The sequence below is a fragment of the Sphingobium sp. SJ10-10 genome, from assembly GCF_036038995.2.
In the GTDB taxonomy this organism is placed as follows: Bacteria; Pseudomonadota; Alphaproteobacteria; order Sphingomonadales; family Sphingomonadaceae; genus Sphingobium.
In genome coordinates this window covers 1,643,014-1,752,156 of the sequence record NZ_CP158132.1, presented here as the reverse complement: position 1 = coordinate 1,752,156, position 109,143 = coordinate 1,643,014, and the positions used below count along the sequence as shown (strand labels likewise).

Annotated in this window: 120 protein-coding genes and 3 tRNA genes (2 of these 123 cut by a window edge); 86 read left to right on the top strand and 37 right to left on the bottom strand. The window is 64.0% G+C overall.

Annotated elements, in window-relative coordinates; all coding sequences use genetic code 11:
* Both VVT58_RS08420 and VVT58_RS08415 read left to right on the top strand, forming a co-directional pair.
* Positions 1-9: the final stretch of a TonB-dependent receptor gene (locus VVT58_RS08420; protein WP_327753404.1), read on the top strand. 2,349 nt of this gene lie to the left of the window's left edge; 9 of the gene's 2,358 nt are visible here — the last part of the coding sequence; its start codon lies beyond the left edge, outside the window; its stop codon occupies positions 7-9.
* A gap of 159 nt (positions 10-168) precedes the next feature.
* The gene (locus VVT58_RS08415; RefSeq protein WP_066561476.1) at positions 169-717 is read left to right on the top strand and encodes a hypothetical protein; all 549 of its coding nucleotides are present in this window, start codon (positions 169-171) and stop codon (positions 715-717) included.
* Positions 718-893: 176 nt separating this feature from the next.
* On the opposite strand, the gene VVT58_RS08410 is transcribed toward VVT58_RS08415, so the two are convergent.
* The 8 genes from VVT58_RS08410 to VVT58_RS08375 form a co-directional block, all read right to left on the bottom strand.
* Entirely contained in the window at positions 894-2,435 is a 1,542-nt protein-coding gene (locus VVT58_RS08410; RefSeq protein WP_327753405.1) for a right-handed parallel beta-helix repeat-containing protein, read from the bottom strand.
* 301 nt (positions 2,436-2,736) lie between these two features.
* Positions 2,737-3,468: a tRNA (guanosine(46)-N(7))-methyltransferase TrmB gene (locus VVT58_RS08405; RefSeq protein WP_066555576.1), complete on the bottom strand. Its 732-nt coding sequence runs from the start codon at positions 3,466-3,468 to the stop codon at positions 2,737-2,739.
* A 177-nt stretch (positions 3,469-3,645) separates the two neighbouring features.
* Positions 3,646-3,834 (bottom strand): hypothetical protein, encoded by a 189-nt coding sequence (locus VVT58_RS08400; RefSeq protein ID WP_176596126.1) that lies wholly within the window; start codon positions 3,832-3,834, stop codon positions 3,646-3,648.
* 128 nt (positions 3,835-3,962) lie between these two features.
* The gene (locus VVT58_RS08395) at positions 3,963-4,463 is read right to left on the bottom strand and encodes a hypothetical protein (RefSeq protein ID WP_327753406.1); all 501 of its coding nucleotides are present in this window, start codon (positions 4,461-4,463) and stop codon (positions 3,963-3,965) included.
* An 18-nt stretch (positions 4,464-4,481) separates the two neighbouring features.
* Positions 4,482-5,690 (bottom strand): methionine adenosyltransferase, encoded by a 1,209-nt coding sequence (metK, locus tag VVT58_RS08390; protein ID WP_066555579.1) that lies wholly within the window; start codon positions 5,688-5,690, stop codon positions 4,482-4,484.
* A 58-nt stretch (positions 5,691-5,748) separates the two neighbouring features.
* A complete protein-coding gene (gene lnt, locus VVT58_RS08385; RefSeq protein WP_327753707.1) occupies positions 5,749-7,353 on the bottom strand; it encodes an apolipoprotein N-acyltransferase in 1,605 nt (534 codons plus the stop codon).
* Between the two features lie 11 nt (positions 7,354-7,364).
* Complete coding sequence (locus VVT58_RS08380; protein WP_087573155.1) at positions 7,365-8,000, bottom strand: YqaA family protein; 636 nt, start codon at positions 7,998-8,000, stop codon at positions 7,365-7,367.
* Between the two features lie 27 nt (positions 8,001-8,027).
* Positions 8,028-8,534, bottom strand: a complete 507-nt coding sequence (locus VVT58_RS08375; RefSeq protein ID WP_327753708.1) for a GNAT family N-acetyltransferase — start codon at positions 8,532-8,534, stop codon at positions 8,028-8,030.
* Positions 8,535-8,623: 89 nt separating this feature from the next.
* Here VVT58_RS08375 and VVT58_RS08370 point away from each other — a divergent pair, with 89 nt between their 5' ends.
* The 4 genes from VVT58_RS08370 (at position 8,624) to VVT58_RS08355 (ending at position 11,140) form a co-directional block, all read left to right on the top strand.
* Positions 8,624-8,866 (top strand): hypothetical protein, encoded by a 243-nt coding sequence (locus VVT58_RS08370; protein WP_327753407.1) that lies wholly within the window; start codon positions 8,624-8,626, stop codon positions 8,864-8,866.
* Between the two features lie 68 nt (positions 8,867-8,934).
* Entirely contained in the window at positions 8,935-9,696 is a 762-nt protein-coding gene (locus VVT58_RS08365; protein ID WP_327753408.1) for a hypothetical protein, read from the top strand.
* A 77-nt stretch (positions 9,697-9,773) separates the two neighbouring features.
* Positions 9,774-10,421, top strand: a complete 648-nt coding sequence (locus VVT58_RS08360; protein ID WP_327753409.1) for a glutathione S-transferase family protein — start codon at positions 9,774-9,776, stop codon at positions 10,419-10,421.
* A gap of 146 nt (positions 10,422-10,567) precedes the next feature.
* Positions 10,568-11,140, top strand: a complete 573-nt coding sequence (locus tag VVT58_RS08355) for a hypothetical protein (RefSeq protein ID WP_327753410.1) — start codon at positions 10,568-10,570, stop codon at positions 11,138-11,140.
* Positions 11,141-11,312: 172 nt separating this feature from the next.
* Here the strand turns inward: VVT58_RS08355 and VVT58_RS08350 are convergent, their stop codons facing one another.
* Positions 11,313-11,759: an acetyltransferase gene (locus tag VVT58_RS08350; RefSeq protein ID WP_327753411.1), complete on the bottom strand. Its 447-nt coding sequence runs from the start codon at positions 11,757-11,759 to the stop codon at positions 11,313-11,315.
* 63 nt (positions 11,760-11,822) lie between these two features.
* On the opposite strand from VVT58_RS08350, the gene VVT58_RS08345 reads away from it, so the two are divergent.
* The 9 genes from VVT58_RS08345 (at position 11,823) to VVT58_RS08305 (ending at position 17,961) form a co-directional block, all read left to right on the top strand.
* Positions 11,823-13,139: a DNA-packaging protein gene (locus VVT58_RS08345; RefSeq protein ID WP_405053691.1), complete on the top strand. Its 1,317-nt coding sequence runs from the start codon at positions 11,823-11,825 to the stop codon at positions 13,137-13,139.
* Positions 13,140-13,226: 87 nt separating this feature from the next.
* Entirely contained in the window at positions 13,227-13,565 is a 339-nt protein-coding gene (locus VVT58_RS08340) for a hypothetical protein (RefSeq protein ID WP_087573162.1), read from the top strand.
* A gap of 104 nt (positions 13,566-13,669) precedes the next feature.
* Positions 13,670-14,800, top strand: coding sequence for a phage portal protein (locus VVT58_RS08335; RefSeq protein WP_327753412.1), 1,131 nt, complete (start codon positions 13,670-13,672; stop codon positions 14,798-14,800).
* 23 nt (positions 14,801-14,823) lie between these two features.
* On the top strand, positions 14,824-15,144 hold the full coding sequence (locus tag VVT58_RS08330; RefSeq protein ID WP_066555604.1) for a DUF6127 family protein: 321 nt from the start codon (positions 14,824-14,826) through the stop codon (positions 15,142-15,144).
* Entirely contained in the window at positions 15,137-15,562 is a 426-nt protein-coding gene (locus VVT58_RS08325) for an HK97 family phage prohead protease (RefSeq protein ID WP_087573152.1), read from the top strand. Before VVT58_RS08330 ends, VVT58_RS08325 begins: the two co-directional genes overlap by 8 nt.
* A 96-nt stretch (positions 15,563-15,658) precedes the next feature.
* Positions 15,659-16,771: a phage major capsid protein gene (locus VVT58_RS08320; protein WP_327753414.1), complete on the top strand. Its 1,113-nt coding sequence runs from the start codon at positions 15,659-15,661 to the stop codon at positions 16,769-16,771.
* A 124-nt stretch (positions 16,772-16,895) separates the two neighbouring features.
* The gene (locus VVT58_RS08315; protein WP_327753415.1) at positions 16,896-17,381 is read left to right on the top strand and encodes a phage head-tail connector protein; all 486 of its coding nucleotides are present in this window, start codon (positions 16,896-16,898) and stop codon (positions 17,379-17,381) included.
* Positions 17,378-17,566, top strand: coding sequence for a hypothetical protein (locus VVT58_RS08310; RefSeq protein WP_327753416.1), 189 nt, complete (start codon positions 17,378-17,380; stop codon positions 17,564-17,566). Before VVT58_RS08315 ends, VVT58_RS08310 begins: the two co-directional genes overlap by 4 nt.
* Positions 17,566-17,961 carry a DUF3168 domain-containing protein gene (locus tag VVT58_RS08305; RefSeq protein WP_327753417.1) on the top strand — a complete coding sequence of 132 codons (396 nt, stop codon included), beginning with the start codon at positions 17,566-17,568 and terminating at the stop codon, positions 17,959-17,961. The genes VVT58_RS08310 and VVT58_RS08305 overlap by 1 nt, the downstream gene beginning before the upstream one ends.
* Before the next feature lie 3 nt (positions 17,962-17,964).
* On the opposite strand, the gene VVT58_RS08300 is transcribed toward VVT58_RS08305, so the two are convergent.
* Complete coding sequence (locus VVT58_RS08300) at positions 17,965-18,288, bottom strand: hypothetical protein (protein ID WP_066555616.1); 324 nt, start codon at positions 18,286-18,288, stop codon at positions 17,965-17,967.
* Positions 18,289-18,346: 58 nt separating this feature from the next.
* On the opposite strand from VVT58_RS08300, the gene VVT58_RS08295 reads away from it, so the two are divergent.
* The 11 genes from VVT58_RS08295 to VVT58_RS08245 all read left to right on the top strand — a co-directional run bounded on the left by VVT58_RS08295 (position 18,347) and on the right by VVT58_RS08245 (position 28,219).
* On the top strand, positions 18,347-18,754 hold the full coding sequence (locus tag VVT58_RS08295; protein ID WP_066555617.1) for a phage tail tube protein: 408 nt from the start codon (positions 18,347-18,349) through the stop codon (positions 18,752-18,754).
* Positions 18,751-19,062 (top strand): gene transfer agent family protein, encoded by a 312-nt coding sequence (locus VVT58_RS08290; protein ID WP_327753418.1) that lies wholly within the window; start codon positions 18,751-18,753, stop codon positions 19,060-19,062. Before VVT58_RS08295 ends, VVT58_RS08290 begins: the two co-directional genes overlap by 4 nt.
* Positions 19,059-19,295, top strand: a complete 237-nt coding sequence (locus VVT58_RS08285; protein ID WP_066555623.1) for a phage tail assembly chaperone — start codon at positions 19,059-19,061, stop codon at positions 19,293-19,295. Before VVT58_RS08290 ends, VVT58_RS08285 begins: the two co-directional genes overlap by 4 nt.
* Before the next feature lie 43 nt (positions 19,296-19,338).
* The gene (locus VVT58_RS08280) at positions 19,339-19,881 is read left to right on the top strand and encodes a tail tape measure protein (protein ID WP_327753420.1); all 543 of its coding nucleotides are present in this window, start codon (positions 19,339-19,341) and stop codon (positions 19,879-19,881) included.
* Entirely contained in the window at positions 19,878-22,217 is a 2,340-nt protein-coding gene (locus tag VVT58_RS08275) for a DUF2460 domain-containing protein (protein ID WP_327753421.1), read from the top strand. Before VVT58_RS08280 ends, VVT58_RS08275 begins: the two co-directional genes overlap by 4 nt.
* On the top strand, positions 22,214-23,032 hold the full coding sequence (locus VVT58_RS08270) for a DUF2163 domain-containing protein (RefSeq protein WP_327753422.1): 819 nt from the start codon (positions 22,214-22,216) through the stop codon (positions 23,030-23,032). The genes VVT58_RS08275 and VVT58_RS08270 overlap by 4 nt, the downstream gene beginning before the upstream one ends.
* Positions 23,029-23,400, top strand: a complete 372-nt coding sequence (locus VVT58_RS08265; protein WP_327753423.1) for a peptidoglycan endopeptidase — start codon at positions 23,029-23,031, stop codon at positions 23,398-23,400. Before VVT58_RS08270 ends, VVT58_RS08265 begins: the two co-directional genes overlap by 4 nt.
* A gap of 21 nt (positions 23,401-23,421) precedes the next feature.
* Complete coding sequence (locus VVT58_RS08260) at positions 23,422-25,620, top strand: phage tail protein (protein ID WP_327753424.1); 2,199 nt, start codon at positions 23,422-23,424, stop codon at positions 25,618-25,620.
* A 39-nt stretch (positions 25,621-25,659) separates the two neighbouring features.
* On the top strand, positions 25,660-26,163 hold the full coding sequence (locus VVT58_RS08255) for a DUF2793 domain-containing protein (RefSeq protein ID WP_327753425.1): 504 nt from the start codon (positions 25,660-25,662) through the stop codon (positions 26,161-26,163).
* Between the two features lie 200 nt (positions 26,164-26,363).
* Positions 26,364-27,440 (top strand): OmpA family protein, encoded by a 1,077-nt coding sequence (locus tag VVT58_RS08250; protein ID WP_327753426.1) that lies wholly within the window; start codon positions 26,364-26,366, stop codon positions 27,438-27,440.
* A 227-nt stretch (positions 27,441-27,667) separates the two neighbouring features.
* Positions 27,668-28,219, top strand: a complete 552-nt coding sequence (locus tag VVT58_RS08245; RefSeq protein WP_327753427.1) for a superoxide dismutase family protein — start codon at positions 27,668-27,670, stop codon at positions 28,217-28,219.
* A 138-nt stretch (positions 28,220-28,357) separates the two neighbouring features.
* Here the strand turns inward: VVT58_RS08245 and thpR are convergent, their stop codons facing one another.
* Complete coding sequence (thpR, locus tag VVT58_RS08240) at positions 28,358-28,903, bottom strand: RNA 2',3'-cyclic phosphodiesterase (protein WP_327753428.1); 546 nt, start codon at positions 28,901-28,903, stop codon at positions 28,358-28,360.
* 120 nt (positions 28,904-29,023) lie between these two features.
* On the opposite strand from thpR, the gene VVT58_RS08235 reads away from it, so the two are divergent.
* Entirely contained in the window at positions 29,024-29,761 is a 738-nt protein-coding gene (locus VVT58_RS08235; RefSeq protein WP_327753429.1) for a Bax inhibitor-1/YccA family protein, read from the top strand.
* Between the two features lie 65 nt (positions 29,762-29,826).
* Here VVT58_RS08235 and VVT58_RS08230 read toward each other — a convergent pair whose 3' ends face one another.
* The 3 genes from VVT58_RS08230 to VVT58_RS08220 form a co-directional block, all read right to left on the bottom strand.
* Complete coding sequence (locus VVT58_RS08230) at positions 29,827-30,459, bottom strand: glutathione S-transferase (RefSeq protein WP_327753430.1); 633 nt, start codon at positions 30,457-30,459, stop codon at positions 29,827-29,829.
* A 227-nt stretch (positions 30,460-30,686) separates the two neighbouring features.
* Entirely contained in the window at positions 30,687-33,005 is a 2,319-nt protein-coding gene (clpA, locus tag VVT58_RS08225) for an ATP-dependent Clp protease ATP-binding subunit ClpA (protein WP_066555647.1), read from the bottom strand.
* 157 nt (positions 33,006-33,162) lie between these two features.
* Positions 33,163-33,360 (bottom strand): DUF1192 domain-containing protein, encoded by a 198-nt coding sequence (locus tag VVT58_RS08220; RefSeq protein ID WP_327753710.1) that lies wholly within the window; start codon positions 33,358-33,360, stop codon positions 33,163-33,165.
* Between the two features lie 96 nt (positions 33,361-33,456).
* Between VVT58_RS08220 and VVT58_RS08215 the strand changes: the two genes are divergently transcribed.
* The 7 genes from VVT58_RS08215 to VVT58_RS08185 all read left to right on the top strand — a co-directional run bounded on the left by VVT58_RS08215 (position 33,457) and on the right by VVT58_RS08185 (position 40,311).
* Positions 33,457-34,491: an NAD(P)H-quinone oxidoreductase gene (locus VVT58_RS08215; protein WP_327753431.1), complete on the top strand. Its 1,035-nt coding sequence runs from the start codon at positions 33,457-33,459 to the stop codon at positions 34,489-34,491.
* A gap of 312 nt (positions 34,492-34,803) precedes the next feature.
* Positions 34,804-35,667, top strand: a complete 864-nt coding sequence (locus VVT58_RS08210) for a UDP-2,3-diacylglucosamine diphosphatase (RefSeq protein ID WP_327753432.1) — start codon at positions 34,804-34,806, stop codon at positions 35,665-35,667.
* 29 nt (positions 35,668-35,696) lie between these two features.
* The gene (locus VVT58_RS08205; RefSeq protein ID WP_327753711.1) at positions 35,697-36,725 is read left to right on the top strand and encodes a glycosyltransferase family 1 protein; all 1,029 of its coding nucleotides are present in this window, start codon (positions 35,697-35,699) and stop codon (positions 36,723-36,725) included.
* Positions 36,726-36,850: 125 nt separating this feature from the next.
* The gene (locus tag VVT58_RS08200) at positions 36,851-37,534 is read left to right on the top strand and encodes a DUF1013 domain-containing protein (protein WP_327753712.1); all 684 of its coding nucleotides are present in this window, start codon (positions 36,851-36,853) and stop codon (positions 37,532-37,534) included.
* A gap of 139 nt (positions 37,535-37,673) precedes the next feature.
* Entirely contained in the window at positions 37,674-39,380 is a 1,707-nt protein-coding gene (locus VVT58_RS08195) for a long-chain fatty acid--CoA ligase (RefSeq protein ID WP_327753433.1), read from the top strand.
* Positions 39,381-39,435: 55 nt separating this feature from the next.
* Positions 39,436-39,969: a peptide-methionine (S)-S-oxide reductase MsrA gene (gene msrA / locus VVT58_RS08190; protein WP_327753434.1), complete on the top strand. Its 534-nt coding sequence runs from the start codon at positions 39,436-39,438 to the stop codon at positions 39,967-39,969.
* A gap of 75 nt (positions 39,970-40,044) precedes the next feature.
* Positions 40,045-40,311 carry a hypothetical protein gene (locus VVT58_RS08185; protein ID WP_327753435.1) on the top strand — a complete coding sequence of 89 codons (267 nt, stop codon included), beginning with the start codon at positions 40,045-40,047 and terminating at the stop codon, positions 40,309-40,311.
* A gap of 23 nt (positions 40,312-40,334) precedes the next feature.
* Here VVT58_RS08185 and VVT58_RS08180 read toward each other — a convergent pair whose 3' ends face one another.
* Positions 40,335-41,291 (bottom strand): L-threonylcarbamoyladenylate synthase, encoded by a 957-nt coding sequence (locus VVT58_RS08180; protein WP_327753436.1) that lies wholly within the window; start codon positions 41,289-41,291, stop codon positions 40,335-40,337.
* A gap of 110 nt (positions 41,292-41,401) precedes the next feature.
* Here VVT58_RS08180 and VVT58_RS08175 point away from each other — a divergent pair, with 110 nt between their 5' ends.
* On the top strand, positions 41,402-42,220 hold the full coding sequence (locus VVT58_RS08175; protein WP_327753437.1) for an ATP-binding protein: 819 nt from the start codon (positions 41,402-41,404) through the stop codon (positions 42,218-42,220).
* 40 nt (positions 42,221-42,260) lie between these two features.
* Here VVT58_RS08175 and VVT58_RS08170 read toward each other — a convergent pair whose 3' ends face one another.
* Positions 42,261-43,589: a sorbosone dehydrogenase family protein gene (locus tag VVT58_RS08170; RefSeq protein ID WP_327753438.1), complete on the bottom strand. Its 1,329-nt coding sequence runs from the start codon at positions 43,587-43,589 to the stop codon at positions 42,261-42,263.
* Positions 43,590-43,649: 60 nt separating this feature from the next.
* Positions 43,650-43,823, bottom strand: a complete 174-nt coding sequence (locus VVT58_RS08165; RefSeq protein ID WP_169576129.1) for a hypothetical protein — start codon at positions 43,821-43,823, stop codon at positions 43,650-43,652.
* Positions 43,824-44,051: 228 nt separating this feature from the next.
* On the opposite strand from VVT58_RS08165, the gene VVT58_RS08160 reads away from it, so the two are divergent.
* Positions 44,052-44,255 carry a hypothetical protein gene (locus tag VVT58_RS08160; protein ID WP_066561493.1) on the top strand — a complete coding sequence of 68 codons (204 nt, stop codon included), beginning with the start codon at positions 44,052-44,054 and terminating at the stop codon, positions 44,253-44,255.
* Between the two features lie 76 nt (positions 44,256-44,331).
* On the opposite strand, the gene argC is transcribed toward VVT58_RS08160, so the two are convergent.
* The 4 genes from argC to VVT58_RS08140 form a co-directional block, all read right to left on the bottom strand.
* Entirely contained in the window at positions 44,332-45,276 is a 945-nt protein-coding gene (argC, locus tag VVT58_RS08155) for an N-acetyl-gamma-glutamyl-phosphate reductase (protein ID WP_327753440.1), read from the bottom strand.
* Complete coding sequence (locus VVT58_RS08150; protein ID WP_327753441.1) at positions 45,273-46,181, bottom strand: NlpC/P60 family protein; 909 nt, start codon at positions 46,179-46,181, stop codon at positions 45,273-45,275. The genes argC and VVT58_RS08150 overlap by 4 nt, the downstream gene beginning before the upstream one ends.
* A complete protein-coding gene (locus VVT58_RS08145; protein ID WP_066555668.1) occupies positions 46,141-46,548 on the bottom strand; it encodes a MarR family winged helix-turn-helix transcriptional regulator in 408 nt (135 codons plus the stop codon). Before VVT58_RS08145 ends, VVT58_RS08150 begins: the two co-directional genes overlap by 41 nt.
* A 61-nt stretch (positions 46,549-46,609) precedes the next feature.
* Positions 46,610-48,007, bottom strand: coding sequence for a leucyl aminopeptidase family protein (locus VVT58_RS08140; RefSeq protein WP_327753442.1), 1,398 nt, complete (start codon positions 48,005-48,007; stop codon positions 46,610-46,612).
* A 141-nt stretch (positions 48,008-48,148) separates the two neighbouring features.
* Here VVT58_RS08140 and VVT58_RS08135 point away from each other — a divergent pair, with 141 nt between their 5' ends.
* Positions 48,149-48,352 carry a hypothetical protein gene (locus VVT58_RS08135; RefSeq protein WP_087573131.1) on the top strand — a complete coding sequence of 68 codons (204 nt, stop codon included), beginning with the start codon at positions 48,149-48,151 and terminating at the stop codon, positions 48,350-48,352.
* Entirely contained in the window at positions 48,352-49,197 is an 846-nt protein-coding gene (locus tag VVT58_RS08130; protein ID WP_327753443.1) for a DUF4163 domain-containing protein, read from the top strand. Before VVT58_RS08135 ends, VVT58_RS08130 begins: the two co-directional genes overlap by 1 nt.
* A gap of 236 nt (positions 49,198-49,433) precedes the next feature.
* Here VVT58_RS08130 and rimO read toward each other — a convergent pair whose 3' ends face one another.
* The 3 genes from rimO to serS all read right to left on the bottom strand — a co-directional run bounded on the left by rimO (position 49,434) and on the right by serS (position 53,085).
* Positions 49,434-50,816 (bottom strand): 30S ribosomal protein S12 methylthiotransferase RimO, encoded by a 1,383-nt coding sequence (gene rimO / locus VVT58_RS08125; protein WP_327753444.1) that lies wholly within the window; start codon positions 50,814-50,816, stop codon positions 49,434-49,436.
* A 213-nt stretch (positions 50,817-51,029) separates the two neighbouring features.
* Entirely contained in the window at positions 51,030-51,794 is a 765-nt protein-coding gene (gene surE, locus VVT58_RS08120; protein WP_066555675.1) for a 5'/3'-nucleotidase SurE, read from the bottom strand.
* Positions 51,795-51,807: 13 nt separating this feature from the next.
* Positions 51,808-53,085, bottom strand: coding sequence for a serine--tRNA ligase (gene serS, locus VVT58_RS08115; RefSeq protein ID WP_327753445.1), 1,278 nt, complete (start codon positions 53,083-53,085; stop codon positions 51,808-51,810).
* Positions 53,086-53,182: 97 nt separating this feature from the next.
* On the opposite strand from serS, the gene VVT58_RS08110 reads away from it, so the two are divergent.
* The 4 genes from VVT58_RS08110 (at position 53,183) to VVT58_RS08095 (ending at position 55,864) form a co-directional block, all read left to right on the top strand.
* Positions 53,183-53,623 (top strand): host attachment family protein, encoded by a 441-nt coding sequence (locus VVT58_RS08110; RefSeq protein ID WP_327753446.1) that lies wholly within the window; start codon positions 53,183-53,185, stop codon positions 53,621-53,623.
* A gap of 295 nt (positions 53,624-53,918) precedes the next feature.
* The gene (locus VVT58_RS08105; RefSeq protein ID WP_351999955.1) at positions 53,919-54,392 is read left to right on the top strand and encodes a hypothetical protein; all 474 of its coding nucleotides are present in this window, start codon (positions 53,919-53,921) and stop codon (positions 54,390-54,392) included.
* A 579-nt stretch (positions 54,393-54,971) separates the two neighbouring features.
* On the top strand, positions 54,972-55,436 hold the full coding sequence (dksA, locus tag VVT58_RS08100) for an RNA polymerase-binding protein DksA (RefSeq protein ID WP_066555682.1): 465 nt from the start codon (positions 54,972-54,974) through the stop codon (positions 55,434-55,436).
* A gap of 83 nt (positions 55,437-55,519) precedes the next feature.
* Positions 55,520-55,864, top strand: coding sequence for a PilZ domain-containing protein (locus tag VVT58_RS08095; RefSeq protein ID WP_405053690.1), 345 nt, complete (start codon positions 55,520-55,522; stop codon positions 55,862-55,864).
* A gap of 239 nt (positions 55,865-56,103) precedes the next feature.
* On the opposite strand, the gene VVT58_RS08090 is transcribed toward VVT58_RS08095, so the two are convergent.
* A complete protein-coding gene (locus VVT58_RS08090; RefSeq protein WP_007684009.1) occupies positions 56,104-56,262 on the bottom strand; it encodes a YdcH family protein in 159 nt (52 codons plus the stop codon).
* Positions 56,263-56,453: 191 nt separating this feature from the next.
* On the opposite strand from VVT58_RS08090, the gene VVT58_RS08085 reads away from it, so the two are divergent.
* The 7 genes from VVT58_RS08085 to VVT58_RS08055 all read left to right on the top strand — a co-directional run bounded on the left by VVT58_RS08085 (position 56,454) and on the right by VVT58_RS08055 (position 66,307).
* Positions 56,454-56,633, top strand: coding sequence for a YdcH family protein (locus VVT58_RS08085; protein ID WP_066561497.1), 180 nt, complete (start codon positions 56,454-56,456; stop codon positions 56,631-56,633).
* A gap of 117 nt (positions 56,634-56,750) precedes the next feature.
* Positions 56,751-57,221, top strand: coding sequence for a DUF1465 family protein (locus VVT58_RS08080; RefSeq protein WP_327753449.1), 471 nt, complete (start codon positions 56,751-56,753; stop codon positions 57,219-57,221).
* 126 nt (positions 57,222-57,347) lie between these two features.
* Positions 57,348-59,384: an autotransporter assembly complex family protein gene (locus VVT58_RS08075; RefSeq protein ID WP_327753450.1), complete on the top strand. Its 2,037-nt coding sequence runs from the start codon at positions 57,348-57,350 to the stop codon at positions 59,382-59,384.
* Positions 59,384-63,565 carry a translocation/assembly module TamB domain-containing protein gene (locus tag VVT58_RS08070; protein WP_327753451.1) on the top strand — a complete coding sequence of 1,394 codons (4,182 nt, stop codon included), beginning with the start codon at positions 59,384-59,386 and terminating at the stop codon, positions 63,563-63,565. The genes VVT58_RS08075 and VVT58_RS08070 overlap by 1 nt, the downstream gene beginning before the upstream one ends.
* A 2-nt stretch (positions 63,566-63,567) precedes the next feature.
* Positions 63,568-64,959, top strand: a complete 1,392-nt coding sequence (locus VVT58_RS08065) for an L-serine ammonia-lyase (RefSeq protein ID WP_327753453.1) — start codon at positions 63,568-63,570, stop codon at positions 64,957-64,959.
* A 171-nt stretch (positions 64,960-65,130) separates the two neighbouring features.
* Positions 65,131-65,784, top strand: coding sequence for a porin family protein (locus tag VVT58_RS08060; RefSeq protein WP_327753454.1), 654 nt, complete (start codon positions 65,131-65,133; stop codon positions 65,782-65,784).
* A gap of 94 nt (positions 65,785-65,878) precedes the next feature.
* Complete coding sequence (locus VVT58_RS08055) at positions 65,879-66,307, top strand: thioesterase family protein (RefSeq protein ID WP_087573158.1); 429 nt, start codon at positions 65,879-65,881, stop codon at positions 66,305-66,307.
* Here VVT58_RS08055 and pyrF read toward each other — a convergent pair.
* Both pyrF and VVT58_RS08045 read right to left on the bottom strand, forming a co-directional pair.
* Positions 66,304-66,978, bottom strand: a complete 675-nt coding sequence (gene pyrF, locus VVT58_RS08050) for an orotidine-5'-phosphate decarboxylase (RefSeq protein ID WP_327753456.1) — start codon at positions 66,976-66,978, stop codon at positions 66,304-66,306. The genes VVT58_RS08055 and pyrF overlap by 4 nt on opposite strands.
* Positions 66,975-67,298: a lipopolysaccharide assembly protein LapA domain-containing protein gene (locus tag VVT58_RS08045; RefSeq protein ID WP_327753457.1), complete on the bottom strand. Its 324-nt coding sequence runs from the start codon at positions 67,296-67,298 to the stop codon at positions 66,975-66,977. Before VVT58_RS08045 ends, pyrF begins: the two co-directional genes overlap by 4 nt.
* A 191-nt stretch (positions 67,299-67,489) precedes the next feature.
* Between VVT58_RS08045 and VVT58_RS08040 the strand changes: the two genes are divergently transcribed.
* The 3 genes from VVT58_RS08040 to VVT58_RS08030 all read left to right on the top strand — a co-directional run bounded on the left by VVT58_RS08040 (position 67,490) and on the right by VVT58_RS08030 (position 71,167).
* Positions 67,490-68,356: a Ku protein gene (locus VVT58_RS08040; protein ID WP_327753458.1), complete on the top strand. Its 867-nt coding sequence runs from the start codon at positions 67,490-67,492 to the stop codon at positions 68,354-68,356.
* Between the two features lie 3 nt (positions 68,357-68,359).
* Positions 68,360-70,864 carry a DNA ligase D gene (gene ligD / locus VVT58_RS08035; RefSeq protein ID WP_327753459.1) on the top strand — a complete coding sequence of 835 codons (2,505 nt, stop codon included), beginning with the start codon at positions 68,360-68,362 and terminating at the stop codon, positions 70,862-70,864.
* A gap of 111 nt (positions 70,865-70,975) precedes the next feature.
* A complete protein-coding gene (locus VVT58_RS08030) occupies positions 70,976-71,167 on the top strand; it encodes a hypothetical protein (protein WP_327753460.1) in 192 nt (63 codons plus the stop codon).
* A gap of 104 nt (positions 71,168-71,271) precedes the next feature.
* Here the strand turns inward: VVT58_RS08030 and VVT58_RS08025 are convergent, their stop codons facing one another.
* Positions 71,272-71,658, bottom strand: coding sequence for an EF-hand domain-containing protein (locus VVT58_RS08025; protein ID WP_327753461.1), 387 nt, complete (start codon positions 71,656-71,658; stop codon positions 71,272-71,274).
* Between the two features lie 255 nt (positions 71,659-71,913).
* On the opposite strand from VVT58_RS08025, the gene purB reads away from it, so the two are divergent.
* On the top strand, positions 71,914-73,227 hold the full coding sequence (purB, locus tag VVT58_RS08020) for an adenylosuccinate lyase (protein ID WP_327753462.1): 1,314 nt from the start codon (positions 71,914-71,916) through the stop codon (positions 73,225-73,227).
* A gap of 84 nt (positions 73,228-73,311) precedes the next feature.
* On the opposite strand, the gene VVT58_RS08015 is transcribed toward purB, so the two are convergent.
* The 3 genes from VVT58_RS08015 to VVT58_RS08005 form a co-directional block, all read right to left on the bottom strand.
* The gene (locus tag VVT58_RS08015; protein WP_327753463.1) at positions 73,312-73,806 is read right to left on the bottom strand and encodes an Lrp/AsnC family transcriptional regulator; all 495 of its coding nucleotides are present in this window, start codon (positions 73,804-73,806) and stop codon (positions 73,312-73,314) included.
* Between the two features lie 58 nt (positions 73,807-73,864).
* Positions 73,865-73,941, bottom strand: a tRNA-Pro gene (locus VVT58_RS08010).
* Between the two features lie 104 nt (positions 73,942-74,045).
* The gene (locus VVT58_RS08005) at positions 74,046-74,339 is read right to left on the bottom strand and encodes a JAB domain-containing protein (RefSeq protein ID WP_327753464.1); all 294 of its coding nucleotides are present in this window, start codon (positions 74,337-74,339) and stop codon (positions 74,046-74,048) included.
* Between the two features lie 181 nt (positions 74,340-74,520).
* On the opposite strand from VVT58_RS08005, the gene thyA reads away from it, so the two are divergent.
* From thyA to VVT58_RS07985, 4 genes are all read left to right on the top strand, one after another.
* Positions 74,521-75,468: a thymidylate synthase gene (gene thyA / locus VVT58_RS08000; protein WP_351999953.1), complete on the top strand. Its 948-nt coding sequence runs from the start codon at positions 74,521-74,523 to the stop codon at positions 75,466-75,468.
* Positions 75,469-75,578: 110 nt separating this feature from the next.
* Positions 75,579-76,886 carry a 3-methyl-2-oxobutanoate dehydrogenase (2-methylpropanoyl-transferring) subunit alpha gene (locus VVT58_RS07995; RefSeq protein ID WP_327753468.1) on the top strand — a complete coding sequence of 436 codons (1,308 nt, stop codon included), beginning with the start codon at positions 75,579-75,581 and terminating at the stop codon, positions 76,884-76,886.
* Between the two features lie 41 nt (positions 76,887-76,927).
* Positions 76,928-77,932: an alpha-ketoacid dehydrogenase subunit beta gene (locus VVT58_RS07990; RefSeq protein WP_327753713.1), complete on the top strand. Its 1,005-nt coding sequence runs from the start codon at positions 76,928-76,930 to the stop codon at positions 77,930-77,932.
* A gap of 9 nt (positions 77,933-77,941) precedes the next feature.
* Positions 77,942-79,213 carry a dihydrolipoamide acetyltransferase family protein gene (locus VVT58_RS07985; RefSeq protein WP_327753469.1) on the top strand — a complete coding sequence of 424 codons (1,272 nt, stop codon included), beginning with the start codon at positions 77,942-77,944 and terminating at the stop codon, positions 79,211-79,213.
* Between the two features lie 213 nt (positions 79,214-79,426).
* On the opposite strand, the gene VVT58_RS07980 is transcribed toward VVT58_RS07985, so the two are convergent.
* Positions 79,427-79,906: a hypothetical protein gene (locus VVT58_RS07980; protein WP_327753470.1), complete on the bottom strand. Its 480-nt coding sequence runs from the start codon at positions 79,904-79,906 to the stop codon at positions 79,427-79,429.
* Between the two features lie 186 nt (positions 79,907-80,092).
* Here VVT58_RS07980 and VVT58_RS07975 point away from each other — a divergent pair, with 186 nt between their 5' ends.
* The 3 genes from VVT58_RS07975 (at position 80,093) to VVT58_RS07965 (ending at position 81,524) form a co-directional block, all read left to right on the top strand.
* Positions 80,093-81,247, top strand: coding sequence for an AI-2E family transporter (locus VVT58_RS07975; RefSeq protein WP_066555717.1), 1,155 nt, complete (start codon positions 80,093-80,095; stop codon positions 81,245-81,247).
* A 41-nt stretch (positions 81,248-81,288) separates the two neighbouring features.
* Positions 81,289-81,365 (top strand) — tRNA-Asp (locus VVT58_RS07970).
* A gap of 82 nt (positions 81,366-81,447) precedes the next feature.
* A tRNA-Asp gene (locus VVT58_RS07965) sits at positions 81,448-81,524 on the top strand.
* Between the two features lie 145 nt (positions 81,525-81,669).
* On the opposite strand, the gene VVT58_RS07960 is transcribed toward VVT58_RS07965, so the two are convergent.
* From VVT58_RS07960 to VVT58_RS07945, 4 genes are all read right to left on the bottom strand, one after another.
* A complete protein-coding gene (locus tag VVT58_RS07960) occupies positions 81,670-81,912 on the bottom strand; it encodes a DUF2842 domain-containing protein (protein ID WP_327753472.1) in 243 nt (80 codons plus the stop codon).
* Entirely contained in the window at positions 81,909-82,487 is a 579-nt protein-coding gene (locus tag VVT58_RS07955) for a 5-formyltetrahydrofolate cyclo-ligase (protein ID WP_327753473.1), read from the bottom strand. The genes VVT58_RS07960 and VVT58_RS07955 overlap by 4 nt, the downstream gene beginning before the upstream one ends.
* 214 nt (positions 82,488-82,701) lie before the next feature.
* Positions 82,702-83,037 (bottom strand): cell division protein ZapA, encoded by a 336-nt coding sequence (locus VVT58_RS07950; protein WP_327753474.1) that lies wholly within the window; start codon positions 83,035-83,037, stop codon positions 82,702-82,704.
* Positions 83,030-83,224: a hypothetical protein gene (locus tag VVT58_RS07945; RefSeq protein ID WP_327753475.1), complete on the bottom strand. Its 195-nt coding sequence runs from the start codon at positions 83,222-83,224 to the stop codon at positions 83,030-83,032. Before VVT58_RS07945 ends, VVT58_RS07950 begins: the two co-directional genes overlap by 8 nt.
* A gap of 175 nt (positions 83,225-83,399) precedes the next feature.
* On the opposite strand from VVT58_RS07945, the gene tkt reads away from it, so the two are divergent.
* The 4 genes from tkt (at position 83,400) to VVT58_RS07925 (ending at position 88,708) form a co-directional block, all read left to right on the top strand.
* Positions 83,400-85,367, top strand: a complete 1,968-nt coding sequence (gene tkt / locus VVT58_RS07940) for a transketolase (RefSeq protein WP_327753476.1) — start codon at positions 83,400-83,402, stop codon at positions 85,365-85,367.
* Between the two features lie 28 nt (positions 85,368-85,395).
* Positions 85,396-86,406 (top strand): type I glyceraldehyde-3-phosphate dehydrogenase, encoded by a 1,011-nt coding sequence (gap, locus tag VVT58_RS07935; RefSeq protein WP_327753477.1) that lies wholly within the window; start codon positions 85,396-85,398, stop codon positions 86,404-86,406.
* Positions 86,407-86,484: 78 nt separating this feature from the next.
* Positions 86,485-87,687 (top strand): phosphoglycerate kinase, encoded by a 1,203-nt coding sequence (locus VVT58_RS07930; protein WP_327753479.1) that lies wholly within the window; start codon positions 86,485-86,487, stop codon positions 87,685-87,687.
* A gap of 124 nt (positions 87,688-87,811) precedes the next feature.
* Positions 87,812-88,708: a fructose bisphosphate aldolase gene (locus VVT58_RS07925; RefSeq protein ID WP_066555730.1), complete on the top strand. Its 897-nt coding sequence runs from the start codon at positions 87,812-87,814 to the stop codon at positions 88,706-88,708.
* Between the two features lie 147 nt (positions 88,709-88,855).
* Here the strand turns inward: VVT58_RS07925 and VVT58_RS07920 are convergent, their stop codons facing one another.
* A complete protein-coding gene (locus tag VVT58_RS07920; RefSeq protein WP_352000038.1) occupies positions 88,856-89,032 on the bottom strand; it encodes a DUF72 domain-containing protein in 177 nt (58 codons plus the stop codon).
* Positions 89,033-89,266: 234 nt separating this feature from the next.
* Here VVT58_RS07920 and thiE point away from each other — a divergent pair, with 234 nt between their 5' ends.
* From thiE to VVT58_RS07810, 22 genes are all read left to right on the top strand, one after another.
* Positions 89,267-89,959 (top strand): thiamine phosphate synthase, encoded by a 693-nt coding sequence (gene thiE / locus VVT58_RS07915; RefSeq protein ID WP_327753480.1) that lies wholly within the window; start codon positions 89,267-89,269, stop codon positions 89,957-89,959.
* A 170-nt stretch (positions 89,960-90,129) separates the two neighbouring features.
* Positions 90,130-91,227, top strand: coding sequence for a L,D-transpeptidase family protein (locus tag VVT58_RS07910; protein WP_327753481.1), 1,098 nt, complete (start codon positions 90,130-90,132; stop codon positions 91,225-91,227).
* Entirely contained in the window at positions 91,224-91,793 is a 570-nt protein-coding gene (locus tag VVT58_RS07905; protein ID WP_327753482.1) for a M23 family metallopeptidase, read from the top strand. The genes VVT58_RS07910 and VVT58_RS07905 overlap by 4 nt, the downstream gene beginning before the upstream one ends.
* A 100-nt stretch (positions 91,794-91,893) precedes the next feature.
* Positions 91,894-92,457 (top strand): elongation factor P, encoded by a 564-nt coding sequence (gene efp, locus VVT58_RS07900; RefSeq protein WP_066555738.1) that lies wholly within the window; start codon positions 91,894-91,896, stop codon positions 92,455-92,457.
* Positions 92,458-92,604: 147 nt separating this feature from the next.
* Positions 92,605-93,417: an inositol monophosphatase family protein gene (locus VVT58_RS07895; protein WP_066555739.1), complete on the top strand. Its 813-nt coding sequence runs from the start codon at positions 92,605-92,607 to the stop codon at positions 93,415-93,417.
* A gap of 130 nt (positions 93,418-93,547) precedes the next feature.
* The gene (locus VVT58_RS07890) at positions 93,548-93,922 is read left to right on the top strand and encodes an NADH-quinone oxidoreductase subunit A (protein WP_176596035.1); all 375 of its coding nucleotides are present in this window, start codon (positions 93,548-93,550) and stop codon (positions 93,920-93,922) included.
* The gene (locus tag VVT58_RS07885; protein WP_066555741.1) at positions 93,913-94,467 is read left to right on the top strand and encodes an NADH-quinone oxidoreductase subunit B family protein; all 555 of its coding nucleotides are present in this window, start codon (positions 93,913-93,915) and stop codon (positions 94,465-94,467) included. Before VVT58_RS07890 ends, VVT58_RS07885 begins: the two co-directional genes overlap by 10 nt.
* 1 nt (position 94,468) lies before the next feature.
* Positions 94,469-95,188 carry an NADH-quinone oxidoreductase subunit C gene (locus tag VVT58_RS07880; protein WP_327753483.1) on the top strand — a complete coding sequence of 240 codons (720 nt, stop codon included), beginning with the start codon at positions 94,469-94,471 and terminating at the stop codon, positions 95,186-95,188.
* A complete protein-coding gene (locus VVT58_RS07875) occupies positions 95,188-96,423 on the top strand; it encodes an NADH-quinone oxidoreductase subunit D (protein WP_327753484.1) in 1,236 nt (411 codons plus the stop codon). The genes VVT58_RS07880 and VVT58_RS07875 overlap by 1 nt, the downstream gene beginning before the upstream one ends.
* Positions 96,423-97,091, top strand: coding sequence for an NADH-quinone oxidoreductase subunit NuoE (nuoE, locus tag VVT58_RS07870; protein WP_327753485.1), 669 nt, complete (start codon positions 96,423-96,425; stop codon positions 97,089-97,091). The genes VVT58_RS07875 and nuoE overlap by 1 nt, the downstream gene beginning before the upstream one ends.
* On the top strand, positions 97,088-97,228 hold the full coding sequence (locus VVT58_RS07865; RefSeq protein ID WP_327753736.1) for a hypothetical protein: 141 nt from the start codon (positions 97,088-97,090) through the stop codon (positions 97,226-97,228). The genes nuoE and VVT58_RS07865 overlap by 4 nt, the downstream gene beginning before the upstream one ends.
* A complete protein-coding gene (gene nuoF, locus VVT58_RS07860; protein ID WP_327753486.1) occupies positions 97,225-98,541 on the top strand; it encodes an NADH-quinone oxidoreductase subunit NuoF in 1,317 nt (438 codons plus the stop codon). Before VVT58_RS07865 ends, nuoF begins: the two co-directional genes overlap by 4 nt.
* 2 nt (positions 98,542-98,543) lie before the next feature.
* On the top strand, positions 98,544-100,574 hold the full coding sequence (gene nuoG, locus VVT58_RS07855; protein WP_327753487.1) for an NADH-quinone oxidoreductase subunit NuoG: 2,031 nt from the start codon (positions 98,544-98,546) through the stop codon (positions 100,572-100,574).
* On the top strand, positions 100,571-101,620 hold the full coding sequence (gene nuoH / locus VVT58_RS07850; protein ID WP_327753488.1) for an NADH-quinone oxidoreductase subunit NuoH: 1,050 nt from the start codon (positions 100,571-100,573) through the stop codon (positions 101,618-101,620). The genes nuoG and nuoH overlap by 4 nt, the downstream gene beginning before the upstream one ends.
* Positions 101,617-102,102 carry an NADH-quinone oxidoreductase subunit NuoI gene (gene nuoI / locus VVT58_RS07845; RefSeq protein ID WP_004211738.1) on the top strand — a complete coding sequence of 162 codons (486 nt, stop codon included), beginning with the start codon at positions 101,617-101,619 and terminating at the stop codon, positions 102,100-102,102. Before nuoH ends, nuoI begins: the two co-directional genes overlap by 4 nt.
* Before the next feature lie 30 nt (positions 102,103-102,132).
* Positions 102,133-102,744, top strand: a complete 612-nt coding sequence (locus tag VVT58_RS07840; RefSeq protein ID WP_327753489.1) for an NADH-quinone oxidoreductase subunit J — start codon at positions 102,133-102,135, stop codon at positions 102,742-102,744.
* Positions 102,741-103,046 (top strand): NADH-quinone oxidoreductase subunit NuoK, encoded by a 306-nt coding sequence (nuoK, locus tag VVT58_RS07835; protein WP_004211745.1) that lies wholly within the window; start codon positions 102,741-102,743, stop codon positions 103,044-103,046. The genes VVT58_RS07840 and nuoK overlap by 4 nt, the downstream gene beginning before the upstream one ends.
* A 6-nt stretch (positions 103,047-103,052) precedes the next feature.
* A complete protein-coding gene (gene nuoL, locus VVT58_RS07830; protein ID WP_327753490.1) occupies positions 103,053-105,098 on the top strand; it encodes an NADH-quinone oxidoreductase subunit L in 2,046 nt (681 codons plus the stop codon).
* The gene (locus tag VVT58_RS07825; RefSeq protein ID WP_327753491.1) at positions 105,098-106,669 is read left to right on the top strand and encodes an NADH-quinone oxidoreductase subunit M; all 1,572 of its coding nucleotides are present in this window, start codon (positions 105,098-105,100) and stop codon (positions 106,667-106,669) included. The genes nuoL and VVT58_RS07825 overlap by 1 nt, the downstream gene beginning before the upstream one ends.
* A complete protein-coding gene (gene nuoN, locus VVT58_RS07820; protein WP_327753492.1) occupies positions 106,669-108,105 on the top strand; it encodes an NADH-quinone oxidoreductase subunit NuoN in 1,437 nt (478 codons plus the stop codon). The genes VVT58_RS07825 and nuoN overlap by 1 nt, the downstream gene beginning before the upstream one ends.
* Complete coding sequence (locus VVT58_RS07815) at positions 108,102-108,809, top strand: biotin--[acetyl-CoA-carboxylase] ligase (protein WP_327753716.1); 708 nt, start codon at positions 108,102-108,104, stop codon at positions 108,807-108,809. The genes nuoN and VVT58_RS07815 overlap by 4 nt, the downstream gene beginning before the upstream one ends.
* Positions 108,810-108,825: 16 nt before the next feature.
* A protein-coding gene (locus VVT58_RS07810; protein ID WP_327753493.1) for a type III pantothenate kinase crosses the window boundary here: on the top strand, positions 108,826-109,143 show its beginning. 462 nt of this gene lie beyond the right edge of the window; the window shows 318 of its 780 coding nt (coding positions 1-318); the start codon lies at positions 108,826-108,828; the stop codon falls past the right edge of the window.

The window sequence follows — 109,143 nt, the reverse complement described above, 5'->3', positions numbered from 1 at the left end:
GGCGGGTGACCGCTTCGTTACTCGATTGGGCGCATTCACAAAAATTACATGTTGCGCTGCACAAAGAAAAATGATTCCCTGTGCTTGTCGGCAGAACCGGCGCTTAAGCTTGCAGTAACCATATGGGGCGCATGTTCTGCTTACGACTTGAAGTCGGAGGGCAAGAGCATGGGCACCAGTGCAAGACCAGCGGATGGGGCGATCACCCTGGCGGAATTGCGTGAATTCGCCAGTTTCCCGGCCGCTACGCAGCGTTATATCCGAAGATCGCTGGATATCGGCCTCCACCGGCGCGACGCCATGAAGCTGTGGTCGCGGGACATGGTGGAGGAGGCGAGCATCCGGGCGCAGGCGCGGATCTATGGGCGGCTTGAGGAGATCAAGGCCCGCGTGCCCGATGACAGCGGCCTGGACCAGATGGAGCCGTTCATGGCGCCGCTGGTGACGATTTCGGCCTTCGATCTGGGGCAGGACCGGCTGGGCAGTTTTTCGGCCTATCGCTTCCTGTATGAGCGGCTGCTCGGGGCGGGTGCGCGGCCGTGGTTGCCGGGGGCTTTCTGCGCGGCGGCCAGCCTGCCGCATCTCCATCCGGAAAAGCGCCGGGCGTTGCTCCAGTCGATCAGCGAGGCGGCGGCCACCGCAGTGGGCTGGTCGAATCGGGAGCCGACCTTCTACCCCGAATGGGTCGAGAAGGTGGATTTGAGCAAGGCGAACTGAGCCTTTTCAAAGGGCGCGCCCGTCCGGGGGGAGGGGCGCTGTGAAGGCAGCCATGACGGTGCGGCGGGCAGGGTTCGGCGCGCCGTTGCCTTTTTCCCCTGCTTGCAAATGCTCGCGCCCCTTGACGGGGAAGGTGGGCAAGCTTCGTAAAGATGGGGCTTCTTTGACGCTGCGGATCAGCGCCGGGTTTCGAAGATCGAACTGCGGCGCGGTTGCTTCGGCGTGACGGGCGCCTCCAACTCCCGGGTCAGCATCGCCAACATCCAGGCGCGATGACGGGCGAGAAATTCGGTGAACCCGTCAGCCCTGGCGGGATCGAAGGTCGGCACCTGCCAGTCCGACGCGGCTTCCCGATAGGGCAGGACGGACTGGCCGGTTCCATCCTCCGGCAAGTCCACATGGCTGCCGAAATAGCTGTTCCGCTTGAAGCGGATGGCTTCGGCGGGGGAGAAGCCGGCCTTGATCAGATAGTCGGGGCCGCTGCGTCCTTTCTCGCTGCCATAACGGGCCGTGCCCGCCACCTTGAAGACATTGCCTGCAAAACGGACATTGCGGGCCCAGCCCTGCCATTCGGTCGCGACGATCATCTGGACGTCCATCGCCTTGCCCACATGGATGACGTTCTTTTCGATCCGAGCGTCGGACACATTGCCGGAGAGCTGGAATATGCGGGTGCCGTCATTGCGGCTGACATTGTAGCGGGCCACCGTGCCGCGATTGCCCAGATTGTCCTTGCCGTTGCGCCGTGGCGAGCAGATCAGCAGGAACCCGCCCGCATTGTCGTGGCTGTAATTGTAGAGGAAGGTCGTCCGCCGCGAATTATAGTCGGAATCGAAACCCTGGCCGTCATAGCGGGTCCGGGTATGGGCCGCCTCGTTGAGCTGGATCAGGCTGTTGTCGGTGCTCCATTGCCATATGCCCGCATTATAGCCCGGTGCGCGGCTGCCGGCATAGCGGACGATATTATGCTCGATGAGCGCGCCGTCGGTGCCGCGGGGCACGATGCCGTCCCCGCCGATATCCTCCAGATAATTGTCGCGGATGACGACATTCTTGCTGGGGAACCAGTCCAGGAACGACACCCGGTCGCTGATCCCGGCAATGCCCGAACGATCGACGCGCCAGACGATGTTGCGCTCGACCGTCAGATCCTGGAAGCGGGTGGCCACTGTCTTGCCGGTGGCGCTGAACACTATCCCGCCATTGTCCTTGCGGTCGTTGGTGCCCCGGACATCGTGGACATAATTGTCGCTGATGCGGATGCCCCGCGTCACGCCCCGGTTTTCGGCCCGCACCAGCACGCCGGTTCGCGGCGCTGGCGAGGGGGCGTCGTTGGTGACCTCCAGCCCGCTAACCGCGACATATTCCGCGTTGATCACGCCTATCGCATATTCGGAAACGCCGCCTGCATCGATACGCGGCCTGGAGCCGGAGCCTGTCGCCGCGATCGTGATGGGCGATCCGGCCTTGCCCGATCGGGTGATCGTCAAGGGTTCCTTCCACGCCGATCCCGCCGTCAGCAGGATTTGATCGCCGGGTTGAAACGGCCAGCTATTGACGCGGGCAAGGGATCGCCAGGGCTGATCGGCGGATGTTCCGCCGGAACGATCATCGCCAAGACGGGAATCGACATAATAGGTTTCGGCATGGGCCGTCGCGACGAGGCCGGATGACAGAAGCAACGCCGGAAGGATGAACGCCCGATAGGATTTGCGCACGTTACGATCTTTCGGAGCAATATGGCTTTCGGAGCGATATGATCTTGTCGTCAGCCTGATATGAAATGGCTGAACGGTCAATGAAGACGGCGTGGGGCGCTCCGCAGAGTGGCGCATCAGCGACGGCAGGATGACATGTCCTTGAATCGTCATCGAACGTCGCTTAGATAGGTTGGGTCATTCCTTCCCCTTGGAGTGACTCCTCCCTGAACCTTGGCCCCGCCGTAGAGCTTGCTCCGGCGGGGTTTCTTTGTTTTGGGAGATCAGGAGGGCTGTTCCGCGACTTGTCCGTCGCCTGTCGTCAGATGCGCCTGTAGCGGAAGTACCAGACTTCGTGGCCCAGGCGGCGGGCTTTGGCTTCGTAGCGGGTTTCGGGCCAGCCGCCGGGGCGGACCTGGAAATCCCTGGGTTCGCTGGCCAGCCATTCGAAGTCGGGATGGCCGTTCATCACCATCAGCGCCCAGCGCAGATAGATGGGGTGATCCGTGCCGAAGCGGAATTCGCCGCCGGGTTTCAGCTTTTTCGCGATCATCGCCACAGGGCCGGGGTTCATCATCCGCCGCTTGGCGTGGCGCGCCTTGGGCCAGGGATCGGGATGGAGGAGGTAGACGAAGCTGAGCGCGCCGTCGGGGATGCGGCTGAGGACCGACAGCGCGTCGCCCATGTGGAGGCGGACATTGCCCAGCGCCTTGTCGCGGACATGGCCGAGCGCGGTGACGACGCCGTTCAGAAAGGGCTCGCAGCCGATGAAGCCATGGTCGGGCAGCAGGTCGGCGCGATAGGCGAGATGTTCGCCGCCGCCGAAGCCGATCTCGAAATGCAGCGGGCGGTCATAGCCGAACAGGTTCGCGGCGGTGATTTCGCCCTCTTCAGGGACGGAGAGGGCGGGGAGCAGCGTGTCGACAAGTTCCTGTTGGGCTGCGCGCAGCTTGTGCCCGGACTGGCGGCCATAGAGGCGGTTGAGCGTGGTGGGATCGCCGGATTTATACCCGGATTCATGCCCCGTTTCATGCCCAGTTTCATGCGTCGTCATGGGCGCGCCGATAGCGGGCGGCGGCGATGGGGGCAAGCGGGGATATGGGGCGCCTCCTGCCCCCGGTGTTGAGGAGATTGGCCGGGGGCAGGAGGCTGGGAGCCGCAGCGCCGGGGCTAGCCGCGCTGGGCTGGTACTTGCGAAACGGATGCGGGGTTGAGGCGAAGCGCCTTCAGCTTATTTGCATTTGATGAAGCGGCCCTTGGCATCCTTGCACGGGCCTTTTTTGGCGACCGGCTTGGGCGGGCATTTGACGAATTTGCCCTTGGCGTCCTTGCAGGGCGCGGCGAGCGCGGGAGCGGCGCTGCCAGCCAAGAGGGCGAGGCCGAGGAGGGCGGAGGTCAGCTTCCGGGACACCGAAGTCATCGCAATTCCCTTTCAAAAGAGGGAGTTGCCGGGCCCGACAGGGGTGCGGACCCGACGACCTGCTTATGGGCGTTTTTCCCGTTCGGGCCTAATGAACTTTTCTTCATATTGCCGTCATGCGGGGCCGGTCAGCGGCAGGGCTTTCCTTCATAGGCGCGGCGATGGAAGGCGTAGTTTCGGCCGTTCCAGCGCAGGACGGGGAAGCAGAAACCGGGGCCGCCGACCGAAAGATCGGGCCAGCCGCCCGCGCCCTTGCCGGCCAGAAATTCGGGGATGCCGGTTTCATGCGCCATCAGTTTCCAACTGCCGTCGGCCTGCTGGCTGAGCAGCCAGAAGGCCTGGCCGGTATTGCCGTAGCAATAGCCGCTGGATTCGGAGACGACGGCTTCCGGGCGGCCGTCGCCGTTCAGGTCGCGGCGTTCGTCTATCGTGGCGGGCAAAGGCGGCTGGCCGGATTCATCGCAGCCGCTGATCCAGCCGCGACCGTTGTTCTTGAGGCCTGCGGCGCGAAAGATCGCCGCATCGGCGGCCGTCCTGGCGGGAGCGGCCAGGGTTGGGGATGGGACGGAAGCGGCGAGCGCCGCTGACATGGCCAGAGTGGCGATGGTCGTGCGGTGCTTCCGTCCCATGATTTCCCCCATTCTATGTCAGGCGATGGCGGCCTTCAGCTTTTCCACCAGGTCCGTGCGTTCCCAGGGGAAGAAGTCGCCTTCGGCCTTCCGCCCGAAATGGCCATAGGCGGCCGAGGGCTGGTAGATCGGCTTGTTGAGGCCGAGATGCGTGCGGATGCCGCGCGGGGTGAGGCCGCCCAGTTCCTTGATGCTCTTGATCGCGTCCTCGATCTTGTCGTCGTCCACCGTGCCGGTGCCGTGGGTGTCGACATAGAGCGAAAGCGGCTCCGACACGCCGATGGCGTAGGCGAGCTGGATCGTGCAACGCTTGGCGAGGCCGGCGGCGACGATGTTCTTTGCCAGATAACGGGTGATGTAGGCCGCCGAGCGGTCCACCTTGGTCGGATCCTTGCCGCTGAACGCGCCGCCGCCATGGGGCGAGGCGCCGCCATAGGTGTCGACGATGATCTTGCGGCCGGTGAGGCCTGCGTCGCCGTCCGGCCCGCCGATTTCGAAGCTGCCGGTCGGGTTGATGTGATAGACGGTCTCGTCAGAGAGCAGCTCGCCGGGGAGCACTTCCGCGATAACGCCCTTCACATAATTTTTGAGTTCGGCTTCCTTCGCGCCCTCGTCATAGCCCGGCGCGTGCTGGGTCGAGACGACGATGGCGGTGGCGGCTGCGGGCTTGCCGTTTTCGAAGCGCAGGGTCACCTGGCTCTTGGCGTCCGGCTCCAGGAAGGGGGCGCGGCCGGAGTGGCGGTCGGCGGCCATCTTGGCCAGGATCTTGTGGCTGTAGTCCAGCGTGGCGGGCATGAGGTCCGGCGTTTCGTCGCAGGCGAAGCCGAACATGATGCCCTGGTCGCCGGCGCCTTCATCCTTGTTGCCCGCGGCGTCGACGCCCTGCGCGATGTGCGCGGACTGGCCGTGGAGGTTGTTTTCGAAGCGGAAGGTTTCCCAGTGGAAGCCGTCCTGCTCATAGCCGATGCGCTTGACAGTCTCACGGACGGTGCGCTCGATCTCTTCCTGTGCGCCGGGCGCCCAGGCGTCGTTTTCATAGACGCCCTTGCAGCGGATTTCGCCCGCCAGCACCACGAGCTGGGTCGTGGTCAGCGTTTCGCAGGCGATGCGGGCTTCGGGGTCCTTCGACAGGAACAGGTCGACGATGGCGTCGGAAATCTGGTCTGCGACCTTGTCGGGATGGCCTTCGGAAACCGATTCCGAGGTGAAGAGATAGTTGTTGCGCATGGGACTCCCGTTAGCACGCTGTGCGGACAAGCGACATAAAGAAAAGTTTATGTGGCTATTAGCGGGTCGTTCTGCGGGTGGCAATGGCCAGTGCGACGAGCGCGATCATGAAGCCGAACGGCGCCCAATTACCGAGGCGCGAGAACAGCGTCGGCGAAAGGGCGGTGGGGAGCGCGGTGTCGAGGAAACCGGCGCGGTGGTGGCCGATACTGCTCCATATATGGCCGCGGGCATCGACCACGGCGGAGATTCCGGTGGGGGTGGAGCGGATGATGGGGATGCCCTCCTCAATTGCGCGGAGGCGGGCCTGGGCGAGATGCTGGACCGGACCCCAACTGCCGAACCAGGCGTCGTTGGAGGGGTTGAAGAGGAAGTTTGGCCGGTTGGCTTTATCTACCACCTGGCCGGAGAAGATGATCTCGTAGCAGATCTGGACGCCCATTTTGAGTTGGGGTCGGCCCAGGGTGGCGGGCAGGGTCAGGCTTTGCGGGCCGGGGCCGGGCCAGAAATCGACATCGCCGGGGACGAGGCGGGAAAGGCCGAGCGGCTGGAGAATCTGGCGCATCGGCAGATATTCGCCATAGGGGACCAGGTGCGACTTGTCGTAGCGGCCGAGCAGGCGGGCCTGCGGGTCGACGATGAACAGGCTGTTGTTCGCGCCCGCCAGGGCGTTTTCCGTGACGCCTTCTTTCTCGATCTGTTTGAAATAGACCTTGGTGGCGCCGGTCATGAGGAGGTCGCCGGGGCCGAGCAGTCCAGCCAGGCGGGCGCGCCATTCCGGTTCCAGGTCGAGATAGGCAGGGATGGCGGCTTCGGGCCAGAAGATCAGGCGCGGGGCGGGGCGGGGGGTGCCTGAAAGGGTTGCCAGGGTGCGGAAATGCGCCTGTTCGAGTTCGGGGGAATATTTTTCGTCCTGGCCGATATTGGGCTGGACCACGCGGATGCGCGGCGCGCCTGTCGGGGTGGATGGCGCGGGGGAGAGATGGCCCCACAGGGCCATGGCAATGAGGGGGATGGTTATGGCGGCGGCGGGCTTGATCTGGCGGCGGAGGATCAGAAGGAGCGCGCCGGATGCGAGGATGGCGAGGGCGCCCAGGCCGTAGGTGCCGATGAGGGTGGAGGCGATGGCCATGCCGGTGGGGAGGAGGGTGACGCCCAGCGGGTTCCACGCAAAGCCGGTGAAGGCGGTGGCGCGGAGATATTCCGAGGCTAGCCAAGTGGCGGCGAAGATGAGGGTGAAAGGAAGTGTAGCATGCTCCTGCGGAGGCAGGAGTCCAGTTCTGACGGCGGGACTGGGTTCCTGCCTTCGCAGGAACATGTGGTTTCTTAGCCACCAGGCGGCGAGAGTGGCCAGGCCGGGATAGGCTGCGAGGTAGAGCGACAGGAGGATGACCGCGCCGTAGCCGAACCAGTGGGGCATCGCGTCCTGGAAGGTGAAGGCGTGGGCGATCCAGTTGAGGCCGAGGGTGAAATGACCGACGCCGAACAGCCAGCCGCGCAGGAAAGCGCTGCGGCGGTCGGGCGCGCGCTCGATCAGGACGATGAGGAGCGCGAAGCAGGCCAGGGTGACGGGCCAGAGTTTGAGCGGTTCGAAGCCGGTCGCCGCCACGAATCCGGCGAGCAGGGCGGTGAGCTTCGGGAAGCGGGCCGGAATGTCCTTCATGCCGGTGCGGCTCAGCGCAGGCTTGCCATGGTGGCGTGGCTGCACTTGTCGCTCTTGTCCCCGCCGCCCGACAGCGCCGAGGCCGCGATGAAGCCGCCTATCACCAGGACCAGGAAACCGGCCGACAGCAGGCCGAGATATTTTTCGATGAACGCCTTAATCGGGCGGCCGAATTTCCAGAACAGAAAGCCCACCAGCATGAACTGGAAGGCGCGGCTGAGGATGCTGGCCCAGAGGAAGGTGAAGAGAGACAGGCCGATAAAGCCCGCCGTAATGGTGATGAGCTTGAAGGGGATGGGCGTCGCGCCCTTGATCAATATGATCTCCGCTCCATAGTCGCGCAGATAGCAGGCCGCGACCGGGAATTTGGCGGCGAGGCCAAGGGCGTGCAAAATCTGCTGGCCGACGGCTTCATAGACGAAATGGCCGATGGCATAGCCCAGCAGGCCACCCATCACCGAAGCGATGGTGCAGATCAGGCCGAAGCGGATCGCGCGTTCCGGGCGGGCGAGGCACATCAGGCCCAGCAGCGGATGCGGCGGAATCGGGAAGAAACTCGATTCCAGAAAACTGATGATAAAGAGCCAGCGTTCGGCGTGGGCGTGGGCGGCTTTCGCCAGCGTCCATTGGTAAAGCTTGGTCAGCATCGGGTTGAGGCCGTAGCCGAACTGCTTTCAGGCCGCCAGTGCTTTTGCCAGGACGATCATCTGTTGAGGCGGGTCGAGCGGGACGGGGTAGGGGCGGTGCTCTCCGGTAGGATGATAGCCACGGCGTTGATAATATTGGATAAGTTTGTCGTGGGTGGAGATGACGGTCATTTCCATCTGCCGGGCGCCGAAGGCGGTTGCGGCGAGCTGTTCGGCGGCGGCGATGAGGCGGTGGCCGAGGCCGCCCGACTGGAGGCCGGGATCGACGCACAGCAGGCCGAGATAGGCCCGGCCATCGCCCCGGTCGGAGATCTGGACGCAGCCGATGGGCGCGCCGTCCGTTCCCAGCGCGACCAGCAGCCGTTCGGCGGGGCTGGCGAGAATCGCTTCGAGCGCAGCGATGCTGGTGCGGGGGCTGGCGGGCGGGGCGGATTCGATCGCCCAGCTTTGGCGGGCGGCGTCGCCGCGATAGGCGCGCTCGATGATGGGGTGAAGCCGGGGGAGGTCCGATGAGGAGGCGGGGCGGATATCCATGGCCGGGCTGTAACGCGGCTGTGATGGAAGCGACAGAGGCTTGATCGGCACGGTGCCGCCGCGTTAGGCTTCCGGCATAGGAGACGAATATGCTTGGTATGGGAGACGGCGGTTGCCCCTTTGAATTCAATACCGACCCGGTGACGTTCAAGGTTGGGGATTCGGTCAGTTACCGGGTGACAGGCAGTCTGGAAGGCATGCCCTTTGCCGGTGTGCTGCTGGAGGTACATGAGGATCATGTCGTGCTGACCTCCGACCCCGACGACAAGGCCAGCCGGATGCGGGCGACCCGGGAAAGCCGTCCGGTCGTCCGCGAAGAGGATGTCTGTTGACGCGACGGCGTTGACGGGATGGCGGCGTCTGGGCATGACCGCTTATGAGTCCTGCCCGGCGCATTTGAGTGAATTTGACCTTTTCATCCCCTTCGAAATGGCGCGAGCGTGGCGGCGGATTGCTGTTCGCTCTGCTTTTCAACGGCCTGTTGCTGCTGGCGCTGCTGACGCTGGCGCCCGAGCCGGTGATTCGGTTGCCGGATTTCCGCAACCCCGTGACCTTCGAGATGGCGCCGGCGCCCAAGGCGGAAAAGGCGCAGAGCAAGGCTGAAAAGAGCGAGAAGAAGCGGCAGGAGAAATCGGCGCAGCGGCAGGTGCAGCCGGTGGCCAAGCCCGACCGGCCGGTAGTGAAGCCGACCGAGCAGCAGCCTTCGCCGCTGCCCTTTCTGGTGATGGACACCCAGCAGATGGCGTCGGCGGATATCGGGAAGATCGCGAAGAAGGGCGCGGCCGACGGCGCTTCGGGGCCGGGCAATAGCGCGGCGGTGGCCGGGCCGGGCGAGGGGCCGGGCGGGGTGCAATTGTTCGAGGCGGAATGGTATCGGCGGCCGAGCCCTGCGGAACTGGCCGGCTATCTGCCCCCCAGTGCGCCGGGCAATGGCTGGGGTCTGGTGGCCTGCAAGACGGTCGATCATTATCATGTAGAAAATTGCCAGACGCTGGGCGAATCGCCCATGGGGTCCGGCTTTGCGAAGGCTGTGCGGCTGGCGGCCTGGCAATTTCTGGTGCTGCCGCCGCGGGTCAACGGCAAGGTGATGGTGGGAAGCTGGGTGCGGATCAGGATCGATTATACGCGAACCGTTGCCGGAGCGGATGAATCGGGGCGGTGAATTCCGCCCCATGGGGTGAATCGGGTTGCATGTCGAACATGGAGGGTGATGATGGGCTTTTTTTAGGAGCCTTTGTCATGATCCTCTATGGAGCGCGGCCTTCGCCATTCGTGCGCAAGGTCATCGTCTTTGCCGCCGAAAAGGGCATTGATCTGGAGGTGAAGCCGGGCGGTTTCGGGCAGGGCGGCGAGGCGTTCGCCCAGACATCGCCCTTCGGCAAGATACCGGGCTTTCAGGATGGGGATTTCCTGATCAGCGACAGTACGGCGATCATAACCTATCTGGATACGCTGCATCCTGAGCCCAATCTGATCCCGGTCGAAGCGAAGGCGCGGGCGCGGACCATTTGGTATGAGGAGTTTGGCGACACCATCGTGCAGGCGACGGGAATGCAGATCTTCTTTAACAGGATGGTCGCGCCGTTCATGGGCATGGCGCAGGATCTTGCCGCCGCCGAGAAGGCCGAGGCGGATAGCCTGCCGAAGCTTTACGATTATCTGGAGAGCATTCTGCCGGACAGCGGATTCCTGGTCGAGGATCGCTTTACGCTGGCGGATATCGCGGTGGCCTGCCCGATCATCAATGTCTGCTATTGCAGTTCCGTGCTGGCGGAGGGGCGTTGGCCGCGCCTTCGCGGCTGGTTGCAGCAGATGCGGGAGCGGCCGAGCTTCGCTGCGGCGCTGGCGGTGGAAGCTAAGGCGATCGAACGGATGGCTGCGGCATGATTTAACCTATATGGAACATTTTTCTTGACATCGTCACGCTGTTCTGGCAGTTATATGGACACTGGAAAAATGTGAGTCGCCAACGAGGCGGGGTAAGGGCTGGTCCTGTTGGGCCGGCCCTTTCCTTTTGGGCGCGGGGGATGGGCATGGTGGATGAGGTGAAGGAGAAGGGCGGGAGGCAGCGCTTCGGCGGGCGGGCGAAGGCGCCGGACAGGGTGCTGGTTCTGGAGAATAATCAGCAGGGCGCCCAGGACACGGGGCCGCAGTTGAGGGCGATGCGCAAGGATGGCTTTACGCCGGAGTTGCGGCAGAAATTCCTGGAAACGCTGGCCTTGACCTGCAACGTCAGTGAGGCGGCGCGGGTCGTGGGGCGGAATTTGGCGACCGTCTATTATCTGAAGCGGCGCGATCCGGGCTTTGCGCGGGCCTGGAAGCAGGCGCTGAGCATCGGGCATGAGGAGTTGAAGGCGCTGATGCTGCGGCAGGCGCTGTTCGGCACGGAGGATGAGGAGATCGTGCTGGACGGCGAGGGCGCGGTCAAAAGCCGGAAGATCAAGCGGGGGCATCCGCATATGATCCAGGCGATCCTGTTCAGGGCGCATGAAAAAGAGGTGGCGGAGACGCAGCGGTTGGAGAGTGTCGAGCGGCCCGATGGCGAGGATGCCGTGGCCCGGTTGCGGGCGGCGCTGGAGTTGGTGCGGGAGAGGAGTGGGAATTAGGGTGGTTTGGGGGGAAGGCGGACTTTCAGTTTCCGTTCGCCCTGAGCTTGTCGAAGGGGCTTGCTGAGCGAAGGCGAAGCATGGGAGCCTCGCTCCGCTCGGCTGAAGGCTTCGACTTCGCTCAGCCCGAACGGATATCACGCGTCAGCAATTGGCCATTTTACTCATCCGCTCAAGGCGCGTAGCGGAGGTGGATCAACGGGTAGGGGCGGCCTTGGCCGTCTTGCTCGGAGCGGCCGGTGCGGGCGAAGCTCAGGGCTTCGTAGAAGGCTATGGCGCCGTCATTCTGTTCGTTGACGTCGGTGGTGAGCGTGGAGTGGAGCGACAGGGCGTGGTCGACCAGGCGGCGGCCTATTCCCTGGCCGTGCCAGACGGGGTCGATGAACAGCGCCTCCATATGCGCGCCGTCGATCAGCATGAAGCCGATGGCCAGGTCGTCCGTATCGGTGGCGAGCCAGGCGGGGGCCAGGGGGAGGAAGGCGGCGACCTCGGCCTCTATGGCGGAGCGGTCGTCCGGCGTCAGGAAATCATGGGTCGCGTCGACGGCCTTGCGCCAGATGTCGAGCAGGCGGGCGCCGTCGGCGGCGCGGGCGGGGCGGATCGAGCTCATGGCGGGCATATAGGGGCGCTGGGCGGGTCGGCCAAATTTCGGGCTGGGAAAATCGATGAATGGAGGCGGCGCATGGGGCAACTGTCGGATTTCGAGCGGTTGGCGCTGATGCCGGAGGCGGCGCGGGAGCGGGTGCTGGCCGGGCTGAGCGGCGCGGCGGCGGATGCGCTGGCGTATGACTGGTGCTGGCTGGCGCGGCCCGAGCAACTGGCGCCGGAGGGGGACTGGCGCATCTGGCTGATGATGGCGGGACGCGGCTTTGGCAAGACGCGCGCGGGGGCGGAGTGGGTGCGATCGGTCGCGGAGAGCGATCCTGCGGCGCGGATCGCGCTGGTGGGGGCGACGCTGGGCGAGGCGCGGGCGGTGATGGTGGAGGGCGCCTCGGGCGTTCTGGCCGTTGCGCCCTGGTGGAACCGGCCGGCTTTTTCACCGGCCTTGCGCAAGCTGGTCTGGCCCAATGGCGCGGTGGCGACCCTGTTCGGGGCGGCGGAGGCGGAGGGTCTGCGCGGGCCGCAGTTCAGCCATGGCTGGGCCGATGAGATCGCCAAATGGGCGGGCGGAGAGGCGGCCTGGGACAATCTGATGATGGGGATGCGATTGGGCGTTGCGCCGCGTGTGCTGGCGACGACGACGCCCCGGCCTGTCGCTCTGGTGCGGGGATTGGTGGTGCGGGACGGCGGTGACGTCGTGGTGACGCGGGGGCGGACGGCGGACAATGTTGCGCATTTGGCCGACGGCTTCATCGCGGCGATGGAGCGGAGCTATGGCGGTACGCGGCTGGGGCGGCAGGAGCTGGAGGGTGAGCTGATCGAAGAGGTCGAGGGCGCGCTATGGAGCCGCGATCTGCTGGAGCGGTGCCGGGTGGTGCATGTGCGGGGCGCGCTGGTGCGGGTGGTGGTGGCGGTCGATCCGCCGGCCTCCGCGCATGGGGATGCCTGCGGGATCGTGGTTGCAGGGATCGGGGATGATGGCCGGGCTTATGTGATTGCCGATGCGACCGTGGAGGGCGCGACGCCGGAGGGCTGGGCGCGGGCAGTCGCGGCGGCGGCGCTGGTGCATGGCGCGGACCGGGTGGTGGCCGAGGCTAATAATGGCGGCGCGATGGTCGAGAGCGTACTGCGCGCTGCGGAGGCCGGGCTGCCGGTGCGGCTGGTGCATGCGAGCCGGGGCAAGGTGGCGCGGGCGGAGCCGGTGGCGGCTTTGTATGAGGCCGGACGGGTCGTGCATCGCGGCGGCTTTGCGCAGTTGGAGGACCAGATGTGCGGGATGATGCTGGGGGGCGGCTATGTCGGACCGGGGCGGTCGCCGGATCGGGCGGATGCGCTGGTCTGGGCGCTGACGGAGTTGATGCTCGGGCGGCGGGGGGATGCGCGGGTGCGGGCCGTGTGAACGCTATATTCGAACGCTTGCGTAACGAGGAAACAAATCGGGGGCGCGATGCGTTGTCGCGGCGATGAAATGGCAGGAGAATTTTCGATGAGGATCGCGAAACTGGCGGCTGGTCTGGCGGCGCTGACCCTGATGGTCGAGCCTGCGATCGCGGTGACGCTGTCGAGCAAGGACAGGGCGCGGGTGGCGCGGGCGGCGCCGGGTGATCGCGATGATGTGCGCTACTGCCTGCTCAAGCGGAAGAAGGATGCGCGCAAGGGCACGGTGATCGGTGCGGCGGGCGGTGCTGGCGCGGGCGTGATCGCCGGAGGGAGCGTCGGGGAGACGTTGCTGGCTGGGGCCGCGGGCGCGGTTGCGGGCAATCTGATCGGAAAGGGGCAGGCGGGTGGCGATGCCTGCGATCGGGTTTTGAAGCGTAATCCTTAAAAAAGGGCGAGGAGCCCTCTTTCCAGTTTCGCCAGGTGGCTGAAGGCCGCCAAGTTTCACCATCCTCCTCCCTTGCGGGGGGAGGATTTTTTGTGGGTGGGTCTATGAAATTTTTCGGGACGAAGGCGGCGCGGACAAGTGCGCGGCCGGTGTTGGCGCGGGCCTGGGGTTCGGGCGGAGTGGCGCTGGGGGAATGGCCGGCAAGCTATGAGGCGCAGTTGCGCGCGGGGGTCATCGGCAATCCGGTGGCGCAGCGGGCGATGCGGCTGATCGCGGAAGGAGCGGGCGGCACCGCTCTGGCTGTCGAGGGCGTTGCGGCGGATGTGGAGGCGCGGGTTCGGGCTTTGCTGATGCGCTGTTCCGGGGGGCAATCGCTGGTGGAGACGCTGGCGAGCCATTTGCTGCTGCATGGCAATGCCTATGTCCAGTTGATCGTCGGCGCGGACGGGTTGCCGGTGGAGCTTTATGCGTTGCGGCCTGAGCGGGTCAGCGTGGAGGCGGATGCGCGGGGGTGGCCGGCGGCCTATCTTTATCGCGTCGGGGAAAGCGTGACGCGGCTGTCCCCGGAAGATGGCGCGGGGCGGACCGGCATCATTCATCTGAAGGCGCTGCATCCGCTGGACGACCATTATGGGCTGGGCTGTGTCGGGGCGGCTGCCGGGGCGGTGGCGATCCACAATGCGGCGACGGTGTGGAACAAGGCCCTGCTGGACAATGCGGCGCGGCCTTCGGGGGCGATGGTCTATGATCCGGGGGACGGGTCGGTGATGGCGCCGGAGCAGTTCGAGCGGGTGAAGCGGGAGATGGAGGTCGCCTTTTCGGGTGCGGCCAATGCCGGGCGGCCGATGCTGCTGGAGGGCGGGCTGGACTGGAAGGCGATGAGCCTGACGCCGGCCGAGATGGATTTCGTTGGGCTAAAGGCGGCGGCGGCGCGCGAAATTGCGCTCGCCTTCGGGGTGCCGCCAATGCTGATGGGGCTGCCGGGGGATAATGCTTACGCCAATTATCGGGAGGCCAATCGGGCGCTGTGGCGGCAGACGATCCTGCCATTGGTGGCGAAGATCTGCGGTGGGCTGGCGCAGGGATTGGACGGCTGGTGGCCGGGACTGTGCCTGAGGGCGAATCTGGATGCGGTGCCCGCGCTGTCGGAGGAGCGTTCCGCTTTGTGGGACCGGGTGACGGCGGCGGATTTCCTGAGCGCTGAAGAGAAGCGGGCGATGCTGGGCATCGGGTGAGGCGGCAGTCGCGGAGGTGGGCGATGAAATATGACGGGGAGATGCTGGCGCGGCTGGTGGCGCAGGCCGAGGCGCAGCCGGTGGGCATGGATATGCTGATGATCCGGGCGCTGATCGAGGAGGCGAGCGAGCTGGGCGCGGGGCGGGCGCTGGAGCGGTTGGGGCTGGCCGATGGCGGGGCGCCGGACGATGTGCGGGAATTGCGCGAACTGCTGGGAGCCTGGCGGGACGCGAAGAAGGCGGCGCGGGGTGCTGTTTTTGCGTGGGTCGTGCGCGTCGTGATGGCGCTGCTGCTGCTGGGGATGGCGGTGAAGCTGGGCTTGCTGGGGCTGGTGCATGAATGATGTGCGGTTTGCCGGATATGCGGCGGTGTTCGATCGGGTGGATCGCGGCGGGGATGTGGTGCGGGCGGGGGCATTTGCCGGGGTTGCGGCGGGGGTGCCCTTGCTGTGGCAGCATCGGCCGGGAGAGGTGATCGGGACGGTCGAGAAGGTCGAGGAGGATGCACGGGGCTTGCGCGTGATCGGGCGGGTTTCGGGGCGGACGGCGGCCGGGCGGGAGGCTGGCCGCGCGCTTCGGGAGAAAGCGGTGGACGGCTTGTCCTTTGGTTATCGGGTGCGGGAGGCTCGGGGTTGCGCGCCGCGTGAATTGTTGGAGCTGGAGGTGGTGGAGGTGAGTGTCGTCACCCATCCGATGCAGGATCTGGCTCGGGTGATTGCGGTGGAGGGGGCGGAGAAATCCCCCTCTTCCAACTTCGCCTAACCGGCGCAGCCGGTAAGGCTTCGTATCCTTCTCCCCCTGGGGAGAAGGGATGGATGGGCGGTCCGGTTTGGGCCGCCCTTTTTCGTGGGAGTGGCTATGACGGATCAGTTGGAAGCGAGCTTTGATGCGGTGGTGCAGGGTGAGCGTATCGCGGGCCTTGAGAATGAGGTGGCGGCGCTGAAGGGGGCTTTGCTTGTCCAGCAGAGGCCGGCGCTGGATGGGGTGAAGGGTGGGGCGGTCGATCCGCGTCGTGCCGCCTTTGTCGATCGCTATGTGCGGCAGGGGCTTGAGGCGGGCGTCGAACTCAAGAGCTTTTCCGGGGCTTCCGGTGCCGCGGGCGGCTATGCGGTGCCGCGGGAGATCGACCAGATCATCGATGCAACGTTGAAGGGCATTTCGCCCATTCGTTCGATCGCCAATGTCGTGCGGACGGGGACGGCGGGCTATCGCAAGCTGGTGACTTCGGGCGGCATCGTGTCCGGCTGGGCCAGCGAGACGGGCGCGCGGACGGAGACGGCGACGCCCAGCTTCAATGAGATCGTGCCGCCTTCGGGGGAGCTTTACGCCAATCCGGCGGCGTCTCAGGCGATGCTGGACGATGCGCAGTTCGATGTCGAAGGCTGGCTGGCGGGCGAGATCGCCCGCGAGTTCGCGGCGGCGGAGGGCGCGGCCTTCGTCAATGGCAATGGGACGAACAAGCCCAAGGGGTTCCTGACCTATACGACCACCAATGAGGCGGACAGCGTGCGGGCCTTCGGGTCGCTGCAATATGTGGCTTCGGGGGCTTCGGGCGCTTTTACGGCCTCGGGTCAGGACAAGCTGATCGATCTGGTGCAGAGCCTGCGGGCGCCCTATCGTCAGGGAGCCTGTTTCGTGATGAATTCGGCTACGCTGGCGGTCATTCGCAAGATGAAGACCAGCGATGGAGCCTTTATCTGGCAGCCTTCATTGGCGGCGGGGCAGCCGGCGAGCTTGCTGGGTTATCCGGTGATCGAGGCGGAGGATATGCCGGATATCGCGGCGGGTTCGCTGTCGATCGCCTTTGGCAATTTCCAGACGGGCTATGTGATTTCGGAGCGGAGCGAGACGAGCATTTTGCGCGATCCGTTCAGCAATAAGCCGTTTGTCCACTTCTATGCGGTGAAGCGGATTGGCGGGGCCGTGGCGAATTCGGAGGCGATTAAGCTGATGAAGTTTGCGGCTTCCTAAAGGGTCGCCCTCATCCAACTTCGCCTAAGCGGCTTTGCCGCTAAGGCTGCGTATCCTTCTCCCGCAGGGAGAAGGATTTTGGGGGCGTCCTTCGGGGCGCCCCCTCTTTTCTTTGGGAGGGGCCATGCTGGCGGATCTCAAGGCCTGGTTGCGGATCGGGTCGGATGATGAGGATGGGGTGCTGGAGCGGCTTTTGGGAAGCGCTTCGGGGCTTTGCGAGCAGTTTATCGGGCAGTGGCTGATGGTGCGGGAGGCTTCCGAAACCATCATGGCCGATGGGAGCTGGCAGCGGCTGATGGCGCGGCCGGTGGTGGCGATTTTGGGCGTCGAGGTGGCGGACGTGGCTTTGGCGCCGGAGGCTTATGCGGTCGATATCGATGCTGCGGGGGATGGCTGGGTGCGGGCGCGGCTGGTGGATGGGCCGGGTGCGGTGACGGTGCGGCTTCGGGCCGGGATGGCTGAGGATGCAGAGGGGCTGCCTGAGGCGATCCGGCAGGGGATCGTGCGGCTGGCGGCGGAGCATTTCGCGGCGCGGGATGGAGAGGTGGCGACGCCGCCCGCCGTGGTGAGCGCGCTGTGGCGGCCCTGGCGGCGGATGCGGCTGGCATGATCGAGCGGCTTCGGGCGCTGGTGGTGGAGCGGGTTGAGGCGCGGCGGCGGGGGATCGTCGCGGCGGCGGGCGCGCTTGGCGTTGAGGCGCGGGTCGAGGGCGAGGTGGTGCGGTTGTCCGGGCCTGGGCTCAAGCGACGGTGGATGGGCGATCTGGCGCTGAGGGAAGCGGGAAGGGGGCGGTGATGAGCGCGGAAGTGGCGGTGCGCGGGGTAGTCGTTGCGGCTTTGCGCGGCGATGCGGATTTGATGGCGGGGTTGAATGGGGTGTTCGATGGAACGCCGGGACGGGCCAGCGCGCCTTATGGCGTGGTGGGCGACTGTGTTGCGCTGGATTGGGGCGCGAAGGATGTCGAGGGGCGGGAGCTGACCTTGACCGTCAGCCTGTTCGATGTGGGGGAAAGCCCTTCGCGGCTGGCGGGGTTGTTGGGGCGCGTCGATCCGGTCTTGCGGGCGGTTGGGTCAGCGGAGGGTTGGCGGGTCGTCGGTGCGCGACTGGTCCGGTCGCGCCTGTCGCGGACAGGCGCGCGGGATGGATGGCAGGCGATGGTCGATTATCGGTTGCGTGTCGTGCGCGGCTGACGATCAGGACTTCGAATAGTCCTCGAACTCGCCGATGATCTTGTCCCTATATTCGCTGATCTGGTCGTCCGCGTCGGACTGGGCATCCTTTTCCGACATGCCGGTCGACTTGTCGTCCGCGACGATGGCGGCGCGGAAGGCGGTTTCCTGTGTGCCGCACTGCGCCTTCAGAGAGGCCTGGAAATCACTGAGCGACATCTTCTTGTCTAGTGCGGGCTGAATCTGTTTTTCCAGGCACGCCGAATAGGTCTTGCGGCCGTTGCCGACGGCGTCGCCGCTCTGTGGGGCGGCGGCCAGCAACAGCATCAGGGGGGCGGTCACGAACATTTTGGGCCTCTCTCCATATCCCGAATCTTGCACGGTTTATCTTAGAGGAGAATGCTCCATGGGCGTGGAAAAAGGAAGCGCGTTTCTATTGAAAATAGGGGATGGCGGGGCTCCGGTGGCCTATGCGACGGTCGCTGGAATGCGCACGACGCAGCTATCCGTCAATGGCGAGGCGGTGAACGTCACCAACAAGGATTCGGGCGGCTGGCGCGAGTTGCTGTCGGGCGCGGGCGTGCGGTCGGTGAGCGTGTCGGCGGCGGGGATATTCACCGGATCGGCGGCGGAGGTGCGGCTGCGCAACCATGCGCTGGCGGGAACCATCGAGGATTATGAGCTGAGCTTCGAAAGCGGCGAGAAGATGCGCGGGCGCTTTCTGGTGACGCGGCTCGATTATGCCGGGGATTATAATGGGGAGCGCAATTATGCGCTGAGCCTGGAAAGCAGCGGCGCGGTGGTGTCGCTATGAGCGGGGCCAATGGCGCACGGGGCGAGGCCGCGCTGGAGCTGGGAGGGGAGCGGCTGGTGCTGCGGCCCAGTTTCGCGGCTTTGGTGGCGGCTGAGGAGGAGTTGGGGCCGCTGTTTTCGCTCGTGGAACGCGCGGCGGACGGGAAGCTGTCGCTGGCCGAGATGGCGGGGCTGTTTTGGCATTGTCTGGCGGAGCCGCCGGCCGGGTTGACGCGGGATGCCCTGGGCGAGGCGATCGTGGCGGTGGGGCTGGCGAAGCTGACGCCGGTTTTGCGGGGCATATTGGGCCAGATACTGGGGGGACGATGAGCTTTTTCAAGGCGGCGGCGCGGTTGGCCGGGGTCGCGGGATGGTTGCTCGGGTGGCGGCCGGATGAGTTCTGGCGCTCGACGCCGGTGGAGCTGGAGAGCGTGTTGCGGGCGGCTCGGGGGGAAGAGGAGCCGGAGGTCGGGATGGATCGCGGGGAGTTGGAGAGGTTGAAGGCGGTGATGCCGGATGGCGGGGTGCCTGGGGCACGCCCCCACCCCCAACCCCTCCCCTGAAAGGGAGGGGATTTTTTCTTTCTTTTTCGGATTCGAGGGCGGGATGGACGAGGAGATCGACAATCTGGTCGTGCGGGTGCGGGCGGATACGCAGGGTTTTGCCCGGGATGTCGAGGCCATGCGGGGGGAGTTGGAAGGGCCGCTGGCCGGCGGTGCGGAGCGGGCTGGGCGGCGGATCGAGCAGGGATTGTTGCGGGCGGTTCGGACGGGGCAGTTCGGGTTTGAGGAGCTGAAGGCCATCGCTCTGCGGGTGCTGGACGACATTGCGGCCAGCGCTTTGCGGGCTGGGATGAACAGCATCGGGGGCGATGGCGGGCTGATCGGGTTGGCCGCCTCCGCGCTGGGTTTGCCGGGGCGGGCTACCGGCGGGCCGGTGGCGCCGGGGCGGGCCTATGTCGTGGGAGAGCGGGGGCCGGAGGTCTTTGTGCCGACGGCGAGCGGGCAGGTCGTTCCGCATGGCGGTGGAGGTGCGCGGGACGTGCGGGTGAGTATCGCGGTGCAGGGGCAGGGGGCGGATAACGCCCGATTATTGGTGCGCAGTGCGCGGCAGGTGGCTCGGGCGGTCAGGGGAGCGATTGGCGGATGAGCGGACTTGGGTACTGGCTTGCCGATGTGCGGCGGGGACAGGAGTTGCGGTTCATGAAGCGCTTTGCGCCGACGCATTGGACCGTCAATTTTCCCCGGCCGATGATGGCGAGCGTGGTGACGACCGCGCCGGATGCCCCCTCTGGACCTGGATTGCGCGTGGATGCGGTTTTCTATGGGTCGGGGGATCTGGCGGGGTTGATCTGGGAGGCGGAGGACAAATGGAGTCATCCCCTGCTGGCTTATGAGACGGATCGGGATTTTCGCGACTGCATGCTGCGCTTTCGGTGGCGGAGCGGGGGGCTGCGGCGGCTGGATGAGACGCATGGGCCTACGCTGACCATCGAGGGGCGGGATGCGGAGGGGACGCCGCGGGCCTGGTATGTGCGCTTGTGGAACTATGCGAGCGGTGGGGCGGAAGATGCTGTCATTACGCTGGATTTTTCCAGCGTCAGAAGCGGCTTCCTGTTGAGTGAGGGGGAGGATGTCTGGGCGGGCGATGTGGACCGGATGTTCATCTCGCTCGCCGCGCCGGGTTATGATGCGGGCACTACGGCTTTCGCCGCCGGGGTTGAGGGGTGGTGTGAGCTTTCGGGCATAAGATGCGATGGCGCGGGGTCGGTGCTGCGGGTTGGCGATGTGGTGCTGCCGGAGCATGGGCTGTCGATGGCGACGGGCTATGACGACTGCTTCAACCAGACGCCGGAGCGGATTGTCGCTTCGATCCATGCTCTGGGGTATCGCGGGGACATCAATCATTATGTCGGGATGAGCCATTATTTCCGGCTCGAACCGTTGGGGGGCGGATTTTACATCAGTCTGGCGGGCGGCGTGTTGAATGCGCCTTGCGCGGCCTGGCATGCGGATTTTGCGCGGCAGGCCAAGGCGCTGGGGCTGGGGGTGATCTGGTCGCTTTCCTATGAATTGTTCGATGCGCATTGCTGGAATGACTGGAAGCAGCGGGCCGAGGATGGTGCGCCGGCGCTGACGGGCTGGTCGCCGCCTTCGACTTTGCTCTCGCCCGCGCATGATGGGGCGATGAGCTATTTGCGGTTGGTCGCGGGAGCCTTTGTTTCCATTGGGTTGGCGGCTGAACTGGCGATCAGCTTTCAGGTGGGTGAGCCTTGGTGGTGGGTGATGCCGGATGGGCGCATCTGTCTTTATGACGATGCGGCGCGGGCGGCTTTTGGCGGGGCGCTGGTTTCCATTGCGGATGTCCGGGGGGTCTTGAGCGCGCCTCAAAAGGCTTTGCTGGATCGGGCGGGGGAAGTGTTGGCGGCTTCGACCGCGGCGCTTTGCGGCTGGGTGAAAGGTCTGGCGCCGGGGGCGGTGACGCATTTGCTGGCCTATTTGCCGACCGTGCTCGATCCTTTGGCGCCGGAGGCGAAGCGGGCGAATATGCCCTTGGGATGGGCTTCGCCGGCCTTCGACGTGTTGCAGTTGGAAGATTATGATTGGGTGACGGAGGGGCGCGAGCGGCTCACCGCGCTTGGGGTAGGGCTGGCGGTCGAACGGCTGGGCTATCCGGTTCATGAGCAGCATTATTTTTCGGGCTTCGTGCTGCGCGCGGAGGATGCGGTGCGGTGGCGGGAGATTGCGGCGGCGGCGGACGCGGCGGTGCGGCGGGGGACAGCGGCGACCTTTGTCTGGGCGCTGCCGCAGGTGGCGCGGGACGGCTTTACCTGCTTCCGACTGGATGGGGAGGATGATGTGCAGGCCTTTGATGATGTGGCTTTTCCTTTGGGCGTAGGGCGAGAGGCGAGCGTGGCGCCCGCCTTTTCGACGCAGATCGTGGAGAGCGTGTCCGGGCATGAGCGGAGGAGCAGCGACTGGGCGGATGCGCGGCTGTCTTTCGATGCGGGGCCGGGTGTGCGCTCGGAGGCGGACATGGCGGCGCTGATCGCTTTCTTTCGGGCGCGGCGGGGGGCGGCGCGGGGGTTTCGGTTCAGCGATCCCTATGACGATCGCAGTTGCGGCGTTGGCGAAGTGCCGGGGCCGCTGGATCAGCGACTGGGCCTGGGCGACGGGGTGCGGGTGGAGTTTCCGTTGCAGCGTTTCTATGGCGTTGGCGAGGAGGCGCAGGCGCGGCGGATCACGCGGCCGGTGGCGGGGACCATCCGGGTCGCCGTGGATGGGGTCGAGATGGTCGGCGGCTGGAGTCACTCCGGCCTGGGGGTGATCGCCTTTGATGTGGCTCCGGCGGAGGGCGCCGTGCTGACGGCGGGCTTTCGCTTCGATGTGCCGGTGCGCTTTGCCGAGGATCGGCTGGACATCAATCGGGCGACCTTCGCGGCTGGGGAGGCGCCTTCGGTGCCGTTGGTGGAGATCAGGGAATGAGCGGGCTGGAGGCGTTGGAAAAGCCGCTGGCGACGCTGGCCTTTTGCTGGCGGATCGAGCGGCGGGACGGGGTGACGATTGGCCTCACCAGCCATGATCGCGATCTGGAGATCGGGCATGTCCGCTATCGCGCCGCGCCGGGGATGACGCCTTCCGCCGTGCGGAGCGGGATCACGGTGGAGGGAGCCGACAGCGATGTCGAGGGCGCGCTGGTGGCGGATGCGATCAGCGAGGCGGACCTGATGGCGGGGCGCTGGGACGGGGCTGGGCTGGAATTGCGGCTGACCGAGTGGGGGGCGCCGGGTGAATTGTGGTTGCTGCTGGCGCGGGGGGAGATCGGGGCCGTCACGCGCAAGGCCGGGGCTTTTACGGCGGAGCTGGTGGGGGCGATGGCGGCTTTGAAAGCGCCGGTCGCGCCTTCGACTTCTCCGGATTGCCGGGCGGCGCTGGGGGACCGGCAGTGTCGGGTGGATCTGGCCGGGCGGCGGCGGGTGGTGGCTGTCGAGGATGTCGAGGACGCTGTTGTGGCTGTGTCCGGGCTGGAGGCAGGGGTCTATGCCTTCGGGACTTTGCGTTGGTTGACCGGGGCCAATGGCGGGATCGTGCAGGGGGTGGTCGATAATGATGCGGGTGGCCTGACTTTGGCCGATCCGCCGCCTTTTGCTGTGGAGGTGGGGGCTTTGGCTTTGCTGACCGAGGGGTGTGACCGGCAGTTGGCGACCTGTGCCGGGCGGTTCGGCAATGGGGTGAACTTTCGGGGCGAGCCTTATCTGCCGGGGACGGATTTGCTGACGCGCTATCCGGGGGCGGCTTGAGCGACATTGCGGCGTCGGCTCGGGCGCTGGTGGGGGTGCGCTTTCGCCTGCATGGAAGGACGCCGGAGCGGGGGCTGGATTGCGTGGGGCTGGCGGCGCTGGTGCTGGGGCGGGTGGCGCCGCAGGGTTATGGGCTGCGCTCCGGCGATGAGCGCCAGGCGGCGGACTGGTTGCGGGCGGCGGGCTTGCGGCGGGTCGAGGCGGCGCGGTCCGGCGATCTGGCGCTGGTGCGGCCGGGGCCATTGCAGTTGCATTTGATGATCGTCGTGCCGGGCGGACATGTCCATGCCCATGCGGGCGTGGGGCGCGTGGTGGAGATGCCGGGGGAGTCGCCCTGGCCGGTGCTGGGCCACTGGCGGCCAGAATAGCGGGCCGGAATAGGAGAAAATATGGCGACGATTGTGTTGACCGCCCTTGGCACGGCCATTGGCGGGCCGCTGGGTGGCGCCATTGGCGGGCTGATCGGCAATGCCTTCGATCATGCGGTGCTGTTCAAGCCCAAGGGGGTGGAGGGCAGGCGGCTGACCGAGGTGCAGGTCCAGACCTCCACTTATGGTTCGCAGATACCCAAGCTGTTCGGGACGCTGCGGGTGGCGGGAACGGTGATCTGGGCGACGGACCTCAAGGAAACGAAGCACAAGAGCGGCGGGGGCAAGGGACGGCCCAGCGTTACGACCTACAGCTATTCGGCCAGTTTTGCCGTGGCCTTGTCGGCGCGGGCCGTCCGGTCGGTGCGGCGCATCTGGGCGGACGGCAATCTGCTGCGGGGGGCGGCGGGGGACTTCAAGACGGAATTGGGGGCTTTTCGGCTGCATCTGGGGGGAGAGGATCAGGCGGTCGATCCGTTGATCGCGGCGGCGGAAGGCGTGGAGGTGACGCCGGGGCATCGGGGAATGGCCTATGCGGTGTTCGAGGATCTGGCGCTGACCGATTATGGCAATCGCATTCCTTCGCTGACATTCGAAGTTGAGGCGGACGAGGGAGCGGTTTCGATTGCCGGTCTGGCCGGCGAATTGAGCGGGGGGATGTTGACCGGCGACGGGCTCGGCACGGTCGACGGCATGGCGGCGAGCGGCGCCGATGTGAGCGATGCGCTGGCGCCGCTGGCGGATGCGTTCGACCTTGCCTTCGTGGCGGAAGAGGCCGGATTGCGCCTTCGGGCTTCGGGGACGGAAGGCGAGGCGCGGGTTGGGGGCGTGGGACTGTGCCGGTCGGTCAATGGGCGTGCTTTGGACGGTCTTGAGCGGTCGGGCGGTGCTGCCGATAGCGTGCCGGTGGCTTTGTCGGTGCGCTATTATGATCCGGAGCGGGACTATCAGGCGGGCGTGCAGCGCATCGGCAGGCCTGGGCCGGGGCGGCTGGAGCAGGGGGTGGACCTGCCGGTCGTGCTGTCGGGCGAGAATGCGCGGGCGCTGGCGGCGCGGAAGATGGGGATGGCCTGGACGGGGCGATCGACGATGACATTGCGGTGCGGGTGGGATGCGTTGCGCCATGTACCCGGCGATGTCGTGACGGTCGAAGGCGTGCCGGGCCTTTGGCGGATCGAGGAGCGCGAATGGGAGGCCATGGCTGTGCGGATGGGCCTTCGGCGCGTGCCGGGGGCTGGCGTGGCGATCCCGGCGGGAGCGTCTTCGGGCGCGGTCGTGCGGCAGGCGGACAGGCCGCATGGACCCACGACGCTGATGCTGGCCGACTTGCCGTCGATCAGGGAAGGGCTGGCGACGGCGCCGGTCATCGTGGCGGCGGCGAGCGGGGGCGAAGGGTGGCGCGGCGCGGCGCTTTTCGCGATCGGCGCGACGGGGGAGGCTTCTCCTGTCGGGCGGACGGCGGGCCGGGCGGTGATGGGCCTTGTGGACGCGGCACTGCCTGCGGGAAGCGCGACGTTGGTCGATGGCATCCATGCCGTTCAGGTCACGCTGTTGGCGGACGACATGGAATTGAACGGGGCGGATGAGGCGGCCCTGGCGTTGGGCCGCAATCTGTGTCTGGTCGGGCGGGAGCTGATCCAGTTCACCCATGTCGTTCAGACTGGTGCGGCGAGTTTTCGGCTGGAAGGACTGCGGCGGGGATTGTTCGGAACCGAATGGGCGATGGCGTCGCATGCGGAGGGAGAGGATTTCCTGCTGCTGGAGGAGGACCGGCTGGCCGAGCCGCTTGCCGCTTATGGCGGCGTGCCGGAGATCGGCGGCGGCATCCGCATCGCGGCGATCGGGGTGGGAGACAGTGAGCCGAGCGATGCGCTGTTGACGATCACCGGGGAGGCCGTGGTGCCGCCCTCTCCGGTCCATGTGACGGCGCGGGCCGATGGCGCGGGCGGCTGGATCATCGGCTGGACGAGGCGGAGCAGGAACGGGTGGCGCTGGACCAGCGGGACCGATGTGCCCTTGGGCGAGGACCGGGAGAGGTACGAACTGCGTTTGTGGGCGGGCGCGATTGAATTGCGCCGGATCGTCACGGATCAGTCCGTCTGGACCTATGACGCGGCGGCGGTGGCCGAAGATATGGGTGCGGGGGAACTGGCGGTGGAGGTGCGGCAGATCGGCTCCTATGCGTTGGGACGGGCTGCACGCATCGTTCTGGCCGGCTGATCGGCGCCTTCCTTTCTAACGAAAAAGGACAATCGAATCATGACGATGGACTCGACTTTCCGTTGGGCCTTGCCCCACCTTTTTGCCGGGCAGGCGCAGAAGGAGCTTTTCCACAATGAGGCGCTAACCCGGATCGACATGCTGCTGCATGGCGCGGTGGAAAGCGCGGATGAGGACGTGCCGCCGGCTTCGCCTGCGGTCGGTGCCTGCTGGATCGTGGCGGTGGGTGCTTCCGGGGCGTGGGAAGGGCAGGACGGAGCCTTGGCCTGCTGGACCGATGGGGGGTGGCGCTTTGCCGCTCCGCGTGTGGGGCTTTCGCTATGGGTCGCGGACAGGGGGCACGTCATGCAGCATGACGGCGTGGACTGGCATGATTCCGGCGTGCGGGGGGATGGATTTTACGTCGATGGCGCGCGGGTCGTGGGAGCGCAGGCGGCAGCGATAACCGATCCATCGGGAGGTGCGACTGTCGATGCGGAAGCCCGGTCCGCCCTCGCGGCAATTCTGGGCGCGTTGCGGGCGCATGGTTTGATCGGGCTCTGATAGAGGGGCTGATCGGATCGTGACTTTGGTGTGTCCGCCTTTTACCAGAAAGCGCTGGCGAATTAGCTTTGCAGGAGGGGTAACGGCGCTCACTGCGTTATTTTTGCAACAGTTTTACCAATTGTGGACTTGCCATGAAACTTTCTAGCCGATACAGGGTTTCAGCAGTCCTTCGTGACAATTTTGAAAGGGGAATTCAGATGCGGAAGCTTGCCCTCGCGGCTGTGCTTGCGACCAGCGCCTTGGCCACCCCGGCTCTGGCGCGTGACAATAGCTGGTATGTCGGTATCGACTCCGGCGTTGTGCTCGTCGAAGATCAGGACATCACTTTCACCCCCGGTAATGGCGGTGCCGCCAGCAACACGCTTGCCGGTGTGGACTACCACAAGGGCTGGGATGGCGATGCCAATATCGGCTATGACTTCGGCGGTTTCCGTCTGGAAGCCGAGGCCGCTTACAAGCGCGCCAAGGTCGATCTGGACAAGAGCGGCTTCGGCGGCGCGGCTTCGGCCCTGTCCTTCATGCTGAACGGTTTGCTGGACTTCGGTCCCGATGACGGCCTGCAGGGCTTCGTCGGCGGCGGTGTCGGCGTCTCGCGCGGCAAGCTGGCCAATGACACTGTCAACGATTCCGACACCGGCTTCGCCTGGCAGGCGATCGCGGGCGTTCGCTATCCGCTGACCAACCATGTCGACGTCTCGCTGAAGTATCGCTTCTTCAACCAGGACGATATCAAGCTGGTCCCGGCCTACACCACCATCGGTGGCCCCGCCGGTTCGTCGGTTGACACCAAGCTGCGCACCCACAGCCTGCTGCTGGGTCTGACCTACAACTTCGGTGGTGAACCGGCTGCTCCGCCGCCGCCTCCGCCGCCGCCGCCGCCGCCCCCGCCCCCGCCTCCTCCGCCTCCTCCTCCGGTGGCTGAGTGCAGCCCTGGGCCGTACATCGTCTTCTTCGAATGGGACAAGTCGGACATCACGCCTGACGCTGCCACCATCTTGGACAACGCGGTTTCGGCCTACAGCAACTGCGGCAGCGCCCAGGTCATGCTGGCGGGCTATGCGGACCGTTCGGGTTCGTCCTCGTACAACGTCGGTCTGTCGCAGCGTCGTGCTGACGGCGTCAAGGCTTACATCTCGTCGAAGGGCATCCCTGATGGCGTGATCACGACCCAGGCGTTCGGTGAATCGAACCCCCGCGTCGAAACCGCCGACGGCGTTCGCGAACTGCAGAACCGTCGCGTGGAAATCACCTACGGTCCGGGTTCGGGTCAGTAAGATTTTCCGTCCTTCGGGATGGAAGAGGATTGAGGGGCTGGTCGGAAGACCGGCCCCTTTTTCTATGCGGCTCTCATTTATATGGCTGGGTCGCCGTTCCGGCTGATTTGCGACTGGGTTATTCAGCGCGAAAGTCGGAAAGCGAATGACATTTTGGATCGCTTGGGCAACAAAAAGCCGTCATGCGGCGTTCGCCTCGCAGCATTCTTCTCGGGAGTTTGTTCATCATGAAAATTGCCGCAATCCTCTGGGCATTGCCGATGGCTGTCCTGGTGTCGGGCTGTGTCACTGGTTCGTCCGCGAAGGCGCCTGCCGCTGATGCTGCTGCGCCGATGGCCCACGCGAAGCTGCTCGCGGCGGATGGATCCGCGCGAGGTGAGGCTATGGTGACGCAGGCGGCAGATGGCCTGCATGTCGTCGTACACGCGCAAGGGCTGACGCCGGGCATGCATGCCGTGCATGTCCATACCACCGGAGCCTGTACGCCGCCCGACTTTGCAAGTGCGGGTGGTCATTGGAATCCGACAGGACATAAGCATGGGAAGGATAATCCGGATGGCATGCATATGGGCGATATGCCCAACATGATTGCTGGCGCGGATGGCGCGGGCGAGATGGAATATGTCATTCCGGGCGGAACCATCAGTGGGGGAGCAACGCCCTTGCTGGATAGCGATGGCGCGGCGGTCGTCATCCATGCGCAGGCCGATGACAACAAGACCGATCCTGCGGGCAATGCCGGTGGGCGCGTTGCTTGCGGCATATGGTCGGCGGGATAACCTATGCGGGGGCGCGGCTGAATGTCGCGCCCGCCGAGGCATAGACATTGAAGCGAGTCACGCGCCTTGATTCACTGCTTTGCAGGCTGGAAGGAGGCGAAGGGACTCCGTCCGGGATCGGTTGAATGTCGATTGGCCCTACGGCGTCTGAATATCGGCCCGATAGCGTTCGATCACATGATAGGTCGAACCTGCCTGGCCGAGATGGCTTTCATACAGGGCGAATGCATCGACGGTGAAGGGCGCGCTTGCAAAAGCGGCATGGAGGGCCATGAACGTCTCCATGGGACCGGCTGTCCGGCCGAAACGGGCCAAGGTGACATGAGGGAAATAGCTTCGATTGTCCGGTGAGAGGCCGGTATGGATACAGGCGCGGTCGACCTTCTGATGAAGCTGGGCGAGAGCATCGCGTGGCTGTACGCCCGCCCAGAGTGTATGGATTTGGCCCTTGCGGTCGAAACAGCCGATGCCGCCAAGGGCGACCTCGAACGGTGAAAAGCGGATATTGCCGAGCGCGTCGATCAGATCATTGGTCCGGTGACGGTCCACTTCGCCCACGAAGCGCAGGGTGAGGTGCAACTGGTCGTCATGCTGCCAGCGCGCACCCATGATGCCGCTCATCAGGGCGAGCAGTCCGTTGCGGATATCGGCTGGCGGGCGGATGGCGACGAACAGGCGATGCATGATCTTTCTATAGCTGTTCTGCCGCGATAAGTCAGGTTGCGCTCTGTGCTTGAATTGAGGGCGCGATGAGCCGATAATGAGGGGGCCGGCCGCACTGATGCCGGTGAAGGAGATTATCTCATGGCCAATTGGTCCGATCCGCGTTCCGACGTTGCGGGTTTTGGCGGCACGACCGTTGCGCGCGGGGAGGCGTTCGACGCTGGCCTGCGCAGTTATATGCTGTCGGTCTACAATTATATGGCGAGCGGCGTGCTGCTGACCGGTCTGGTCGCGATGCTGTTCGCGTCGAGCGGCCTTGCCTATCAGATCCTGGCTGGGCCCGGCATCCTGAAATATGTCATCATGTTCGCGCCATTGCTGTTCGTGATGACCATGAGCTTTGGCATCAACCGCTTGTCGACTTTCGCGATGCAGGCGATGTTCTGGGCCTATGCCGCGGTGATGGGGCTGTCGCTCTCGTCCATCCTGCTCGTCTATACCGGCACCTCGGTCGCGCAGACCTTCTTCGCGACGGCGGCGGCTTTTGCGGGCCTCAGCCTCTGGGGTTATACGACGAAGCGTGACCTTTCGGGTCTCGGCACCTTCCTCATCATGGGTGTCGTCGGTCTGCTGGTCGCCAGCCTCATCAACCTGTTCTTCCGGTCGAGCGCGATGAATCTGGTGATCAGCTTCATCGGCGTACTGCTGTTCGCGGGCCTGACGGCTTATGACACGCAGAAGATCAAGAGCATCTATGCCCAAGTCGCGGGTACGGACATGATGGGCAAGTCGGTGGTGATGGGCGCGCTGAACCTCTATCTCGACTTCATCAACATGTTCCTGTTCCTGCTGCGCTTCATGGGCAGCCAGCGCAACTGAAACTGAAGACAGTCTATGCCAAGACAGGGAAAGGCCCGGCGGAGCGATCCGCCGGGCCTTTTGCTTCAGGCCGGTTTCTGCATTTCCGCGATCAGGGCGTTGTCCAGTTCCTTCTGCCGCTTATAAGCCGGGCGTTCCCGCAGGCGGGCGGCATAGGCTTCGAAGGCCGGACGGCTGGGGATCGTGCCGAAGCTGAGACCCCAATCGACCTGCGCGCCGACATAGACGTCGGCGGCGGTGAACTGATCGCCGCAAATCCAGGCTGGGCCGGAAACGGCGCTTTCCAGAGCATCGATCGCGTGGTCGAATGTGCCATAGCCCGCCATGCGCTCGCGGCCTTCGGGAACGACAAAGCCGAGTGCCTTGTTGGTGATGGCGGCCTCGACCGGCCCCGCCGCGAAGAAGAGCCAGCGATAATAGTCGGCACGGTTGCCCGTGGAGGGCGCAAGGCCTGCGGCAGGGAAAGCGTCCGCCAGATAGGCGCAGATGGCGGCGCATTCCGTCACCACTTTGCCGGCATGGACGATAGCCGGAACCTTGCCCATGGGGTTGATCGCCAGATAATTGGCGGACTTCATGCCGTTCTCGCCATAGTCCAGCACCACCATCTCATAGGGCTGGCCGACTTCCTCCAGCATCCAGCGGACGATCTGCCCGCGCGACATGGGGTTGGTGTAGAAGGTGATTGCATTTGGCATCACGACTCTCCCGCTATTGGCCTCTGGCGCCTTTTGTGCCCTTTGGGGAGTGATCCGCAAAGCTTTTGCGTGGGCATGAAGGGGTCACGGAACTGGAGAGGGCCGAAGATCAGGATAGCCTTGGTCTGGATCAGGCCATCCCGGTCCGTCCAGTAGCCTCATATGACAAGGGCGACCCTATGCTATGGGCCGCTCTTGATCATTCGTTACCGCTGGATGCGCCAGGCTTATTTCGTGGATTCCGCAGGCTTCGCCTTGCTACCCTTCTTGCCCTTTTTGGGAGCCGCCGGGGTGATTTCGAAGGCGAGGGCGTCGTCCTTCAACCGGACATGGACCTCGCCGCCATGGACGAGCTTACCGAACAGCAGTTCCTCGGCCAGCGGCTGCTTGATCTTCTCCTGCATCAGGCGGCCCATCGGACGCGCACCATAGAGCTTGTCATAGCCGCGCTTGGTGAGCCAGGCCTTGGCCTCGTCGTCCAGGGTGATGTGGACGTCGCGGTCGGCCAGTTGCAGTTCGAGCTGGAGCACGAACTTGTCGATGACCCGCGCCACGATTTCCGGCGGCAGATAGCCGAAGGGCACGATCGCATCGAGGCGGTTGCGGAATTCGGGGGTGAAGAGCTTCTTCACCGCATCTTCCTGCACATCCTCGCGGGTGAACTCGCCAAAGCCGATGCTCTCCTTCGCCATGTCCGATGCACCGGCATTGGTGGTCATGATGAGGATGGTGTTGCGGAAATCCACCGACTTGCCATGGTGATCGGTCAGGCGGCCATTGTCCATCACCTGCAACAATATGTTGAACAGGTCAGGGTGAGCCTTTTCGACCTCATCGAGCAGCAGTACGCAGTGCGGATTCTGGTCGACCGCATCGGTCAGCAGGCCGCCCTGGTCATAGCCGACATAGCCCGGAGGCGCGCCGATCAGGCGGCTGACCGAGTGCCGTTCCATATATTCCGACATGTCGAACCGCTGGAGCGGGATGCCGAGCAGATGGGCGAGCTGACGCGCGACCTCCGTCTTGCCGACGCCGGTAGGGCCGGAGAAGAGATAGTTGCCGATCGGCTTGTCCGGATCGCGCAGGCCCGCCCGTGACAGCTTGATCGCGCTGGACAGGACTTCGATTGCCCGGTTCTGGCCGAAGACGACGCGCTTCAAATCCGTGTCGAGCGTTTCCAGCACCGATTTGTCGTCCGCCGAGACGGTCTTGGGAGGGATGCGAGCCATGGTCGCGATGACCTGTTCGATCTCCTTGGGGGTGATCGTCTTCTTGCGCTTGCTGGGCACGACCAGCATCTGCATTGCGCCGACCTCGTCGATCACGTCGATTGCCTTGTCGGGCAGCTTGCGGTCATTGATGTAGCGCGCCGACAGTTCCACTGCCGCCTTGATCGCGTCGGGGGTGTATTTGACGTTGTGATGCTCCTCGAAGGCGCTGCGCAGCCCGGCGAGAATCTTGATCGTGTCCTCGATCGTGGGTTCGTTGACGTCGATCTTCTGGAACCGGCGCAACAGAGCGCGGTCCTTCTCGAAATGGTTGCGGAACTCCTTGTAGGTGGTCGAGCCGATGCAGCGGATCGTGCCGCCCGACAGGGCGGGTTTCAGCAGGTTCGATGCATCCATCGCGCCGCCAGAGGTAGCGCCCGCGCCGATGACGGTGTGGATCTCATCGATGAAGAGAACCGCGTGGGGCATTTTTTCCAGCTCGGTCACGACCGCTTTCAGCCGTTCCTCGAAATCGCCGCGATAGCGGGTGCCGGCCAGCAGCGCCCCCATGTCGAGCGAGTAGATCACCGCTTCCTTCAGGACATCGGGAACCTCGCCCTCGACGATCTTGCGTGCCAGACCTTCCGCGATGGCGGTCTTACCCACGCCCGGATCGCCCACATAAAGCGGGTTGTTCTTCGACCGCCGGCAGAGGATCTGGATCGTCCGGTCGACTTCGGATGCGCGGCCGATCAGCGGGTCAACCTTGCCCCGCGCCGCCTTTTCATTGAGGTTGACGGTGAACTGCTCCAAGGCACTGTCCTTCTTGCCCTTGCTGTCCTGCACCTTCTTTTCCTCTTCCTGAGCGCCCTTGGTCTCGCGCTGCTCAGGGATGGCCGTGCCCTTGCCGACGCCGTGGCTGATGTAGCTGACCGCATCCAGGCGGCTCATGTCCTGCTGCTGGAGGAAGTATACGGCATAGCTTTCCCGCTCGGAAAAGAGCGCGACGAGGACGTTGGCGCCCGTCACTTCATCTTTGCCGGAGGATTGGACGTGCAGGATCGCGCGCTGGACCACCCGCTGGAAGCCGCTGGTGGGGGAGGGGTCGCTGGCCCCTTCGACCTTCAGGCTGTCCAGTTCGGAGTCGAGATATTGCGTCACGGCGTCGCTCAACTCGCCAAGTTCCACGCCGCAGGCCTGCATCACCTTCGACGCATGTTCATCGTCGATCAGCGCGAGCAGCAGATGCTCCAGCGTCGCATATTCGTGACGACGCTCTGAAGCGTGGGTCAGCGCATTATGCAGGGTGGTTTCAAGGGCGGGTGCGAAAGATGGCATGTCTTTTATACTCCTGACCCCAAAGAGGGGCTGTACTTGAACCATATGTCGGCATTGCTCGACGGCGGATCAAGATGGGCATCTCGACCGCCGGAATTGCCAGACTGCCCGTGCCCGGTGGAGCCTTTGGCAAGGCCGCAGAGGGCGGGGCGCGGGTTCATCGCTTGAATAACGCCTCAGCACTTGCTTTGTGGTTAACGGCGCTTTCAATTTTTGATCGGATTCGGGCGATTTCGCCCTCCAGCGCTATGATGCGCGCTTCCAGATCGGCCACGGAAAGTGGGCCCAGATCCTGTCGGAGCAGTTGGGCCAGCGGATCATCAGCCTTTCTCGGCAGATCGTTATCCATGTCCATGTCGTGCAATGTTGACCCTGCGGACCAGTCTGTCAATAAGGCCTTCATTCCGCCCGTCGATTTAGGTGCGGTGCAACATTTGCCGCGGGGGCAGCAATGGCTATCGAAGGCCCAGTGCCGAACGAAACAGTGCCGAACGAAACAGTGCCGAGCGAAATGACGGCGATCGGCATAAAGGTTCCGGGCGGACCGGATGCGCTGGCGCCGGAGCGGCGGCCGGTTCCCGTGCCCGGCCCCGATGAAGTGCTGATCAAGGTCGCGGCGGCCGGGATCAATCGCCCGGACGTGATGCAGCGCCAGGGAAAATATCCGCCGCCGCCGGGCGCTTCGGACATTCCGGGGCTGGAGGTTTCGGGCGTGATCGTCGCTGCGGGCGGGAGCGCCGAGCAGCTTGTCGGCCGCCGGGTCTGCGCTCTGCTGCCGGGCGGGGGCTATGCCGAATATGCGGTTGCGCCGGCGGGCCAATGCCTGCCTGTGCCGGACGATTATGATCTGGTGGAGGCGGCGGCACTGCCGGAGACGCTGTTCACCGTGTGGAGCAACCTGTTCGAGCGCGCCTATGTGGTCGAAGGGGACACCGTGCTGGTCCATGGCGGCACCAGCGGCATCGGCACCATGGCGATCACGCTCTGCAAGCTGTTCGACATTTCCATCATCGTGACCTGCGGCAGCGATGAAAAATGCGAGCAGGCCAAGGGCTGGGGCGCGGATCATGCGATCAATTACCGCACCCAGGATTATGTCGAGGAGGTCAAGCGGGTCACTGGCGGGCAGGGGGTGCAGGCGGTCCTGGACATGGTTGGCGGCGCCTATGTTCCGCGCAATATCCAGTGCCTGGCAGAAGATGGGCGCCATGTATCCATCGCCGTGATGAGCGGGGCCAAGACGGAAGTCTTCATTCCCACGATCATGAGCAAGCGGCTGACCCTGACGGGATCGACGCTGCGGCCGCGATCGGTGGCGTTCAAGAGCCTGGTGGCGGATGAGCTGATGCGGGTGGTGTGGACCTTTATCGAACAGGGCAAGTTGCGGCCTGCGATAGACAGCCGCTTTCCGCTGGCGGAAGCTGCAAAGGCCCATGCGCGCATGGATGCGGGCGACCATTTCGGGAAGATCGTGTTGACGGTTTGACGGGTGGCGGCGTGTCTGTCTTTGGGTGGGAGCGGACTTTCAGTTTCCGTTCGCCCTGAGCTTGTCGAAGGGCTCTGCTGAGCGAAGGCGAAGCATGGGAGCCTCGCTCCGCTCGGCTGAGGGCTTCGACTTGCCGAAGGCAAGTTTATCCTGAGCGCCTGCCTTGGCAGGCAGACGAAGGGCTCAGCCCGAACGGATATCCCACGTCAGAAATTGGCCAAAATCGTAGCATTTCCGTCACATTCGCTGCGGAGTTGTAACATAGACCGGCTATGGATTCGCTCCTGAGAGAAACTGCTCAGGGGTCGTATCATGAACGTCATCACACGCCTGCCTTTCCTGGCGGAGTTGGACGATGGCGCCGACGACAAGTTCGCCATTCCCGAGCGGGAAGGGAAGCGTCGCCGCTATCGCACGATCTGGATTTCGGACATTCACCTCGGCACGCGCGGGTGCAACGCGAAGATGCTGATCGACTTCCTCGACAGCGTCGATAGCGACACCATGTATCTGGTGGGTGACATCATCGACGGTTGGCGGCTTAAAAGGCGCTTTTATTGGCCCGCCGCGCATAATGATGTGGTGTGGCGCGTGATGAAGCGCGCCAAGCGCGGCACCCGCGTCGTCTACATCCCCGGCAATCATGACGAGATGTTCCGCCAGTTCACCGGCCTCAGCTTCGGCGGCGTCGAAATCCGGCGCAAGGCGATCCATGAGACGGTTGATGGCCGCAAGCTGCTGGTCCTGCATGGCGATGAATTCGACACGATCATGCTCGCGCACCGCTGGCTCGCCTTCATCGGCGATGCCGCCTACACCATGTTGATGCGCGTCAATATCATCGTGAACGCGGTGCGTCAGCGCATGGGCCTGCCCTATTGGTCGCTCAGCAAGATGGCCAAGCACAAGGTCAAGAATGCCGTCGAGTTCATCTCCCGCTTCGAGGAAGTGGTGGCGCATGAAGCCGGATCGCGCGGCGTCGACGGGGTGGTCTGCGGCCATATCCACAATGCCGAAATCCGCGAGATCGCCGGTGTCGAATATTATAATGACGGCGATTGGGTGGAAGGCTGCACAGCTTTGGTCGAGCATTTCGACGGCCGGATGGAAGTGCTGCACTGGGCCGACGAGATCGCCAAGCGCACCGCCGAAGAACCCTCGCGGATCGCAGCCTGACGGGAGGAGAGCCGATGCGCCCATCCCCCATGCGTGTCATCATCATTACCGACGCCTGGAGCCCGCAGGTGAACGGCGTTGTCCGGACCCTCCAGACCATGCAGGCGGAACTGGAAAAGATGGGGCATGAGGTGAAGGTGATCTCGCCCGATCTCTTTGGCTCCATTCCCTGTCCGACCTATCCTGAAATCCGTCTGGCCTTCGTCCGGTCGACCATTATGGGCCAGATGATTGCGGCCTTTCGTCCCGATGCGATCCATCTGGCGACCGAAGGTCCGCTCTGCCTCGCGGCGCGGCGCTGGTGCCTGCGCAGCGGCATCCGTTTCACCACCGCCTATCACACGCATTTCCCGGACTATGTGGCGCAGCGCACCGGCCTGCCCGCAGCCTGGTTCTGGCGCTATATCCGCTGGTTCCATGGCCCCGCCGAAGCGGTGCTGGTGTCGACCCGTTCGGTGCGGCAGCAACTCCGCGCCCATGGGCTGGCACAGGTGCGCGCCTGGGGCCGGGGAGTGGACCTTGCCGCCTTCACGCCGCAAGCGACGCCGCCCGCCGTCTTTGCCGACCTGCCGCGTCCGATCCAGCTCTATGTCGGGCGGGTCGCGATCGAGAAGAATCTCGAAGCCTTCCTTGCCAGCGACCATCCCGGCACCAAGGTCGTGGTGGGCGACGGCCCGGCCCGCGCCATGCTGGAAAAAGCTTATCCGCAGGCGCATTTTCTGGGGCCGATGTTCGGCACCGATCTGGCTGGCGCTTATGCCGGTGCCGATGTCTTCGTCTTTCCCAGCCGCACCGATACTTTCGGCCTGGTCATGATCGAGGCGCTGGCTTGCGGCACGCCGGTGGCGGCCTATCCCGTCACCGGCCCTGTCGACATCGTCACCCCGGAAACCGGCGCATTGTCCGACCGGCTGGAGCATGCCATCGCCGCCGCGCTCCTCTGCGACCGCGAAATCTGCGCCGCCTATGGCCAGAGCTTTAGCTGGGAACGCAGCGCGCAGGAATTTCTGACAGGCCTACACAATATCGATCCCCAGGCGCTCGACAGCGCCGCCTGACGCTTTTCCTTGCCCGGCGGAGCAGGATGCACTATCTCAGGTCGGGCGTGGCCGCCCTGCTTGGGCGGCCCTTGTCGTTTTTAAGCGCCGTTTTATGCCGGAGAATTCCCGTGTCCCAGCCTCTCATGCCCCATGCGACAGCCAGTTGGCTGGTCGACAATACCGCGCTGAGCTTCGACCAGATTGCGGAGTTTTGCGGGCTGCATATCCTGGAAGTGCAGGCGATTGCCGACGATACCGCAGGCACCAAATATACCGGCCGCGATCCGGTCCGCGCCCATGAAATCACGATGGAGGAAATCCACAAGGGCGAGTCCAATCCGGACTATCGGCTCAAGATGCTCAAAGGCCCGGAGCCGGTCCGCCGGACCAAGGGGCCGCGCTACACCCCCGTCAGCAAGCGCCAGGATAAGCCCGATGGCATCGCCTGGATCTTGCGCAACCACCCCGAAATTTCGGACGGCGCGATCGGCAAGCTGATCGGCACCACCCGCACCACCATCGCCGCGATCCGCGACCGCACCCACTGGAACATCTCCAACATCGTGCCCAAGGATCCGGTGACGCTTGGCCTCTGCTCGCAGCGGGAACTGGACGCGCTGGTGACGAAGGCGGCGAAGAAGGCGGGCATCGAAGCGCCCACCGATTCGCGTCTGGACGGCGACCGCGAGGCGTTGATCAACGAACTGCGCCGTGAGCGCGAGGACGCCACCCGCCGCGCGGAAGAGGCGCTCAAGAGCGAGTCCGATTTCATTTCCGGCGCCGCGAAGATCCTTGATCCGTTCAGCGACAATAAGGGTCACGTTTGATGCCGTAACGTCATTCCGCCAGAGGTGGAGTGACGACCGGATGCCCATGCAAAAGGGCCGCGCCTTGACCACAAGGCGCGGCCCTTTTTGTCGTGCTTGACGCTTGCGTAAAGGGAAGGCGTAACTTACACCTGTACAAATGGAGAGCAGCGAAAATATCTGGAAAACCCGCTATAATCACCCCTCCGCCTGGGAACAGACATTCCCGCCCTTGTCGATGGTGGACATGGTGGCGAACAGCGCCACGGCCAAACCCGATGCGGTGATGATCGATTTCATGGGTCGCAAGACGACCTATGACGCGATGTTCCATATCATCCGGCGGATCGCCAGGGGATTGCAGGATCTGGGCGTCCAAAAGGGCGACCGGGTTGGACTCTATCTGCCCAATGTGCCTCATTATGTCGCGGCTTATTATGGCGCGATGATGGCCGGGGCCACGGTCGTCAATTACTCCCCCCTCTACACCGCCGCCGAACTGGAACATCAGGTCGAGGATAGCGGCACCAAGATCCTTTTCACCCTTTCGGCCAAGGCGCTGTTGCCGACGGCGCTGGAAGTGCTGGACAATAGCAGCCTTGAGCGACTGGTCGTCGGCTGCGTCGCGGAAGTCCTGCCGCCCGCCAAATCGGTGCTGTTCCGCCTGTTCAAGCGCAAGGAGACCGCTGCGGTCCCGCACGACCCGCGCATCACCCATTATGCCGACCTGCTGCGCCATGGCGAGAACCCCACGCCGGTCGCGATCGACCCGGAACAGGACATCGCCCTGCTGCAATATACCGGCGGCACCACAGGCCGGCCTAAGGGCGCGATGCTGACCCATCAGAACCTGACCGCCAATGCGCGGCAAGTGCGCCTGATCGACCCGCATCCCGAGGCGCCCGACCGCATATTGGCGGTGCTGCCCTTCTTCCATGTCTTCGCCAACACCTGCGTCCTCAACCGCACGGTGCTGAACGGCGGCGAGATGGTGATGCTGCCGCGTTTCGAGGGCACCCAGGTGCTCGCCGCGATCCAGCGGACCAAGGCGACGTCGCTGCCCGGCGTGCCGACCATGTATCAGGCGCTGCTGGATCATCCCGCCACGCCGAATATCGACTTCTCCTCCCTGCGCCTTTGCATTTCCGGCGGCGCGCCCTTGCCGCTGGAGGTCAAGCAGCGGTTCGAGGCGATGACCGGCTCCAAGCTGGTCGAGGGCTATGGCCTCACCGAAAGCAGCCCCGTCGTCTGTTCCAACCCCTATGAGGGGCTCAACAAGTCCGGCACGGTGGGCCAGCCCGTCCCCGGCACCCGCGTCAAGCTGGTCGACCGCGAGGATCCGACCCGTCCGCCCCCCGAAGGCGAACCGGGCGAACTGGTCTTTGCCGGGCCGCAGATCATGAAGGGCTATTGGCAGCGGCCCGACGCCGATCTGGAGGTGTTCGTCGACGGCTGGCTGCGCACCGGCGATGTCGGGCTGATCGACGAGGACGGCTATGTGAAGATCGTCGACAGGTTGAAGGACATGATCGCCGTGGGCGGGTTCAAGGTCTTTCCCAGCGAGGTCGAGAAGATTCTCTACCATCATCCGGCGGTCAAGGAAGCGCTGGTGATCGGCATTCCCGACCATTATCGCGGCGAGTGCCCGAAGGCCTTCGTCACCTTGCAGGAGGGCTTTGGCATCGACGGCGCCGCGCTCAAGGACTGGTTGAACCCGCAACTGGGCAAGCATGAGAAGGTGTGCGAGGTGGAGGTGCGCCTCAACCTGCCCAAGACGCTGGTCGGCAAGCTGTCCCGCAAGGAACTGGTGGCCGAAGAGCGTGCCAAGGCGGAGGCGGCAACGCCGCAGACTGGAACCGCGGGCTGATCCTTCCTATCTGTGCGGTCGACGCAAGGACAGTTGGGCAAGGACAAGGACGCATATGGCCGAAGAAATCGCAACCCTGGCTGGCGGCTGCTTCTGGTGCACAGAGGCGGTGTATCAGAATCTGAAGGGCGTGAAGACCGTGGAAAGCGGCTATATCGGCGGCATGCAGCCCGACCCGACCTATGAGCAGGTTTGCACGGGTGCGACCGGTCATGCCGAGGCGATCCGTATCACCTATGATCCCACGGTCATCGGCTATGGCGACCTGCTGGACATTTTCTTCGCGACCCATGACCCGACGACGCTCAACCGTCAGGGGAACGACATCGGCACGCAATATCGTTCGGCCATCTTCCCCCATTCGCCCGAACAGGCGGCGGAAGCGAGGGCTGGCATCGAACGCGCCCAGGCGGACCAGGCCAATCCGATCGTCACGGCCATCGAACCGGACGCCCCCTGGTATCCGGCGGAGGATTATCACCAGAAATATTGGGAACGGGTAGGGGACCGGAACCCCTATTGCATGGCGGTGATCCCGCCCAAGCTGGCCAAGCTGCGCAAGGGCTTTGCCGAACGTATCGAAGCCTGAACCGTTCGTCGCCCACGGCTTGCCCTTGCCGCCAGCGTCTCTAAGCTGGTCGGGAAGACAAGCCGGGGAAGAGATATGACCAAGATGGGATTGATGGCCGCGCCGGCTTTGTTGCTGCTCCTGCCGGGCTGCATTGCGCGGACGGCCGCCAATATCGTGACGGCGCCGGTGCGCGCGGGCAGCCAGGTGGTCGATTGGAGCACCACCAGCCAGGAAGAGTCCGACCGCAATTATGGCCGCAAGATGCGCAAGCAGGAAGCGCGCGAAGCCCGCGAACGCAAGAAAGAGGAAGAGCGCCGCCGCCGCGAATGCCGGGAAGCGGGTTATGATAATTGCGGCTGAAGTTCCCGCATGAGGGGTTATTTCTAAGCGGCCGCCCGCTGCAACCGATCATTGATCGCCACCCCGATCCCTTCATTCGGAATCGGCGCCACCGCAATCCGTTCCGCTGCACTCGCATCCGCCATATGCAGCGCCGCGAACAGATGCGCCGCAGCTTCCCGCATATCGGCGTCGGGGCTTAAATTCACATGACAGGGCATCAGCCCGAAGCCGATCAGATATTCGTCCTTCTCGGCCTTCAGAGCGTTCAGCCGAACAGGCTTGGATGGCGCATAATGGCTTTCCAACTGCCCCGGCGCCTCGATCTTCGCATTGTCCACGCCCGTCACCACCGATAGCCGGGTCGCCTCCTCCAGCATCGCCGCCGTGACTGGGCCCGGCCGCAGCAGCCGGATGCAGTCGCTTTCCGGCGCGACGATGGTCGATTCCAGCCCTTCGCTGGTCGGCCCTTCATCCAGGATCATGCGGATCTTGCCGTTGAGGCTCGCCAGCACATGTTCGGCCCGCGTCGGGCTGATCGCCCCGCTGCGATTGGCGGACGGCGCGGCGAGCGGCCGGCCGCTTTCCCTGATCAGCGCCCGCATCGCCGGATGCGCGGGCAGGCGCAGCGCCACCGTCGGCAGCCCCGCCATGACCAGCGGGGACAGTCCGCTGTCGGCGCGCACCGGCAGAACCATGGTCAGCGCGCCGGGCCAGAACCGTGCCGCCAGCTTGTCGGCCACAGGCGAAAAATCCGCCAGACGCCCGGCCATATCCCTGTCCGCGACATGCACGATCAGCGGATTGAAGCTCGGCCGTCCCTTGGCGGTGTAGATCGCGGCCACCGCATTGGAATCCGTGGCATCCGCCGCCAGGCCATAGACCGTCTCGGTCGGGACGGCGACCGGCTCGCCGGCACGGATCAGCAACGCCGCCTCACGCAGCGCTTCGCTGCCATAGCGGATCATGCGAGTTGAAAAGACTGGATTTGGGATGGTCACGACCCCAGCGATATAAGCCCCGACTTCCGGGAGTAAAAGGCCATTACTACAGAAGAATGACATTGGCGCCGCGCTTGCCCGTCAAGCGGAGGAGGGCTAAGCGAGGGGCCATGAACGACGCCCTGCTGACCCGCATTGCCGAAGCGCTGGAACGGATCGCGCCGCCGCCCGCTTCCTCCCCCGATCTGGCCGCCGCGCCCGCCTATGTGTGGAACGGCGCCACGATCCGGCCGGTGGAGGCCTTTGCGCCGGTGGATTACGCCCTGCTGACCGGCATCGACGCGCAGAAGGAGGCGCTGCTCGAAAACAGCCGCCGCCATGCAGCGGGCCATGCCGCGCATGACGTGCTGCTATGGGGTGCGCGGGGAACCGGCAAGTCCGCCGTCGTCGCGGCCGTCGTCGGCAAGCTCCAGGCCGAAGGACAGGACATCGCCCTGCTGCAATGCGCGATCGATGAACTGGCCAGCCTGCCGCAACTCTTCGCTATCCTGCGCGACACGCAGCGGCCCTTCATCCTGTTCCTCGACGATCTGGGCTTCGATGAACATGGCGTGGGCGACGCCCGGTCGCTGCGCTCGTTATTGCAGGGCGGCACTGCCGCGCGGCCGGCCAATGTCCGGCTCTATGTGACGTCCAACCGCCGCCATATCGTGCCGCGCCACCTGTCGGAACAGGATGACCCGGTCAATCCACGCGACGTGGTGGACGACAAGATGGCGCTGTCGGACCGCTTCGGCCTCAGCCTGGGTTTCCATGCGATCGATCAGGACGCCTATGTCGCCATCGTCAGCGGCTATGCGGCCAGTCTCGGTCTCAGTTTCGAGCCGCTGGATGCCATCCAATGGGCAACCCAGCGCGGCAGCCGCTCAGGCCGCGTCGCCTGGCAATATGTGGTGGAACTGGCCGGACGGAATGGGGTGACGATATAGCGTCCGGAGGATGCTGCTGCCTTGGCAGGAATATCCCCTGTCAATTGCTCCGCGTCACCCGCCAGACGACCCCGCCCACATCGTCGCTCACCAGCAACGCGCCCTTGGCATCCGCCGTCACGTCCACGGGCCGCCCATGGGCCTCACCCTTGGTCCCCAGAAAATCTGTCAATACGTCGACCGGCTTGGCCTTGCCCGCCTCGCCATTGTCGCCAAAGGGTACGAACACGACCTTATATCCTGACATCGGCTTGCGGTTCCAACTGCCGTGCAGCCCGACGAAGGCGCCGTTGCCATAGGGGGCGCCCAGCGAAACCTTGTCGGCAAAGCTGAGCCCCAGCGGCGCCACATGATTGCCCAACGAATAATCGGGCCGCTTGGTATATTCGCGGATTTCCGGCCTTTGCGGCTGGACCCGGCGGTCTTCATAACCACCCCAATAATTCCACGGCCAACCATAGAAGGCGCCGAATTCCACCCGCGTCAGATAATCGGGGACGAGATCGCTGCCCAGCATGTCGCGTTCATTCACCACGCCCCACAGCGCGCCGCTCTTGGGCTCGAAAGCCAGTCCCACAGGATTGCGCAGGCCCGAAGCATAGATGCGATAGGCGCCGGTATTGGGATTGATCTCCAGCACGGCGGCGCGATTGGCCTCCGTTTCCAGATCATTTTCCCCGATATTGCTGTTGGAGCCGACACCGACATAGAGCAGCCCCTGTGGACTGGCGACCAGGCTGCGCGTCCAATGCATGTTGGGCGCCTGCGCCGGCAGGCTCAGTATCTTGCGCCCCTTGGCGGTGATCTTGGTATCGCCTTCCTTGTACGGAAAGGCCATCAACGCATCGGTATTGGCGACGTAGAGCGTGTCACCGACCAGCGCCATGCCATAGGGTGAATGCAGCCCCGTCAGGAAAGCCGTCTTCGTCTCCGCCCGCCCGTCGCCATCGGCGTCGCGCAGCAGGGTGATGCGGTTCGCGGACGGCACGCCGGCCCCCGCCTTGTCCATCAGATAGTTCATCACCCGGTTGACGATGCCGCCGGTCGGCCGCGTGGGACTGTTGGTTTCCGCCACCAGCACATCGCCATTGGGCAGGCGCAGCAATGAGCGGGGATGGTCCAGCCCATCGGCAAAGCGATCGACGCTCAGCCCCTTTGCGGGGACCGGCTTCTCGCCACCCTTCCACGGCACGGCATCCGCGACATTCATCGTCGGGATCATTTCGCTGCGCGGGCTGGTGAAGACGGGTTCCTTCCCCACATCCGCGCCGACGGGAAGCTGTGCCTTATCCCCCTGCGCGAAGTAGAAGAAAAGGCCGCCGAGAATGACCAGGGTGAGGAGGGTGAGCGCGATCAGATGCTTCTTCATGGTCCCCCGTTTATGCTGGCCCCTTTATGCTGGCAAGGCGCGCAAGTGCCCGGCGCGAAGCTATTTTCCCCGATCGAACAGCCACAGCAGGACGGCGATCACAATGCCCAGCGCCGTGCCTGCCAACAGGCCAGCGCTCGGCTGGCCCATCAGGCCACCCAGGATTGTGCCGCCCAAAATGGTGAGCGCCAAAATGGCGCCTGCGCCGATCGGTTCTTTTCTGGCCTTGGTCATTGGCCGTTCCTTGCCACGGGCGGGGATGCATGGCCAGAGCTTTCCCGTCTGCGCCGTTTCGGGACAGGCCTGTCCCGCCACGGGATGATTGTGTCAGGCCGGGACTTGGCTAACCCGCCGTTCACCCTTGTAGGCCGCGCCCGCGCGTCGATGGCCGGAACTGGCATGGCGATTGAACCGCTGCCCCTACCGTTCAGGGTGGGGACTTTGGGGGGGCAGGTCATGAATATGCCATATCTTTCGGATCGAAAGAGCTATGAGGACGCGGCTGAATTGATGTCGCTGTTCGGTGACAATGCGGGCTATGAGGCCGCGGCGCGCGCCGACCGCAGCCGGGATGTGGGCAACCATATCCGCTTCTGTCACTGGCGGCAGATCGAGCGGCTCATCGTGCTGCTCACCCATGAGGGACCGCTTGGCACCATTCATTGAGCGATTTGGCCCGACCCTCACCCGTCATGCCGGAACAGGTTCAGCATGACGGAAGGGGTGTGGATCGCTATTGCGCCTAAAGCCGCAGTCCGGCCGTCTCCGGCAACCCGGCGAGGATGTTGAGATTCTGCACCGCGGCCCCCGCCGCGCCCTTGCCCAGATTGTCGAGCGCCGCGATCAGCCGCGCTTGACCCGTCGCTTCATTGCCAAAGACGAACAAGGCCAGCCGGTCTGTCGCGCCGACATGCTCCAGCCGCACCTGCCCCATGGCCGCGCTTTCCTCCGCCGACGCCACGCTGACGATCGGTGACCCCGCATAAGCCGCGGCCAGCGCCTCTTGCACATCCGCCACCGAAGGCGCGCCTGGCATGGCCCGCAATTGCAAAGGCACCTCGACGATCATGCCGCGATAGGCGTTCGCCACGGCCGGCGCGAACAGGGGAGGGTGCTGCAAGCCCGAATAATGCAACATTTCCGGCCCATGCTTATGCGCTAGCCCCAGCCCATAGGGCCGAAAAGCGCTCGGCGCGCCTTCTGCGCCCTCATATTCCGCTATCATCGACTTGCCGCCGCCCGAATAGCCCGAGGCGCCCGATACCGTCACCGGCCAGTCGGCAGGCAGCAGCCCGGCCAACACCAGCGGCCGCACCAGCGCCAGGAACCCCGTCGGCCAGCATCCGGGATTGGCGACGAAGCGCGCATTGGCGAGCCTCTCCCGATGGCCTGGCTCCAGCTCGGCAAAGCCATAGGTCCAGCCGTCAGCCACGCGATGCGCGGTCGACGCGTCGATCACCCGGGTCCGGTCGTTGTCGATCAGCGCCACGGCCTCCCGCGCCGCATCGTCAGGCAGGCAGAGGATAACGATATCCGCCGCGTTCAGCGCATCCCGGCGCGCCGCCGCATTCTTCCGCCTGTCTTCGTCCAGCGTGATGATCGACAATTCCGGGCGACCCGCCAGCCGCTCGTTTATTTCCAAACCCGTAGTTCCGACGCCGCCGTCGATGAAAATCCGATGTGTCATGTGTCGATTCTCCGCCGCGCCGATATGGGTTCCGCATGATCCGCCGCCAACCGTCCGACGACGTCGGCCAGAGGCTCGATCACCACGCTCATCCAATAGGCGTTGGCATGCAATAAATGGTCGCCGTCGGTCATGATGCCGACATGGCCCGGAAAAAACACGAAGTCCCCTCGTCGGAGCGGCGCGTCGGGCGCGATCGGAGAACCGATCCCTTCGCGCTGCAGATCGGTGTCGCGCGGCACCTTGATCCCGCACTGGCCGAGCGCAACCTGCACCAGCCCCGAACAGTCGACGCCGCGATGGCCGCGCCCGCCCCAGACATAGGGCTGGCCAAGATAGCGCTCTGCCGCCGTGACCCAATCGCTTTCGAGCGCGTCGATCGCCGCGACATGGCGCTTGTGCACATAGCCGTCGGCGCAGGCGAAGAAATCGCCCTCCGCCTCCGCCGCGAATTGCGCGCCGCGTGGCCAGTAATCGGCAATGGGCGATTTGATGTCGGCCGTGCTGAACAGCGGGGCGGTGCCGGTGATGACCCGGCTGTTGACGACTTCCCGCGCATCCAGCGCTTCCCGCCGGACATAGCCGACATAGCCGTCATGCCCGCAAAAGCCCCAGGCCCAGTCGGCCGTCACGTCCAGCGCATGGAAGCTCTCGCCGCGCAACAATTCGCTGACCGCTTGCGCCTTGGGCGTGTCGCTGGCCAGCACCGGAGCGCCGGCGGCCACGCAGGTCAGTTCGACCGCGCGGGCATAATGGGCGGAAAACAGCACCCCGGCGAGCGCCAGATCAGCGAGGTCGCCGCGCGCCGCATGGATGCGCGTGTCGAGCTTGACCGACCGGCCATCCAGCTTGAAGCGGATAGGTTCAGGCGGAGCGTTCCGCGTGGGAGAGGTTGAGGCGTTCATCGCGGCCGGTTCCTGCGATGAAATGGTGAAAGGCGTCAAGAAATTCCGCCCCTTTTGGCGTCCGGGTGATGAAAATATTGCGCCGGTCCGTGGAGTCCCGTTCCCGGCGCAGATAACCAAGCGCCGATAATTTGTTGAGCGCGCGGGTAATCACCGGCTTGGAGACGTTCAGCGCCTCCGCGAGTCCCCGCACCGTATGGGGACCCGCGCCGATGTAGACTGTCAGCATCAGGGCCATTTGCCGATTGGTGAGATCAGGCTTGCCCGACCGCACATAATCGACCAGCGTGCGCATCCATTGGCCGAGCGGCTTGAGGCCGGGCCGGTTCAATTCTGCGGCTTCATTCTGTGCAGATTGGGCATCCATCCACCCCTAACGCATAATAGCCAATCCGGTTGCGTAACGGCCCGCCAAAACCGCTTTCTTTTTACTTTTTATGGCCATAGCGCCCCTGCAGCACGTAAAAGGCCGCACGCAGCCCCAGCGCTTCGCCGCCCTTGGGCCGTCCCGGCCGCGAAGAGGGGCGCCAGGCGAAGGTATCGAGATGCACCCAAGGCGTGTTTTCCGGCACGAAGCGCTTGAGGAACAGGGCCGCCGTGATCGCGCCCGCAAAGCCGCCTTCGCCCGCATTGTTGATGTCCGCCACGTCCGATTTCAGCATCTCGGCATAGCCGTCCCACAGCGGCAGGCGCCAGGTCGGATCGTCGACCACGCCGCCTGCGGCATCCATTTCCCCGGCCAGCGCATCGTCGTTGGTGAAGAGAGCAGGCAGGTCCGGCCCCACCGCCACTCGCGCCGCGCCGGTCAGCGTCGCATAGTCGATGATGAGGTCCGGCTTGTCCTCGCCCGCCAGCGTCAGCGCATCGCCCAGCACCAGCCGTCCTTCGGCATCGGTATTGCCGATCTCGACCGTCAGCCCCTTGCGCGACTGCAATATGTCGCCGGGCCGGAAGGCATTGCCCGAGACAGCGTTCTCCGCCGCCGGGATCAGCAGGTGCAATCTCACCGGCAACCGCGCGCCCATGATCAGCTGCGCCAGCGCCATCGCGTGGGCCGCGCCGCCCATATCCTTCTTCATCAGGCGCATGGCCGAGGATGGCTTGATGTCGAGCCCGCCGCTGTCGAAGCAGATGCCTTTGCCGACAATGGCGATTTTCGGATGTTTGGGGTCGCCCCAGCGCAATTCGATCAGGCGCGGCGCGAAGCTCTTGTCCGCCGCCTTGCCGACGGCGTGAATCATGGGGAAGCCCTGCTCCAGCGCGTCGCCCTTCGTCACCTTGCATTCGGCGTCGAAGCGTTCCGCCACCCTGCGCGCCGCTGCTTCCAGATCGCCCGGCCCCATGTCGGCGGCGGGCGTGTTGACCAGATCGCGCACCAACGCCACCGCTTCGGCCAGCCGCGTCGCCGCCTCGATCTGCGCCACCTCGCCGGTCAGCAGCACGCGGACGCCGGAGCCATTCTCCTCCTTGCGATAGCGGTCGAAGCGATATTGCGCGGTCAGCCATCCCAGCATCGCCGGACCCGCTATTCCCTCTGCCAGCCGGTAGGTGCCTTCGGGCAATGCTTCGGCCAGTTTGGCAAGGCACCATGGCCCCAGCTTTTCGCGGGATGCGACTCCTGCGATGACGGACCAATCCGCCGGATCGTCGCCGGGCAAAATGGCATGTTCATGCGCCTTGCCCTTGAATTTCTGCGCCGCGACCAGCGTTCGCACCCGTTCCGGCTGGCTCGCGAGCCACGCCTCCAGCCCTTGCGCATCGACGATCCGGATCGATCGGGCGGGTTGATTGTTGTCGGCTTTGAGCAGGTCGGAAAAATCAGTCATGACGCACCTGTTTTGAAGAAAGGCGGGCGGGATGAAAAGCGCAATTTTTCGTCGCCTCCGCGCCTCCTTCGACCGCGCTATCATTTGCGTTGGACGGTCCGCAGGCATAGATTGAACGCAGCTACAATAAGGAGAGATGTGATGATGCACACCGACGATGGCAGGCTCCAGGCTCTTCGCGCCCGTGCCTATGCGCTGGCGGAAAGCGGGCGCTTCGACGGAGCGCATGCGGTGGAGCAGGCGTTGATCGCGGAAGGTTGGCCCAATGCGGGCGCCGCGCTCCAGAGCAGTTATACGCGCAAGGCGATCAGCGAACGGTGCATGGCGGCAACCAAGACCCACTGATGCGGCGCGGCCAGGGGAGGGGAAAGGCGGGACCGCTGTTTGTGGCGGGGCTGTTGCTTGGCGCGTGCTCGGCGGCCAAGGATGCGGACAATGCGATGGGGACCGGCAATGATGTCGTCGCCAGCAATTTCGCCAACCGCATGTCCGGCCAGCCTGAACCGCCCCTGCCCGCCAAGCCGTTCGAGCAGAAGGAAAAGACCGATCTGCTGGAGTTCGCCTACGGCTATCCCGCCCAGGCGGCGCAGATTCCCGCTTTGGTCGAAAAATTCGGCAACACTCTCAAGGTCAATAAGTCCGATGCGTTGAAAATGGCGCGCGAAGATCAGAAGGCGGCCAAGGCTTCGGGCTTTCCCTTCCATGCCCACGCCCTCGAAACCCATTGGACCGTGACCGCCGACACCCCACGCTTTCTGGCGCTGGAATCGGAAAGCTATGTCTATACTGGCGGCGCCCATGGCATGACCGGCTATGACGCCCTGCTGTGGGACAAGGACCGCAAGCGCGAAACGGCGGTGGAGGCGCTTATGACATCGCCAACCGCCTTTGCCGCCGCCATTCACGACCGTTTCTGCGAGGCGCTCGACAAGGCACGGGCCGAAAAGAGGGGCGAGCCGGTGAAGCGCAGCGATGATGACGACTTCACCAAATGCATCGATCCGATGAAGCAGGTGCTGGTGCCCACGTCAAAGGACGGCAAGCTGATCGACGGCGTCACCGTGGTCATCGGCCCCTATAGCGCCGGTCCCTATGCCGAGGGCAGCTACGACATTGCGCTGCCCGTCGACGCGGCAATGCGCAAGGCGATCAAGACCGAGTATCAGGACGCTTTCGTCGCAGTAGAATGATGCTGCCCCGCAATGCACCGTGTTCCTGCGAAGGCAGGAACCCAGTCCCTCCGTTCGAACTGGGTTCCTGCCTTCGCAGGAACACGAAATGCCTAGGACGGATCGACATTCAGGAGATGGCGTGACGAAAATGGTGGTTTTCTGCGACCCGGAGCGCAGCGTACTAAAAGTACGTGAGCACCGGAAGCGCGGAGAACCGCCATTTGCAGGCCGCCAGAACTGAATGTCGATCCGTCCTAGCCCTGCGGCACCCCAAAAAGGTCATGCTCATCCGCATCCTCGATCAGCGCGTTGAGGATGCTGCCCGGCACCAATCCTTCACCCACGTCGCGCAGGAAGACATTGCCGTCGATCTCCGGCGCATCCGCCTGGCTGCGGGCGGTGGCGCCGACCGAGCCGTCCTCATCAGCCTCGCCCACCTCATCGATGATGACCGGCAGCACGCGCCCCACTTTTGCGGCAAGCTTGGCGGCGGAGATCGCAGCGGTCTTCTCCATGATCCGCTGATAGCGCTCTTCCTTGACCTCTTCCGGCACCGCGCCCGGCAGGTCGTTGGCGGTGGCGCCCTCGACCGGCTCGAAGCGGAAGGCGCCCACGCGATCTAGTTGCGCCTCATCCAGCCATTGCAGCAGATAATCGAAATCCGCCTCCGTCTCGCCAGGGAAGCCCACGACGAAAGAGGAACGGATTGCAATATCCGGGTAGATGTCCCGCCATTTGCGGATGCGGTCCAGCACTTTAGCTTCGTTCGCAGGCCGTTTCATCGCCTTTAGCACCGAAGGCGCGGCATGCTGAAACGGAATGTCGAGATAGGGCGTCAATAGTCCCTCGGCCATCAGCGGGATGACCTGATCCACATGCGGATAGGGATAGACATAGTGCAGCCGGACCCAAGGCGGCGTGCCCTCCGCGGTGCGGAGTTGCCCCAGTTCCCGCGCCAGATCGGTCATATGGGCGCGAACTTCGCGGCCCTTCCACTGGCGCGTCTCATGCCGGGTATCGACGCCGTAAGCCGATGTATCCTGGCTGATGATCAGCAGTTCCTTCGTTCCCGCATGCACCAGCTTTTCCGCCTCGCGCAGCACCGCATCGACACGCCGCGACACCAGATCGCCGCGCAGCGAGGGGATGATGCAGAAGGAGCAGCGATGGTTGCAGCCCTCCGAAATCTTCACATAGCTGTAATGGCGCGGCGTCAGTTTGAGCCCGCCTTCCGGCACCAGGTCGACGAAAGCGTTTGGCACTGGCGGCGATGCTTCATGCACCGCGTTCACCACCGCCTCATATTGATGCGCGCCGGTAACGGCCAGCACCTGCGGGAACTTGGCGCGGATCAACTCCGCCTCATTGCCCATGCAGCCGGTGACGATGACGCGGCCATTTTCCGCAATCGCCTCGCCAATGGCTTCCAGCGATTCTTCCTTGGCCGAATCGAGGAATCCGCAGGTATTGACCAGCACGACGTCGGCGCCGGCATAGTCGGCGGACATTTGATAGCCGTCGGAACGCAGCTTGGTCAGGATGCGCTCGCTGTCGACCAGTGCCTTGGGACAGCCCAGCGACACCATGCCGATCTTCGGCGCTTCGGGAATTTTGGTTGCCATGATCGCCGCGCACATAGGGATTTTTGCGCCCAATGTCACGGGGGACCTGAAATCAAGCCAGGCTGCGGGATTCCCCGGCCGCATCCCCCTGCACGATCTCGATGATGATGTCGCCGGTCTGGAGCTTCACTCGTCCGCCGGACGCGGCCAGATCGGTCGTATAGTCGGCAATAGGCTGCCTGGGCGGTCAGGGGCAGGAACTGGGTTAGGAACGCGCGTCAGCCAACGCTAATTCCCGAAGACCTGCGCCGTCGCCGCCATCGCGCTGTCCTGCGTCAGGTCATAATGCAGCGGCGTCACCGTCACATAACCCTCCGCAATGGCGGCCAGATCGCTCCCCTCGGGCACGGAGTCGCTTTTCCCGAGCCCAAACCAATAATAGTCATAACCGCGCGGGTCGGTGCCCCGGATGATCTTCGTCCGGTCGACATCATGGAAACCTTGCCGAACCACGCGGATGCCCTTCACCGCCTCCGGATCGATCGCCGGAAAATTGACGTTGAACAGCAGCCGGGGACTGGCCGGCATGGCGATCAGCGGCCGCAACACCCGCTCGCCCCAAGCCCGCGCCGCAGCGAAGGGCACGGCATCGCCCATGCCCTCCCGCGCATAGACCTGGCTGAGCGCAATCGACTTGATCCCGGAAATCGCGCCTTCCATCGCGGCGGAAACCGTGCCCGAATAGGTCACATCCTCGGCCAGATTGGCCCCCCGGTTGACGCCGGAAAGCACCAGATCGGGCTTTGCGTCCTGCATCAGATGGCCGACCGCCATCATCACCGCGTCGGTCGGCGTCCCTGTCACGCTATAATGTTTCTCGCCATGCTGGCGGATGCGCAGCGGCCGCGTGAGCGTCAGACTATGGCCCGCGCCCGACTGCTCCTCGCTCGGCGCGACGATCCAGATATCGTCGGATATCGTCCGCGCAATCTCCTCCAGCACGGTCAGGCCCGGAGCATCAACCCCATCGTCATTGGTAAGCAGGATACGCATGACGAGCCGCCCTTTACCGGGGCCGCAACCGCGTCAGGCCACCCATATAGGGCGCCAGCGCCTCCGGCACGATCACGCTGCCGTCCTCCTGCTGGTAATTTTCCAGCACCGCCACCAAAGTCCGCCCCACGGCCAGCCCCGACCCATTGAGTGTATGCAGGAAGCGGGTCTGCTTCTCGCCCTCCGGCTTGTAGCGCGCATTCATCCGCCGCGCCTGGAAATCGCCGCAGTTGGAGACGGAGCTGATCTCGCGATAGGTCTGTTGGCTCGGCAGCCAGACTTCCAGATCCCAGGTCTTGCGCGCGCCAAAGCCCATGTCGCCGGTGCAGAGCAGCACCTTGCGATAGGGCAGCTCCAGCGCCTGCAACACGCCCTCGGCCGCCGCGCACATGCGCTCATGCTCGGCCTCGGACTCCTCCGGCTTGCAGATCGCCACCAGCTCGACCTTCTCGAACTGATGCTGGCGGATGAACCCGCGCGTGTCGCGCCCCGCGGATCCCGCCTCCGACCGGAAACAGGGCGTCAGCGCCGTCAAGCGCAGCGGCAGGGTCTCCACCGGCACGATCTGCTCGCGCACGAGGTTGGTGAGGGAAACCTCCGCCGTCGGGATCAGCCAGCGCCCATCGGTGGTCCTGAACAGATCCTCCGCGAATTTCGGCAACTGCCCCGTGCCGAACAGCGCCTCGTCGCGCACCAGCAAAGGCGGATTGACCTCCTCATAGCCATTTTCGTCCGACTGGCGATCGAGCATATATTGCGCCAGCGCCCGGTGCAGCCGCGCCATCTGTCCGCGCAGCGCGGTGAAGCGCGCGCCGGACAGCGCCGCGCCACCCTCGAAATCCAGCCCCAGCGCCGGTCCGAAATCCGCATGATCCTGCGGCGTGAAGGTGAAGCTCCTCGGCTCGCCCCAGCGCGAAACCTCGACATTCTGCGCTTCATCCTCGCCCAGCGGCACATCGTCCGCCGGCAGGTTCGGGATTGCCGCCAGCCGCGCCGCCAAAGCCTCCCCGACTTCGCGATCCTCGGCCTCCAGCGCGGGCATGCTGTCCTTGAGCGCGGCGACTTCGGCCTTCAGTGCCTCGGCCTTTTCCATATCCTTCTGCGCCATCGCCTGGCCGATGGCCTTGCTTGCCTCATTGCGGCGCGCCTGGCCCTGTTGCAGCGCGGTCTTGATCGCCCGGCTGCGCTCGTCGAGCGCCAGCAGTTCCGCGCTCAGCGGGTTAAGCCCGCGCCGGGCAAGGCCGGCGTCGAAAGCGGCGGGATTTTCGCGAAGGAAACGAATGTCGTGCATGGGTCAGCCCTATGCCGTTGTGCTTGCCGCCGCGCAACCCTGCACGCCGCCGTCCGTTCGTGCTAAAAGCGATCGTTGAAAAGAGAGGAACGGGACGATGCAAATAGACCATGACGCGATGGTGCTGGTTGCCGACGGGCGCAAAATGCTGTTCTTTCGCAACAAGGGCAGCCCGGCCTTTCCCAATCTGGAAACGGAGGAAGTGAAGCAGCAGGACAATCCCCCCGATCGCGAGCAGGCCTCCGACGGGACCGGGCGCGGTCCCAATTCGGTGGGCAGTCACCGGGGAGCCGTGGAGCAGACCAATTTCCACGATTTGGAGGAAGCCCGCTTCGCTGCCGAAGCGGCCGAACTGCTCAAGCGCCGCGCCCTCGCCCATGACTATGACAAGCTGATCATCGTAGCGCCGCCCTCCGCCCTGGGCGAGATGCGCAAACATTATCACAAGGAAGTGCAGAACCGGCTGGTGGGGGAGATCGCCAAGGATCTGTCCAATCATCCCGTGCCGGAAATCGAGCGAATCATCGCGACGAGCTGAACGCGATATCCGGCCGGCGCTTCCCCCCGGATGCGCCGGCCGGATCGCCCCCGGTTAACCTTCGATCCCCGCCTTCGCTCGCGCGAACCGTTTGCGGGCCAGAAGGGCTGCTGCGCCTGCTCCAAATAGCAGCACCATCGGCGGCGCCGGAACATCGGTCGGCGGTGGCGGCGGATGATGATCGCCGCCCGACGAACTGGAGGATGAAGAGGAGGAGGATGTCGAGCTGCTGGTCGAGGAACTCGACGAAGACGAGCTGGAGGTCGAGCTCGAAGTCGAAGAACTGCTGGTCACATTGCCGCTCGACGTGGAGACGTTGCCCGACGACGTCGAAACATTCCCCGAAGATGTCGACACATTGCCTGAAGAGGTCGAAACCCCGCCCGTGGACGTCGATACCCCGCCAGTCGAAGTCGAAACACCCCCAGTCGAAGTGGACACGCCTCCGGTCGAGGTCGACACCCCACCGGTCGTCGAGCTGGTCGAGCTGGTGATTCCGCCGGTCGAGCTGCTGGTGGAGGAGATCACCACCGAACCGCCCGATCCGCCGCCGCTGCCGCCGAAAAACCCGCCGATGAAGCCGCCGCCGCCAAAGCCGGGGCCGCCCGCCATCACGATGGGCGCGCCGCCGCCGCCCGACATGACCGGCATTTCCGCCGCGGCCACCGGCGCGGGCAGGGGAATGGGTGCGGCCTGGGTCGTCACCGTCACGGTCTGCGGCGCGCAGGACACCGTCTTCACCACCCGCTGGACCTTGCGCACGGCATAATGCCTGCGCGGGGCCGCCTTCACGCTCTTGGTGCTGTGGACCCCGGCGGGACGCGCGCTTTCAGCGACATGGACAGCGCCGCCGCCGATGATCGCACCGCCAGCGGCGCAAGCGCATAATTTAGCCAATGCCATCCGTACCGACATAGGTTCCACTCTTGTTTATCTTTGCAGCCTGACTGGTCTCGTCACTGAAATTGCGCAGCAACGGTCGCGGGGCCATTTCCTAACTCTATCAACGCAAAACAAAGCGTTAACTTCAATGGCGTTAACTCTGAATATCGGGGCCAAGTCGAGGAAAAATATAACAAATCATAAACTACTATGGTTAACGTCCCATAGTGACACGGCGGCTGGCCGCTGCGACAATACGGCTTGTCTATTTTCTTTTGGCATTGCCCCACCCTACAGAATCGTCGGTTTTCCGTGGATAAGCGCGATGCGGCGCAGGATCGGCGCGCCGGACCACTGATTGTCCGCTTGTCTCCGGCCGTGCCGCTGGTTATTAGGCGCCGTCAATCACAAGTCACGGATACCCCGGCACTTTAAGCATTGGGGATCCCGCGAGTCGGAGAGCCAGATGGCATCGGTCCTGAATTCCGATAAAGACGGCCCAAATCCGCCGAAATCGGCTGTAACCCTCCCCCCCGATTATCGTCCTTCCGCAGACGAAGAATTTATGAACCCGCTCCAGTTGGAGTATTTCCGGCAGCGCCTGTGGGACTGGAAAAAGCAGATACTGACTGAAGCGGAGGGGACATTGGCGGTTCTGCAGAATGAACCGCTGCGTGAACCCGATCTCAACGACCGCGCATCGAGCGAGACGGACTGGTCGATCGAACTGCGCACCCGCGATCGTCAGCGCAAGCTGATCTCGAAGATCGACGCCGCGCTGCGCCGCATCGACGAGGGCGAATATGGCTATTGCGAAGTGACTGGCGAACCCATTTCGCTGGGCCGCCTGGAAGCCCGTCCGATCGCGACCATGACGGTCGAAGCGCAGGAACGGCACGAGCGGCAGGAAAAAGTCTCTCGCGACGATTAACCTTTTGTCCATGCGCCCATGGCAATATCGCTGCGATAATGTGGTGATATTGCAGGGCGTTGTGGATGGATGGCAATGAAAACATGGATCGGGGCCCCGCGCGATCGGGTCCGCGAGACAGTCTGTTCCTGCTCACCAATTTGAGTTCGGTGGACGGCACGCCGCTTGGCCGCGCGCGAGTCCGCAATCTTTCCGCGACTGGCTTGATGGCCGACTGCGAGCGCGCCGTGCCCGCGGGCACCCGCATCCGTTTCGATCTGCGCGGCATCGGGCAGGTCAACGGCTCGGTCGTCTGGTCGCGCGAAGACCGCATCGGCATCGCCTTCGACGAGGAAATCGACCCGCAACTGGCGCGCCGCCCGATCTCGGCGCAGGCGGGACAGGCATCGGTGCCGGACTATCTGCGCCAGCGCCGGCTCATTCGCTGAATTCTCAAATCCTTCCCGTCGTCAGATGGGGAGGGGGCGCCGCAACGTTCGCCCATTTCCCCTCCACCAGCCTGTGCGCGCCTTTGCAGCCATGGCGGACTTTCCCAACAATTCCTCAAAAAAAAGCCCCGCAGGCCCATCCAGCCCCGGAGCTTTCGTCACCCGTCACCTCAAGAAAAGGGCTGGATCAGCGGCAAGGGACCGCTGATCCATGCCTTTCACTCAGGCGTCACCGGCTGTCAGTGTTGCGCCTCCATTTCCTCCTTCAGCCGAAGCTTCTGCTTCTTGAGCGAGGCTACCAGGATCGCATCAGGCATCGGACGACTCGTCTCCGCCTTGATTCGTGCCTCAAGCCCTGCATGCTTGGCCGAAAGAGCTGAAATGTGGCTGTTTTCCATGACATTCTCCTAACGAGGGTGATGGATGGATGAATAAATCACGATTCGCGGGGATTGTCTTCGGGTGATTCGCGCTTTGCGACGGGACGCGTTGAAATTTGCGATGGTTCGTGTCGGCCCGTCGGGCTATCAAAGGGGGATGGGACGGCAATGGGTGCGAAAGTAGGTGTATGGTGAGCCGCGAAGACATCATGCGTCGGCTGGAATTGTTGCGAATCGAGCATCGCGATCTTGATGGCGCCATCGCCGCGCTGGTCGACTCCGGCTCGGGCGATCAGATGCAGATCGCCCGCCTTAAAAAACGCAAATTGCGGCTGCGCGACGAAATGGCGTTGCTGGAGGATCAACTCGTCCCCGACATCATCGCCTGACCGGTTTTTGGGCGGATTGTGGTTAATGCCGCGCCAACCGCCCCCGAATGAGACAATTCGGGGTTAACGGGCCGCATCGGGCCTGACAAGGGTTCCCGCTTATGGCACATGTCGGCCATGAAACTCGCCGCTTCCGCTGACCAGGGCTTGCACCGCCGTCTGGTCGATGGCCTTTATGTCGAAGCCATGATCATGGCGGATGAGGCGCGCGCCTATTTCGACATTCGCGAGACGTCCGATCCGGAAGTCGACGATCCGCTCCGCCGCGTCGCCTTTGCCTGCGAATCGCTGAAAGTCACGACCCGCCTCATGCACATCATCGCCTGGCTGCTGAGCCAGCGGGCCTGGCAACGCGGCGAACTTAGCGATGCGGAGATGCTGGACGAGAAATATCGCCTGGGCCATGCCGCCACCACCGATCCGACGCTTTCCGCCAACTTCCCCTTCGCCGCCCGCGCGCTGATAGAGGCGAGCCAGGATCTTTACGAGCGCGTCGCCCGCCTGCAGGACCGCATGGCCCGCCCGCGCGCCCAGGCGGAACCCAATCCTGCCCGTGCCCTGATGGATCGCCTCAACGCCGCCTTTTGACGGTCTGGCGTGCGGAAGATTTGATTTACAGCCTTGGTTGGCCAGAAGGGGACGTTGATAATATCGTCATCCCGGCTTGATCTTGGGGGCTGGCCTTCTGCCCAATAACTGGTCTAGATCAGGCATATGAACACCGGTTTGCGGACCTGCCGCCGCATTTCAGGCCTTCCGCAAGCTGCCCTTCTCGTGCCGCTGCTTCTGCTCGCGCCCGTCGCCTATGCGCAGACGGCGCCCCAGAGCGGTGTCCAGCACGACCCCGATCCCGCCCTTGCGCCGATGCCGGACATAGGCGTGGACTGGCCCGACATGGGTCAACCGGACAGCATCGCCCCGATGGTCGAGCTGCCGCCCGAAACCTCCGACGCGCCGCAGCAGGCCATCGCGCCCGAAGTTTCCGACGAACCGGCGGAGGAGGCAGCGACCTTTGCGGACACCGGCGAAGAGCGCCGCTACACCGTCACGCTTTCCGGCGTGGAAGAGATTGCCGATGCCCAGTTCACCACCCGTTTCAAGGAATTGTCGGCATTGCAGCAGGGGGAGGGGAAGCCTGCTAACCTTGCCCAGATCAATCGCCGCATCAAGGAAGACAGCGACCTGCTGGACCGCCTGTTGCGCGCCAAGGGCTATTATGCCGCCCGCGTCCGCGGGACCGTCGCCGCGCCGCCGCCCGGCAGCGACAAGCTGGTCGTCACCTTCCGGATCGTGCCGGGCGCCCGCTATCTGCTCTCGTCCGTCGACCTGACGGGCCTAGAAACCACTGGGGAGCGTGAGGCGGAATTGCGCGCCGCCTTCCCGCCCAAGCCCGGAGACCCGGTTGACGCCGACGCCATCCTCGCGGGCCAGGTATCGCTGACGGTCGCCCTTGCGGAAAACGGCTTCCCCTTCGGCAAGGTGGGGGAGCCGGAAGTCCGCATCGACCATGATGAGCGTAAGGGTGACCTGGACATTGTCGTCAATCCCGGCGCCTATCGCACCTTCGGCAAGATCGTCATGGCCGATGAGGATCTGTTCAGCGCCCGCCATGTCCAGCGCATCGCCCGCTTTCATCCCGGCGATACCTATATGGCCTCGGATGTCGAGGATCTGCGTCAGGCGCTGGTCGCCACCGGCCTCGTCTCCTCCCTGACCATGACGCCGAGGGATGCCGGCGATGGCGAGCATGTCGACCTTGCCGTCGACGCCAGGCCTGCGCCGCTGCGCACCATTGCGGGCGAACTGGGCTATGGCACGGGTGAAGGCTATCGCGCGGAAGTCAGTTGGACGCACCGCAATTTCTTCCCGCCAGAAGGTTCCGTGACGTTGCGCGGCGTGCTCGGCACCCAGGAACAGACGGCATCCGTCATCTATCGCCGCAACAATTTCCGCCGCCGCGACAATGTGCTGACCGGGCTGCTGTCGGTCAGCAACATCCAGCGCGATGCCTATGACGCGCGCACCATCACCCTGTCGGGCTCGCTGGAGCGCCAGACCAACATATTGTTCCAGAAAAAATGGGTCTGGCGCATCGGCGGCGAACTGATCGCCTCGGACGAAGCGGATGCGTTCAGCAACGGCAACCGCCGCACCTTCTTCATCAGCGCCGTACCGTTGAGCCTCACCTATGACGGCAGCGACGACCTGCTGAACCCCACCAGGGGTTTCCGCCTGGGCGGTCGCCTCAGCCCGGAACTCTCCTTCCAGAACAGCACCTTCGGCTATGCCCGCGTGCAGCTCGACGGCAGCGTCTATCAGCCGATGAGCGACCGCATCGTGCTCGCCGCGCGCGCCCGTTTCGGGACGATCCTGGGTTCCACGGTCGATCGCATCGCGCCCTCGCGGCGTTTCTATGCAGGCGGCGGCGCGTCGGTGCGCGGCTATGGTTATCAGGCGATCGGCCCGCGCTACGGCCCGGACAATGATCCGGTGGGTGGCAAGAGTCTGGCTGAATTTTCGCTGGAATCGCGCATCCGCTTCGGCAATTTCGGCGTCGTGCCCTTCGTCGACGCCGGCAATATCTCGACCAGCTTCCTGCCGCGTTTCCGCGACCTGCGCATCGGCGCGGGGCTGGGCGTACGCTATTACAGCAGCTTCGGCCCGATCCGCATCGATGTCGGCACGCCGATCAATCCACAATCCGGCGACCCGAAGCTTGCCGTCTATGTCTCGTTGGGGCAGGCCTTCTGATGACAGAAGATCAGTCCGAAACGACCCTGCCGCCACGCCGCCGCCGTGCCTGGGACGGCCGTTGGCAGCGGTGGATCGCGGGGCTGCTCGCGACGCTGCTGCTCATTATCGCGGGCACCTTGGCCTGGCTCGACACCGCGCCCGGCCATCGCTTCCTCGTTTCCCGCATCGCCCGGATCAGCCCGCCTTCGGGCCTGCGCATCCATGTCGACCGGATCGACGGCAGCATATACCGCAAGGCGATCCTCCACGGCCTCACCCTGTCCGATCCCAAGGGCGCCTTCCTCGACGCCCCCCGCGTGGAACTCGACTGGTGGCCCTTCGCCTGGCTCTCCAACCGGCTCGACATCGATCGCCTTGTCATCCCAGAGGCGACCCTGCGCAAGCTGCCCAAGCTCAACCCCAGCGAGCGGCAAGGCCCGATCCTCCCCGGCTTCGACATCCGCCTGATGCAGTTTTCCGTCGGCCGCCTGATCATCGACCGGGGCGTCACCGGCAAGATTCAGCAGGCCACGCTGTTGGGCGACGCCGACATTCGTGGTGGCCGCGCGATCATCGACCTCTCGGCTCGCGTGCTGAACGGCGAGGATGCGCTCAACATCGCGCTCGACAGCCGTCCGGACGACGACAAGTTCGACCTCGACGTCACTGTCAATGCTCCCAAGGGCGGGGTACTGGCCGTCATGGCGGGCCTGAAACAGGACGCCAATCTGCGTATCCACGGCAAGGGCAGCTGGACCCGCTGGGATGGCCGCCTCGCCGGCACGCTCGACAGCGAACCCGCCATCGACCTGAAACTGGCCGCCCGCAGCGGAACCTATGCTGCCACCGGCACGATCGAAGGCTCCGCCATAGCGGGGCGTGGCCTGTTCCAGCGCCTCTCCGCGCCGCGCCTGGCCATCCAGGCCAGCGGATCGATGGCCGACCGGGTGATCGACGGCAAGCTCTCGCTCCGTTCCACCGCGATCGATCTTAGTGCCGACGGCGGCATCGACCTGCGCAACAATGCGCTCGACAATCTGCTGGTCGATGTGAAGCTCGCCCGACCGCAGGCGCTGCTCAAGTCGATGACCGGCCGCGACATCGCCGCCCGTATCCGCCTGGACGGTCCGCTCGCCGGGTTCGGCTATGAATATCTGTTGACGGCGAAGCAACTCGCCTTCGGCAAGACGGTGATCCATGATGTCCGCGCCGACGGCAAGGGGCGCAAGACCAAGGGCGGCCCCGCGCTGATCCCCGTCCATCTGCGTGCGCGCCGTCTGGACGGGCAGGGGGAACTGGTCGAAGGCATCATCCGCAATTTCGAGCTCGACGGCGTGCTCCAGCTCAAGAACCAGCAGATCGTCAGCAACCCGATGACGGTCCGCTCCGACAAGTTGCACGGCAAGCTCATCATGATCGCGGACCTTAGGACGGGCCGCTATGATTTCGGCTTGGACGGTCAGATCAGCGGACTCGCCATTCGCGGCCTCGGCATCGTCGACGTCACGTCGAAGCTGCGCGCGGTCCCCGGTCCCAAAGGCGCCTTCACCCTGAGCGGCAACGCCATGGCGCGAATGCGGCGGCTCGATAACAGCTTCCTGCGCTCGCTGGGCGGCGGCTTGCCGGTGGTCCGCAGCGCGCTCTCGCTGGGACCGGACGGCCAGCTTCAATTCACCAACCTTCACCTCGACGCGCCGCTGCTCACGCTCACGGCCAAGGGTTATCGCCGCCGCGACGGCACCATCCATTTCGAAGGCGGCGGCCAGCACAAAAGCTATGGCCCGCTGCGCCTCACCCTGGAGGGCAAGATCGACCGGCCGACCGTCGACGTCGTTTTGCAAAGCCCATTGAAGGCGCTGGGCGTCACCGACATGCACGCGCACCTGATCCCCGACGCGGCGGGTTACAGCTTCACGGCGGAGGGCGGCTCCACCCTCGGTCCCTTCACCGGCAATGGCGCGATCCTGCTGCCCCCCGGTGGGCAGGCCACCGTCCGCATCGCCCGCGTCACCGCCTCGGGTGTGACCGCCAGCGGCGACCTGCGCCCGGTCACCGGCGGCCTGGACGGCACGCTCAATGTCAGCGGCCCCGTTACCGGCACCGTTGCCTTCGCGCCGGTCAGCGGCGTGCAGCAACTCAAGCTCGCTCTTGTCGCCACCGACGCTAGCTTCGATGGCCCCACCGCCATTACCGTCCGCCGTGGCAAGCTGGACGCCACGATCCTGCTCGATCCCTCGGGCACCTGGATCAACGCCACGGCGCAGGCGCGGGGGCTTCGCGTCGGCGCCATCCAGATCGGCCGCCTGGCCGCCAATGCCGATCTGGTTGACGGCAGCGGCAAGGTCCGCGCCAGCATTTCCGGCCAGCGCGGCCGCCTGTTCGACCTCACCGGCGAAGCGCAGGTCACGCCCGGCCGCATCCAGCTTCAGGCCAGCGGCACTGTCGACAAACGCCCGATCAAGCTGACCCGCGCCGCCATCTTCACCCGTACGCAAGATGGCTGGCGCCTCGATCCCGCGTCGATCAGCTTCGCGGGCGGCTCGCTCCAACTGGGCGGCGAACTGAGCGGCCAGACCACCAGCATAGAGGCGCGCCTGGAAAAGCTGCCGCTCTCGCTGCTCGACATCGCCTATGACAATCTCGGCCTCGGCGGCACGGCGACCGGCTCGCTCAGCTATGTCCATACTCGCGGCGGCGTGCCCACCGGCAAGGCGGAACTGCGCGTGCGTGGCCTGTCCCGTTCCGGCCTGTCGCTCAGTTCCCGCCCGGTCGATGCCGGCGTCAACGCGGTCCTCACCCACGACCGGCTTGCGACCCGCATGATCTTCGTCGCGGATGGCCAGACCATCGGCCGCGCCCAGGCGTTGCTCACACCGCTCGGCACCGAAGGAAGCCTGGTCGAACGCCTCAACCGCGCGCCGCTCTTCGCGCAGCTTCGTTATAATGGCACCGCCGACACGCTCTGGCGCCTGACCGGGGTGGAGATCGTCGACATATCCGGCCCCGTCAGCGTCACCGCCGACGCACGCGGCACGCTGGGAGATCCCGCCATCACCGGCTCGCTCGCGACCGATGGCGCCGCGATCAACAGCCCCGTCACCGGCATGCGCCTGCACGGCGTCAAGGCGCGGGGCCGCTTCTCCGGCGCGCAACTGGTCATGACCGATTTCAGCGCCGCCGCGCAAAATGGGGGGACGGTCACGGGTACGGGCAGCTTCACCTTCAACGGCATCGCAGGCGTCGGCATGGATTTGCGCCTGCAAGCCGAAAATGCGGCCCTGCTGGAGCGGGACGATATCGCCGCCACCGTCACCGGCCCGATCACGCTCAGTTCCACCGGCAAGGGCGGCACCATCGGCGGCGACCTCATCCTCAACCGCAGCCGCTTCACCATGGGCCGCGCCGCCGCCGTCGCGCAAATCCCCGAACTTCGGGTCATCGAGATCAACCGCCGTGGCGATGAGATCGAGCGTCCCCGCACCGTTGTCCCTTGGGCGCTGGCGATCAAGGCGCGCGCCCGCAACCGCCTGATCGTCACTGGCCTGGGCCTCGACAGCGAATGGCGCGCCGATCTCGACATTGGCGGCACCGTCACCAATCCCGCCATCGGGGGCACCGCCGACCTCGTCCGTGGCACCTATGATTTCGCCGGCCGCCGTTTCGACCTCAAGGAAGGCAAGATCCAGTTCGACGGCCGCACCCCCGTCAACCCCATGCTCGACATCGATGCGGAGGCGAATGTCAGCGACCTGACCGCCACCATCCATGTCGGCGGCACGGGACTCAAGCCAGTCATCAGCTTCACCAGCGTACCGGCGTTGCCGCAGGACGAACTGCTCTCCCGCATCCTCTTCGGCACATCGATCACCAACCTGTCCGCGCCAGAAGCGCTGCAATTGGCTTCGGCGGTCGGTTCGCTCCAGGGGCAGGGCGGCCTTGACCCGATCAACGCCGTGCGCAAGGCGGCGGGGCTGGATCGTCTCCGCATCATCGCCGCTGACCCGACGCAGGGGCAGGGGACTTCCATCGCGGCGGGCAAATATCTGACGCGCAAGACCTATGTGGAGCTGATCACCGACGGGCAGGGCTATTCCGCCACGCGCATCGAATATCAGGTCACGCGCTGGCTCTCGCTGCTGGGCGCCATCTCGACGCTGGGCCGTGAAAGCGTCAACGTCCGCGTTTCAAAGGATTATTGAGCGTGACCAAGTCCCGCATCGACGCCGCCGCCGCAATCAGCGTCATGGACCTGTTCACCATCGGCATCGGTCCGTCCAGTTCCCACACGGTCGGTCCGATGCGCGCGGCGCTGCTGTTCATGGACTCGCTGCCCGCAACCCCGACGCGGGTGCAATGCGAACTTTACGGCTCGCTGGCCCTCACCGGCAAAGGCCACGCCACCGACACGGCGATCCTGCTCGGTCTGTCCGGCTATCGTCCTGAAGGCGTCGATCCGGACGCTGTTCCCACGATCCTCGCCGCCATCCGCAGTGAAGGCCGTATCCGCGCGGGCAGCGCCGCCAAGCTCTTCATCCCCTTTGACGAAGCCACCGATCTCCTCTTCCGCAAGGGCGAATTTCTGGAAGCGCATAGCAACGGCATGCGCTTCTCCGCCTGGTTCGAGGGCAAGGACGATCCGCTGATCCGCGACTATTATTCCGTCGGCGGCGGCGCCGTCCTTCCCGGCACGGCGGAAGGGTTCGATCCGCAACTCGGCCATAATGTCGTCCAGCCGCATCCCTTTTCCTCCGGCGCCGAAATGCTCGCCCTGGGCGAAGCGACCGGCCTCAGCATCGCCACCCTTGTCCTGCGCAACGAGGGCGCCTGGCGCACCCGGCCGGAAACCGAAGCCTTTCTCGACAGCGTGATCGACGCCATGAGCGCCTCGATCGACCGGGGTCTCAAGGAAGAGGGTCTGCTCCCCGGCGGGCTCAAGGTCCGTCGCCGCGCCCGCTCCATCCACAATCGGCTGGTCTTGCAGCAAAACGCCCTCGGCCCGGCGCAGATCTTCGAATGGGTCAGCCTCTTCGCCCTCGCCGTGAATGAGGAAAATGCCGCAGGCGGCCGCGTCGTCACCGCGCCCACCAATGGCGCGGCGGGCGTCATCCCGGCGGTGCTGCATTATTATCGCCGTTTCGTCCCCGGCGCCGACCGGGAAGGGGAGCGCCGCTTCCTGCTCACTGCCGCCGCCATCGGCTTCCTCTACAAGAAGCGCGCCTCCATCTCCGCCGCCGAAATGGGTTGCCAGGGGGAAGTCGGCGTCGCCTGCTCCATGGCCGCCGCAGGCCTTGCCGCCGTGCTGGGAGGCACCAACCAACAGATCGAAAATGCCGCCGAAATTGGCATGGAACATAATCTCGGCCTCACCTGCGATCCGATCGGCGGCCTCGTCCAGATCCCTTGTATCGAGCGCAACACCATGGGCGCGGTAAAGGCGATCAACGCGGCCTATCTCGCCTTGCAAGGCGATGGCCGTCACATCGTCAGCCTGGACGCGGTGATCGAAACCATGCGCCAGACCGGCGAGGACATGGCCAGCCGATACAAGGAAACCAGCCTCGGCGGCCTTGCCGTCAATGTGGTGGAATGCTGATCGGCTCGTCGTCCCGCCCGCTCATCTTCGCGGCGAATGGACTTCATTTCGTGACATTAATGACACATAATCAATCGTTTATCTGAGGTTCATGAAACCTGACGGCATCTCCATGACTTCACCGTCTTCCCTCCTGACAGGGGGACGAGAAGAAGAATGGAGTATCCGAATATGCGTAAGATCCTGGCCGCAACCCTCCTGACCGGCGCAGCGGTCGCAAGCCCCGCTCTGGCGCAGGAAGCCGCCCCGACATTCACTGGTCCGCGCGTCGAAGCGATATTGGGCTATGATCATACCGGCGCAGGCAGCAGCGTCGACAATGACAATGATCGCACCGATCAATCGATCGACGGCCTGCTCTACGGCGTTGGCGCGGGCTATGACGTGAACCTTGGCAGCGCGGTCGTCGGCGTGGAGGGCGAATATACCGACTCCACCTCAAAGAGCAGCCGGACCGACTTCACCGACCAGTTCGGCTTCGGCCGGGTCAAGCAGGGCCGCGATCTTTACATCGGCGCGCGGGCGGGCATCCTCGCCAACCCGAACACGCTGGTCTATGTGAAGGGCGGCTATACCAATACGAAGCTCGACGTGCTGGCCGGCGACACCAATCAGGAAACCAACACCAATTTCAAGCTGGACGGCTGGCGCATCGGCGCGGGCGTGGAGCGGGCCATCAACGCCAACACCTTCGCCAAGCTCGAATATCGCTATTCCAAATATGAGGACGCGCATATCGACTTCGCCAACGGCGCGACCAGCGACGAATTCGGCATCGACACCGATCGTCATCAGGTCGTGGCCAGCCTCGGCTGGCGCTTCTGACGAAAGGGAGGGGCCGGGTCGCTCCGGCCCCTTCACTTCACGCCATGGCGCGCAGCCCTGTCGGCGCCACTGCGGACCTGCTATGACGGTCGCCGTGCGCGACGCGATTCCCCATCTTTATTCTGTCGGCATCAAGCCGGATGACATCGACTTCATGGGTCATGTCAACAATGCCAGCTATTTGAAATGGGTGCAGGCGGCGGTGCTGGACCATTGGCGGGCACTCGCTCCGACGGAGGTGGTTACGCGCCATCTCTGGGTCGCGCTCAAGCATGAGATCACCTATCGCAAGCCGACCTTTCTGGAGGACGACGTGATCGCGACCGTCCTGCTCGAAAAGGTGCAGGGTGCGCGGGCCTTTTACGAAACGATCATCCGCCGGGGCGAAGAGGTTCTGGCGGAGGTCAAGTCGAGCTGGTGCTGCCTGGATGCCGACACGCTGCGCCCTGCGCGCCTGGCGCGCGAAGTCATCCAGCATTTCTTTGCGGCCGATCAGGAAAACGGTCGCAACGGCAAAATCTAGAGCGTCGCCTCGATTTCGCGAGCGGCAATATCCGGCTTCTCCGCCAGGCTGATCGGCCGCCCGACCACCAGGATCGAGGCGCCCCGATCCAGCGCCTCACGCGGCGTCACCGCCCGCTTCTGGTCTCCCATCGCGCCACCGGCGAGCCGCACCCCCGGCACTACGAAAAAGCCGTCGCCCCAAGCCTTCTTCGCCAGCCCGACTTCCTCGCCGGAACAGACGATCCCGTCCAGCCCCGCGCTGCGCGCCAGATCGGCCAGCCGCGCCACCTGATCCTCAGCCTGGCCGCCCACGCCGATGTCGAGCAGGTCGCCATTGTCGAGGCTGGTGAGCACCGTCACCGCGACGACCTTTGTATTGATCCCCGCCGCCGCCTTGGCATCCTCCAGCATTGCGCGCCCGCCCGCCGCATGGACGGTCAGGATAGCCGGTTCCAGCATATGCAGCGCCTGCACCGCCTTGGCCACGGTATTGGGAATGTCGTGCAATTTCAGATCCAGGAAGATCGGCAGGCCGAACTTCATCATCTCATGCACGCCATGATGGCCATGGGCGCAGAAAAATTCCAGGCCCAGCTTCAATCCGCCCACATGATGGCGCACCTGCTGCGCAAGTTCCTGAGCCTTGCGCAGGTCGGGCGTATCGATGGCGACGTAGATCGGGCTGGTCATGCTTGTCCTGTAGCGGAGAGGGGGGATGCCGCTGCCGCACTGTCGGCGGCGGTGACGGCAGGAGAGGGGGTGGCAGTGGCGGCGACCAGCGCCCGTTCGGTGCTTTCCAGCTTGCGCTTCATCCGCCAGCGCGTGGCCCGCGCCATGATCCAGAAGGGCAGCGCGCCCAACAGATAAGCGCCGATCAATAGGACGGGGAGCTTGGTTTCCATGACCAGATCGCCCCACAGATTCACTTCCACGCGGGTATAATTCGCCACGCAGAATAGCGCCAGGGCGACGGCGATGACGACCCAGAAAGCAGTCCGCAAAAATTGCATCAACGCTCCTATAGCTGCTGAGCGACGCAGCTTAGGCGATTTTGTCGCGCTTCGGAAGCGCTTCATCGGATCTATGGATGGCAATGCGCAGAAAAGCGCCTTTTTTCCAGCTCTGCGTCGCTCAACTTCCGCTCTTCGGAACCCGCGCCGCACCCCGCGCATTTCGTCCGTACAAAGGAGGCAGCACGCCCATGGCCGCGCGCGCATATTGGCAGGGCCAGATCCGTCTGGCGCTGGTATCCATCCCGGTGGAAATCTACGCCGCCACCAAGTCCGGCGCGCAGATCGCCTTTCACCAGATCCATCAGCCCAGCGGCAAGCGGGTACGCTATGAAAAGACCGTTCCCGGCCTGGGTCCGGTCAAGGCCGAGGATATCGTCAAGGGCTATGAGGTGTCGAAGGGCGACTATGTCCTGCTCCAGCCCGACGAGATCGAGGCGGTGAAGCTGGAAAGCAAGAAGACGCTCGAACTCACCCAGTTCGTCGACGCGAGCGAGATCGACGTTCTCTATTATGAGCGGCCTTATTATGTCGTTCCCGCCGACGATCTGGCCGAAGAAGCCTTCATCGTGCTGCGGGAGGCGCTGCGGCGGACGAAGAAGGTCGGCCTTGGCCAGCTCGCCATGCGGGGCCGCGAATATGTCGTGTCTTTAAAGCCCTGTGGCCGGGGCATGGTGCTCGAAACGCTGCGCTATGCCGATGAGGTCAACCGCGCCCAAGGCTATTTTCGCGACATTGAAGATGTGAAGCCGGACGCCGAATTGCTCGACCTGGCCGAAACGCTGATCGAGAAGAAGACCGCGCCCTTCAAGCCCGACAGCTTCCACGACCGCTATGTCGATGCGCTGGAACGGCTGATCGAGAAGAAGAAAAAGTCGAAGGGCCGCCGCATCATCGAGGACGCGGAAGAGGCTCCGGCCCGGCGCGGCAGCAATGTGATCGATCTGATGGCGGCGCTCAAGAAATCGGTCGATACAGGCGCTCCCCCCAAAACGCCCGCCGCCAAGACCTCAGCGCGGAAGGCGCCCGCCAAGCCGACCACCCGCAAACGGGCCTGATCCATGGCTGAGGTCGACCCACTCAGCAGCTATAACCGCAAGCGCGATTTCACCCGCACGAAGGAGCCGTCGGGCAAGCGCGGCCGCAGCCACGGCAACAGCTTCATCGTGCAGAAGCATGACGCGACCCGCCTGCATTACGACTTTCGCCTGGAAATGGATGGAGTCCTCAAGAGTTGGGCAGTGACCCGCGGTCCCAGCCTCGATCCGGAAGACAAGCGCCTCGCCGTCCGCACGGAGGATCATCCGCTGTCCTATGCGACGTTTGAAGGCACGATTCCCAAGGGCGAATATGGCGGCGGCACCGTGATGCTCTGGGACGAAGGGACGTGGGAACCCGTCCCCGGCAAGAGCGCGCATGATCTGGAGAAGGGCCATCTCCACTTCATCCTGCATGGGCAGAGGATGCGCGGCGAATGGCTGCTGATCCGGCTGAAACCTCGCGGCAAGGAGAAAGGGGAGAATTGGCTGCTGCGCAAGATCGAGGATGGCTATGCCGGCAGCGCGGAAGACCTGACCGCCCGCGAACTGACGAGCGTCAGGAGCGGCCGGACCATGGGCGAAATCGCGACCGACGCGCCAGCCATATCCCTGAAGGGCAAGAAGGGAAAAGCCTTTGACGCGGCGATGAAACAAGCCGTTCGCGCAACCCCGGTCAAGCCGTCAGACAAGGCCGGGACGCGCCCCGCGCCCGCTTTCCAGCCGCCGCAACTCGCGACGTTGGTCGTTGCCGTTCCCACCGGCAATGGCTGGATGCATGAGATCAAATATGATGGTTATCGCTGCCTCCTCTCCGTGGCGGGGGAGAAGGTCAAGATCTTCACCCGCACAGGTCTCGACTGGACGGAGCGTTTCGCGGCTCTTGCGGACGAAGTCGCCGCCATGGACCTTCCCCCCGCGTTGATCGATGGGGAGATCGTCGCACTCGACAGCGACGGAAACCCGGACTTCTCGACCCTTCAGCAGATGTTGAAGGGAGAAGCCAGGGCGGCGCTCCACCTTTTCGCCTTCGACCTGCTCCAGCTCGACGGACAGGATCTGACCTCGCTGCCCAATATTGCGCGCAAGGAAAAGCTGGCCGCTTTGCTGGGGGACGGCTCGGCGCATGTCCATGTCGGAGATCATGTCGTCGGCGCAGGGGAAAGGCTGTTCCAGGCCATGTGCGGGGCAGGGCAGGAGGGGATAGTCTCCAAGCGCGCCGACGCTTCCTATCGCGGCGCCCGCACGAAGAACTGGCTCAAGGTCAAATGCACCCGCCGCCAGGAATTCGTCATCATCGGCTGGACGCCCAGCAGCGCCAGCGGGCGCGCCATCCGCAACTTGCTGCTCGGGCAGCGGGAAGGGGAAGGACTGGTCTATGCGGGCAAGGTCGGCACGGGCTTCAACGCCGCCAATAGCGAAGGGCTGATCGCTGCCCTGCGCAGGCGGGGGCGCAAGACCGCCGCGCTGGCTGTGCCCCGCAGCGAAAGCCGTGGCGCGCAATGGGTCCGCCCCGATCTGGTCGCTGAAATCGCCTTTGCCGAGTTCACGGCGGAGAATATCGTCCGCCATGCCAGCTTCCTCGGCTTGCGCGAGGACAAGGCGGCCAGCGACGTTCAACGCGAGAAAGCCATGCCGACGCCCGAAACCCGCAGCCCCGAAACCCGCAGTGATGTCACGATCAGCCATCCCGACCGCCTGATCTTTCCGGAGGCGAAGGTCACAAAGGGCGAGCTTGCCGACTATTATGCCGCCATGGGTGCGGCAATGCTGCCCTGGATCGCGCACCGTCCGATCAGCCTGGTCCGCTGTCCGCAGGGGCGGGCGAAGAAATGCTTCTTCCAGAAACATGACGGCGGCAGTTTCGGTGATCATGTGAAGCATGTCGCGATCCGCGAGAAAGCGGGGAATGAGGAAGATTATCTCTATGTAGAAGATAGCGACGGACTTCTTGCCTGCGTTCAGATGGGGGCGATCGAATTTCACGGCTGGGGTTCCAGCGTCGCGGATGTCGAGCGGCCCGACCGCATGATCTTCGACCTCGATCCGGATGAAGGGCTGGATTTCGGGGATGTCAAAAAGGCCGCTCGCGATATCCGGCGGGCACTGGAGGATTTGGGGCTCACCAGCTTTGCCATGCTCTCGGGCGGCAAGGGCATTCATGTCGTCGTGCCGCTGACGCCGCAGGCGGAATGGCCGCTGGTCAAGGATTTTGCCGACCGTTTCGCCCGCGCTCTGGCCGCTTCGGAACCGGATCGCTTCACGGCGACCATGAGCAAGGCGAAGCGCAAGGGCCGCATCTTCATCGACTGGCTGCGCAACCAGCGCGGGGCGACGGCCGTGCTGCCCTATGTTGTGCGTGCCCGTGAAAAGGCCTCCGTCGCCGCGCCGGTCAGTTGGGAGGAGTTGGACGATATTGACAGCGCCGCGCATTTCACGGTGAAGGATGCCGCCATATTGCTGGAGCGGGCCTCTTCGCGCGACCTTCGCGGCTGGGGTGAAGCGCATCAGCCCCTGCCAGCGCATTAGGTATGTGGCGATTCAACCCATGCTGCGCGCAGGGAGGATTTTTATAGATCCAATATTTTCGCCGCATCCGCCTTTTCTGCGATCATGCTTTGTTGCATATCGGGAATCACCATGACGAAGCCGATCGAAGAAGCGCCCGAAAGCGGCGCCGCAACCCCCGTCTCCCCCACCGCCGACAAGACCGATATGGCCACCGCCGCGCGCAAGTCGGCGGGCAAGGCCGTCTGGATGGGCACCGCCGTCGGCATTGGCTCCGCCGCGATCGTCGCGGCTTTGCTCTACGCGAACAAGAAGCGCGGCTGACTTCCCTACGGCGCAAAAAAGAGGCGGCATGGCCTTCGCTCCATACCGCCTCATGATGCGACCCGTTTTGGGCTCTATCCCCGCCTCGGGACGGGGAATTTCTCCTATCCGGCGCCGCCGCTCAGATAGGCGATCAGTTCCGGCTTGCTGATGCTCGTGCTCTTGTCCGCATCGGCCGTGACGAAAGCGCCATCGGCCCAGGCCGTGACCTCGGCTGGCGCAAGCGATTTTCCAGTGGCCTTCAATTCCTGATCCTTGAGCGCCACCATCCAGCGCGAAAATTCGGACTTGTCGAGCTGGCCATCATGATTCTGATCATAGGCCGGAAATTCCGTATCCACGATCGAGGCGACCGCATCGCCGGATGTGGCGGGCTGCGCCTGATTGCCCTGCTGCGCGGGTGTGGCCTCCTGCTGCGGCACGGCTCCAGCCTGCGCCAGCGCGGGCGTCGCTACGAAGAAGGCACTCGCCAAAAGAAATGCGCGGATCATCCTATGCTCCAGGTCTGGCCGTCCGAATTTCGCATGTCACAATAGCCAAACAAAACATGGAGTTCCTGAATTTTTGTTCACGATGCTCCATTCGCCTGCCGATTCGGCTCGATTCGCCGCCTGATGCTGCGATTAATGGGACGAAGCACGGAAAAGCGCTTCGCTCCGCGTTCCTTGGCTGTCCGATTTGCCCCGGAAAGGCGGTGCTGCTAGGCGGCGCAGCGACTTTCAACTCATGCACGCAGGATTCGCCCGATGGTCCCCCGTTACGCCCGCCCGCAAATGACCGCCCTCTGGGAACCGGAAGCCCGCTTCAAAATCTGGTTCGAGATAGAGGCGCATGCGACCGAAAAGCTGGGCGAGCTGGGCGTGGTGCCCGAGTCCGCCGCCAAGGCGCTGTGGGACTGGTGGGCGACCAACCCCACCATCGACGTGCCCGCCATCGACGCGATCGAGGCGGTCACCAAGCATGACGTGATCGCTTTCCTGACCTGGGTGGCCGAACAGGTGGGCGACGAAGCCCGCTTCATGCATCAGGGCATGACGTCGAGCGACGTGCTGGACACCTGCCTTGCCGTGCAGCTCACCCGCGCCGCGGATATCCTGATCGATGATCTCGACAAGCTGCTGGAGGTCGTCAAGCGCCGCGCCTATGAGCATAAGCTGACCCCGACCATCGGCCGCAGCCATGGCATCCATGCCGAGCCGGTGACCTTCGGCCTGAAAATGGCGGAGGCCTATGCCGAGTTCAGCCGCTGTCGCGCCCGTCTGGTCGCTGCGCGTGAGGAAGTCGCCACCTGCGCCATTTCCGGCGCGGTCGGCACCTTCGCCAATATCGACCCCCGCGTCGAGGAGCATGTCGCGGAGAAGCTGGGCCTCGCCATCGAGCCGGTTTCCACGCAGGTCATTCCGCGTGACCGTCACGCCATGTTCTTCGCGACGCTGGGCGTCATCGCCTCGTCCATCGAGCGGCTGGCCGTCGAGGTTCGTCACCTTCAGCGCACTGAGGTATTGGAGGCTGAGGAATATTTCTCGCCCGGCCAGAAAGGCAGCTCCGCCATGCCGCACAAGCGCAATCCGGTGCTGACCGAGAATCTCACCGGCCTGGCCCGCATGGTGCGCAGCTACGCCCTGCCAGCGATGGAGAATGTCGCTCTGTGGCACGAACGCGACATCAGCCACTCGTCGGTCGAACGCTATATCGGGCCGGATGCCACCATCACGCTCGATTTCGCGCTGGGCCGTCTGACCGGCGTCATCGACAAGCTGCTCGTCTATCCTGAGCGGATGATGAAGAATCTCGACAAGATGGGTGGCCTCGTCCACTCGCAGCGCGTGCTGCTGGCGCTGACCCAGGCGGGCGTGTCGCGGGAGGACAGCTATCGCTATGTCCAGCGCAATGCGATGAAGGTCTGGGAATCGGACGGCCAGCTTTCGCTGATGGAATTGCTGAAGGCCGATCCGGACGTGGCGGCGGCGCTGACCGCCGAGCAGATCGAGGAGAAGTTCAACCTCGATTACCACTTCCGTCAGGTCGATACGATCTTCCGCCGGGTGTTCGGTGAATAGGATCAGGGTGAGATAATTGACACGCTGAAAGGGCACGGGAACGCGCCCTTTTAATCCTTCCCCTCGCTATGCTCCCGCGCAGAGTCAGGCGCGGCTCTTGCTCCGGGGATGGCCGCTGGCGTCCAGCACGGTTTCCATCGCGACATAGGTGGAGGTGCTGGCGACATGCGGCAGGCTGGAGATCTTCTCCCCCAGCACCGCGCGATAGCGGCGGATGTCGGCCGTCCTGACCTTCAGCAGATAGTCGAAGCTGCTGGCGATCATATGGCATTCCTCGACTTCGGGAATGCGGCGGACGGCGGCGTTGAACTCATCGAGCGCCTTTTCCCGCGTGTCGGACAGCTTCACCTCGGCAAAGGCGACATGATCCATGCCGAGCTTCGCTGGATCGACGATGGCGCGAAATCCGCGGATCACGCCCGTTTCGATCAGCCGGCGCAGGCGGACCTGACAAGGGGTCTTGGAAAGGCCCACCGTCTGGGCGAGATCGGTGACGGTCATGCGGCCATCCTCGATCAGGGCGGCGATGATCTTGCGATCGAATTCGTCCATTTCGACCGTGGATGTCGGATTTTTCATGGATTTTGCCATGGAAGCAGCATGCCGTGAAATATCTTTCGATTTCCGACAAATATAATGGTCGGGGAGAGAGGATTCGAACCTCCGGCCCCTGCCTCCCGAAGACAGTGCTCTACCAGGCTGAGCTACTCCCCGACCGATAGCAGGTCCGTTTCGAGGCGGTCCCGCTGGGCAGGCCGCAGCCTATAGAGGCGGCTTTTCCGGCTGGCAAGCTGCGGAAGGCGTTTTTTTTGGGCGGTTCACAAAAGCCCCGCCTTGCGGAAGCTGAAACGGCTCTGGCCGCCGTGAATCACATGATCCGCCAGCGCGATTTCCATGGGGCGAAGACGCTTCGACAGGGTTCGCGTCAGACGGATGTCCGTCCAGAGGGGAAGGGGGCTGTCGGGACGCTGCTGTTCGATGGCCAGCCAGTGGCTGTCCCATTGGAGCAGCGCATCCACGGTACGGCGCCAGTCCTGATCCGCGCGCAGCCGGTGGAGCGGGCGCCATTCGTTATCGAGGACGAGCAGATTGAGGGAAGCGGGATCGCGCATGCGTCACAGGATGCTCGTGTGACGCGTTTACGGTAGGGGAAGGCTGGTCCCTTTTGGAGAGAGCGGCGCATAATCCGATCCGTTTCGCAGCATTTGGCGCGGGCGGTCGGCTGGGCTACATGACGATGCTATCGTCAGAATCATGGCTAAAGCTATGCCAGAAATCATGAGAGTGTCCGCTTTGACCAGCCTGCCTTCCTCGTCCGAGCCGCACTATGAGCAGCAATATCTGGACCTGATGCGGCGGATCTGGCTGCATGGCGATGAACGGATCGACCGGACCGGCGTGGGAACGCGGTCTGTTCTGGGCGCGACGATGCGATTCTCTCTGGCTGATGACGCTGTGCCGCTGCTGACCACCAAGCGCGTCTATTGGAAGGTCGCGGCGCGGGAGATGCTGTGGTTCCTGACCGGCGACACCAATATTCGCGAGCTGGTGCGGCAGGGCGTGCATATCTGGACCGATTGGCCGCTGGATGCCTATCGGCGCGCGACGGGCGAGCAGATCGATCGCGATGCCTTCGAAGCGCGGATCGTCGAGGATGCGGCGTTCGCGGCGCGCTGGGGCGATCTGGGGCCGGTCTATGGCGCGCAGTGGGTGAACTGGCCGCGCTATGAGGAGGTGGGGGATGGCCTCTATCGGCGGGTGGTGCAGGGGCACAACCAGATAGCCGATCTGGTCGAGGGGATTCGATCCAATCCGGGGTCGCGGCGGCTGCTGTTCACAGGCTGGAATGTGGATGAGGTGTCGCGCATGGCGCTGCCGCCCTGCCATATGACCTATCAGTTCCAGGTGGCGGATGGGCGGCTCAATGGGCTGCTGTTCCAGCGCAGCTGCGACCTGGGGCTGGGCTTCGCCTTCAATATCTTCGGTCTGTCGATGATCACGCGGATGTTGGCGCAGCAATGCGATCTGGAGCCGGGCGAGGTCGTTTGGCAGGGTGGGGACGTGCATCTCTACCTCAACCATGCCGAACTGGTGGAGGAACAGATCAGCCGAAATCCATCCGGCGCACCCAAATTGCGGATCAATCGGCGGCCTTCATCCATTTTCGATTATCGGATCGAAGATTTCGAGGTGATTGATTACGCGCCGCAAAGGCACATCGCCGCGCCGGTCGCCGTCTAGCGGCGGGGACCGATCTGCGACGAAATGGGTCAGTAAGGCTTGCCTTTGCGGGCGTTGTAATATAATAATTGCACAGAGCAATATTATTGCAATGCACAAGAGGAGGCAGGATGAGCGACCGGATCGATTCGGACGCTGGAAGGGATGGGGCGGCGCTTGGATCGGGGCGCAATCTGCCTCCGCTCCGTCTGTATGTGCCGGAACCGAAATTCCGACCGGGCGACACCGCCGATTTCAGCGATTTCGACATTCCGCCAGCGGGCGCCCAGGCGCGGCCTGATGAGGTCGCACAGCCGGGCGAGATGCGCGATCTGGCCTATGGGCTGGTACGAGTGCTGGATGAGGAGGGGGTGGCGGTCGGCCCCTGGGATCCGAAGCTGCCCGCTGAGACGCTGCTGAAGATGCTGCGGGCGATGGCGCTGACGCGGGCTTTCGATGGACGCATGTTCCGGGCGCAGCGCCAGGGCAAGACCAGCTTCTATATGAAGTCGACGGGCGAGGAGGCGGTGTCGATCGGCGCGGCGCTGGCTTTGGCGAGCGACGACATGTGTTTCCCCAGCTATCGCCAGCAGGGCATATTGATCGCGCGGGGCTGGCCGATCATCGACATGATGAACCAGATCTATTCGAACAAGGGCGACCGGCTGAAGGGGCGCCAGCTTCCGATCATGTATTCCGCGCGTGAGGCGGGATTCTTCTCGATCTCCGGCAACTTGACGACGCAATATCCGCAGGCGGTGGGCTGGGCGATGGCCAGCGCAGCGCGGGGGGATACGCGGATCGCGGCGACCTGGTGCGGCGAGGGATCGACTGCGGAGGGCGACTTCCATTCGGCCTGTACTTTCGCCAGCGTCTATCGGGCGCCCGTCATCATGAACGTCGTGAATAACCAGTGGGCTATCAGCAGCTTTTCGGGCTTTGCGGGAGCGGAAGCGACGACCTTCGCGGCGCGGGCCATCGGCTATGGGATCGCGGGGCTGCGGGTCGATGGCAATGATGCGCTGGCGGTCTATGCCGCGACGCGCTGGGCGGCGGATCGGGCGCGGGCCAATGCCGGGCCGACGCTGATCGAGCATTTCACCTATCGGGTCGAGGGGCACAGCACGTCGGATGATCCCAGCGCCTATCGCTCCGCAGATGAAGCGAGTCATTGGCCGTTGGGCGATCCGATCGCGCGCTTGAAGAAGCATTGCATCGGCCTTGGCATCTGGGACGAGGAACGCCACGCGGCGATGGACAAGGAACTGGCCGAGATGGTCCGCGACGCGGCGCGGGAGGCGGAGAAGAACGGTATCCTGGGCCACGGCCTGCATCATCCGATGGAATCGATGTTCGAGGATGTGTTCGAGGAAATGCCCTGGCACCTGCGCGAACAGCAGCAGGCTATGCTGGACGAATGGAAGGCGGCCGGGCTGTGAGCAAAGCGAACGAACTAGAAGCTGTGAGCGACGTCGTGCAGATGAACATGATCCAGGCGATCAACAGCGCGCTGGACGTGATGATGGGTCGTGACCCGGATGTGGTCGTGATGGGCGAGGATGTCGGCTATTTCGGCGGCGTCTTCCGCGCGACGGCCGGGTTGCAGCAGAAATATGGCAATCACCGGGTGTTCGACACGCCGATCACCGAATGCGGGATCATCGGCGTGGCGGTGGGCATGGGCGCCTATGGGCTGCGGCCGGTGCCGGAAATCCAGTTTGCCGACTATATCTATCCGGCGCTGGACCAGTTGGTGTCGGAGGCGGCGCGGCTGCGCTATCGCTCGGCGGGGGAGTTCATCTCGCCCATGACCGTGCGGTCGCCCTTTGGCGGCGGGATTTTCGGCGGGCAGACGCACAGCCAGTCGCCCGAGGGCATCTTCACCCATGTGTCGGGGGTGAAGACGGTCATCCCCTCGACGCCCTATGATGCCAAGGGGCTGCTGATCGCGGCGATCGAGGATAATGATCCGACGATCTTCTTCGAACCCAAGCGCATCTATAACGGGCCGTTCGACGGGCATTATGATACGCCCGCGAAGAGCTGGGCCGGGCATAGCCAAGCGCAGGTGCCGACGGGCTATTATCGCGTGCCGCTGGGCGAAGCGCGGGTGGCGCGGGCAGGCGAGGCGCTGACCGTGCTTTGCTATGGCACGATGGTGCATGTGGTGGAGAACACCATTGCCGAGATGGGCGTGGATGCGGAAATCCTCGATCTACGGACGCTGGTGCCGCTGGACATTGAGGCGATCGAGCAGTCGGTGCGCAAGACCGGGCGCTGCCTGATTGTGCATGAGGCGACGCGGACCAGCGGTTTTGGCGCGGAATTGATGGCGCAGGTGCAGGAGCGCTGCTTCTACCATCTCGAAGCGCCGATCGAGCGCGTGACCGGCTTCGACACGCCTTATCCGCATAGTCTGGAATGGGCTTATTTTCCGGGGCCGGTGCGCATTCGCGAAGCCATCAACAAGATTTTGAAGGATTGAGGGGCTGTCATGGCGCTTTTTACATTCAAGTTGCCGGACATCGGTGAGGGCATCGCGGAAGCGGAGATCGTCGGCTGGCATGTGAAGGTCGGTGACCGGGTCGAGGAAGACCAGCCGATAGCCGACATGATGACCGACAAGGCGACGGTGGAGATGGAAAGCCCGGTCGCGGGCACGGTGGTCCGGCTGGCGGGCGAGCCGGGGCAGCAGATCGCCATCGGGTCGATGCTGGTGGAGATTGAGACGGAGGGGGAGGGTGAGGCTTCTTCCAAGGCCGAGGAAGCGGCTCCCGCGCCAGCACCCCTCCCCAATGTGGAGGAATCGGGGAAGGGCGACGAGTCAAGCGAACCCGCTCCTGTTATTACAGAAGCAAAGCCGACAGTGCCGACGCCCTCCCCGATGGAGAAGGGGGCTATTAAGACGGAAGTTCTCGCTTCCCCCGCCGTTCGGGCTCGGGCGAAGGAATTGGGGATCGATCTGAGCCAGGTGAAGCCGAGCGGCGATCATATCCGGCATTCCGACCTCGACGCCTTCCTGCTCTATGGTTCGGGGCAGGGCTATCGGCCTGCGGGGCGGTCGACCAAGCGCGCCGATCAGGAAGTCAAGGTCATCGGCCTGCGCCGTCGCATTGCCGAGAATATGGCTGCCTCCAAGCGCGCCATCCCGCATTTCTCCTATGTCGAGGAAATCGACGTCACCGCGCTGGAGGAAACCCGCGAGCAGTTGAACGCCAATCGTGGGGAGCGGCCCAAGCTCACCATGCTGCCGCTGCTGATCGCGGCGATTTGCCGGGCGTTGCCGGAATTTCCGATGCTCAACGCCCGCTATGACGATGAGGCGGGCGTGGTGACGCGCTATGGCTCCGTGCATATGGGCATTGCGACGCAGACCGATGCGGGGCTGATGGTGCCGGTGATCCGGGACGCGCAGGACCGCAATGTCTGGCAGCTTGCGGCGGAGATCAGGCGGCTGGCCGACGCGGCGCGGACGGGCAAGGCGAAGTCGGAGGAGCTGTCAGGCTCTACGCTGACGCTGACATCGCTGGGGCCACTGGGCGGGGTGGCGACGACGCCGGTCATCAACCGGCCGGAAGTCGCGATCATCGGACCCAACCGCATCATCGAGCGGCCGGTGTTCCGGGGCAAGGAAGTGGTGCCCGCCAAGCTCATGAACCTGTCGATCAGTTGCGACCATCGCGTGGTGGATGGTTGGGACGCGGCGAGCTTCGTTCAGGCGGTGCGGAAGCTGCTGGAAACGCCGGTTCTGCTGTTTGCGGATTAGGATTTTGGGGTTGGTTTAGGCACGCTTTGGGTGGGAAGCGGACGGTCTACTTCGTACCGCTTTTCTTGAAGCGCATCGTGCTCCTGCGAAGGCAGGAGCCCAGTTCTTATGGTGCGATGATCCACAAGCGGCGGAACTGGGTTCCTGCCTTCGCAGGAACACGTATCACTTAATGGCTTGCATTGGCCATTTCCGGCCAAATTCCTGCATGCCTTAACGAACCGTTGCGCGGTAGCTGAGGCGGCCGCTCTCGCCGGGCGTGATCTCGTCGGGCACGGTCCAGCGGACATGAGTGATGTCGGCGGGGATAGCGCGGCGGATGCCGCCCAGCGCGGTCGGCAGCCAGAAATCGGTGAGGCGGCCCCAATGGGCGCCGCCGTCGACCGAAACCTGCATCGCGGGATTGCTGAGGTCGAGCTGGGCGCCGCGTGGAACGGCGTTGGTGACGGCCAGGTTGCGGACGGGACGGCTGCCTTCGTTGCGCCAGTTGACCACCAATATCAGTTGGTCGCCTGATCCGGCACGGTCCGCGCTTTGCAGGATGCGGCGGGCGCGGCCGTTGATGTCGGTGCTCACCCGCTCGACGAACATTTGCGTGTCCAGCCTGATTCCCTGCCGGATATCCTGTCGGCTCTGGGCCATTTGCGGCGCGCCGATACAGGCCAAAGCGATGAGCCACCCCACCGATTTCATGCCAATCCCCCGTCTCTTTGTGGGCCGAATGTGGCAGCCAAGTGCCGAAGATTTGGTTAAAACCTTGTTTCCCTTGCTATCTGCCTGTTTCGCTGATGTAAATTGACGGGCGCAAATGGACGGGCCTAAATAGAGGGGCTGGGGCCGCCGGTGAGATAAGGACGGCGGCGCGGGGATATTTCACGGGTGACACCTCAGGAACAGCAGGAGATCAACAGACGGCGGGACCGGCTGTTGGCGTCGATCGCGCTGACGACGGGAATCGGGCTGGTCCTGGCCATGCCCTTCGCCTTGCGCGAGGGGGCGGAGTTTTTTCTGCCGCTGACCGCCGCGCTGGTGATCGCGATCGCGCTGGTGCCCTTTCTGGAGTGGATGGAGCGGCGGCGGGTGCCATCGGCCCTTGCGGCGCTGACGGCGGTGATAGCCTTCCTCATTGTGGCGAATACGGCCTTGGTGCTGATCATCGTGCCGGCGGCGGACTGGTTTCGTCTCTTGCCTGAGCGCCTGCCCAAGATTCAGAATAATCTGGCGCCGCTGATCGACTTTTATTCGCAGCTTCAGCGCTTCGTGGATGAAACGGTGCGGATGCTGGCGACGGGGCCGGTGGCGGCGGCGCAGACGGCGGCGGTGGATGCGCCCCGGTCGCTGCTGCAATTTGCCGCGACCTCTGCGCCTTCGGCCATCATCCAGATGGTGTTCGCGATGCTCATCATCTATTTTTTCCTGGCCGGTTGGACGAAGCTGCGGCGGCGGACGATCAACAGCCGGGAGAGTTTCGACGGCGCCATGGCGGTGGCGCGGGTGATCCAGAATGTCGTGGATGCGACCTCTGCCTATGTGCTGACCATCGCGACGATCAATCTGTGCCTGGGGCTGGCGGTCGCCTTTGCGCTTTGGCTGATCGGCATGCCGTCGCCGCTGATGTGGGGCGGGATCGTCGCGCTGCTGAACTTCGTGCCCTATTTCGGGCCGATGCTGGTCGCCGTGCTGCTGGCGCTCGGCGGCCTGATGGTGTTCGACGATGTGTGGAAGGCGCTGCTGCCCGCCGCGCTCCAGATCGGCTTTCATCTGGTGGAGGCCAATTTCGTGACGCCGACGATTCTCGGGCGGCGGCTGACGATGAATCCGCTGCTGATTCTGGTGTCGCTGACCTTTTGGGGCTGGGTGTGGGGGACGCCGGGAGCCTTGCTGGGCGTACCGCTGCTGATCATCATCCAGACCGTCGTTTCGGCGGCCGGAACGCCCGATATTGCCGGTTTCCTGTTCGAGCGCGGCACGCTGACAGTGTCCCCGCGCAAAGAAAATGACGAAAGCCGTGAAACTGATGTTGCAGGCAGTTGACAGGGGGAACCGGGCCGCATAGATGCCCGCCCACACCGAACGCGGGTGTAGCTCAGTTGGTTAGAGCGCCGGCCTGTCACGCCGGAGGTCGCGGGTTCGAGCCCCGTCACTCGCGCCACTTTCCTTAAGGGCAAGTGGATGGTTTTTCAGATCAGCATCGTCTGGTGGCTTCATGAGGCCGCGCCAAGATGCCGCCCTGCGCGGGTGTAGCTCAGTTGGTTAGAGCGCCGGCCTGTCACGCCGGAGGTCGCGGGTTCGAGCCCCGTCACTCGCGCCATTCTCTTCGGATCGAGTTTGGCTGGAGCCAGCTTCCCCCATTTTCGTCATGCCAGCGAAAGCTGTGATCTCGTGAAGCTAGATCGTGCCATCTCGACGGAGATGACAGCTTTCGCTGGCATGACGATGAAGGTGGTAAGGGGGGCTTAAAAACCTCGCCAACGTCCCGTCTCCATCCAGGCCAGCAGGCGCCGCAGCGGCAAGACCAAAATCCAGATCAGGCCAAGGAAAATATAAACCGGCACCTGCACGACCATCGGCAACCGCCCGATCAGGCCGGAAAGGCTGCCGACCAGCACCGCCCAGAGCGCGATCAGGCCCAGGATGATGAACATGCCCGCCGGTTTGCGCCAGCTCGGCTTGTAGACGTGCCGGGGCTCGATGCTCATGCCTCTTCGCCTTCGATCAGTTCGATTTCGGTCAGGATCAGGTGCAACGGCAAGTCCCATGGATCGGCGGGCAGGGCGTCATGTTCCTGCACCGACCAGGCAAGGCCTATGCGCAGGGCATCGGGATAACGCGCGAAAATGCGATCATAATAGCCGCCGCCTTGTCCCAGCCGGTTCATTGCCCGGTCAAAGCCGATCAGTGGGGCGATGATGACGTCGGGAACCACCGGATCACCCGCGGCTTGCGGGTGGCTGGTGCCGAACAGGCCGGGGAAAAGTTGATCCTCCGGGCGCCAGCTCAGGAAATCCATGCTGCCCAGGCGATCGATGACGCGGGGCAGGGCGAGTGTCTTGCCAAAGGCTTGCAGGGGCGCGGCCAGCCGCTGGGCCGGGGCTTCGTCATCCAGCCCCATATAGAGAGCCACGACTTGCGCATCGGCCAGCCGCCGGGCGAGCGGGGAGGGGATCACCTTGAACGCCAGCCGGTGCGCCAGCGGATCGAGCGAGGCCACGAAAGCGCGCCGCCTTTCCCGGGCGATCGCGCGCAGGGTCGCCTTTTCGGTGTCGTCGCTCATCTTGGGGCCTTAGGTCGGGGAAATGGGGCTTGGAGGGAGGAGGGTGACGGGACCGCCTCGGCCGTTTGCTGGAAGATCCTCTGACGCCTCAACGTCAGGTGGGAACCATGTAGATCGGGCCGGAACCCGCCCAGGGACAGCCCCCGTGGATGTGATTATCGCCTCAGGGATGTTCGCTAAAGCTCGTACCGCGCAGTACCCGTCACCTTCCTATCTAGGCTTCGGGCGCGGCTGCGACAAGCCTTTCGCGCAGCTTTTCTATGCGGGCGGCGAGGGATTCGAGCGCGCGGACGGCGGGTTCGTCCTCCGGCTCCAGCGCCAGGGTCTGCTGGCGGCCGATCGCCTCGCGCTTCAGGTCGTTGAGTTCGTCCGCCAGGAAAAGCGCGGCGAACAGCAGGGTGCGCACTTCGGTCAGGCCCGGCGTGTTCTGCTGGGCAAGGCGGGCCTTGCGTTCGATCAGATTGGCGAGATGCGCCAGATGCGCTTCCTCGCCGTCGCGGCAGCGCAGGTCATAGACGCGCCCGGCGATGTGCAATGTGGTTTCAGCCACCGGCCTGCCCCTTCAATTCGGTGATGAGACTGTCCAGCGATTGCAGCGCCGCTCGGGCAGCCGCAGCATCAACGCCGGAGGAAGTTTCAAAGGAGGCGGCCGACGAAAAGCCGTTCACATCCTGTTCGAGCTGGTCGATCGCGCGCTCCAGCGTGCGGATCGCCTGCATCATGCGGTCGCTTGCCATGTTCTCACGCATAGACAAAGTTTTCGCCGCGCAAAAGCAGTCATTCGGCGGCTTGGCGTACCCAGGGGGCCGCCCGTGGTTGACGCCTTGTCCCTGAGTCGACAAAGGGAGCGCAAACTCGACTCGACGGCCTGAACAGGGGGCCGGTTGAAAAGCCAGGAAAGACGCCGCTTCGATGACCGTTTCCGAAAAGTCCCTCGCCAACGCCATTCGGGCGCTTTCCATGGACGCGGTGCAGGCCGCCAACAGCGGCCATCCCGGCATGCCGATGGGCATGGCGGACGTCGCCACCGTGCTGTTCAAGGATTATCTGAAGTTCGATCCGAAGGCGCCGAAATGGGCCGACCGCGACCGCTTCGTGCTGTCGGCGGGCCATGGGTCGATGCTGATCTATTCGTTGCTGCACCTGACCGGCTATGCCAAGCCGACGATCGAGGACATCGCGAACTTTCGTCAGCTCAGTAGCCCCTGTGCCGGGCATCCTGAGAATTTCGAGCTGGCGGGCGTGGAAGCGACCACCGGGCCGCTGGGTTCCGGCCTTGCCACTGCGGTCGGCATGGCGATTGCCGAACGGCATCTGAATGCGCAGTTCGGTGACGAGATCGTCGACCACCGGACATGGGTGCTGGCGGGCGACGGCTGCCTGATGGAAGGCATCAACCATGAAGCGATCGGTCTGGCGGGGCATCTGAATCTGGGCCGCCTGATCGTGCTGTGGGACGACAACAAGATCACGATCGACGGCTCGATCGACCTGTCGAGCAGCGAGGATGTGCGGGCGCGCTATGCCGCGACCGGCTGGCATGTCGTGTCCTGCGACGGTCATGACGTGGCCGACGTGCGCCGCGCCATCGATGAGGCGCTGGCCGATCCGCGTCCGTCGCTGGTCGCCTGCGCCACCAAGATCGGCTATGGCGCGCCCAACAAGGCGGGCACTTCGGGCGTTCATGGCTCGGCCCTGGGCGAGGCGGAAGTCGCTGCGGCCCGTGAGTTCCTTGGCTGGACGGCTGAGCCTTTCGTCATTCCCGAGGATATCGCCGCCGCCTGGCAGGCCATTGGCGCGAAGGGTGCGGATGCGCATGCGACTTGGGCCGATCGCCTGGGCAGCAACGGGCAGAAGGCGGAGTTCGAGCGGCGCATGGCTGGCGAACTGCCCGCCGATTTCTCGCTCGACGCCTATATCGACACGCTGATCGCCAATCCGCAGAAGGTCGCCACCCGCAGGGCGAGCGAACTGGCGCTGGGTGCGATCAACGATCTGCTGCCCGAAACGCTGGGCGGATCGGCGGACCTCACCGGCTCCAACAACACCAAGACCAAGTCGACCGGGCCGCTGACCAGGGACGATTATTCGGGCCGCTATGTCTATTACGGCATTCGCGAATTCGGCATGGCCTGCGCGATGAACGGCATGGCGCTGCATGGCGGCGTCATTCCCTATGGCGGCACCTTCCTTGTGTTCTCCGACTATATGCGGGGCGGTATTCGTCTTGCGGCGCTCCAGCAGATCCGCGCCATCCATGTGCTGACCCATGATTCCATCGGTCTGGGCGAGGACGGTCCGACCCACCAGCCGATCGAGCATGTCATGTCGCTGCGTATGATCCCCAATCTCGACGTCTATCGTCCGGCGGATATCGTCGAGACGGCGGAGTGCTGGGAACTGGCGTTGAAGGACGCGACTGGCCCGTCGGTGTTGGCGCTGACCCGTCAGAACCTGCCGCAGCTTCGCACTGAGAAGGCGGGCGAAAATCTGTCGGCCAAGGGCGCCTATCGCCTGAAGGCCGCGACCGCCGAGCGCAAGGTGGTGCTGGTCGCCACCGGGTCGGAGGTCGAAATCGCCGTCGCCACCGCCGCGCTGCTGGAAGAGCAGGGCATCGGCGCGGACGTCGTCTCCATGCCGAGCTGGGCGCATTTCGACGCGCAGCCGCAGGCGTATAAGGATGATCTCCTTCCGCACCATGTCCTGCGCGCTTCGATCGAGGCAGGGACGACCTTCGGCTGGGAGCGTTATGTCGGCATCGCCGGGCTGCGTTTCGGCATCGACACGTTCGGCGCCTCGGCCCCGGCGGAAGTGCTCTACGATCATTTCGGCCTGACCGCCGCCAAGATCGCGCCGCAGATCGCGGCCGCGCTCGACTGAAATTCAAACCAACCGGGAGATAACAGCAGTGGCAACGAAGGTAGCAATCAACGGTTTCGGCCGCATCGGCCGTCTGGTCGCCCGTGCGATCCTGTCGCGCACCGACCATGATCTGGAACTGGTGAGCATCAACGACCTGGGCGATGCCAAGTCCAATGCCCTGCTGTTCAAGCGCGATTCCGTGCACGGCAACTGGGCCGGTGAAGTCAGCGTCGACGGCAATTTCCTGGTCATCGACGGCAAGCGTATCGCCGTGACGGCCGAACGTGACCCGGCGAACCTGCCGCATGCCGCGCAGGGCGTCGACATCGCTCTCGAATGCACCGGCATTTTCGCTGACAAGGCGAAGGCGAGCGCGCATCTGACCGCCGGCGCCAAGCGCGTGGTGATCTCCGCTCCCGCCACCGGCGTCGACAAGACCGTGGTGTTCGGCGTCAATCATGAAACGCTGAGCGCCGACGACGTGGTGATCTCGAACGCGAGCTGCACCACCAACTGCCTCGCTCCGCTGGCGAAGGTCCTGCACGATGCCGTGGGCATCGATAAGGGCTTCATGACCACGATCCACAGCTACACCAACGACCAGAACACGCTGGACCAGCTCCACAAGGACATGCGCCGCGCCCGCGCCGCCGCCGTGTCGATGATCCCGACCACCACCGGCGCCGCCCGCGCCGTGGGTGAGGTTCTGCCGGAACTCAAGGGCAAGCTGGACGGCTCTTCGGTTCGCGTGCCGACGCCGAACGTCTCGGTCGTCGACCTGAAGTTCATCGCCAAGCGTTCGACCACCGTTCAGGAAGTCAACGAACTACTGAAGGCGGCTTCGGAAGCTGGCCCGCTCAAGGGCGTGCTCGGCTATTCGGACGAGCCGCTGGTGTCGATCGACTATAATGGCGATGCCCGCAGCTCGACCGTCGACAGCCTGGAAACGGCGGTCATCGACGGCACGCTGGTCCGCGTGCTGAGCTGGTATGACAATGAATGGGGTTTTTCGAACCGCATGATCGACACGACCGGCGTCGTGGCGAAGTTCCTCTAAGACCCGATAGCCCCGCCGGACCATCCGGCGGGGTTTTTGATCACTGATTATATTTTACTGCCAGCACAGGGAGCGATCATGGCAAAGCCGTTCAAGACACTCGACGACATGGGAGACATCACGGGCAAGGTGGTGTTGGTGCGCGAGGATCTGAACGTGCCGATGCAGGATGGCTCCGTGTCCGACGACACCCGCCTGCGCGCGGCGATGCCGACGGTGCTGGAACTGGCCGACCGGGGCGCGAAGGTGCTGATCCTTGCCCATTTCGGCCGTCCCAAGGGGCAGAAGAACCCGGAATATTCGCTCTCGAAGATCACCCGGCCGCTCTCGGCCGTGCTGGGCCGGGAAGTGCAGTTCATCCCCGATTGCCAGGGGGAAGCGGCGGTTGATGGCATTGCAGTGATGCGGCCGGGCGATATCGCGATCCTGGAAAATACCCGCTTCCATGCTGGTGAAGAGAAGAACGATCCCGCACTGGCCGAGGCGATGGCGGCGATTGGCGATCTCTATGTGAATGACGCTTTCTCCGCAGCGCACCGCGCCCATGCCTCGACCGAGGGGCTGGCGCACAAGCTGCCTGCCTTTGCTGGGCGTTCGATGGAGAAGGAACTGGATGCGCTCCAGGCGGCGCTGGGCGAGCCGGTGAAGCCGGTCGCGGCGGTCGTCGGCGGCGCCAAGGTTTCGACCAAGCTCGACGTGCTGAACAACCTGGTCGCGAAGGTCGATCATCTGATCATCGGCGGCGGCATGGCCAACACCTTCCTCCATGCGCGCGGGGTCGATGTCGGCAAATCGCTGTGCGAGAAGGATCTGGCCGAGACAGCCGATGCGATTTTCGACAAGGCGGAGGCCGCCGGCTGCACCATCCATCTGCCCTATGACGTGGTGGTGTCGAAGGAATTTGCGGCCAATCCGCCCAGCTTGCGCACCTGCAATGTGCATGAGGTGGCTGAGGATGAGATGATCCTCGATGTCGGCCCCGCTGCTGTGGAGGCATTGGGCGATGCGCTCAAGAACTGCCGGACGCTGGTGTGGAACGGCCCGCTCGGCGCGTTCGAGATCGCGCCGTTCGACAAGGCGACCGTGGCGCTGGCCAAGACCGCTGCGGCGCTCACCAAGGAAGGCGGCCTGACGTCCGTCGCAGGCGGCGGCGATACCGTCGCGGCGCTCAACCATGCGGGCGTGGCGGGCGATTTCAGCTTCGTTTCGACCGCTGGCGGCGCTTTCCTGGAGTGGATGGAAGGCAAGGAACTGCCCGGCGTCAAGGCGTTGATGGCCTGAACCAGATTGCGGGGCCGGCTTTGGAGAGTGGCTGGTCCGGCTCGACCGTGGACGCCGTGCAAGGCGTCCTACCCCTAGACGCGCTGCCGGGAGGGCGGCGCATCCAACAAAGAGGTATGTGCAGATGCAGTTCGAGGACATGAAGGCGAAGATCGAGGGCGGCAACGGCTTCATCGCGGCGCTCGACCAGAGCGGTGGTTCGACGCCCAAGGCGTTGAAGGGCTATGGCATCGAGGAAGACGCCTGGACCAGCGAAGAAGAGATGTTCGGCCTGATTCACGCCATGCGCAGCCGCATCATCACCTCGCCGGTCTTTTCGGGTGAGAAGGTGCTGGGCGCGATCCTGTTCGAGCGCACCATGGACGGCGAAGCCGGCGGCAAGTCCGTGCCGCAGGCGCTGATCGAGCGCGGCGTGGTGCCCTTCATCAAGATCGACAAGGGTCTTGAGGACGAGGCGAACGGCGTCCAGTTGATGAAGCCGAACCCCGGTCTGGACACGCTGCTGCACCGCGCCAAAGCTTTGGGCGTGTTCGGCACCAAGGAGCGTTCGGTCATCAACCTCGCCAATCGCGAAGGCATTGCCGCCGTCGTGAAGCAGCAGTTTGAAGTCGGCAGCCAGGTTCTGGCCGCCGGTCTGGTTCCGATCATCGAGCCGGAAGTCAACATCAAGAGCCCCGAACGCGCCGAGGCCGACCAGATTCTGCTGGAGGAAACCCTCAAGAATCTCGACGCGCAGCCGGGCGACGACAAGGTGATGCTGAAACTGTCGCTGCCCACCAAGGCCGGGCTGTTCGACCCGTTGGTCGATCATCCCCGCGTGCTGCGGGTCGTCGCTCTGTCGGGCGGCTTCTCGCGCTCGGAGGCCTGTGTCGAGCTGGCGAAGAATCGCGGCATCATCGCCAGCTTCAGCCGCGCGCTGCTGAACGATCTGCGTCACCAGATGAGCGAAGATGAGTTCAACGCCTCGCTGGGCGAAGCGATCGACGAGATCCACGGCGCGTCGACCCGGAAGGTGGCCTGATCCGATAAAGGAGCCGCCGGTGCCTAGAGCGTTTTCTAAGCAGATAGAAACGGCAGTTCGGCGAAGCCAATCATCTGCTAACTCGGAAAACGCGGCAAAACAAATGCCTAGAGCAGCCGATCCGATGCAATCGGGTCGGATGCTGCTCTAGACACCGGCGGCTTCCTTCAAAATGCGGGCGTCGATGATCGCCTGCGCGTCATAATCATTGTTGAAATAGGGCCAGACGGTCCGATCCTCAGGATCCTGCACCTTCATCCATTCGGCCCAATCCATCAGCCTCTCGCGCGAATAGCCGCCACGATATTTGCCGTTGGTGCCGATGCCAATCGGACATAGGCGGTGGCGTCACGCAAAAGGCAGCGCCACCGTGTCGAATTGTTCGGCGTAGAAGGCGAACCAGTTTTTCGCCGCCATCTTCTCCGGGTAGAAGCGCCCGCGTCAATCCCGATAATTCCAGCCTGGGCAACCGATCCTGATCAGGGAGGGAGAAACGTTGCCGGGGCGGGATAGGCTCCGCTCTTTTCCAACCCGCCCAAAAGCGGCTAAGGCGATGGCATGACCGATTTCACAGATGAAGAACTGGCCCTCGATCCGAATTTCGCTGACCGCTTCGAGCAGGGCTTTCGCCCGGCCTGTCAGCTCTATCTGATCTCGGCGCCGGTAATCGAGGCGGGCTTTGTCGAGAGCCTGAAGGCCGCCTTGGACGGAGGCAGCGTCGCGGCTTTCCAGTTGCGGTTGAAGGGTCTGGACGACGACGCCATCGCCCGCGCCGCCGAGCCGCTGCAAAAACTCTGCGCCGAGCGGAACGTCGCCTTCATCATCAACGACAGCATGGCCCTTGCCAAGCGGCTGGGCGCGGATGGGGTGCATCTGGGGCAAGGCGACGGTGATCCGCGAGAGGCTCGCAAGCTGCTGGGGCCATCGGTGCAGATCGGCGTCACCTGCCATGACAGCCGCCATCTGGCGATGGAGGCGGGCGAGGCGGGGGCGGATTATGTCGCTTTTGGAGCCTTTTATCCGACCATGACCAAGGAAACCCTTCACCGGCCCGATCCGTCGATCCTGGGCTGGTGGACCGCGCTGTTCGAGCTGCCCTGCGTCGCCATTGGCGGGATCACGGCGGACAATGCCGCGCCGTTGGTGAAGGCGGGGGCGGATTTTCTGGCGGTCAGCGGGGCGGTGTGGAGCCATCCGGATGGCCCGCTGGCAGGCGTGGCGGCATTTGGGGCGGTGCTGGCACGGAAATAAAAACCGTGCCGCCATACTCCTGCGAAGGCAGGAACCCAGTCCTGCTGCTGGTTCTTTATCGCAATGCCTGAACTGGACTCCTGCCTTCGCAGGAGCACGGCGGGAAAGCGAGGCAGGCAGCTTTCTCGCACTTTGCGCGTTTTCTCTTCCACAATCGGGAGAGTATCGCCTTGAAAAACCATGCCCTGATCCTCGCGCTGCTGTGCTCAGCCTGTAACATGACCGTTACGGAAGCGGATGAAAGCGCCCCGTCAAATGCTGCCTCCCATCAACCGAAGCAGGCGGCGCGTCCCGCCGCACCCGCCAGCGAACCCTACGCCTTCGTCGTCGTGCCGGAACCGGCGGGCGCGCCTGCACTGGTAGAAGCGGTGCTCCAGGCGCAGGTGGCGCTCGACCGGGCGGGCTTTTCGCCGGGCGTGCTGGATGGAAAGGAGGGCATGTCCTTCACCAGCGCGCTCAAGGGATTTCAGGAGGCCAGGGGGCTGCCGCAGACCGGGCAATATGATGAGGCGACGGCCAAAGCGCTGTTGGGCGAGCGGCCTCAGCCCGCGACATGGCTGGTGAAGATTCCTTCAGGGTTCGCCAAGGGGCCGTTCTTCGCGGTTCCCAAGGATCTGAACGATCAGGCGAAGCTGCCGGCGCTGGGCTATCGCAACCTGCTGGAGAAGCTGGCCGAGCGGTTCCACACCAGGCCGGAGGTGCTGATGACGCTCAACCGGCCCGATGCCAGGGTCGGCGCGGGCACCACTGTCCGCGTGCCGGCGATCGCGAACCAGCCGGTGGCGCGGATCGAAGGGGATGAGCGGGACTGGGGCGAGACGCTTGCGAGTCTGGGTGTCGCCAAGGAGCAGCCGCAGGCCGACCATATCGTGGTGGACAAATCGGACGGGCTGCTGCGCGCCTATGATGCGCAGAACCGGCTGATCGCGCAGTTCCCCGCCACCACGGGGTCGCAGCATGATCCGCTGCCGATCGGAACATGGGAAATCAAGGGGTTGAGCCGCAATCCTGACTTTCACTATAATCCGGACCTGTTCTGGGATGCCTCTTCCACCGACCAGAAGGCGGTGTTGAAGCCGGGGCCCAATGGCCCTGTCGGCGTGGTGTGGATCGACCTGTCCAAACCGCATTATGGCATTCACGGCACGCCCGAGCCGCAGACGATCGGGCGGACGGAAAGCCATGGCTGCATTCGCCTGACCAATTGGGATGCGGCGCGGCTGGCGCAGATGGTGCAGTCCGGCGTCAAGGCGGTGTTCCAGCCATGAGGGCGCGCGGCTGGGCGGGGATCGGGTTTGCCGTCCTGCTCAGCGTGGCCTTTCTGCGGCTGTGCGTGCGGATCGTGCCGGCGGATGGGCCGAGCGAGAGGACGCCATCGCGTCCCGCCGCGGCGGAAGCCGGTGCATTGCTGATCCCGGTGGAGGGCGTTCCGCCGACCGCGCTCACCGACACCTTCACCCAAGCCCGCGCCAACGGCGCGCGGCCGCATGACGCGATCGACATCATGGCGGCGCGGGGCAGGGCGGTATTGGCGGCGGCGGATGGGCGGATCGAAAAGCTGTTCTGGAGCGAGGAGGGCGGACGAACCGTTTACGAGCGGTCGTCCGACGGGCGGCATATCTATTATTATGCACATCTGGACGGCTATGCGCCGGGTCTGCGGGAAGGACAGGCGCTCCGGCGCGGGCAGCGGATCGGTACTGTCGGCAGCAGCGGCAATGCCGATCCATCGGCGCCGCACCTCCACTTTGCGGTGCATGAGATGGGGACGGGCGAGCCATGGCATGGCGGGCGGGCGATCAACCCCTATCCCTTGCTGGCAAAGCCGCGATAGGATGCTCCCTCTTGCCCTTCGGCCCTTCCCGATGTAAGGGCGCGGCCAGCCTCCAGAGGCCGGCTCTTTTCACCTTCAGACATATAGGCAGGCTCTTCCCATGAAGATCAGCGGCGTCGAGATTCGTCCCGGCAACAACATCGAATATGACGGCAGCCTGTGGCGCGCCGTGAAGATCCAGCACACGCAGCCCGGCAAGGGCGGCGCCTATATGCAGGTGGAACTCAAGAATCTGATCGACGGACGCAAGAACAACGTCCGCTTCCGCTCCGCCGAGACGGTCGAGCGCATCCGCCTCGACACCAAGGATTTCCAGTATCTCTATGCCGAGGGCGACATGCTCGTCTTCATGGATACCGAAACCTATGAGCAGATCAATCTGCCGCTGGACCTGATCGGTGACGCCGCCGCCTTCCTGCAGGACGGCATGATGGTCATCCTCGAAATGTATGAGGAGCGCCCGATCTCCGTGCAGTTGCCCGAAACGATCGAAGCGACGGTCGTGGAGGCGGACGCCGTGGTGAAGGGCCAGACCGCTTCGGCCAGCTACAAGCCCGCCATCCTCGATAATGGCGTGCGCGTCATGGTGCCGCCGCACATCGTCACCGGCACGCGCATCGTCGTCGATGTGTACGAACGCGAATATGTAAAGCGCGCGGACTGATAATCATTCACCCCTCCCGCAGGCGGGAGGGGCAAGGGGGTGGGTGGCGAGCGCAAGCGAGCCTTTCCGCCCCTTCCTTTTTTAGCGCCGCTGACGCGGCGGCCCACCCCCGGCCCCTCCCGCTTGCGGGAGGGGGGAGAAAAGAAAATGGTTTCCCATTCAGGCCTTCTGACCGTCATGGAACGCGCCGCGCGCAAGGCCGGCTCCAAGCTGCGCCGCGACTTTGGCGAGGTCGAACATCTCCAGGTGTCGCGCAAGGGACCGGCGGACTTCGTGTCCAAGGCTGACCAGCAGGCGGAAAAGACCCTGGTCGAGGAATTGCAGAAGGCGCGTCCCGATTGGGGTTTCCTGCTGGAAGAGGGCGGGGAGATCGCCGGCGATCCGGGCAAGCCGCGCTGGATCATCGATCCGCTCGACGGCACCAGCAATTTCCTGCACGGCATCCCGCATTTCGCCATCTCGATCGCGGTCGAGGAGCCGCTCTACGGCGGCAAGCGGGAGGTCACCACCGGCCTGATCTACCAGCCTGTCACCGACGAAAGCTATTGGGCGGAAAAGAGCCGGGGCGCCTGGCGGCATGACCAGCGTCTGCGCGTGTCGGCGCGGCGGGACATGGGGGAGTGCCTGATCGCGACCGGCATCCCATTCATGGGCCATGGCGATTTTGCCCAGTGGACGCGCATCTTCGGCGCCGTGGCGCCTTCGGTCGCGGGCATTCGTCGCTTCGGCGCGGCGTCGCTCGACCTCGCCCATGTCGCTTCCGGGCGCTATGACGGCTTTTGGGAAAGCGGATTGCAGCCCTGGGATGTCGCGGCGGGCCTGCTGATGGTGCGGGAAGCGGGCGGCTTCGTCTCGGACTTCCGCGGCGGCGACCAGGCGATCGAGCGCAAGGAAGTCATTGCGGGTAACGACGCCATCCACAGCAAATTGCATAAGCTGGTGGCTGGCGCGCTGCGTTGAAGTCACGGTTTTGGTGACGCGATCGGCCCGCTGCAATTGTTGCGAATCATTCTCATGCCTCCGGGCCTTGCTTCGCATATGCAGCGGGCCTAAAGCGCGCCCGTAAATCATTTTCGCCCAGGGGACTCCGTTGGTCGATCTAGCCCAATATCTGCCGATCCTGATCTTTCTCGGGATCGCCTTGCTGCTTTCGAGCGCATTTGTGTTCCTGCCGATGCTCGTGGGGCGCCTGACCGGCTCTCATCAGCCCGACCCGGCCAAGCTTAGCGAATATGAATGCGGTTTCCCCGCCTTTGAAGAACCGCGCAGCCAGTTCGACGTGCGTTTCTACCTCGTCGCCATCCTGTTCATCATCTTCGATCTGGAAGCGGCGTTCCTTTATCCCTGGGCGGTCAGCCTCGACCAGATCGGCTGGGCCGGCTGGGCGACGATGATGATCTTCATAGCGGAGCTGGTGCTCGGCCTCGTCTATGCGTGGAAGAAGGGAGCACTCGATTGGGAGTAGAACTTGACCGTCCGGTTCCTGGCACGCTGTTGCCGGCCGGCACGCAGCCCGACCAGGATTTCTTCAACGCGCTGAGCAGCGAAGTCAGTGACAAGGGTTTCCTCGTCACCTCGACCGAGGAACTGTTCCAGTGGGCCCGCACCGGCTCGCTATGGTGGATGACCTTCGGCCTGGCTTGCTGCGCGGTGGAAATGATCCACGTCAACATGCCGCGCTATGACATGGAGCGCTTCGGCGCCGCGCCGCGCGCGTCCCCGCGTCAGTCGGACGTGATGATCGTCGCGGGAACGCTGTGCAACAAGATGGCTCCCGCGTTGCGCAAGGTTTACGATCAGATGTCCAATCCGAAATATGTGATTTCGATGGGCAGCTGCGCGAACGGCGGCGGCTATTATCACTACAGCTATTCGGTAGTGCGCGGCTGCGACCGCATCGTGCCGGTCGATATCTATGTGCCGGGTTGCCCGCCGACCGCAGAGGCCTTGCTCTACGGCATCATGCAGTTGCAGCGGAAGATCCGCCGGATCGGGACGGTTGAGCGTTAATATGGGTCATTCTGCTCCTAAGATCGCGAACCCGGAAGGGATCGCGCAGGAAATCGCCGGGCTGCTGGGATCGATGCTGGTCGAGACCGTCGACCATGCCGATGAGCTGAGCTTCACCGTCGTGCGCGAAAAGCTGGCCGATGCGATGATCCTGTTGCGGGATCGCGGGCAATATCAGCAGCTCATGGAAATCGCCGGAGTCGATTATCCCGATCGTCCGGACCGTTTCGAGGTCTGCTATCATCTGCTCAGCGTCACGCGGAACCATCGTGTCCGCGTGAAGGTATCCACCGATGAGGACACGCCCGTTCCCACCGTCACGCATCTCTGGCCGGTTGCCGGCTGGCTGGAGCGTGAGGTGTTCGACATGTACGGCGTCATCTTCGAAGGCAATGCCGACCTGCGCCGCATCCTGACCGACTATGGCTTCAAGGGGCACCCGCAGCGCAAGGATTTCCCGCTGACCGGCTATGTCGAGTTGCGCTATTCCGAGGAGGACAAGCGGGTGGTCTATGAGCCGGTGAAGCTGGCGCAGGACTTCCGCAGCTTCGACTTCATGAGCCCGTGGGAAGGCGCGCAATATGTGCTGCCGGGCGATGAAAAGGCGCCGCCGCCTGCTGCGCCCGCTCCCACGCCCAAGACGACGGACAAAACCGGCGTCAGCGGGGCAGGGGAGCCGACCGACAGCGCCGCGAACAAAAAGTCCGAGGACAAGGCCTGATGTCGGATTATCTGGAAAAGCTGGATCACCTCACCGACGCGGCGGACCCGACGCTCGGCGATACGGAGATCCAGAACTACACGATCAACTTCGGCCCGCAGCACCCTGCGGCGCACGGCGTGCTGCGTCTGGTCATGGAGCTGGACGGCGAAATCGTCGAGCGCTGCGACCCGCATGTCGGCCTGCTGCATCGCGGCACCGAGAAGCTGATCGAATATAAGACCTATATGCAGGCGCTGCCCTATTTCGACCGGCTGGACTATTGTTCGCCGCTCGGCATGGAGCACTCCTACGTTCTGGCCATCGAGAAGCTGCTGGATCTGGAAGTGCCGCTGCGCGCGCAATATCTGCGCGTGTTCTTCGCGGAACTGACCCGCATCTGCAATCATATGCTGAACCTCGGTTCGCACGTCATGGACGTCGGCGCGATGACGCCGAACCTGTGGCTGTTCGAAATCCGCGAGGACTGCCTCAACTTCTTCGAGCGCGCTTCGGGCGCCCGCATGCACTCGGCCTATTTTCGGCCGGGCGGCGTGCATCAGGATGTGCCGCTCAAGCTGCTGACCGACATTGCCGACTGGCTCGACACCCGTCTGCCGCGCCTGTTCGAGGATGCGATGAGCCTGGTGGTCGACAACCGCATCTTCAAGCAGCGCAATGTCGATATCGCGGTCGTTTCCAAGGAAGATGCTCTCAAATGGGGCTTCTCCGGTCCGATGATCCGTGGTTCGGGCATCCCCTGGGATATTCGTAAGGCGCAGCCCTATGACGTCTATGACCGGATGGACTTCGATATTCCGGTCGGCACCAACTATGACTGCTATGACCGCTTCATGGTGCGCGTCGAGGAAGTCCGCCAGTCTGCGCGGATCATGAAGCAGTGCCTCAATGAAATGCCGGAAGGGCCGATCGCCAGCTTCGATCGCAAGGTCTCCCCGCCCAAGCGCGGCGAGATGAAGCGCTCGATGGAAGCGCTGATCCACCATTTCAAGCTCTATACCGAAGGCTTCCACGTGCCCGCGGGCGAAGTCTATGTGGCGACCGAAAGCCCCAAGGGCGAGTTCGGCGTCTATCTGGTCGCGGACGGCTCCAACAAGCCCTATCGCTGCAAGATCCGCCCGACCGCCTTCTCGCACCTTCAGGCGATGGATTTCATGATGAAGGGCCACATGCTGGCCGATACCACCGCTGTCCTGGGCGCCATGGACATCGTGTTTGGAGAATGTGACCGCTAATGGCTGACGCAGTTCATATCCCGGACGAGGCCGAGACCCGCGCGCGCTGGGGCGCGTTTGCGTGGACGGCGCAGAACGCCGAACAGGCGAAGAAGGTCATTGCCCGCTATCCTGCCGGCCGTCAGCAGTCGGCGGTGATGCCGCTGCTCGATCTGGCCCAGCGTCAGGTGGGCGCGGAAACGCAGACGAACGGCTGGCTGCCGGTGCCGGTGATGGAATATATCGCTGACCAACTCGAAATGCCCTATATGCGCGTTTACGAGGTCGCGACCTTCTACACCATGTATAACCTCGCGCCGGTCGGCCGCTATCATGTGCAGGTCTGCGGCACGACGCCCTGCATGTTGCGCGGGTCGGACGATGTGTTCTCGGCCTGCAAGAACAAGGGTCTGGTGAAGGGCTGCACGACGCCGGACGGCCTCTTCACCCTGACCGAGGTCGAGTGTCTGGGCGCCTGCGCCAACGCACCGATGGTCCAGATCAACGACGATAATTTCGAAGACCTGACCTATGACAGCATGAGCGCGATCCTCGACGATCTCGCCGCTGGCAAGCAGCCCAAGATCGGTCCGCAGATCGATCGCCAGACGAGCTGCCCTGAAGGCGGTCCGACCACGCTCAAGGAGATGGTTGGCGAAAATCATGATTATCGGGGGGAGTGGGCGTGAACATGACCACCTATCCTCCGTTCGCCCTGAGCCTGTCGAAGGGCCAGCCTGAGCTTGTCGAAGGCTACAACACCTCACTTCGTTCGGTGGAAGGCTTCGACGAGCTCAGCCCGAATGGTTTTGGAGTTTCGGCATGAGCGACGTCATCGCACCCCTTGCCGACAAGGATCGCATCTTCACCAACGTCTATGGCTTCCAGGATTGGGGCATCGACGCGGCGATGAAGCGCGGCGATTGGGATAATACCAAGAAGCTGCTGGAAATCGGCCAGGACGAAATCATCGAGCGCATCAAGGCTTCGGGCCTGCGCGGTCGTGGTGGCGCGGGCTTCCCGACCGGCATGAAGTGGAGCTTCATGCCCAAGGAAAGCAAGGATGGCCGTCCGAGCTTCTTGGTCATCAACGCCGACGAATCCGAGCCGGGTTCGTGCAAGGACCGTGAGATCATCCGCCACGATCCGCACAAGCTGATCGAAGGCGCGCTGGTTGCCGGTTTCGCGATGCGCGCCCGCGCGGCGTACATCTACATCCGCGGCGAGTTCATCTACGAGGCGAAGATACTCTTCGCCGCCGTCCAGCAGGCCTATGAAAAGGGCTTTCTCGGCAAGAATGCCTGCGGTTCGGGCTATGATTTCGACGTCTTCGTCCATCGCGGCGCGGGCGCCTATATCTGCGGCGAGGAAACCGCGCAGATCGAAAGCCTGGAAGGCAAGAAGGGCCAGCCGCGCCTTAAGCCGCCTTTCCCGGCGGGCGCGGGCCTTTATGGCTGCCCGACCACGGTGAACAATGTGGAATCGATCGCGGTGGCGCCGACGATCCTGCGCCGTTCGCCGGAATGGTTCGCCAGCTTCGGCCGCGAGAACAACAAGGGCACCAAGCTCTTCCAGATCAGCGGCCATGTGAACAAGCCCTGCGTCGTCGAAGAATCGATGGGCATCAGCTTCAAGGAACTGATCGACCGGCATTGCGGCGGCATTCGCGGCGGTTGGGACAATCTGCTCGCGGTTATCCCCGGCGGGTCGTCGGTTCCGCTGGTTCCCGCCGCGCAGATCATGGACGCGCCGATGGATTTCGACGGGCTGCGTGGCGTCGGCTCCGGCCTTGGCACGGCCGCCGTCATCGTCATGGACAAGTCGACCGACATCGTCCGCGCCATTTCGCGCCTCTCCTATTTCTACAAGCATGAGAGCTGCGGCCAATGCACGCCCTGCCGCGAAGGCACCGGCTGGATGTGGCGCGTGATGGAGCGGCTGCGTTCGGGCGATGCGGATATCAGCGAAATCGACATGCTCCAGCAGGTGACCAAGCAGGTCGAAGGCCACACCATCTGTGCGCTCGGCGACGCGGCGGCCTGGCCGATCCAGGGGCTGATCCGGCACTTCCGTCCGGAAATCGAGCGCCGGATCAACGAAAACAAGGGTAGCGCCCCCGTCATGGAGGCAGCGGAGTAACCATGCCGAAGGTCAAAGTAGACGGCGTAGAACTCGAAGTCCCGGCGGGCGCCACTGTCCTCCAGGCTTGCGAGCTGGCGGGGAAGGAAATCCCGCGTTTCTGCTATCATGAGCGGCTGAGCATCGCGGGCAATTGCCGCATGTGCCTGGTCGAGGTGAAGCCCGGGCCGCCCAAGCCGCAGGCTTCGTGCGCGCTTCCGGCCGCCGAAAATCAGGAAATCTTTACGCAGACCGAAATGGTCAAGAAGGCGCGCGAAGGGGTGATGGAGTTCCTGCTCATCAACCACCCGCTCGACTGCCCGATCTGCGATCAGGGCGGCGAATGCGACCTTCAGGACCAGTCGGTCGCCTACGGCAAGGGCAACAGCCGCTTCGAAGAGAATAAGCGCGCCGTTACCGAGAAATATATGGGCCCGATCGTCAAGACGGTCATGACCCGCTGCATCCAGTGCACCCGCTGCGTGCGCTTTGCCGAGGAAGTCGCGGGCGTGCCGGAAATCGGCGCCATCTATCGCGGCGAGAATATGCAGATCACCACCTATCTCGAACATGCCGCGAAAAGCGAGCTGTCGGGCAATGTGGTCGACCTCTGCCCGGTGGGCGCGTTGACCGCCAAGCCCTATGCTTTCGAGGCGCGTCCTTGGGAGCTGAAGAAGGCCCACGCCATCGACGTGATGGATGCGGTCGGCACCAACATCCGCCTCGATAGCCGTGGCCGTCAGGTGCTGCGCGCCGTGCCGCGCATCAATGACGATGTGAACGAGGAATGGGCGAGCGACAAGACCCGGCACAATGTCGACGGTCTGGTCCGTAAGCGCCTCGACAAGCCTTTCATCCGCAAGGACGGCAAGCTGGTTCCGGCGACCTGGAACGAGGCTTTCGCCGCTGTTGCCGCCGTCAAGCATGGCGGTTCGGTTGCGGCTCTGGCCGGCGACCTGCTGGACTGCGAGACGATGTTTGCGGGCAAGGCGCTGGTTGAGAAGCTGGGCGGTTCGCTGCTCGAAGGCCGTCAGACAGGTTTGGCCTATGATGTGTCGAGCTTGTCAGCGGTCAACTTCAACACCACGCTCAACGGCCTTGAAACCGCCGACGTGATCCTGCTGGTCGGCACCAATCTGCGCTGGGAAGCGCCGCTGGTGAACACCCGCATCCGCAAGGCGATCAAGAAGGGCGCCAAGGTTTTCGCTCTCGGCCCGCAGGTCGACCTCACCTACAAGGTCGAATGGCTGGGTAACGACGCCTCGCTGCTCGCCAAGCTGCCGGAAGCGGTGGTCGAGGCCTTCGGTAAGGCGGCCCGTCCGGCAATGATCGTCGGCGGCGGCGTGCTGGCCAAGGACGGCGCGCATGGCGACACGCTTGCGCTGGTCGAGACGCTGGGTCTGATCAAGGACGCCGCTTCGACAGGCTCAGGACAGGGCTGGAACGGCTATAACGTGTTGCACTTCGCGGCGGCGCGCATGGGCGGGCTGATGCTCGGCTATGCGACCCAGGGCGGCATTAAGGCGGTGGCTGCGGCCAAGCCCAAGCTGCTCTTCTCGCTCGGCGCGGACGAGGTCGATTATTCGGCGTTCGAGGACAGCTTCAAAGTCTATGTCGGCCACCATGGCGACAAGGGCGCCCATGCGGCGGACGTGATCCTGCCGGGGGCGAGCTATGCCGAAAAGGCGGGCACCTATGTCAATCTGGAAGGCCGGGTGCAGCGCGGCGAAAAGGCCGTGTTCGCGCCGGGCGATGCCCGCGAGGATTGGTCGATCCTGCGCGCCCTGTCTGAAGTGCTGGGCGCGACCCTGCCGTTCGACAGCTTCGAAGCGCTGCGCGCCGAAATGGCCAAGGCGGTTCCGGCGCTGGGTGTCGAGGGTCTGGCCTATTATAGCTGGTCCATTCCGTCGCTGCCGACCGGCGCCACCGGCGAGTTCGGTTCGCCGATCAAGGATTTCTACCTGACCAACGCCATCTGCCGCGCCAGCCCGACGATGCAGCAATGCTCGGCGGAACTGATCCACGGTGAGACGTTTGCGGAGGCCGCAGAGTGACCGCTTTCTTCCAAAATCTCGGCCTGCCCTTCGAAGGTGCCTGGCTGCTTTCCACGATCATCGGGATTCTGGTAATCGCCCTGCCGCTGATGCTGGCGGTGGCGATGATCATCTATGCCGACCGCAAGATCTGGGCGGCTATGGCGCTGCGCCGTGGTCCTAACGTCGTCGGCCCCTTCGGCCTGCTCCAGTCCTTCGCGGACGGCGCCAAGGTCTTCCTTCAGGAAACCATCATCCCGTCGGCCGCCAATCGGACGCTTTTCCTGATCGCGCCGATCATCACCTTCACGGTGGCGCTGATCGCCTGGGCGGTGATCCCGTTCCAGGTCGGGGTCGTGGTTGCCAACATCAATGTCGGCCTGCTCTACATCCTCGCGATCAGTTCGCTTGGCGTTTACGGCATCGTGCTGTCGGGTTGGGCATCCAATTCCAAATATCCCTTCTATTCCGCGATCCGCGCCAGCGCGCAGATGATCAGCTATGAAGTATCGATCGGGTTCATTCTGGTCTGCGTGGTCCTGTGGGCTGGCAGCTTCAACCTGACCGCGATCGTCGAGAGCCAGAAGGGCTATTACGGGTTCCTGAACGGCAACGGCTTCAACCCGCTGCTCTTCCCGATGGCGATCATGTTCCTGATCTCGGCCATGGCGGAGACGGGTCGCGCGCCTTTCGACCTGACCGAAGCGGAATCCGAACTCGTCGCCGGATATCAGACCGAATATTCGTCCATGGCCTTCGCGCTGTTCTGGCTGGGCGAATATGCGAACGTCATCCTGATGTGCGCGCTCAACGCGATCCTGTTCTGGGGCGGCTATCTGCCGCCGATCGACTGGGCGCCGCTTTATTATGTGCCGGGCATCATCTGGCTGTTCGCCAAGATCCTGTTCTTCTTCTTCGTCTTCTCCTGGGTGAAGGCGACGGTGCCCCGCTACCGCTATGACCAGCTGATGCGGCTGGGCTGGAAGATCTTCCTGCCGACCTCGCTGCTGTTCGTCTTCCTGGTTTCGGGCTTCCTTATGTTCACGCGTTACGGAGGCGCTCAATGAGCCTCGGCTATTACGTCAAGTCCTTCACCCTCTGGGAGTTTGTGAAGGCGCATTGGCTGACCTTGAAATATTTTTTCAAGCCCAAGGCGACCATCAACTATCCCTATGAGAAGAACCCGATTTCGCCGCGGTTCCGGGGTGAACATGCGCTGCGCCGCTATCCCAATGGGGAGGAGCGCTGCATCGCGTGCAAGCTGTGCGAGGCGATCTGCCCGGCGCAGGCGATCACGATCGAAGCGCAGCCGCGCGACGACGGTAGCCGCCGGACGACGCGCTACGACATCGACATGACCAAGTGCATCTATTGCGGCTTCTGTCAGGAAGCCTGCCCGGTGGATGCGATTGTCGAGGGTCCGAACTTCGAATTCGCCACCGAAACGCGTGAGGAGCTGATCTACGACAAGGCCAAGCTCCTTGAAAATGGGGACAAGTGGGAGCGGGCGATTGCCGCGAACCTTGCCGCCGATGCACCCTACCGTTAAGCCGCAGCCGCCCAAGGGGAACATGGTCCTGTGATTCACTTGCTTGCCTTTTATCTGTTCGCCACGCTGGTGGTGTGCAGCGGCGCGCTGACGATCCTGTCGCGCAATCCGGTTCATTCGGTGCTGTGGCTGATCCTCGCCTTCTTCAACGCGGCGGGCCTGATGGTCCTGCTGGGCGCCGAATTCATCGCGATGCTGCTTGTCATCGTCTATGTCGGCGCGGTCGCCGTGCTGTTCCTGTTCGTCGTCATGATGCTCGACATCGACTTCGCGGAGCTGCGCGCCGGATTCGTCGATTATCTGCCCTTCGGGCTGCTGATCGCGCTGGTGCTGCTGGCCGAGATCGTGCTGGGCATCGGCCTGTGGAGCGCCGGTCCCATCGAGCTGGCGCAGCGCGCCGCGCCGGTGAACCCGGAACTCAGCAACATTCAGGCGATCGGCGGGCTGCTTTATACCCGCTACATCTTCCTGTTCGAAGCGGCGGGCATCGTCCTGCTGGTCGCGATGATCGGCGCCATCGTGCTGACCCATCGTGCCCGTGGCGGCGTGCGTGGGCAGAATGTCGCGAAACAGAACCGCCGTCGTCCACAGGATGCCGTGCGTAACATCAATCAGCCCGTCGGGCAGGGGGTGGAGCTGTGATCGGCCTTCAGCATTATATGGTGGTCAGCGCGATCCTCTTCGTGATGGGCGTGCTGGGCATCTTCATCAATCGCAAGAACGTCATCATCATCCTGATGGCGATCGAGCTGATCCTCCTCAGCGTGAACATCAACCTTGTCGCCTTCAGCGCCTTCCTGGGCGATCTGGTGGGTCAGGTTTTCTCGATGTTCGTGCTGACCGTCGCGGCGGGTGAGGCGGCCATTGGCCTTGCCATCCTCGTTATTTACTTCCGTGGTCGCGGCACCATCGCCGTCGACGATGTCAACCGGATGAAGGGCTAAAGCTCGATGATCCAGCTTATCGTCCTTCTCCCGTTGCTGGCTGCTGCCATCGCCGGTCTTGGCAACAAGGCTCTTGGCAAGCTGCCGGCGAAGATCGTCACCACCGGCGCGCTTTTTGCCTCCTGCGCAATGAGCTGGCCGATTTTCCTGAGCTTCGTGACCGGCCATGCCGAGCCTTATGTCGCCCCGGCCTTCACCTGGATTCAGTCGGGCAGCTTCGATGCTCAGTGGGCGTTGCGGGTCGACACCATGACCGCGGTCATGCTGGTGGTGATCACCAGCGTGTCGAGCCTCGTCCACCTCTATTCGTGGGGCTATATGGAGGAGGAGCCGGATCAGCCGCGCTTCTTCGCCTATCTGTCGCTCTTCACCTTCGCGATGCTGATGCTCGTGACGGCGAACAATCTGTTGCAGATGTTCTTCGGCTGGGAAGGCGTGGGCCTGGCCTCTTACCTGCTGATCGGCTTCTGGTTCCGTAAGCCGAGCGCAAACGCCGCCGCGATCAAGGCGTTCGTCGTCAACCGCGTCGGCGACCTTGGCTTCATGATGGGCATTTTCGGTACCTATCTGGTGTTCAACACCATCTCGATCCCGGAAATCCTGGCCGCCGCGCCGTCCATGGCCGGTTCGACCATCGGTTTCCTGGGCCATCGTTTCGACACCATGACCGTGCTCTGCCTGCTGTTGTTCATCGGCGCGATGGGCAAGTCGGCGCAGCTGGGCCTCCACACCTGGCTGCCGGACGCGATGGAAGGCCCGACCCCCGTGTCGGCGCTGATCCACGCGGCGACCATGGTGACGGCGGGCGTGTTCATGGTGTGCCGCCTGTCCCCGATGTTCGAGGTCAGCCCGACGGCGCTGCACTTCGTCACCATCATCGGCGCGGCGACCTGTCTGTTCGCGGCGACCGTGGGCACGGTGCAGAACGACATCAAGCGCGTCATCGCCTATTCGACCTGTTCGCAGTTGGGATACATGTTCTTCGCGGCGGGCGTCGGCGCTTATGGCGCGGCGATGTTCCACCTCTTCACCCACGCCTTCTTCAAGGCGCTGCTGTTCCTGGGCGCCGGTTCGGTCATCCATGCGATGCACCATGAGCAGGACATGCGCTACTATGGCGCGCTCAGGAAGGAGATCCCGATCACCTTCTGGACGATGACCTTGGGTACGCTGGCGATCACTGGTGTCGGCCTGCCGCTCGTCGGCGTCGGCTTCGCGGGCTTCTATTCGAAGGACGGCATTCTCGAAGCGGCCTATGCTTCGGGCGGTGCGGGCGTCGGCGCCTATCTGGTCGGCGTGTTCGCGGCGCTGCTCACCAGCTTCTATTCGTGGCGTCTGGTGTTCCTGACCTTCTTCGGCAAGCCCCGTTGGGCCGCTTCGGAGCATATCCAGCACGCAGTTCACGGCCATCATGAGACGCCGGAAGAAGAAACCGAGCATGACGGCCATGGCCATCATGACGAGCATGGGCATGAGCTGACCGGCACGGCGGGCTATCATCCGCATGAAAGCCCCTGGGTCATGCTGGTGCCGCTGGTGGTGCTGAGCCTGGGCGCGGTGTTTGCGGGCTTCCTGTTCCATGATCAGTTCATTGGTCCGGAAGGGGGCATCGAGTTCTGGAAGGGCGCGATCGCGTTCGACAGCCATCTGATGCACGCGAGCCATGAAGTGCCGACCTGGGTCAAGTTCGGTCCGTTCACGGTGATGCTGACCGGCCTCGTGATCGCCATGCTGGCCTATCTCAAGTTCACCGACTGGCCGCGCCGCTTCGTCGCGACTTTCGGCGCTCTCTACCAGTTCCTGCTCAACAAATGGTATTTCGACGAGCTGTATCATTTCCTGTTCGTCAAGCCTGCCTTCGCCATCGGCCGCTTCTTCTGGAAGTTCGGTGACGTGGGCTTCATCGACCGCTTCGGGCCTAACGGTCTGGCCGCGCTGGTCGTGCAGGGCAATAAAGTCACCCGTCGGCTTCAGTCCGGCTACCTCTACACTTACGCGCTGGTGATGCTGATTGGCCTCGCCGCGGCCGCAACCTGGGCGATGACACGATAATGGACGGCTTCCCCATCCTTTCCCTGATGATGGCAGTGCCGATGGCGGGGGCCATCGCCTGTCTTTACTCGGGCGCCAGTCAGGCGCGTTTGATCGCGCTGGTGGCGACGCTGGCCGATCTGGTGCTGGGCGTCGTGCTGTGGGCGCATTTCGACCAGTCGGGCACCGCCGCGCAGTGGCAGTTCCAGGAATATGCGCCGATCTTCGGGCGCTTCGCCTGGGCGTTGGGTATCGACGGCATCGCGCTGGTGTTGATCATGCTCACCGTCTTCCTGATGCCGATCTGCATCGGCGCGAGCTGGCTGGCGATCGAAAAGCGCGTCGGCGAATATATGGCGGCGTTCCTGTTCATGGAGGTGCTGATGATCGGCGTCTTCACGGCGCAGGATCTCTACCTCTTCTACATCATGTTCGAAGCCGGCCTGATCCCGATGTACCTCATCATCGGCATCTGGGGTGGCGCGGACCGTATCTACGCTTCGTACAAATTCTTCCTCTACACGCTGCTCGGCTCGGTGCTGATGCTGATCGCGATGATGTGGATGGTGCATGACGCGGGCACGACCGACATCCCGACGCTGATGGCCTATAATTTCGATCCGAAGATTCAGATCTGGCTGTGGCTGGCCTTCTTCGCCAGCTTCGCGGTGAAGATGCCGATGTGGCCGGTCCACACCTGGCTGCCCGACGCGCACGTTCAGGCGCCGACCGCCGGTTCGGTCATTCTGGCGGGCGTGCTGCTGAAGATGGGCGGCTATGGCTTCATCCGCTTCTCGCTGCCGATGTTCCCGGAAGCCTCGGCGCAGCTCGCGCCGCTGGTCTGGGGCCTGTCGATGGTCGCGGTGGTCTATACCAGCCTCGTTGCCCTCGTTCAGTCGGACATGAAGAAGCTGATCGCTTACTCGTCGGTCGCGCATATGGCGATCGTCACTGTCGGCCTGTTCGCCTTCAACCAGGCAGGCATCGAAGGCGCGATGATGGTGATGCTGGGCCATGGTCTGGTGTCGGGCGCGCTCTTCCTCTGCGTCGGCGTTATCTATGATCGCCTGCACACCCGCGAGATTGCCCGCTATGGCGGTCTCAGCATCAACATGCCGAAATATGCGGTGCTGTTCATGCTGTTCACCATGGCGTCGGTCGGCCTGCCGGGCACCAGCAACTTCGTCGGGGAATTCCTGTCGCTGATGGGCATTTACCAGGCGTCGAGCTGGGTGGCGCTGGTCTGCACCACGGGCATCATCCTGGGTGCGGCCTATATGCTCTATCTCTATCGCCGCATCTGCTATGGCGACCAGAAGAATGCCGACGCGGCGGCCATGCCCGACCTGTCGATGCGGGAAGTCTGGCTGCTTGCGCCGATCGCTGCGGCGGTGCTGTGGATGGGCATCTATCCCGAGAGTTTCCTGGCTCCCATGCGTTCCGACATCCGCGCGCTCGAAGCACGCATCGCCTCCGCCGCTCCGGCAGGTGATTCCAAGATCAAGATGGGTCCGGTGCTTCCGGGTGCTGAGGCTCATCATGAACCTGCCGCTGCAATATCCCATGAAAAAGCGTCGGGGGAGGCGCACTGATGATTGATTCCGCTTCCCTTCTGGCGGTCCTGCCGGAGCTGGTGCTGACCGCCGGTGGCCTGATCCTGCTGCTGATCGCGGCCTATGGCGGCGATGGCACGACCCGGCTGATCAACTGGCTGTCGGTCGCTACGCTGGCCATTGCGGGCGCGGCGCTGTCCTGCTCGCTCGCCCATGGGCCGGTGGCCTTTGACGGGCTGGTCCGGGCCGATGCCTTCTCCGCCTTTGCCAAGGCGCTGATCTATGGCGCGGCGGCGGCGGCGATCCTGCTGGCGCCACGCTATTTCATCACCGGCGGCGCGCTGCGGCCTGAATATCCGATCCTGATCCTCTTCGCCGCCATCGGCATGGGGATGATGGTGTCGGCGGGCGACATGTTGACGCTTTATGTCGGCCTCGAAATGAACAGCCTTGCCTCCTATGTGCTGGCGAGCTTCATGCGGCAGGACGAGCGGTCGTCCGAAGCGGGCCTTAAATATTTCGTCCTGGGTTCGCTGGCGAGCGGCATCCTGCTCTACGGCATTTCTCTGCTCTATGGCTTCACCGGCAGCACCGGCTTTGACGGAATTGCGGTCGCGCTGGGCGACGGCGTGTCGAAGGGCGAGCTGTTCGGCCTGGTGTTCGTGTTGGCAGGTTTGGCGTTCAAGATCAGCGCCGTGCCGTTCCACATGTGGACGCCCGACGTCTATGAAGGCGCGCCGACCCCGGTCACGACCTTCTTCGCCAGCGCGCCCAAGGTCGCGGCCATGGGCCTGACCGTCCGCGTGGCGATCGAGGCGCTGGGTCCGGCGGGGTTGGACTGGCAGCAGATCGTGATCTTCGTGGCACTGGCCTCGATCCTCTTCGGCGCGGTTGCGGCCATCGGCCAGACCAACATCAAGCGCCTGATGGCCTATTCGTCGATCAACAATGTCGGCTTCGCGCTGATCGGCTTGGCGGCGGGCACGCCTGCCGGTGTGGCGGGCACGATGAGCTACATGGCGATCTATGTCGTGATGACCATCGGCGCCTTCGCCTGCATCCTGCAAATGCGTGATGCGGACGGCAAGCCGGTCGAGACGATTGCGAGCCTTGCCGGTCTGTCGCGGTCGCGCAAGGGGCTGGCGGCGGCGCTGGCGATCTTCATGTTCTCCATGGCCGGTATCCCGCCGCTCTTCGGCTTCTGGGCGAAGTTCCTGGTGTTCGATGCGGCGGTGGCGGCGGGCCTGACGGCTCTGGCGGCCTTCGGCATCGCGGCATCGGTGATCGGCGCCTTCTATTATCTGAAGGTCATCAAGACGATGTATTTCGACGAACCGGCCGACGCCTATGAAGCGCGCGGCGGAGCGGTCGAAAATGTCATCCTGACGGCCTGCGCCGTGGTGATCGTCTTCGGCTATCTGCTCAACCCGATGCTCGACAAGGCGAGCGCGGCGGCAGCGGCGGCGCTGTTCTGACCGATCTTCGCTTCGTTGAGGAGACTGGCTCCACCAATGCCGACATGCTGGCGTTGGTGGAGCAAGGCGTTTCAGAGGGCTGCTGGCTGCGCGCAGGACGCCAGACCGGGGGGCGGGGGCGCATGGGGCGCAATTGGGAAAGCCCCGACGGCAATCTCTATTGTTCGACGGTGATCCGCCTGCGGGCGGGCGATCCGCTGCCGCATACGCTGGCGCTGGTGGCGGCCAATGCCGTTCACGCGCTGGTGGCGCCGCTTTGCGCGGGTCAGGCGCGGATCAAATGGCCCAATGATGTGCTGGTCGATGGCGCGAAGATCGCCGGCATCCTGCTGGAGCGGGCTGGCGATGCCATCGTCGCGGGGATCGGCATCAATGTGACGGGGCATCCGGTCGGGCTGGATCGTCCGGTGACGAGCCTCTTCGCGCAGGGCGCGTCGAGCGTTGACGCAGCCTCCTTGCAGGCGCGGCTGGCGGAACTGTTCGCGCACTGGCTGGCGATCTGGCGGGCGCAGGGGCTGGATCCGGTGCGGACGCATTGGCTGCTCAACGCTCATCCCACCGGCACGCCGATGCGGGTGGTGCAACCCGATGGCGAGACGATCGAGGGAACCTTTGATACGCTCGACCGGCAGGGCATGCTGATCCTGCGCTTGGCGAATGGGCAGAGCCGTGCCATTCATGCCGGCGACATCCTTCTCATCTGATATCCGGGGACGGGCTATGCTTCTCGCGATCGACGCGGGTAACACCAATGTGGTTTTTGCGCTGCTCGACGGGCGGGACATCCGCGCGCGGTGGCGGATCGCGACCGATCCCCGCCGCACGGCCGACGAATATGCGGTATGGCTGAACCAGCTTCTGATGCTGGAGGGCTTTGCCATCGGAGACGTCGATGCGGTGATCATCGCGACCGTCGTGCCGCGGGCGCTGCATAATCTTCAGGTGCTGGCCGAGAAATATTTCAAGACCACCGCGCTGATCGCCGGGCAGGCGCCGGTGGAGTGGGGGATTGAACTGGACGTGGCCGAACCGGCCTCG

What these genes read in the sequence shown, in the direction of transcription:
- VVT58_RS07990 (WP_327753713.1), top strand. Translation starts at nt 76,928, where the DNA reads ATGAACATGATCCAGGCGATCAACAGCGCGCTGGACGTGATGATGGGT.
- VVT58_RS08290 (WP_327753418.1), top strand. Translation starts at nt 18,751, where the DNA reads ATGAGCGGGGCCAATGGCGCACGGGGCGAGGCCGCGCTGGAGCTGGGA.
- VVT58_RS08360 (WP_327753409.1), top strand. Translation starts at nt 9,774, where the DNA reads ATGATCCTCTATGGAGCGCGGCCTTCGCCATTCGTGCGCAAGGTCATC.
- nuoE (WP_327753485.1), top strand. Translation starts at nt 96,423, where the DNA reads ATGGCTGACGCAGTTCATATCCCGGACGAGGCCGAGACCCGCGCGCGC.
- VVT58_RS08300 (WP_066555616.1), bottom strand. Translation starts at nt 18,288, where the DNA reads ATGTTCGTGACCGCCCCCCTGATGCTGTTGCTGGCCGCCGCCCCACAG.
- VVT58_RS08200 (WP_327753712.1), top strand. Translation starts at nt 36,851, where the DNA reads ATGCCCCATGCGACAGCCAGTTGGCTGGTCGACAATACCGCGCTGAGC.
- VVT58_RS07895 (WP_066555739.1), top strand. Translation starts at nt 92,605, where the DNA reads ATGGTTTCCCATTCAGGCCTTCTGACCGTCATGGAACGCGCCGCGCGC.
- VVT58_RS08375 (WP_327753708.1), bottom strand. Translation starts at nt 8,534, where the DNA reads ATGGATATCCGCCCCGCCTCCTCATCGGACCTCCCCCGGCTTCACCCC.
- VVT58_RS08275 (WP_327753421.1), top strand. Translation starts at nt 19,878, where the DNA reads ATGAGCGGACTTGGGTACTGGCTTGCCGATGTGCGGCGGGGACAGGAG.
- nuoL (WP_327753490.1), top strand. Translation starts at nt 103,053, where the DNA reads ATGATCCAGCTTATCGTCCTTCTCCCGTTGCTGGCTGCTGCCATCGCC.
- VVT58_RS08350 (WP_327753411.1), bottom strand. Translation starts at nt 11,759, where the DNA reads ATGCCCGCCATGAGCTCGATCCGCCCCGCCCGCGCCGCCGACGGCGCC.
- VVT58_RS07945 (WP_327753475.1), bottom strand. Translation starts at nt 83,224, where the DNA reads ATGGCAAGCGACCGCATGATGCAGGCGATCCGCACGCTGGAGCGCGCG.
- VVT58_RS08255 (WP_327753425.1), top strand. Translation starts at nt 25,660, where the DNA reads ATGACGATGGACTCGACTTTCCGTTGGGCCTTGCCCCACCTTTTTGCC.
- VVT58_RS07985 (WP_327753469.1), top strand. Translation starts at nt 77,942, where the DNA reads ATGGCGCTTTTTACATTCAAGTTGCCGGACATCGGTGAGGGCATCGCG.
- nuoN (WP_327753492.1), top strand. Translation starts at nt 106,669, where the DNA reads ATGATTGATTCCGCTTCCCTTCTGGCGGTCCTGCCGGAGCTGGTGCTG.
- VVT58_RS07875 (WP_327753484.1), top strand. Translation starts at nt 95,188, where the DNA reads ATGTCGGATTATCTGGAAAAGCTGGATCACCTCACCGACGCGGCGGAC.
- nuoF (WP_327753486.1), top strand. Translation starts at nt 97,225, where the DNA reads ATGAGCGACGTCATCGCACCCCTTGCCGACAAGGATCGCATCTTCACC.
- thiE (WP_327753480.1), top strand. Translation starts at nt 89,267, where the DNA reads ATGACCGATTTCACAGATGAAGAACTGGCCCTCGATCCGAATTTCGCT.
- VVT58_RS08130 (WP_327753443.1), top strand. Translation starts at nt 48,352, where the DNA reads ATGCGGCGCGGCCAGGGGAGGGGAAAGGCGGGACCGCTGTTTGTGGCG.
- VVT58_RS08005 (WP_327753464.1), bottom strand. Translation starts at nt 74,339, where the DNA reads ATGCGCGATCCCGCTTCCCTCAATCTGCTCGTCCTCGATAACGAATGG.
- VVT58_RS08345 (WP_405053691.1), top strand. Translation starts at nt 11,823, where the DNA reads ATGGGGCAACTGTCGGATTTCGAGCGGTTGGCGCTGATGCCGGAGGCG.
- VVT58_RS08310 (WP_327753416.1), top strand. Translation starts at nt 17,378, where the DNA reads ATGATCGAGCGGCTTCGGGCGCTGGTGGTGGAGCGGGTTGAGGCGCGG.
- VVT58_RS08135 (WP_087573131.1), top strand. Translation starts at nt 48,149, where the DNA reads ATGATGCACACCGACGATGGCAGGCTCCAGGCTCTTCGCGCCCGTGCC.
- VVT58_RS08060 (WP_327753454.1), top strand. Translation starts at nt 65,131, where the DNA reads ATGCGTAAGATCCTGGCCGCAACCCTCCTGACCGGCGCAGCGGTCGCA.
- VVT58_RS08330 (WP_066555604.1), top strand. Translation starts at nt 14,824, where the DNA reads ATGAAATATGACGGGGAGATGCTGGCGCGGCTGGTGGCGCAGGCCGAG.
- VVT58_RS08230 (WP_327753430.1), bottom strand. Translation starts at nt 30,459, where the DNA reads ATGCCAAATGCAATCACCTTCTACACCAACCCCATGTCGCGCGGGCAG.
- VVT58_RS08415 (WP_066561476.1), top strand. Translation starts at nt 169, where the DNA reads ATGGGCACCAGTGCAAGACCAGCGGATGGGGCGATCACCCTGGCGGAA.
- VVT58_RS08305 (WP_327753417.1), top strand. Translation starts at nt 17,566, where the DNA reads ATGAGCGCGGAAGTGGCGGTGCGCGGGGTAGTCGTTGCGGCTTTGCGC.
- VVT58_RS08075 (WP_327753450.1), top strand. Translation starts at nt 57,348, where the DNA reads ATGAACACCGGTTTGCGGACCTGCCGCCGCATTTCAGGCCTTCCGCAA.
- VVT58_RS07955 (WP_327753473.1), bottom strand. Translation starts at nt 82,487, where the DNA reads ATGAGCGACGACACCGAAAAGGCGACCCTGCGCGCGATCGCCCGGGAA.
- VVT58_RS07995 (WP_327753468.1), top strand. Translation starts at nt 75,579, where the DNA reads ATGAGCGACCGGATCGATTCGGACGCTGGAAGGGATGGGGCGGCGCTT.
- VVT58_RS08090 (WP_007684009.1), bottom strand. Translation starts at nt 56,262, where the DNA reads ATGGAAAACAGCCACATTTCAGCTCTTTCGGCCAAGCATGCAGGGCTT.
- VVT58_RS08015 (WP_327753463.1), bottom strand. Translation starts at nt 73,806, where the DNA reads ATGAAAAATCCGACATCCACGGTCGAAATGGACGAATTCGATCGCAAG.
- VVT58_RS08235 (WP_327753429.1), top strand. Translation starts at nt 29,024, where the DNA reads ATGGCCAATTGGTCCGATCCGCGTTCCGACGTTGCGGGTTTTGGCGGC.
- VVT58_RS08285 (WP_066555623.1), top strand. Translation starts at nt 19,059, where the DNA reads ATGAGCTTTTTCAAGGCGGCGGCGCGGTTGGCCGGGGTCGCGGGATGG.
- VVT58_RS08380 (WP_087573155.1), bottom strand. Translation starts at nt 8,000, where the DNA reads ATGCTGACCAAGCTTTACCAATGGACGCTGGCGAAAGCCGCCCACGCC.
- rimO (WP_327753444.1), bottom strand. Translation starts at nt 50,816, where the DNA reads ATGTGCGCGGCGATCATGGCAACCAAAATTCCCGAAGCGCCGAAGATC.
- VVT58_RS08280 (WP_327753420.1), top strand. Translation starts at nt 19,339, where the DNA reads ATGGACGAGGAGATCGACAATCTGGTCGTGCGGGTGCGGGCGGATACG.
- VVT58_RS08165 (WP_169576129.1), bottom strand. Translation starts at nt 43,823, where the DNA reads ATGACCAAGGCCAGAAAAGAACCGATCGGCGCAGGCGCCATTTTGGCG.
- VVT58_RS08080 (WP_327753449.1), top strand. Translation starts at nt 56,751, where the DNA reads ATGAAACTCGCCGCTTCCGCTGACCAGGGCTTGCACCGCCGTCTGGTC.
- thpR (WP_327753428.1), bottom strand. Translation starts at nt 28,903, where the DNA reads ATGCATCGCCTGTTCGTCGCCATCCGCCCGCCAGCCGATATCCGCAAC.
- metK (WP_066555579.1), bottom strand. Translation starts at nt 5,690, where the DNA reads ATGCGCAACAACTATCTCTTCACCTCGGAATCGGTTTCCGAAGGCCAT.
- VVT58_RS07905 (WP_327753482.1), top strand. Translation starts at nt 91,224, where the DNA reads ATGAGGGCGCGCGGCTGGGCGGGGATCGGGTTTGCCGTCCTGCTCAGC.
- VVT58_RS08025 (WP_327753461.1), bottom strand. Translation starts at nt 71,658, where the DNA reads ATGATCCGCGCATTTCTTTTGGCGAGTGCCTTCTTCGTAGCGACGCCC.
- VVT58_RS08245 (WP_327753427.1), top strand. Translation starts at nt 27,668, where the DNA reads ATGAAAATTGCCGCAATCCTCTGGGCATTGCCGATGGCTGTCCTGGTG.
- argC (WP_327753440.1), bottom strand. Translation starts at nt 45,276, where the DNA reads ATGACACATCGGATTTTCATCGACGGCGGCGTCGGAACTACGGGTTTG.
- efp (WP_066555738.1), top strand. Translation starts at nt 91,894, where the DNA reads ATGAAGATCAGCGGCGTCGAGATTCGTCCCGGCAACAACATCGAATAT.
- VVT58_RS07880 (WP_327753483.1), top strand. Translation starts at nt 94,469, where the DNA reads ATGGGTCATTCTGCTCCTAAGATCGCGAACCCGGAAGGGATCGCGCAG.
- VVT58_RS08355 (WP_327753410.1), top strand. Translation starts at nt 10,568, where the DNA reads ATGGTGGATGAGGTGAAGGAGAAGGGCGGGAGGCAGCGCTTCGGCGGG.
- purB (WP_327753462.1), top strand. Translation starts at nt 71,914, where the DNA reads ATGGTCCCCCGTTACGCCCGCCCGCAAATGACCGCCCTCTGGGAACCG.
- lnt (WP_327753707.1), bottom strand. Translation starts at nt 7,353, where the DNA reads ATGAAGGACATTCCGGCCCGCTTCCCGAAGCTCACCGCCCTGCTCGCC.
- VVT58_RS08320 (WP_327753414.1), top strand. Translation starts at nt 15,659, where the DNA reads ATGACGGATCAGTTGGAAGCGAGCTTTGATGCGGTGGTGCAGGGTGAG.
- VVT58_RS08215 (WP_327753431.1), top strand. Translation starts at nt 33,457, where the DNA reads ATGGCTATCGAAGGCCCAGTGCCGAACGAAACAGTGCCGAACGAAACA.
- nuoG (WP_327753487.1), top strand. Translation starts at nt 98,544, where the DNA reads ATGCCGAAGGTCAAAGTAGACGGCGTAGAACTCGAAGTCCCGGCGGGC.
- VVT58_RS08070 (WP_327753451.1), top strand. Translation starts at nt 59,384, where the DNA reads ATGACAGAAGATCAGTCCGAAACGACCCTGCCGCCACGCCGCCGCCGT.
- VVT58_RS08395 (WP_327753406.1), bottom strand. Translation starts at nt 4,463, where the DNA reads ATGGGACGGAAGCACCGCACGACCATCGCCACTCTGGCCATGTCAGCG.
- VVT58_RS08085 (WP_066561497.1), top strand. Translation starts at nt 56,454, where the DNA reads ATGCGTCGGCTGGAATTGTTGCGAATCGAGCATCGCGATCTTGATGGC.
- msrA (WP_327753434.1), top strand. Translation starts at nt 39,436, where the DNA reads ATGGCCGAAGAAATCGCAACCCTGGCTGGCGGCTGCTTCTGGTGCACA.
- VVT58_RS08170 (WP_327753438.1), bottom strand. Translation starts at nt 43,589, where the DNA reads ATGAAGAAGCATCTGATCGCGCTCACCCTCCTCACCCTGGTCATTCTC.
- tkt (WP_327753476.1), top strand. Translation starts at nt 83,400, where the DNA reads ATGACCGTTTCCGAAAAGTCCCTCGCCAACGCCATTCGGGCGCTTTCC.
- VVT58_RS08040 (WP_327753458.1), top strand. Translation starts at nt 67,490, where the DNA reads ATGGCCGCGCGCGCATATTGGCAGGGCCAGATCCGTCTGGCGCTGGTA.
- VVT58_RS08370 (WP_327753407.1), top strand. Translation starts at nt 8,624, where the DNA reads ATGCTTGGTATGGGAGACGGCGGTTGCCCCTTTGAATTCAATACCGAC.
- VVT58_RS07980 (WP_327753470.1), bottom strand. Translation starts at nt 79,906, where the DNA reads ATGAAATCGGTGGGGTGGCTCATCGCTTTGGCCTGTATCGGCGCGCCG.
- pyrF (WP_327753456.1), bottom strand. Translation starts at nt 66,978, where the DNA reads ATGACCAGCCCGATCTACGTCGCCATCGATACGCCCGACCTGCGCAAG.
- VVT58_RS08325 (WP_087573152.1), top strand. Translation starts at nt 15,137, where the DNA reads ATGAATGATGTGCGGTTTGCCGGATATGCGGCGGTGTTCGATCGGGTG.
- VVT58_RS08220 (WP_327753710.1), bottom strand. Translation starts at nt 33,360, where the DNA reads ATGGACATGGATAACGATCTGCCGAGAAAGGCTGATGATCCGCTGGCC.
- serS (WP_327753445.1), bottom strand. Translation starts at nt 53,085, where the DNA reads ATGCACGACATTCGTTTCCTTCGCGAAAATCCCGCCGCTTTCGACGCC.
- clpA (WP_066555647.1), bottom strand. Translation starts at nt 33,005, where the DNA reads ATGCCATCTTTCGCACCCGCCCTTGAAACCACCCTGCATAATGCGCTG.
- VVT58_RS08340 (WP_087573162.1), top strand. Translation starts at nt 13,227, where the DNA reads ATGAGGATCGCGAAACTGGCGGCTGGTCTGGCGGCGCTGACCCTGATG.
- VVT58_RS08160 (WP_066561493.1), top strand. Translation starts at nt 44,052, where the DNA reads ATGCCATATCTTTCGGATCGAAAGAGCTATGAGGACGCGGCTGAATTG.
- VVT58_RS08095 (WP_405053690.1), top strand. Translation starts at nt 55,520, where the DNA reads ATGGATCGGGGCCCCGCGCGATCGGGTCCGCGAGACAGTCTGTTCCTG.
- surE (WP_066555675.1), bottom strand. Translation starts at nt 51,794, where the DNA reads ATGCGTATCCTGCTTACCAATGACGATGGGGTTGATGCTCCGGGCCTG.
- VVT58_RS08405 (WP_066555576.1), bottom strand. Translation starts at nt 3,468, where the DNA reads ATGACGACGCATGAAACTGGGCATGAAACGGGGCATGAATCCGGGTAT.
- VVT58_RS07925 (WP_066555730.1), top strand. Translation starts at nt 87,812, where the DNA reads ATGCAGTTCGAGGACATGAAGGCGAAGATCGAGGGCGGCAACGGCTTC.
- VVT58_RS08335 (WP_327753412.1), top strand. Translation starts at nt 13,670, where the DNA reads ATGAAATTTTTCGGGACGAAGGCGGCGCGGACAAGTGCGCGGCCGGTG.
- nuoI (WP_004211738.1), top strand. Translation starts at nt 101,617, where the DNA reads ATGAGCCTCGGCTATTACGTCAAGTCCTTCACCCTCTGGGAGTTTGTG.
- VVT58_RS07825 (WP_327753491.1), top strand. Translation starts at nt 105,098, where the DNA reads ATGGACGGCTTCCCCATCCTTTCCCTGATGATGGCAGTGCCGATGGCG.
- VVT58_RS08140 (WP_327753442.1), bottom strand. Translation starts at nt 48,007, where the DNA reads ATGACTGATTTTTCCGACCTGCTCAAAGCCGACAACAATCAACCCGCC.
- VVT58_RS08150 (WP_327753441.1), bottom strand. Translation starts at nt 46,181, where the DNA reads ATGAACGCCTCAACCTCTCCCACGCGGAACGCTCCGCCTGAACCTATC.
- VVT58_RS08145 (WP_066555668.1), bottom strand. Translation starts at nt 46,548, where the DNA reads ATGGATGCCCAATCTGCACAGAATGAAGCCGCAGAATTGAACCGGCCC.
- VVT58_RS08210 (WP_327753432.1), top strand. Translation starts at nt 34,804, where the DNA reads ATGAACGTCATCACACGCCTGCCTTTCCTGGCGGAGTTGGACGATGGC.
- VVT58_RS07960 (WP_327753472.1), bottom strand. Translation starts at nt 81,912, where the DNA reads ATGAGCATCGAGCCCCGGCACGTCTACAAGCCGAGCTGGCGCAAACCG.
- dksA (WP_066555682.1), top strand. Translation starts at nt 54,972, where the DNA reads ATGGCATCGGTCCTGAATTCCGATAAAGACGGCCCAAATCCGCCGAAA.
- VVT58_RS08195 (WP_327753433.1), top strand. Translation starts at nt 37,674, where the DNA reads ATGGAGAGCAGCGAAAATATCTGGAAAACCCGCTATAATCACCCCTCC.
- VVT58_RS08315 (WP_327753415.1), top strand. Translation starts at nt 16,896, where the DNA reads ATGCTGGCGGATCTCAAGGCCTGGTTGCGGATCGGGTCGGATGATGAG.
- VVT58_RS07930 (WP_327753479.1), top strand. Translation starts at nt 86,485, where the DNA reads ATGGCAAAGCCGTTCAAGACACTCGACGACATGGGAGACATCACGGGC.
- VVT58_RS08295 (WP_066555617.1), top strand. Translation starts at nt 18,347, where the DNA reads ATGGGCGTGGAAAAAGGAAGCGCGTTTCTATTGAAAATAGGGGATGGC.
- VVT58_RS08250 (WP_327753426.1), top strand. Translation starts at nt 26,364, where the DNA reads ATGCGGAAGCTTGCCCTCGCGGCTGTGCTTGCGACCAGCGCCTTGGCC.
- VVT58_RS08400 (WP_176596126.1), bottom strand. Translation starts at nt 3,834, where the DNA reads ATGACTTCGGTGTCCCGGAAGCTGACCTCCGCCCTCCTCGGCCTCGCC.
- VVT58_RS08185 (WP_327753435.1), top strand. Translation starts at nt 40,045, where the DNA reads ATGACCAAGATGGGATTGATGGCCGCGCCGGCTTTGTTGCTGCTCCTG.
- VVT58_RS08175 (WP_327753437.1), top strand. Translation starts at nt 41,402, where the DNA reads ATGAACGACGCCCTGCTGACCCGCATTGCCGAAGCGCTGGAACGGATC.
- VVT58_RS08110 (WP_327753446.1), top strand. Translation starts at nt 53,183, where the DNA reads ATGCAAATAGACCATGACGCGATGGTGCTGGTTGCCGACGGGCGCAAA.
- ligD (WP_327753459.1), top strand. Translation starts at nt 68,360, where the DNA reads ATGGCTGAGGTCGACCCACTCAGCAGCTATAACCGCAAGCGCGATTTC.
- VVT58_RS08030 (WP_327753460.1), top strand. Translation starts at nt 70,976, where the DNA reads ATGACGAAGCCGATCGAAGAAGCGCCCGAAAGCGGCGCCGCAACCCCC.
- VVT58_RS08045 (WP_327753457.1), bottom strand. Translation starts at nt 67,298, where the DNA reads ATGCAATTTTTGCGGACTGCTTTCTGGGTCGTCATCGCCGTCGCCCTG.
- VVT58_RS08205 (WP_327753711.1), top strand. Translation starts at nt 35,697, where the DNA reads ATGCGTGTCATCATCATTACCGACGCCTGGAGCCCGCAGGTGAACGGC.
- VVT58_RS08270 (WP_327753422.1), top strand. Translation starts at nt 22,214, where the DNA reads ATGAGCGGGCTGGAGGCGTTGGAAAAGCCGCTGGCGACGCTGGCCTTT.
- VVT58_RS08260 (WP_327753424.1), top strand. Translation starts at nt 23,422, where the DNA reads ATGGCGACGATTGTGTTGACCGCCCTTGGCACGGCCATTGGCGGGCCG.